The organism is Rossellomorea aquimaris (assembly GCF_020172085.1).
Lineage (GTDB): Bacteria > Bacillota > Bacilli > Bacillales > Bacillaceae_B > Rossellomorea > Rossellomorea aquimaris_E.
Map to the genome: position 1 here is coordinate 687,804 of NZ_JAIVAT010000007.1, position 114,752 is coordinate 802,555.

The 114,752-nt window shown below is 43.7% G+C and carries 124 protein-coding genes, 3 pseudogenes and 2 riboswitches (1 of these 129 only partly in view); of the genes and pseudogenes, 100 read left to right on the forward strand and 27 right to left on the reverse strand.

Features of this window, described 5'->3' with window-relative positions:
- The first annotated feature begins 90 nt into the window (after positions 1-90).
- From LCL96_RS16170 to LCL96_RS16185, 4 genes are all read left to right on the forward strand, one after another.
- On the forward strand, positions 91-1,350 hold the full coding sequence (locus LCL96_RS16170; RefSeq protein ID WP_224942692.1) for a neutral/alkaline non-lysosomal ceramidase N-terminal domain-containing protein: 1,260 nt from the start codon (positions 91-93) through the stop codon (positions 1,348-1,350).
- A gap of 103 nt (positions 1,351-1,453) precedes the next feature.
- Entirely contained in the window at positions 1,454-1,993 is a 540-nt protein-coding gene (locus tag LCL96_RS16175) for a GNAT family N-acetyltransferase (protein ID WP_224942694.1), read from the forward strand.
- A gap of 16 nt (positions 1,994-2,009) precedes the next feature.
- Entirely contained in the window at positions 2,010-2,381 is a 372-nt protein-coding gene (locus LCL96_RS16180; RefSeq protein ID WP_224942696.1) for an iron chaperone, read from the forward strand.
- A 24-nt stretch (positions 2,382-2,405) separates the two neighbouring features.
- Positions 2,406-3,002: a YdeI/OmpD-associated family protein gene (locus LCL96_RS16185; RefSeq protein ID WP_224942698.1), complete on the forward strand. Its 597-nt coding sequence runs from the start codon at positions 2,406-2,408 to the stop codon at positions 3,000-3,002.
- 21 nt (positions 3,003-3,023) lie between these two features.
- Here LCL96_RS16185 and LCL96_RS16190 read toward each other — a convergent pair whose 3' ends face one another.
- On the reverse strand, positions 3,024-4,376 hold the full coding sequence (locus tag LCL96_RS16190) for a polysaccharide deacetylase family protein (RefSeq protein WP_224942700.1): 1,353 nt from the start codon (positions 4,374-4,376) through the stop codon (positions 3,024-3,026).
- 196 nt (positions 4,377-4,572) lie between these two features.
- Between LCL96_RS16190 and LCL96_RS16195 the strand changes: the two genes are divergently transcribed.
- From LCL96_RS16195 to LCL96_RS16250, 12 genes are all read left to right on the forward strand, one after another.
- Entirely contained in the window at positions 4,573-4,854 is a 282-nt protein-coding gene (locus tag LCL96_RS16195; RefSeq protein ID WP_224942702.1) for a hypothetical protein, read from the forward strand.
- Positions 4,855-4,873: 19 nt separating this feature from the next.
- Entirely contained in the window at positions 4,874-5,596 is a 723-nt protein-coding gene (locus tag LCL96_RS16200) for a zinc dependent phospholipase C family protein (RefSeq protein ID WP_224942707.1), read from the forward strand.
- 147 nt (positions 5,597-5,743) lie between these two features.
- Entirely contained in the window at positions 5,744-6,007 is a 264-nt protein-coding gene (locus LCL96_RS16205; protein ID WP_224942708.1) for a hypothetical protein, read from the forward strand.
- 233 nt (positions 6,008-6,240) lie between these two features.
- Positions 6,241-6,612, forward strand: a complete 372-nt coding sequence (locus LCL96_RS16210) for a DUF4181 domain-containing protein (protein ID WP_224942711.1) — start codon at positions 6,241-6,243, stop codon at positions 6,610-6,612.
- A 38-nt stretch (positions 6,613-6,650) separates the two neighbouring features.
- Positions 6,651-6,830, forward strand: coding sequence for an SE1832 family protein (locus LCL96_RS16215; protein ID WP_224942713.1), 180 nt, complete (start codon positions 6,651-6,653; stop codon positions 6,828-6,830).
- Positions 6,831-6,941: 111 nt separating this feature from the next.
- Entirely contained in the window at positions 6,942-7,127 is a 186-nt protein-coding gene (locus LCL96_RS16220; RefSeq protein WP_224942715.1) for a hypothetical protein, read from the forward strand.
- 114 nt (positions 7,128-7,241) lie between these two features.
- Complete coding sequence (locus tag LCL96_RS16225; RefSeq protein WP_224942717.1) at positions 7,242-7,439, forward strand: hypothetical protein; 198 nt, start codon at positions 7,242-7,244, stop codon at positions 7,437-7,439.
- Between the two features lies 1 nt (position 7,440).
- Complete coding sequence (locus tag LCL96_RS16230; protein ID WP_224942718.1) at positions 7,441-7,632, forward strand: hypothetical protein; 192 nt, start codon at positions 7,441-7,443, stop codon at positions 7,630-7,632.
- Between the two features lie 2 nt (positions 7,633-7,634).
- Complete coding sequence (locus LCL96_RS16235; RefSeq protein WP_224942719.1) at positions 7,635-8,255, forward strand: YdcF family protein; 621 nt, start codon at positions 7,635-7,637, stop codon at positions 8,253-8,255.
- Between the two features lie 10 nt (positions 8,256-8,265).
- Positions 8,266-8,487, forward strand: coding sequence for a hypothetical protein (locus LCL96_RS16240; RefSeq protein WP_224942720.1), 222 nt, complete (start codon positions 8,266-8,268; stop codon positions 8,485-8,487).
- Between the two features lie 23 nt (positions 8,488-8,510).
- A complete protein-coding gene (locus LCL96_RS16245; RefSeq protein ID WP_224942721.1) occupies positions 8,511-8,840 on the forward strand; it encodes a hypothetical protein in 330 nt (109 codons plus the stop codon).
- Between the two features lie 7 nt (positions 8,841-8,847).
- On the forward strand, positions 8,848-9,081 hold the full coding sequence (locus tag LCL96_RS16250) for a DUF3953 domain-containing protein (RefSeq protein WP_224942722.1): 234 nt from the start codon (positions 8,848-8,850) through the stop codon (positions 9,079-9,081).
- A 10-nt stretch (positions 9,082-9,091) separates the two neighbouring features.
- Here LCL96_RS16250 and LCL96_RS16255 read toward each other — a convergent pair whose 3' ends face one another.
- On the reverse strand, positions 9,092-9,343 hold the full coding sequence (locus LCL96_RS16255; RefSeq protein ID WP_224942723.1) for a hypothetical protein: 252 nt from the start codon (positions 9,341-9,343) through the stop codon (positions 9,092-9,094).
- Positions 9,344-9,469: 126 nt separating this feature from the next.
- Here LCL96_RS16255 and LCL96_RS16260 point away from each other — a divergent pair, with 126 nt between their 5' ends.
- Entirely contained in the window at positions 9,470-10,162 is a 693-nt protein-coding gene (locus LCL96_RS16260; protein ID WP_224942724.1) for a hypothetical protein, read from the forward strand.
- A 33-nt stretch (positions 10,163-10,195) separates the two neighbouring features.
- Here the strand turns inward: LCL96_RS16260 and LCL96_RS16265 are convergent, their stop codons facing one another.
- Positions 10,196-10,615 carry a VOC family protein gene (locus LCL96_RS16265; RefSeq protein ID WP_224942725.1) on the reverse strand — a complete coding sequence of 140 codons (420 nt, stop codon included), beginning with the start codon at positions 10,613-10,615 and terminating at the stop codon, positions 10,196-10,198.
- 73 nt (positions 10,616-10,688) lie between these two features.
- Here LCL96_RS16265 and LCL96_RS16270 point away from each other — a divergent pair, with 73 nt between their 5' ends.
- The 3 genes from LCL96_RS16270 to LCL96_RS16280 all read left to right on the forward strand — a co-directional run bounded on the left by LCL96_RS16270 (position 10,689) and on the right by LCL96_RS16280 (position 14,315).
- Positions 10,689-11,372, forward strand: coding sequence for an RNA polymerase sigma factor (locus tag LCL96_RS16270; protein ID WP_224942729.1), 684 nt, complete (start codon positions 10,689-10,691; stop codon positions 11,370-11,372).
- Positions 11,373-11,476: 104 nt separating this feature from the next.
- A complete protein-coding gene (locus LCL96_RS16275; protein WP_224942730.1) occupies positions 11,477-13,426 on the forward strand; it encodes a PhoX family protein in 1,950 nt (649 codons plus the stop codon).
- Between the two features lie 268 nt (positions 13,427-13,694).
- Positions 13,695-14,315, forward strand: a complete 621-nt coding sequence (locus LCL96_RS16280; protein WP_224942731.1) for a kinase — start codon at positions 13,695-13,697, stop codon at positions 14,313-14,315.
- A 151-nt stretch (positions 14,316-14,466) separates the two neighbouring features.
- Here LCL96_RS16280 and LCL96_RS16285 read toward each other — a convergent pair whose 3' ends face one another.
- On the reverse strand, positions 14,467-14,946 hold the full coding sequence (locus LCL96_RS16285) for a DUF2975 domain-containing protein (RefSeq protein WP_224942733.1): 480 nt from the start codon (positions 14,944-14,946) through the stop codon (positions 14,467-14,469).
- Between the two features lie 183 nt (positions 14,947-15,129).
- On the opposite strand from LCL96_RS16285, the gene LCL96_RS16290 reads away from it, so the two are divergent.
- The 25 genes from LCL96_RS16290 to LCL96_RS16405 all read left to right on the forward strand — a co-directional run bounded on the left by LCL96_RS16290 (position 15,130) and on the right by LCL96_RS16405 (position 32,327).
- Positions 15,130-15,552: a DUF4181 domain-containing protein gene (locus LCL96_RS16290; RefSeq protein ID WP_224942735.1), complete on the forward strand. Its 423-nt coding sequence runs from the start codon at positions 15,130-15,132 to the stop codon at positions 15,550-15,552.
- 12 nt (positions 15,553-15,564) lie between these two features.
- Entirely contained in the window at positions 15,565-16,632 is a 1,068-nt protein-coding gene (locus tag LCL96_RS16295) for a P1 family peptidase (RefSeq protein WP_224942737.1), read from the forward strand.
- 15 nt (positions 16,633-16,647) lie between these two features.
- Positions 16,648-17,139 (forward strand): kinase, encoded by a 492-nt coding sequence (locus LCL96_RS16300; RefSeq protein WP_224942739.1) that lies wholly within the window; start codon positions 16,648-16,650, stop codon positions 17,137-17,139.
- A 16-nt stretch (positions 17,140-17,155) separates the two neighbouring features.
- Positions 17,156-17,587: a cytidine deaminase gene (locus LCL96_RS16305; RefSeq protein ID WP_224942741.1), complete on the forward strand. Its 432-nt coding sequence runs from the start codon at positions 17,156-17,158 to the stop codon at positions 17,585-17,587.
- Between the two features lie 23 nt (positions 17,588-17,610).
- Positions 17,611-18,420, forward strand: coding sequence for an MBL fold metallo-hydrolase (locus tag LCL96_RS16310; protein WP_224942743.1), 810 nt, complete (start codon positions 17,611-17,613; stop codon positions 18,418-18,420).
- A gap of 222 nt (positions 18,421-18,642) precedes the next feature.
- Positions 18,643-19,233, forward strand: a complete 591-nt coding sequence (locus LCL96_RS16315; protein ID WP_224942745.1) for an AAA family ATPase — start codon at positions 18,643-18,645, stop codon at positions 19,231-19,233.
- 20 nt (positions 19,234-19,253) lie between these two features.
- Complete coding sequence (locus LCL96_RS16320; protein ID WP_224942749.1) at positions 19,254-20,156, forward strand: PhzF family phenazine biosynthesis protein; 903 nt, start codon at positions 19,254-19,256, stop codon at positions 20,154-20,156.
- Positions 20,157-20,172: 16 nt separating this feature from the next.
- Positions 20,173-20,769 (forward strand): GNAT family N-acetyltransferase, encoded by a 597-nt coding sequence (locus LCL96_RS16325; RefSeq protein WP_224942752.1) that lies wholly within the window; start codon positions 20,173-20,175, stop codon positions 20,767-20,769.
- Positions 20,721-21,344 carry a GNAT family N-acetyltransferase gene (locus LCL96_RS16330; RefSeq protein WP_224942756.1) on the forward strand — a complete coding sequence of 208 codons (624 nt, stop codon included), beginning with the start codon at positions 20,721-20,723 and terminating at the stop codon, positions 21,342-21,344. The genes LCL96_RS16325 and LCL96_RS16330 overlap by 49 nt, the downstream gene beginning before the upstream one ends.
- A gap of 26 nt (positions 21,345-21,370) precedes the next feature.
- Positions 21,371-21,784, forward strand: coding sequence for a DUF4181 domain-containing protein (locus LCL96_RS16335; protein WP_224942757.1), 414 nt, complete (start codon positions 21,371-21,373; stop codon positions 21,782-21,784).
- Positions 21,785-21,821: 37 nt separating this feature from the next.
- Complete coding sequence (locus LCL96_RS16340) at positions 21,822-22,295, forward strand: DinB family protein (protein ID WP_224942758.1); 474 nt, start codon at positions 21,822-21,824, stop codon at positions 22,293-22,295.
- A gap of 22 nt (positions 22,296-22,317) precedes the next feature.
- Positions 22,318-22,881 carry a class I SAM-dependent methyltransferase gene (locus LCL96_RS16345; protein ID WP_224942760.1) on the forward strand — a complete coding sequence of 188 codons (564 nt, stop codon included), beginning with the start codon at positions 22,318-22,320 and terminating at the stop codon, positions 22,879-22,881.
- Between the two features lie 258 nt (positions 22,882-23,139).
- Complete coding sequence (locus LCL96_RS16350) at positions 23,140-24,414, forward strand: histidine--tRNA ligase (RefSeq protein WP_224943508.1); 1,275 nt, start codon at positions 23,140-23,142, stop codon at positions 24,412-24,414.
- Between the two features lie 80 nt (positions 24,415-24,494).
- Positions 24,495-25,409: a Nif3-like dinuclear metal center hexameric protein gene (locus LCL96_RS16355; protein WP_412103600.1), complete on the forward strand. Its 915-nt coding sequence runs from the start codon at positions 24,495-24,497 to the stop codon at positions 25,407-25,409.
- Positions 25,410-25,431: 22 nt separating this feature from the next.
- On the forward strand, positions 25,432-26,322 hold the full coding sequence (locus LCL96_RS16360) for an NAD-dependent epimerase/dehydratase family protein (RefSeq protein ID WP_224942764.1): 891 nt from the start codon (positions 25,432-25,434) through the stop codon (positions 26,320-26,322).
- A 27-nt stretch (positions 26,323-26,349) separates the two neighbouring features.
- Entirely contained in the window at positions 26,350-26,985 is a 636-nt protein-coding gene (locus tag LCL96_RS16365; protein WP_224942765.1) for a hypothetical protein, read from the forward strand.
- Positions 26,986-27,016: 31 nt separating this feature from the next.
- Positions 27,017-27,592 carry a histidine phosphatase family protein gene (locus tag LCL96_RS16370; RefSeq protein ID WP_224942766.1) on the forward strand — a complete coding sequence of 192 codons (576 nt, stop codon included), beginning with the start codon at positions 27,017-27,019 and terminating at the stop codon, positions 27,590-27,592.
- Between the two features lie 404 nt (positions 27,593-27,996).
- The gene (locus LCL96_RS16375; protein ID WP_224942767.1) at positions 27,997-28,470 is read left to right on the forward strand and encodes a DUF2975 domain-containing protein; all 474 of its coding nucleotides are present in this window, start codon (positions 27,997-27,999) and stop codon (positions 28,468-28,470) included.
- Between the two features lie 9 nt (positions 28,471-28,479).
- Positions 28,480-28,704 carry a helix-turn-helix domain-containing protein gene (locus LCL96_RS16380; RefSeq protein ID WP_224942769.1) on the forward strand — a complete coding sequence of 75 codons (225 nt, stop codon included), beginning with the start codon at positions 28,480-28,482 and terminating at the stop codon, positions 28,702-28,704.
- Complete coding sequence (locus LCL96_RS16385) at positions 28,701-29,501, forward strand: DUF817 domain-containing protein (protein WP_224942771.1); 801 nt, start codon at positions 28,701-28,703, stop codon at positions 29,499-29,501. The genes LCL96_RS16380 and LCL96_RS16385 overlap by 4 nt, the downstream gene beginning before the upstream one ends.
- A gap of 161 nt (positions 29,502-29,662) precedes the next feature.
- Positions 29,663-29,785 carry a hypothetical protein gene (locus LCL96_RS23485; RefSeq protein WP_263628205.1) on the forward strand — a complete coding sequence of 41 codons (123 nt, stop codon included), beginning with the start codon at positions 29,663-29,665 and terminating at the stop codon, positions 29,783-29,785.
- Positions 29,786-30,035: 250 nt separating this feature from the next.
- Positions 30,036-30,890 carry an alpha/beta fold hydrolase gene (locus LCL96_RS16390; protein WP_224942773.1) on the forward strand — a complete coding sequence of 285 codons (855 nt, stop codon included), beginning with the start codon at positions 30,036-30,038 and terminating at the stop codon, positions 30,888-30,890.
- Between the two features lie 159 nt (positions 30,891-31,049).
- Positions 31,050-31,445: a transcriptional regulator SpxA gene (gene spxA / locus LCL96_RS16395; protein WP_224942776.1), complete on the forward strand. Its 396-nt coding sequence runs from the start codon at positions 31,050-31,052 to the stop codon at positions 31,443-31,445.
- Between the two features lie 73 nt (positions 31,446-31,518).
- Positions 31,519-31,935 carry an RrF2 family transcriptional regulator gene (locus LCL96_RS16400; protein WP_224942778.1) on the forward strand — a complete coding sequence of 139 codons (417 nt, stop codon included), beginning with the start codon at positions 31,519-31,521 and terminating at the stop codon, positions 31,933-31,935.
- A 59-nt stretch (positions 31,936-31,994) separates the two neighbouring features.
- Positions 31,995-32,327 (forward strand): IDEAL domain-containing protein, encoded by a 333-nt coding sequence (locus LCL96_RS16405; RefSeq protein WP_224942779.1) that lies wholly within the window; start codon positions 31,995-31,997, stop codon positions 32,325-32,327.
- 108 nt (positions 32,328-32,435) lie between these two features.
- Here LCL96_RS16405 and LCL96_RS16410 read toward each other — a convergent pair whose 3' ends face one another.
- A complete protein-coding gene (locus LCL96_RS16410) occupies positions 32,436-33,479 on the reverse strand; it encodes a 2,3-butanediol dehydrogenase (RefSeq protein ID WP_224942780.1) in 1,044 nt (347 codons plus the stop codon).
- 294 nt (positions 33,480-33,773) lie between these two features.
- Here LCL96_RS16410 and LCL96_RS16415 point away from each other — a divergent pair, with 294 nt between their 5' ends.
- The 4 genes from LCL96_RS16415 (at position 33,774) to LCL96_RS16430 (ending at position 39,206) form a co-directional block, all read left to right on the forward strand.
- Positions 33,774-34,340: a TetR/AcrR family transcriptional regulator gene (locus tag LCL96_RS16415; protein ID WP_224942786.1), complete on the forward strand. Its 567-nt coding sequence runs from the start codon at positions 33,774-33,776 to the stop codon at positions 34,338-34,340.
- A gap of 147 nt (positions 34,341-34,487) precedes the next feature.
- Complete coding sequence (locus LCL96_RS16420; RefSeq protein ID WP_224942789.1) at positions 34,488-35,516, forward strand: C45 family autoproteolytic acyltransferase/hydolase; 1,029 nt, start codon at positions 34,488-34,490, stop codon at positions 35,514-35,516.
- A 175-nt stretch (positions 35,517-35,691) separates the two neighbouring features.
- The gene (locus LCL96_RS16425; RefSeq protein ID WP_224942792.1) at positions 35,692-37,431 is read left to right on the forward strand and encodes an ABC transporter ATP-binding protein; all 1,740 of its coding nucleotides are present in this window, start codon (positions 35,692-35,694) and stop codon (positions 37,429-37,431) included.
- Positions 37,428-39,206: an ABC transporter ATP-binding protein gene (locus LCL96_RS16430; protein ID WP_224942795.1), complete on the forward strand. Its 1,779-nt coding sequence runs from the start codon at positions 37,428-37,430 to the stop codon at positions 39,204-39,206. The genes LCL96_RS16425 and LCL96_RS16430 overlap by 4 nt, the downstream gene beginning before the upstream one ends.
- Before the next feature lie 83 nt (positions 39,207-39,289).
- Here the strand turns inward: LCL96_RS16430 and LCL96_RS16435 are convergent, their stop codons facing one another.
- Positions 39,290-39,493, reverse strand: a complete 204-nt coding sequence (locus LCL96_RS16435; RefSeq protein ID WP_224942799.1) for an IDEAL domain-containing protein — start codon at positions 39,491-39,493, stop codon at positions 39,290-39,292.
- Positions 39,494-39,644: 151 nt separating this feature from the next.
- On the opposite strand from LCL96_RS16435, the gene LCL96_RS16440 reads away from it, so the two are divergent.
- Together LCL96_RS16440 and LCL96_RS16445 are read left to right on the forward strand one after the other, a co-directional pair.
- Positions 39,645-40,355, forward strand: a complete 711-nt coding sequence (locus LCL96_RS16440; protein ID WP_224942801.1) for an SDR family NAD(P)-dependent oxidoreductase — start codon at positions 39,645-39,647, stop codon at positions 40,353-40,355.
- Positions 40,356-40,369: 14 nt separating this feature from the next.
- Entirely contained in the window at positions 40,370-40,729 is a 360-nt protein-coding gene (locus LCL96_RS16445) for a MerR family transcriptional regulator (RefSeq protein ID WP_224942803.1), read from the forward strand.
- A gap of 74 nt (positions 40,730-40,803) precedes the next feature.
- On the opposite strand, the gene LCL96_RS16450 is transcribed toward LCL96_RS16445, so the two are convergent.
- From LCL96_RS16450 to asnB, 5 genes and pseudogenes are all read right to left on the reverse strand, one after another.
- Positions 40,804-41,598: a YibE/F family protein gene (locus LCL96_RS16450; RefSeq protein ID WP_224942805.1), complete on the reverse strand. Its 795-nt coding sequence runs from the start codon at positions 41,596-41,598 to the stop codon at positions 40,804-40,806.
- Positions 41,595-42,713, reverse strand: coding sequence for a YibE/F family protein (locus LCL96_RS16455; RefSeq protein ID WP_224942806.1), 1,119 nt, complete (start codon positions 42,711-42,713; stop codon positions 41,595-41,597). Before LCL96_RS16455 ends, LCL96_RS16450 begins: the two co-directional genes overlap by 4 nt.
- 618 nt (positions 42,714-43,331) lie before the next feature.
- Positions 43,332-43,664: an SdpI family protein gene (locus LCL96_RS16465; protein ID WP_224942811.1), complete on the reverse strand. Its 333-nt coding sequence runs from the start codon at positions 43,662-43,664 to the stop codon at positions 43,332-43,334.
- Positions 43,665-43,696: 32 nt separating this feature from the next.
- Positions 43,697-45,600: pseudogene (locus tag LCL96_RS23630) on the reverse strand (S9 family peptidase).
- A gap of 122 nt (positions 45,601-45,722) precedes the next feature.
- A complete protein-coding gene (asnB, locus tag LCL96_RS16475; protein ID WP_224942813.1) occupies positions 45,723-47,546 on the reverse strand; it encodes an asparagine synthase (glutamine-hydrolyzing) in 1,824 nt (607 codons plus the stop codon).
- A 363-nt stretch (positions 47,547-47,909) separates the two neighbouring features.
- On the opposite strand from asnB, the gene LCL96_RS16480 reads away from it, so the two are divergent.
- From LCL96_RS16480 to LCL96_RS16490, 3 genes are all read left to right on the forward strand, one after another.
- Positions 47,910-48,743, forward strand: coding sequence for an STAS domain-containing protein (locus LCL96_RS16480; protein ID WP_224942815.1), 834 nt, complete (start codon positions 47,910-47,912; stop codon positions 48,741-48,743).
- 156 nt (positions 48,744-48,899) lie between these two features.
- On the forward strand, positions 48,900-49,457 hold the full coding sequence (locus LCL96_RS16485; protein ID WP_224942817.1) for a hypothetical protein: 558 nt from the start codon (positions 48,900-48,902) through the stop codon (positions 49,455-49,457).
- 119 nt (positions 49,458-49,576) lie between these two features.
- The gene (locus LCL96_RS16490) at positions 49,577-49,909 is read left to right on the forward strand and encodes a hypothetical protein (protein ID WP_224942819.1); all 333 of its coding nucleotides are present in this window, start codon (positions 49,577-49,579) and stop codon (positions 49,907-49,909) included.
- Positions 49,910-49,961: 52 nt separating this feature from the next.
- On the opposite strand, the gene LCL96_RS16495 is transcribed toward LCL96_RS16490, so the two are convergent.
- Positions 49,962-50,813: an STAS domain-containing protein gene (locus LCL96_RS16495; protein ID WP_224942821.1), complete on the reverse strand. Its 852-nt coding sequence runs from the start codon at positions 50,811-50,813 to the stop codon at positions 49,962-49,964.
- Positions 50,814-50,991: 178 nt separating this feature from the next.
- Between LCL96_RS16495 and LCL96_RS23495 the strand changes: the two genes are divergently transcribed.
- The 5 genes from LCL96_RS23495 (at position 50,992) to LCL96_RS16525 (ending at position 59,600) form a co-directional block, all read left to right on the forward strand.
- The gene (locus tag LCL96_RS23495) at positions 50,992-53,034 is read left to right on the forward strand and encodes a DUF4179 domain-containing protein (RefSeq protein ID WP_263628206.1); all 2,043 of its coding nucleotides are present in this window, start codon (positions 50,992-50,994) and stop codon (positions 53,032-53,034) included.
- Positions 53,035-53,290: 256 nt separating this feature from the next.
- The gene (locus tag LCL96_RS16510; RefSeq protein ID WP_318246438.1) at positions 53,291-55,198 is read left to right on the forward strand and encodes a PTS mannitol transporter subunit IICBA; all 1,908 of its coding nucleotides are present in this window, start codon (positions 53,291-53,293) and stop codon (positions 55,196-55,198) included.
- A gap of 84 nt (positions 55,199-55,282) precedes the next feature.
- Positions 55,283-57,352 carry a BglG family transcription antiterminator gene (locus tag LCL96_RS16515; RefSeq protein ID WP_224942823.1) on the forward strand — a complete coding sequence of 690 codons (2,070 nt, stop codon included), beginning with the start codon at positions 55,283-55,285 and terminating at the stop codon, positions 57,350-57,352.
- 5 nt (positions 57,353-57,357) lie between these two features.
- Positions 57,358-58,497 (forward strand): mannitol-1-phosphate 5-dehydrogenase, encoded by a 1,140-nt coding sequence (locus LCL96_RS16520; protein ID WP_224942825.1) that lies wholly within the window; start codon positions 57,358-57,360, stop codon positions 58,495-58,497.
- Between the two features lie 455 nt (positions 58,498-58,952).
- The gene (locus tag LCL96_RS16525) at positions 58,953-59,600 is read left to right on the forward strand and encodes a 2OG-Fe(II) oxygenase (protein ID WP_224943525.1); all 648 of its coding nucleotides are present in this window, start codon (positions 58,953-58,955) and stop codon (positions 59,598-59,600) included.
- 41 nt (positions 59,601-59,641) lie between these two features.
- Here the strand turns inward: LCL96_RS16525 and LCL96_RS16530 are convergent, their stop codons facing one another.
- Positions 59,642-60,601, reverse strand: coding sequence for a multidrug resistance efflux transporter family protein (locus LCL96_RS16530; RefSeq protein ID WP_224943528.1), 960 nt, complete (start codon positions 60,599-60,601; stop codon positions 59,642-59,644).
- A 92-nt stretch (positions 60,602-60,693) separates the two neighbouring features.
- Between LCL96_RS16530 and LCL96_RS16535 the strand changes: the two genes are divergently transcribed.
- From LCL96_RS16535 to LCL96_RS16560, 6 genes and pseudogenes are all read left to right on the forward strand, one after another.
- On the forward strand, positions 60,694-61,284 hold the full coding sequence (locus tag LCL96_RS16535) for a helix-turn-helix domain-containing protein (protein WP_224942827.1): 591 nt from the start codon (positions 60,694-60,696) through the stop codon (positions 61,282-61,284).
- A 345-nt stretch (positions 61,285-61,629) separates the two neighbouring features.
- Positions 61,630-62,136, forward strand: a pseudogene (locus tag LCL96_RS16540) (sigma-70 family RNA polymerase sigma factor); the annotation flags it as partial.
- 10 nt (positions 62,137-62,146) lie between these two features.
- Positions 62,147-63,547 carry a DUF4179 domain-containing protein gene (locus LCL96_RS16545; RefSeq protein WP_224942831.1) on the forward strand — a complete coding sequence of 467 codons (1,401 nt, stop codon included), beginning with the start codon at positions 62,147-62,149 and terminating at the stop codon, positions 63,545-63,547.
- 407 nt (positions 63,548-63,954) lie between these two features.
- Positions 63,955-64,131, forward strand: a riboswitch (Lysine riboswitch).
- 113 nt (positions 64,132-64,244) lie between these two features.
- A complete protein-coding gene (gene lysA, locus LCL96_RS16550) occupies positions 64,245-65,531 on the forward strand; it encodes a diaminopimelate decarboxylase (RefSeq protein WP_224942833.1) in 1,287 nt (428 codons plus the stop codon).
- Positions 65,532-65,639: 108 nt separating this feature from the next.
- Entirely contained in the window at positions 65,640-66,509 is an 870-nt protein-coding gene (locus LCL96_RS16555) for a peptide transporter (RefSeq protein ID WP_224942835.1), read from the forward strand.
- Entirely contained in the window at positions 66,506-67,522 is a 1,017-nt protein-coding gene (locus tag LCL96_RS16560; RefSeq protein WP_224942836.1) for an ABC transporter permease subunit, read from the forward strand. The genes LCL96_RS16555 and LCL96_RS16560 overlap by 4 nt, the downstream gene beginning before the upstream one ends.
- A 120-nt stretch (positions 67,523-67,642) precedes the next feature.
- Here the strand turns inward: LCL96_RS16560 and LCL96_RS16565 are convergent, their stop codons facing one another.
- Positions 67,643-68,479: a LysR family transcriptional regulator gene (locus LCL96_RS16565; protein WP_224942837.1), complete on the reverse strand. Its 837-nt coding sequence runs from the start codon at positions 68,477-68,479 to the stop codon at positions 67,643-67,645.
- Positions 68,480-68,511: 32 nt separating this feature from the next.
- On the opposite strand from LCL96_RS16565, the gene LCL96_RS16570 reads away from it, so the two are divergent.
- From LCL96_RS16570 to LCL96_RS16585, 4 genes are all read left to right on the forward strand, one after another.
- Entirely contained in the window at positions 68,512-68,850 is a 339-nt protein-coding gene (locus LCL96_RS16570) for a DMT family transporter (protein ID WP_224942838.1), read from the forward strand.
- Positions 68,851-69,159, forward strand: a complete 309-nt coding sequence (locus LCL96_RS16575) for a DMT family transporter (protein WP_224942840.1) — start codon at positions 68,851-68,853, stop codon at positions 69,157-69,159.
- A gap of 164 nt (positions 69,160-69,323) precedes the next feature.
- The gene (locus LCL96_RS16580) at positions 69,324-69,584 is read left to right on the forward strand and encodes a hypothetical protein (protein WP_224942843.1); all 261 of its coding nucleotides are present in this window, start codon (positions 69,324-69,326) and stop codon (positions 69,582-69,584) included.
- Positions 69,585-69,650: 66 nt separating this feature from the next.
- Positions 69,651-70,142, forward strand: a complete 492-nt coding sequence (locus LCL96_RS16585) for a GyrI-like domain-containing protein (RefSeq protein ID WP_224942851.1) — start codon at positions 69,651-69,653, stop codon at positions 70,140-70,142.
- Positions 70,143-70,201: 59 nt separating this feature from the next.
- Here the strand turns inward: LCL96_RS16585 and LCL96_RS16590 are convergent, their stop codons facing one another.
- Entirely contained in the window at positions 70,202-71,104 is a 903-nt protein-coding gene (locus tag LCL96_RS16590) for a LysR family transcriptional regulator (RefSeq protein ID WP_224942853.1), read from the reverse strand.
- A gap of 117 nt (positions 71,105-71,221) precedes the next feature.
- On the opposite strand from LCL96_RS16590, the gene LCL96_RS16595 reads away from it, so the two are divergent.
- A complete protein-coding gene (locus tag LCL96_RS16595; RefSeq protein ID WP_224942856.1) occupies positions 71,222-73,219 on the forward strand; it encodes a YhgE/Pip domain-containing protein in 1,998 nt (665 codons plus the stop codon).
- 48 nt (positions 73,220-73,267) lie between these two features.
- On the opposite strand, the gene LCL96_RS16600 is transcribed toward LCL96_RS16595, so the two are convergent.
- Positions 73,268-73,975: a DUF1836 domain-containing protein gene (locus LCL96_RS16600; RefSeq protein WP_224942864.1), complete on the reverse strand. Its 708-nt coding sequence runs from the start codon at positions 73,973-73,975 to the stop codon at positions 73,268-73,270.
- A gap of 158 nt (positions 73,976-74,133) precedes the next feature.
- Here LCL96_RS16600 and htpX point away from each other — a divergent pair, with 158 nt between their 5' ends.
- Complete coding sequence (gene htpX / locus LCL96_RS16605; RefSeq protein WP_224942867.1) at positions 74,134-75,015, forward strand: protease HtpX; 882 nt, start codon at positions 74,134-74,136, stop codon at positions 75,013-75,015.
- A 108-nt stretch (positions 75,016-75,123) separates the two neighbouring features.
- On the opposite strand, the gene LCL96_RS23725 is transcribed toward htpX, so the two are convergent.
- Complete coding sequence (locus LCL96_RS23725) at positions 75,124-76,047, reverse strand: lamin tail domain-containing protein (protein ID WP_412103601.1); 924 nt, start codon at positions 76,045-76,047, stop codon at positions 75,124-75,126.
- Positions 76,033-77,235 (reverse strand): annotated as a pseudogene (locus LCL96_RS23505) (Ig domain protein group 2 domain protein); the annotation flags it as partial. The gene LCL96_RS23725 and the pseudogene LCL96_RS23505, both read right to left, overlap by 15 nt.
- Before the next feature lie 489 nt (positions 77,236-77,724).
- On the opposite strand from LCL96_RS23505, the gene LCL96_RS16615 reads away from it, so the two are divergent.
- The 8 genes from LCL96_RS16615 to LCL96_RS16650 all read left to right on the forward strand — a co-directional run bounded on the left by LCL96_RS16615 (position 77,725) and on the right by LCL96_RS16650 (position 85,489).
- Positions 77,725-78,810, forward strand: a complete 1,086-nt coding sequence (locus LCL96_RS16615; protein ID WP_224942873.1) for an ABC transporter substrate-binding protein — start codon at positions 77,725-77,727, stop codon at positions 78,808-78,810.
- Complete coding sequence (locus LCL96_RS16620) at positions 78,800-79,624, forward strand: alkaline phosphatase family protein (RefSeq protein ID WP_224942876.1); 825 nt, start codon at positions 78,800-78,802, stop codon at positions 79,622-79,624. The genes LCL96_RS16615 and LCL96_RS16620 overlap by 11 nt, the downstream gene beginning before the upstream one ends.
- An 82-nt stretch (positions 79,625-79,706) precedes the next feature.
- On the forward strand, positions 79,707-80,552 hold the full coding sequence (locus LCL96_RS16625; protein WP_224942878.1) for an ABC transporter permease: 846 nt from the start codon (positions 79,707-79,709) through the stop codon (positions 80,550-80,552).
- Positions 80,549-81,328 carry an ABC transporter permease gene (locus LCL96_RS16630; RefSeq protein WP_224942880.1) on the forward strand — a complete coding sequence of 260 codons (780 nt, stop codon included), beginning with the start codon at positions 80,549-80,551 and terminating at the stop codon, positions 81,326-81,328. Before LCL96_RS16625 ends, LCL96_RS16630 begins: the two co-directional genes overlap by 4 nt.
- Before the next feature lies 1 nt (position 81,329).
- Entirely contained in the window at positions 81,330-82,334 is a 1,005-nt protein-coding gene (locus LCL96_RS16635; protein WP_224942883.1) for an ABC transporter ATP-binding protein, read from the forward strand.
- Complete coding sequence (locus LCL96_RS16640) at positions 82,331-83,110, forward strand: DeoR/GlpR family DNA-binding transcription regulator (RefSeq protein ID WP_224942884.1); 780 nt, start codon at positions 82,331-82,333, stop codon at positions 83,108-83,110. The genes LCL96_RS16635 and LCL96_RS16640 overlap by 4 nt, the downstream gene beginning before the upstream one ends.
- 13 nt (positions 83,111-83,123) lie before the next feature.
- Positions 83,124-84,089: a histidinol phosphate phosphatase domain-containing protein gene (locus tag LCL96_RS16645; RefSeq protein WP_224942886.1), complete on the forward strand. Its 966-nt coding sequence runs from the start codon at positions 83,124-83,126 to the stop codon at positions 84,087-84,089.
- A 233-nt stretch (positions 84,090-84,322) separates the two neighbouring features.
- On the forward strand, positions 84,323-85,489 hold the full coding sequence (locus LCL96_RS16650; protein ID WP_224942888.1) for an N-acetylmuramoyl-L-alanine amidase family protein: 1,167 nt from the start codon (positions 84,323-84,325) through the stop codon (positions 85,487-85,489).
- Positions 85,490-85,597: 108 nt separating this feature from the next.
- Here LCL96_RS16650 and LCL96_RS16655 read toward each other — a convergent pair whose 3' ends face one another.
- Positions 85,598-86,212, reverse strand: coding sequence for a LysE family translocator (locus LCL96_RS16655; RefSeq protein WP_224942890.1), 615 nt, complete (start codon positions 86,210-86,212; stop codon positions 85,598-85,600).
- A 201-nt stretch (positions 86,213-86,413) separates the two neighbouring features.
- Here LCL96_RS16655 and rlmD point away from each other — a divergent pair, with 201 nt between their 5' ends.
- The gene (rlmD, locus tag LCL96_RS16660) at positions 86,414-87,778 is read left to right on the forward strand and encodes a 23S rRNA (uracil(1939)-C(5))-methyltransferase RlmD (protein ID WP_412103602.1); all 1,365 of its coding nucleotides are present in this window, start codon (positions 86,414-86,416) and stop codon (positions 87,776-87,778) included.
- Between the two features lie 140 nt (positions 87,779-87,918).
- Here rlmD and LCL96_RS16665 read toward each other — a convergent pair whose 3' ends face one another.
- Genes LCL96_RS16665 through LCL96_RS16675 form a run of 3 tightly spaced genes read right to left on the reverse strand, consistent with a single transcriptional unit; the run spans position 87,919 to position 90,436 of the window.
- Positions 87,919-88,512 carry a hypothetical protein gene (locus tag LCL96_RS16665; RefSeq protein ID WP_224942895.1) on the reverse strand — a complete coding sequence of 198 codons (594 nt, stop codon included), beginning with the start codon at positions 88,510-88,512 and terminating at the stop codon, positions 87,919-87,921.
- The gene (locus LCL96_RS16670) at positions 88,509-89,534 is read right to left on the reverse strand and encodes an ABC transporter permease subunit (protein ID WP_224942898.1); all 1,026 of its coding nucleotides are present in this window, start codon (positions 89,532-89,534) and stop codon (positions 88,509-88,511) included. The genes LCL96_RS16665 and LCL96_RS16670 overlap by 4 nt, the downstream gene beginning before the upstream one ends.
- Positions 89,531-90,436, reverse strand: coding sequence for an ABC transporter permease subunit (locus tag LCL96_RS16675; protein WP_224942906.1), 906 nt, complete (start codon positions 90,434-90,436; stop codon positions 89,531-89,533). The genes LCL96_RS16670 and LCL96_RS16675 overlap by 4 nt, the downstream gene beginning before the upstream one ends.
- Positions 90,437-90,597: 161 nt before the next feature.
- On the opposite strand from LCL96_RS16675, the gene LCL96_RS16680 reads away from it, so the two are divergent.
- The 7 genes from LCL96_RS16680 to LCL96_RS16710 all read left to right on the forward strand — a co-directional run bounded on the left by LCL96_RS16680 (position 90,598) and on the right by LCL96_RS16710 (position 99,335).
- Positions 90,598-91,992 carry an amino acid permease gene (locus LCL96_RS16680; protein WP_224942907.1) on the forward strand — a complete coding sequence of 465 codons (1,395 nt, stop codon included), beginning with the start codon at positions 90,598-90,600 and terminating at the stop codon, positions 91,990-91,992.
- A 103-nt stretch (positions 91,993-92,095) separates the two neighbouring features.
- Positions 92,096-93,541, forward strand: coding sequence for a protein adenylyltransferase SelO (locus tag LCL96_RS16685; protein ID WP_224942910.1), 1,446 nt, complete (start codon positions 92,096-92,098; stop codon positions 93,539-93,541).
- 29 nt (positions 93,542-93,570) lie between these two features.
- Positions 93,571-94,605, forward strand: a complete 1,035-nt coding sequence (locus LCL96_RS16690) for a zinc-binding dehydrogenase (protein ID WP_224942914.1) — start codon at positions 93,571-93,573, stop codon at positions 94,603-94,605.
- 188 nt (positions 94,606-94,793) lie between these two features.
- Entirely contained in the window at positions 94,794-95,366 is a 573-nt protein-coding gene (locus tag LCL96_RS16695) for a cysteine hydrolase family protein (protein WP_224942917.1), read from the forward strand.
- Between the two features lie 407 nt (positions 95,367-95,773).
- A complete protein-coding gene (locus tag LCL96_RS16700; RefSeq protein WP_224942920.1) occupies positions 95,774-96,403 on the forward strand; it encodes a TetR/AcrR family transcriptional regulator in 630 nt (209 codons plus the stop codon).
- A gap of 2 nt (positions 96,404-96,405) precedes the next feature.
- A complete protein-coding gene (locus LCL96_RS16705) occupies positions 96,406-97,107 on the forward strand; it encodes an ABC transporter ATP-binding protein (RefSeq protein ID WP_224942923.1) in 702 nt (233 codons plus the stop codon).
- Positions 97,107-99,335, forward strand: coding sequence for an ABC transporter permease (locus tag LCL96_RS16710; protein ID WP_224942926.1), 2,229 nt, complete (start codon positions 97,107-97,109; stop codon positions 99,333-99,335). The genes LCL96_RS16705 and LCL96_RS16710 overlap by 1 nt, the downstream gene beginning before the upstream one ends.
- 27 nt (positions 99,336-99,362) lie before the next feature.
- Here the strand turns inward: LCL96_RS16710 and nei are convergent, their stop codons facing one another.
- The 3 genes from nei to LCL96_RS16725 all read right to left on the reverse strand — a co-directional run bounded on the left by nei (position 99,363) and on the right by LCL96_RS16725 (position 102,803).
- Positions 99,363-100,202 (reverse strand): endonuclease VIII, encoded by an 840-nt coding sequence (nei, locus tag LCL96_RS16715; RefSeq protein ID WP_224942929.1) that lies wholly within the window; start codon positions 100,200-100,202, stop codon positions 99,363-99,365.
- Between the two features lie 133 nt (positions 100,203-100,335).
- Entirely contained in the window at positions 100,336-101,688 is a 1,353-nt protein-coding gene (locus LCL96_RS16720; protein ID WP_224942932.1) for a glucoamylase family protein, read from the reverse strand.
- A gap of 215 nt (positions 101,689-101,903) precedes the next feature.
- A complete protein-coding gene (locus tag LCL96_RS16725; protein WP_224942935.1) occupies positions 101,904-102,803 on the reverse strand; it encodes a Gfo/Idh/MocA family protein in 900 nt (299 codons plus the stop codon).
- Positions 102,804-102,980: 177 nt separating this feature from the next.
- A riboswitch (purine riboswitch) is annotated at positions 102,981-103,084 on the forward strand.
- A 133-nt stretch (positions 103,085-103,217) separates the two neighbouring features.
- Between LCL96_RS16725 and LCL96_RS16730 the strand changes: the two genes are divergently transcribed.
- The 8 genes from LCL96_RS16730 (at position 103,218) to LCL96_RS16765 (ending at position 110,477) form a co-directional block, all read left to right on the forward strand.
- Positions 103,218-104,081: a 5'-methylthioadenosine/S-adenosylhomocysteine nucleosidase gene (locus LCL96_RS16730; protein WP_224942937.1), complete on the forward strand. Its 864-nt coding sequence runs from the start codon at positions 103,218-103,220 to the stop codon at positions 104,079-104,081.
- Between the two features lie 66 nt (positions 104,082-104,147).
- Complete coding sequence (locus tag LCL96_RS16735) at positions 104,148-105,110, forward strand: TRM11 family SAM-dependent methyltransferase (protein WP_224942939.1); 963 nt, start codon at positions 104,148-104,150, stop codon at positions 105,108-105,110.
- Positions 105,111-105,318: 208 nt separating this feature from the next.
- The gene (locus LCL96_RS16740) at positions 105,319-105,723 is read left to right on the forward strand and encodes an S-Ena type endospore appendage (RefSeq protein ID WP_224942941.1); all 405 of its coding nucleotides are present in this window, start codon (positions 105,319-105,321) and stop codon (positions 105,721-105,723) included.
- A gap of 74 nt (positions 105,724-105,797) precedes the next feature.
- Positions 105,798-106,247, forward strand: coding sequence for an S-Ena type endospore appendage (locus LCL96_RS16745; RefSeq protein WP_224942944.1), 450 nt, complete (start codon positions 105,798-105,800; stop codon positions 106,245-106,247).
- A gap of 34 nt (positions 106,248-106,281) precedes the next feature.
- Positions 106,282-107,736, forward strand: a complete 1,455-nt coding sequence (locus LCL96_RS16750) for a DUF11 domain-containing protein (protein WP_224942947.1) — start codon at positions 106,282-106,284, stop codon at positions 107,734-107,736.
- A 665-nt stretch (positions 107,737-108,401) separates the two neighbouring features.
- Positions 108,402-109,433 carry a fatty acid desaturase gene (locus LCL96_RS16755; protein ID WP_224942949.1) on the forward strand — a complete coding sequence of 344 codons (1,032 nt, stop codon included), beginning with the start codon at positions 108,402-108,404 and terminating at the stop codon, positions 109,431-109,433.
- 65 nt (positions 109,434-109,498) lie between these two features.
- Positions 109,499-109,972 (forward strand): response regulator, encoded by a 474-nt coding sequence (locus LCL96_RS16760; RefSeq protein WP_224942952.1) that lies wholly within the window; start codon positions 109,499-109,501, stop codon positions 109,970-109,972.
- Positions 109,973-110,105: 133 nt separating this feature from the next.
- The gene (locus tag LCL96_RS16765; protein ID WP_224942954.1) at positions 110,106-110,477 is read left to right on the forward strand and encodes a DUF2500 domain-containing protein; all 372 of its coding nucleotides are present in this window, start codon (positions 110,106-110,108) and stop codon (positions 110,475-110,477) included.
- A gap of 45 nt (positions 110,478-110,522) precedes the next feature.
- Here the strand turns inward: LCL96_RS16765 and rluF are convergent, their stop codons facing one another.
- On the reverse strand, positions 110,523-111,230 hold the full coding sequence (gene rluF, locus LCL96_RS16770) for a 23S rRNA pseudouridine(2604) synthase RluF (protein ID WP_224942967.1): 708 nt from the start codon (positions 111,228-111,230) through the stop codon (positions 110,523-110,525).
- Positions 111,231-111,404: 174 nt separating this feature from the next.
- Here rluF and LCL96_RS16775 point away from each other — a divergent pair, with 174 nt between their 5' ends.
- The 3 genes from LCL96_RS16775 to LCL96_RS16785 all read left to right on the forward strand — a co-directional run bounded on the left by LCL96_RS16775 (position 111,405) and on the right by LCL96_RS16785 (position 112,838).
- A complete protein-coding gene (locus LCL96_RS16775) occupies positions 111,405-112,169 on the forward strand; it encodes a MerR family transcriptional regulator (RefSeq protein ID WP_224942969.1) in 765 nt (254 codons plus the stop codon).
- 95 nt (positions 112,170-112,264) lie between these two features.
- A complete protein-coding gene (locus LCL96_RS16780) occupies positions 112,265-112,414 on the forward strand; it encodes a DUF3934 family protein (protein WP_224942971.1) in 150 nt (49 codons plus the stop codon).
- Positions 112,415-112,637: 223 nt separating this feature from the next.
- Positions 112,638-112,838, forward strand: a complete 201-nt coding sequence (locus tag LCL96_RS16785) for a cold-shock protein (protein ID WP_224942973.1) — start codon at positions 112,638-112,640, stop codon at positions 112,836-112,838.
- A 73-nt stretch (positions 112,839-112,911) separates the two neighbouring features.
- Here the strand turns inward: LCL96_RS16785 and LCL96_RS16790 are convergent, their stop codons facing one another.
- A complete protein-coding gene (locus LCL96_RS16790; RefSeq protein WP_224942975.1) occupies positions 112,912-113,124 on the reverse strand; it encodes a hypothetical protein in 213 nt (70 codons plus the stop codon).
- A 242-nt stretch (positions 113,125-113,366) separates the two neighbouring features.
- On the opposite strand from LCL96_RS16790, the gene LCL96_RS16795 reads away from it, so the two are divergent.
- On the forward strand, positions 113,367-113,567 hold the full coding sequence (locus LCL96_RS16795; RefSeq protein ID WP_060671790.1) for a cold-shock protein: 201 nt from the start codon (positions 113,367-113,369) through the stop codon (positions 113,565-113,567).
- Positions 113,568-113,978: 411 nt separating this feature from the next.
- On the forward strand, positions 113,979-114,752 hold the 5' portion of the coding sequence (locus LCL96_RS16800; RefSeq protein WP_224942977.1) for a DEAD/DEAH box helicase. 672 nt of this gene lie beyond the right edge of the window; 774 of the gene's 1,446 nt are visible here — the first part of the coding sequence; it begins with the start codon at positions 113,979-113,981; its stop codon lies beyond the right edge, outside the window.

A 114,752-nucleotide genomic window follows, 5' to 3' on the forward strand; every position in this document is an offset into this window, starting at 1 on the left:
AAATGTTTGAGGAAGATAAAATATTTTGAAATAATTGATAGTAATTTAGGATGTTATTATTAGAATACTTGTTTACAGGAGATGGACCATTTGAGCAAAGCAGGAGTTTACAAGACAGACATAACGCCCCCTTTAGGAATCGACTTTATCGGATATCACAGACCAGGTGGCATAAAGTCGATCGAAGAACGCATCTATTCCACCGCCTTTGTGTTTGAAACCGATACGGACAAAACGGTCTTTATCAGTATCGATAACATCGGTATGCTGATAGAAGATACTACAAAGATTCGCGAGCGGATTGCCGCTGAACTGGATATCCCCTTTGAAAACATAACCGTCGTCTTTACTCATACCCATTCGGGTCCAGCCACTGCGAGCTCAGATGAAATCGTACAGTCATATAAACGGCTTCTCATGGAAAATACCGTGATGTCTGCCGTCAAGGCTCATGAAAATAGACGCCTGGCAGAAGTCGGATGGAACGTCACGCTCGGAGAAATCGGAGTGAACCGAAGAGAAGAAACATCCGAAGGAAAAGTGATGATGGGGACGAATGAACAGGGGCCAGTGGACAAGCGAATCGGGATTCTGGCCATCCGGCATCAGAATGACCATACGCTATTAGGGGCCATCGTTTTCTGTACAGCACACCCCAATGTTCTAAAATCGGATAGTGATTGTCTATCAGGGGATTACCCGGGAGTGACAAGGGGGATTCTTGAAGGAATCCTTGCTTGCCCCGTCATCATCGTCCAGGGAGCGGCAGGGAATATCAATGCAACATACCGGGGATCACAAGCAGCATTAAAGCAAATGGCATATGCATTAAGCGGAAGTGTATTAACCATGATCCCATCCCTCACATATAAGGGAATTTCCAGGTTGAAAACGACTTCAACCTTGCTGCCGATGCGTTTAATCGAGATACCAAAACCAGACGGAATTTATAAAATGGCTTCCAACGCTCAGGAGCAATGGGGTGTTAACACAAGCAGATGGCTTGAACGGGTGTTGGAAAAATATGAACAGCACGACAGACAAATCACGATCGAGTTAGAAATTCAATCATTCCAGATAAACGAAGGATCCTTTTCCGGTATCCCTATGGAGCCCTTTTCAGAATCAGCCCTGATCATCCAGGAGAAACTGGATAACCCTATAGCCTTCTTTGGAGGCTATACCAATGGCTATCTGGGATATTTACCTACAAAGGAGGCCTATCCATTTGGGGGATACGAAGTCGAACTAAATCCCGTGGTCTACGGACCGATCACTCAACTTTGGATGCCGCCGGCAGAGGAAACGAATCAAAGAGTGATTGATACGGTAGTGGAACGGTTAAAATGATGATAGTCCTATTGAAATCGTCCATCGAATAAAGGAATTCCATTGCTTACAAAGAATTCTTATATAGTGAGATAATAGAGTCGTGAAAAGGAGCGATTAAACAGTGGAATTACAATACGAAGTGATCCCGGAAGCCCAGGCAGAACTTTGCCGGGATCTTTGCAATGAGCTGATGGCTTTTCAGAAATCGAAGGCATCCATTGCACCTGAACGATTTGATAGCATGAACTTCGATACGAGGATGCTGCCGTCGATTAAAAGTGCCATACATAATTATCTTGTGGTCGTGAAAGATCCGGAAAGAAATAACGAAATTATTGCCTATGTGTATACCAATATCTCACCGAAGGAAGCCTATTCGAATGATTTTGCCACGTTCTTCGACCTGTCATCTGTCCAGAAAGAGAACGTAGGTTGTCTTTCGCAATTTTACATAAAAGAAGGCTATCGGCAATTCGGCATCGGATCGAAATTATACACTATGTCTATGGAGTGGTTGAACACGTTTGAGGATGTCGAGGATTATTTTGTCTTCACCTCGAATGGGAATGAGGAGGCATTGGCTTTTTACCAGCGAAAAGGATTTACCATTTCCCATGACATATTGGACGGTTTTATAACCGTATTACGAAGAAAAGCATAATGAAGGAGGAAACAACATGGACGTCTTCTCAAGTTATTTAAACGGAATCGATCACCCAGATCACCGCAACAGAATGGAGGAAATCCTGACATGGGTGGCATCGACTTTCCCACAATTGGAACCCGCGACCAAGTGGAATACGCCGATGTTTACAGATCACGGCACCTTTATCATTGGGATCTCGACTGCGAAGCAACATGTGAGTGTCGCGCCTGAAGAAGTCACGATGGTGCATTTTGCCGATCGCATTAAAGAAGCCGGGTACAGTGCCACGAAAGGATTGTTCCGCATGCCGTGGAAAGATCCGGTGAACTACGCATTGCTAGAAGATATCATTACATATAACATTCAGGAAAAAGCAGAACTCACGAGCTTTTGGCGAAAATAGATCGCTCGTTGATAGGAGGTGTACATGATGATAAAACCGAATCGTAAAGTAGATGGTTTTATTAAGAAAGCCAAGAAGTGGAACGAAGAATATGAGAGACTGAGGAGTATCCTGCTTTCCTTTGAAGAACTGGAGGAAGAAATCAAGTGGATGCATCCCTGTTACACACTAGAAGGGAAAAACATCGTGCTGATGCATGGATTTAAAGAATACTGTGCGCTGCTGTTTCACAAAGGGGCACTGATGAAAGATCCGCAAGGGATTCTCATTCAACAAACCGAGAATGTGCAGTCTGCCCGTCAAATCCGATTCACCAGTGCGAAAGAAATCATCGAAATGAAATCGGTCCTGACATCGTATATCCAGGAAGCCATCGAAATCGAAAAAGCCGGTCTCCAAGTGGAATTGAAAAAGACAGAAGAGTACTCTGTTCCAGATGAACTTCAACAGAAATTTGATGATATGCCGGAGTTAAAAACGGCTTTTGAAAACCTGACGCCGGGACGTCAGAGGGCATATATCCTTTTTATATCCAAGGCGAAACAATCGAAGACTAGGGAGTCGAGGGTTGAGAAATATGTGCAGCACATCTTGGACGGTAAGGGCATGAATGATGAATGAAGGAGGGGGGATGAGCTAGCTTCATCCCTTTTTCATATTCCCATAGAAAGGGCTGGCGGTTTCCACTGTAAGTTTCGACTGTAGCTGTGAGACAGTGATGAATTGATACCCTTCCTTTTCAAGCATGGCCAATAATCCAGGCAACGCATCAGCTGTCGTGGAATGAACATCATGAAGGAGAATGATGGCTCCCGGAGCTATTTCCTTCTGCACCGTGGAATGGATAGCATTCACATTCTTGTTTTTCCAATCAAGCGAATCGACGGACCATAGGACGAGGGTCGAATGGCTATCTTGGGCAAACCTTTCCACTTCCGCATTGATTGCCCCATAAGGCGGACGCAGGACGGAGGGAAGTTGACCGGTCGCGCTCATGATTTTCTTACTGGAGGCGAGGACCTCTTGAACCATTTGCTCCTTTCCAATCTTCGTCAAATCCTTGTGATGGTCGGAGTGATTGCCGATTTCATGCCCGGCTTCTGCGACATCCTTCGCGACATCCGGGTATTTCTCCGCCTGACTACCAAGCATGAAAAACGTGGCATGGACGTCATGGTCTTTCAATATCTTAAGAATCCGTGGTGTCACATCTGGATCCGGTCCGTCATCAAAGGTGAGGGCGACGTATTTTTCTCCATATTCAACCGATGCTTTTGCTACTTTCAACGAACCTTCTATCCTTTCATCCAAATAGGGGAGGATGGCATGAATCGGAATGTTCACCTGTGTGGGACCGTATTCATCGAGATCATTAAAGTATAGAGTGAGTGCTTTTTCGTTGAGAGACCAGTTCCAAGAGGCTGGATCCTGTAATACCTTCTGCACTTTAGATTCAGGATGTCCCATGAGACGGTTCCCTATCATATTGATCGACTCTTCATTCGTTTTCATGATGTCAGGTAGTTTGACGATCTTTTTTTCAGCAGCATTGATCGTAAACGTCTTTACGTGCTCTTTCCCCTTGACGTCACCCACCAGCATATAGGAGTGAAAGAGGATGTGAAAAGTGTCATCTGTAGATTTCTTGCTGTCTGCCTGAATGACAAGGTGGGCGCGGGTGCCATTACCCAGCTGATTCTTGTTTTCCTTCACTTTTTCTAAAAAGGCTTCCTTCTCATGCTCAATCCACCTTTGGATGGGTTTCTTTATGCTTTCATCTTCCATCATCGGGATGTTGATGGACATCGTGTACGTATCCGTATTCTTAGTTTCCGTTTTATAGTCATTGGTCAGAGGGGAAACACTGTCTGACACAGGCTCGAATCGAATGGCCTCGATGAGCTGTGTCATGCCATAAACGAATGAAAGACCAATCACAGCCAACACTACCCAACCTGGCCAGCGTATCCTTCTGAAGGGAATCTTCTTCAACATCACGCATCCTCTTTTCTGGTAAAAAAGTCATCCTTGAAAAACGAAACAATTCCAATTATTTCAAATTATTTGTGAGAATTCAATGATTCTTTCACGACTTTCTAATAAATTGGGAAAGAGTGGATGAACATGAAACTTCTCGACCCTTACAATCGTCTATTTAAGAAGAGAGTGGTTTAGAAAGGCGGTCATCACTGTGAAAAAATACTCATGGCTCAGTTATGTGTCAGCAGGAATCCCGCTCGTATTATTTGTTCTATTGTTTAACGTTTCAAACATAAACGATCAATCAATCATTTATACGATTTTTTATACACTTTTCATTGGGGCTCCCTTTTCCCTTATCCTGAGCATCATCGCTCTGAAGAAACGAAATGAAAAAAACGGGTTTGCTCTTGTGGGGTTAACGTTTGCCGTATTATTAACTGTTTCCATTTTGTATGTATTGGTTCTAGGGTTCGGAATGGGAGAGGCGTAATCAAGTAAAGGCAGATTAGATGGATTATGAAAAGGAGCTGATGGCATTGGCCACGTGGATGGTACATTTCAGAATCGCAGAGAAACTTTTGAATAAAGGTTTGCAGGTTGCTGAAGAAGAGTTTGTCGTAGGGAATATCGGTCCGGATTGTGGATTGCCTGACCCAGAGACAGGTATCTTTCATCCTGATAAAATCATCACTCATTTTAGAGAAAATGGGAAAATAAATCCAGACCTGTTTCTGAAACAATACATAGAAGGTCGACAGGGTTTCACCGATCCCCGCTCATCCTTTTATTTAGGGTACTACCTTCATCTGGTGACGGATGTGGAATGGAGCAAGATGCATCACGAAAAGAAGAAAGAACCCATTTATCAAACGATTCTCGGAACACCTGAATACACGAGAAAAATAAAAGGGGACTGGTATGGAACGGATTTCGTCTATTTACAAGGAAACACGGATACAGTATTTCATCGTGTTTTTCAACATATTAAGAGTTTTCCAGATTACCTGGACATCTTTCCAGAGAACCAGATTACCAAACAAATTAAACGGATTACGGCCTTTTATTTAGGTGATTCTTATGCCTTCGCTCTGGAACCGGATTATATGTTTACCTATTTAACCCCTGATGAAGTTACGCAGTTTGTCGAGGAGACGACGGAGAAGTTGGTGGATATCTTGCAAACAATCTTTCAAGAGGAGGATCTTTGGGAATCTTACTCTTTGAAAAAATGATAGGAGGGGAACTTATGAATCTACTTACACCGATCATTCTAACAGGTGTGGTTTTAGCAATGGCTTGGATAGCAGGGGAAAATGAAAAGGCAAACGAACAGAGGAAATGAGGAAAGACCCGATAGAATTTGAAAAGGGGGCTGATGCATGAAGGAGGAACAAGCCAGAAAGCATATTTATCTCATACTGGGATATTCAGGACTCCTTCTTATAGGGCTGGCGATGTTAAGGAATTTATCCATTGTGAACGATCATGTGGGATACGGCCTGACGATGTTCGGATATTTTTTACTTGTTTCGTATTTTAAATTTGAAGATGATAAGATTGGTGCCACAAGAAAAGAAAAGGCGTTTTATCGTATAGGATTTTTAGTGGTGTTAGTGATTGTGGCGTGGAATTCTTATTTGTAGATTCATATAAAAGAGGTGAAATATGGAGCTCATAATAAAAGTCATACTATATATCGTCTTCTTGATAGGAGCACTCTATTTCTATTTCGGAGGTACCAAAAGGATTAAAAATGGTCATTTCACTCTCATTATGGTAATTAGTGTTTTGTTATTAAGTTATTATTATTGGTTTGAAATATAGCTTTAGCGATTAAATGCGAAAGACCTTCCAAGAAAGAGAGTGGCGATGTGCTGTGAACATTCTTCAAAATGATATTATTCAGTTTATCTTGTATCTTGCAGCATTTATACTGATCTTTTATGTGATCGAAAAAATAGTCAGGAAAAAGTGGCAGATTGTAAAAAGATCCGAAGCACATGAAGTCAATGCTTTCCATAAGTGGGGGAAACGGATTCTTGGGGGCATATTCTTTGCCACCATCGTATTCTTTCCTTCAGGTTCAGGGGTGATAGGTGCTCTAATTATCATGATGACCTTAGCATTTGATTCCTATATGCAGTGGAAACACGAGAACGCAAAAAGAGAATACATCATTACATTTCTGGGGCTCATTGTCTTTATCGTTTTCATCTCAATTGGATATTCATTTGACTTATTGCTGTAATCCAAAATAAAAACATCTTATGAAAGGAAGGAAGCACCATGACTAAATCAGAATTAGAATATCAAATCAACGAAGTGAAATTAGAGTATATTCGTATCCAAGGAGATCTTGAGAAGCTGGAAACCTTCGGCAGAAACACGGATATTCAACAAAGAAAGTTGGACGAACTTGAGCAGGAGCTATCTCAGCTACATAGGAAACTGGATGCCATCGACTAAGCATCATCATATGTTTCATGAATATTGAAGCTGCATGGAAAATAGGTATATAGAAAGACGAACGGTACAAGTTCCAACTTGTATCTGGCTCTCTGATAGGGGCTGATTTCAATGTATCGCAATCGTGACAGACAGGTGAACATCGTCATTCTGGTGCTTTTGTGCATCCTGATCTTTCATATCATCCGCATCATCCTTCATGTGAGGGTGTACTTCGTCTACAGCATGGGAATGGGGTATCTTTTGTTCTTGGGAATGATTATTTTTCTTATTTTATTCCTTTTATTCAAAAGGTGATTGAACGGGTACTTTTCTTAAATGGGAAGAGTGCCTCTTTTTTTGAGAACTTATGTAGGAAAATTATGTTAATATGGAAATGGAATACCAAGTATACCTGAACGGAGGTTCTATATGAAAAACAATAATCAATTGGCTTTACTTGTGTCGTGGGTCGTATTAGTCGGATTTCCACTCTTTTTTCTCTTTGTCTCTCTGTATACGGGTCAATGGAGATATTTGATGTGGAGTCTACCACCTTCTTTTTTGGCAGGATTTACGGGCCTTATGTTGACCCTTAATCAAATGAAAAAAGAGAAAGAAGGGGCTTAACATGATGCTTTTATTCTTTAATGTGTTCAGGAATATCATTTCGACGTTCTTTTTAGACGGGATTTGGGTAGTCGGCTTTTTTTACTTGCTCAATAAGACATTTGAAAGCGATCGCCTTAAGAAGCTGTCCCTTTATGCGGTTGGAATGATTTCGGTACTGTTGTTCTTTTATTCTGTCATGGTGAGTATTTGAGTATGTACATATCGACTTTGGAGATTGAAAGGCTTACACATGATCAGATGGGGAATCTATTATTCTCGGATATTGAAGACGATCAACAGCATGGAGATTGTATCTTCGTGGCGGGAAGCAGTAAGGCCATGACATACCGTTTACCTAAAGCCGTGGAGCTGTATAAACAGGGAAGAGCCGGTAAAATCCTGTTTTCCGGTGGCGTGAAATGGTGGGGGAGTGAGTATACCGAAGCCGAAAAATTGAAAAGGGAAGCAATCTCATTAGGAGTTCCGGAAAAAGATATCTTAACAGAAACGCTTTCCCTACACACCCTTAAAAATGTTCTGGCATCCCTCCTTGTTCTTGATCGGGAATTTCATTTACACAACATTAGGAGGCTGCTCGTCGTAACATCTTCCTACCATATGAGAAGACTTCATCTGACGCTGAAAACCTATATGCCGGAATGGATATCATTCACCTTATGCCCGGCAGAAGATGACAATACTAGAGAAGATAACTGGTTCCTAAGTGAAACGGGGATCAAACGGGTCAAAAAGGAATCGGGAAGTTTGATCCGGTATGTGAAGCAGGGTGCTTTGAAAGATGAGGATGTTCTTATTCATAAAATAGAATGCTAGGAGGCGGAAAATGACAAAAGAAAAAGCGTATCCGAGATTCTGGCGTTTTCTCACCTACTTTACAGGATTTTGGATTTTGTATGGCTGCTATGTTCTGATCAAGGATGTATTCATTGAGGATCATTTCGATCGTCAGCCCCTGTATTTGATCGTTATGATGACCCTAATGTTGCTTCGGTCAATGCAGGAATATAATAAGGCAAAGAAGCTTTCTTCTACAAATGGGTCCTAACACTTACAATATGGAGGGATTCAATGTACGTCAAAATCTATCATTATCATATTCCGAAAGAGAAGGTAGAACAGTTTCTGGACATCCAAGAACGAGCAGGGGAATTGTATGGTCAGTATATTGACTACCAAACTATTTACATAAACAGTAAGAATGATGAAACAAAATGGATGGAAATATCTCGTTATCAGGATGAAAATGAGTACCGAAGGAGTATGGAGCGATTAAACGAAGAGTCGGAGGTACATTTGTTATTCGATGAATTCAAATCTCTATTAATCGGAGATATCAAGGAAGACGACTTTTTCGAAAAGAAACAAATGACCTTTCAAAACGGCAAGAAAGCGGAGTGATGGAATCATGAAATTTTTTGGGAGTATATTCTCCTTAACAAGCTTCATTCTGGCCATCTATGTACTGGTGATGAAAGAATATAGATGGATTGAACTTGTGATGTTGATGTTTAGTCTATCAATTGGAATCATGGGGATAGAAGAAATTAAAAAGGACCATAAGGGGAGGGGAGTGTTATTAATATCAGTGGGCTTACTTTGCCTCTACTCTTCAATTCAAGGATTCTTGTTCTTACATTAAATAGAAGGTCTCACTTATGATTCACCATCAACTTCTGCAAAATAACCGATAAATAGCGGTCCGAAGATCGTGAAATGACCGAGGGTTGCTCCCATATATTCCTCATGATCATCAAAATCAACTGTTCCGTCGCGGTACTGCATCCCGTCACCCTATAGCCTGTAAGGAACATAAATGTTTCATAATCCTGATAAAACTTCTTGAATGAATGCTGATCCCTTGATAATAAACAGGTCATCAGATCTAGCTTTGTCATCTTCATGAAAACAACTCCCCTTTATACTCATGTATCCATACCCTTCTTCGCCCAAGTAGTAACTCTTTTTCCATCATTTATTGAATATATTCATCTTAACGTGGTATATATACGATAAAAGGTGGTGCAGAAATGACTTTCAAAACAACTTCGGCAGCTCTCCTTCTTGGCAGTGCTTTACTCCTAACGGCCTGCAGCGGGGACGGGACTGCATCAGATCAAGATGAAAACACTCAGTCCATGGACGAAAACCAAAAGGATACCTCCGTGGATATGAATGCTGAAAACAGTGCAGAGGAAAATGCCGGTGAAGATATGAACGCCGATGAGAATGAAAACAATGAAGAAGCTGGAGACAGCAATGGTGAAACAGAAAGTGATGCCAGCAGTGAAAACGAGGATATTCAGAAAAAGGAGTATCCTTCACCTGAAGAAGCGGCGGCTCAAATCGAAGGATATGAGAAGGTCGATCAAACGAACATCGATCTTGGTCACGGTATCAAAGGCCTTCAGGAAGGGGCGGCCGGTCATGAGTATCTTTATTGGAATGAAGGTCGCTGGCTGATCAAAGTCAACTTTCCGCTAGATCCACAGTATGGTATTGATGGATATGATGGAGCCGAAGAAATGGCTAAGAACGTCGTAGAATATCTGGAGACGAACTACTTGCCCGCTCCGGAAGACAGGGGAGTGATTACAATCAACGGATTTAAGGACCACCCCGCAACCGTGGTGATGTGGCAAAAAGGAAAGACTGTTTATACAATCACTTCACAAGAAAAAGAACCATTCGACGCACTCAAAAAAGCGGTTGAATCAGAATAAAAAGGTGGCCGGGATCCCGGCCACCTTTTTTCTTCAGCGATTCATTTCCTGGAGCTTTTTAATATTATCCGAATGAAACGGTGATCCTTCCACTTCGCTCACCACGCTGAAGGGATTTCCGTCCGGATCAAAGAAATCGAAAAAGCGCATCCCGCCGAAGTCGTCGATATCGGACGTGACGACACCTTTGCCGTTCAATTCCTCATGAATTGAATCAACATCCTGTACAACAAAATTGAAATAGCTATTTTTTTGCTTCCCCTTAATGATAAACTCCGTCGGTTGAGGGGTTTCCACTTCAATCAACCCAAACTGTGTCGAACCGTTTGGTAAGTAAAAGCCGGCACCCCCGTCCCACGAATCGATTTTCTTCAACCCTAAATGCTCCTCATACCAGGCGGTTGATTTCTCAAGATTCGTCACAGGGACAAATACACTTCCAATCTTAAACATCGTATCCTCTCCTTATAAATGAAATTCCTATGTATAACGAATATAATGAAGAAAAAGTTACAAAAAATGTGAGGTGGTTGAACTGATTTTTGATGAGTTGGAACATACGGTCACCAAACTGTATCGGTATTGCCTGAAATTAACGGGTTCCACATGGGAAGCAGAAGACCTCGTACAGGAGACGCTCCTGAAAATCTACTCATTGAAAAAGCAGGATCCTGATCGGGCGTTCACTTTTTCATTTCTCTACACGGTCGCCAAAAACCTTTTTATCGATGGAAAAAGAAAGAAAAGGGAATCCTTTACTCTACATGAAGAAATCTATGGAGTATATGACCCATCTGAATTCGAGGGATTGATCGAAATCCTGCTTTCGGCTTTGCCTTTGCAGCAGGGGATGCTCATCACCTTAAAAGATGTCTTCAACTATACAACAAAGGAAATCGCCGCCATGTTGAGAGTCAGCGATGAGTCCATCAAAACCGCCCTTCATCGTTCCAGAAAAAAGCTGACAGATGTTAATGAAGACACACCGGTTCCTGCATTCGCCAATCCCGAAATGATTCAGAATCTCTCAACCGCAATTAAACAGAGTGACCCATCGCGTATCTTTCGCTATTATCGGATGCTTGAAACACGACACTTTAAAGTGAGGAGAGACATAAACAGGTCGGTATTTCATGTGATTGATCTGGACGGGAATGTATTAGAGATTGCGTCCTTAACATATCCTCATAGAATTGATATCGTAACGTAAATGAATATTTACATAGATTTAAACTTATCCCACTTGTATTCATACTGGCTTAAACTTTCGATGTTTTACTAGAGTCGTAGTAAATACAGTAGGAGGTTTTAAAGATGAAAAAAAGACTATCAATCGGATTATCGATGGCGTTACTAGCATCTTCATCCTTAACAGCCATGGCTCAAGAGAACGGAGGCCACGGTGAAAAGAAAGATTCACACAAGAAAATCGAGAGTGTTGAATTCTCTTCCATGAAAGCTCCTGATAATATCAAAAATATGGTGAAAACCTATACAACAGCAACAGTCAAAGTGACTTATAAAGACGGGACAGTGAAAGAACTGCCTCTTAACTATGATCAACTCTACCTATCAAAAGATAAAATCGTAGACAATAAGGGAGAAATGATTCCGGCCGGTACACCGATCGACGTGAACGGTGATCCGATCATGGACAAAAGCGTTCCATCCAGTCCATCTTATTTCATTTCGGACGCGCCGGATTCCAACAGCTTTCTGAAGAAAGGGAACAAGTCATTTATGGTTTCCCACTTTGAATATGATTCACAAAATAACGCAGGTGAGAAGATCTCTGGTCTTCCTGCATCGATGACATTGTCAGAGCTTGACCATAATAAAAAAACGGGCAAGCTTTCTGTGAAAGAAGCTCATAAGATTGATTTCTCGAGCGTAGACGGACTATGGAACCCATGTAACGGATCCACAACGGATTGGGGCACGCACCTCGGTTCAGAGGAATATGAGCCGGACGCAAGAGATTTTGAAAACAAAGATTCTGATGCCTATAAAGAAGTCAGCAACTTTGCGAACTATTACTTCCATGATGAATCAAAAGCAAATCCTTACAATTACGGCTGGATCCCAGAAATCTCCGTATCACATGACGGAAAACCATCCGTCGTCAAGCATTACAGCACTGGCCGTTTCTCTCATGAAATGATGCAAGTCCTTCCGGATAATAAGACGGCCATTTTCGGTGACGACGGCGGCAATACGATGATGTTCATGTATGTAGCCGATAAAGAAGAAGATTTCTCAGCAGGAACTTTATATGCTGCTAATTTCAATCAAACCGGTACAGAAAAAGGCGGATCTGGTGACTTAAACTGGATCAAACTTGGACACGGTACCGACAAAGAAATCAAAGACATGATCGACGGTGGAGTGACATTCAGCGATATTTTCGAAACAACGGAAGAACCAACAGAAGGGTTTACGGCTGTTAAGACGAACTCCCATGATTCTGTCGAATATCTAAAAGTGAAGCCAGGCATGGAAAAAGCGGCAGCATTCTTAGAACCACGCCGTTACGGAGCCATCCTTGGTGCGACTTCTGAATTCAACAAAATGGAGGGACTTGCCGTCAACGCCGAAGATCATAAAGCGTATATGGCCATCTCTTATCAAGAAGAAAGCATGGAAAAACAAGAAGGAGCCGTTCAGGACGACATTCAACTTCCGAAGATTGAGTCAGGTGTCACATATGAATTAAATCTTCAAGAAGGTCAAACAGATCGTGACGATGAGAAGATTGACAGCGGCTATGTTCCTGCCAGCATGAACGGATTTGTATTGGGAGAGGACCTTGCTTCTCCGGATGCACTAGGAAACACGGCCAACCCTGATTTAGTAGCAAACCCTGACAACCTGAGCTTCTCAGAAGATCTGAATACCCTCTTCATCGGAGAAGACAGCGATATGCATACGAACAACTTCGTGTGGGCGTATGATGTACAAACGAAAAAGCTTTCCAGAATCCTTTCCGTTCCCGTTGGAGCAGAAGCAACAGGATTAAGAGCGGTGGATTCAATGAAGGACTCGAATTATGTCCTAAGTAACTATCAACATCCTGGAGCGGATCTTGATGAGAAAGAAATCACAGCCGTTGATAAAACAGAATTAGAGAAAGCGATGAAAGATACGCTTGGCATCATGGAAACAGGCGGAGTCGGTTATATCTCCGGCATTCCTGGTGTGGACATGAAAGATGACCACCAAAAGGACCATGATGAAAACAAAGCTGAAGATGATTCAGAAGAATAAGCTTCGATAAAAAGGTCTGTCCCCGACACATTAGAGTTTAATGTGGAGAGGGCAGGCCTCTTTTTTTATGAAAGAATCATAACCTTTGAGTTTAGGATTGAGTTTTTTATCTTGATTTGAAATAATTGGTAAAAAGAGGATTCGTAAGGAGGAAAAAGATGAACAAAGATCGATTCTTTCTGGAGATGCCCCTTCTAGGTAAAAAAGTGCAATGCCAGAATGCGAGTTTAGAGAAGCATGACACGTATAGCGGACAAGTGTTGAAATCATGATTGATGCGATGGATCTAGTGACCGAAACATTGCTCCCGCGTTATCAGAAGAGATCTACGCATCACCGCCCTTTCATTGTAGGAATTGACGGACTGGGAGGGGCAGGTAAGACCACGTTTGCAAAAGCGTTGAAAAATAAACTCAAGCAGAAAACCACCATCCTTCATTTGGACGATTACATAGTGGAAAAGAGGAGGCGTTACGGGACTGGAGAAGAAGAATGGTATGAATACTATGCTCTTCAATGGGACATTGGAACACTCCAATCCTCTCTGTTTCAGAAGCTGCATCATACCCTTGATGTCACGTTACCCTTCTACGATTCATTCAGCGACATGATTATAAAGAAAGATTTCATCTACGATCAAAACACCATCGTCCTGATAGAAGGCGTCTTCCTTCAACGGAAAGAATGGCGTGATTTCTTTGACTATGTCATCTTTCTGGACTGTACCCATGAGCAAAGAACGGAAAGAGTCATCGGACGCGACCTCTATTTAGGAGATGAAAAGGAAAGAGTAGCCAAGTATGAACGGCGATATTGGAAGGCTGAAGACCATTACCTCCTCCATGACGACCCAATCGGAAGAGCGGATCATATTGTTAAAGTTCCATAAGGGTGATCTGTTTCTGATGTGGCCCTTTATTTTCTTTCCGCTAAGTTTTCGATTCACTGACTAAATTTCTGTTTTTTACGCAAAAAGGGATAGCTTACTAACTATCCCTCCCCCCACTTTAATATCTTCGTTAATGGCCATACTCTCTACCTCAAACCGTCAAATCATTTTCTGATTTTATGTGAATTGCGTCTTGTAGAAGCCTTTGTAGAATAGCCGCAAAAACTGCGATAACCAACGAACCGAAAATGATGATGATTCCCACAAATCCAATGGGAGGGTCAATGTTCCTGGCTATTAAATGAAGGAATGGCATACCTACTACATACAAACCGCTGATTGTAATCGCACAACCCTTAATGTTCTTTAACGCCTTCACAGATAATTCCGAGAACGCAGTGTTCTCATCAATGTATCGTAATAGATTGAATGCCTGATATAGAGCAAAGAAAAAAGGCAAAGCTGCTCCATACATCACAATAAAAATGAGATATTTCATTAGACCAATACCTGTATTCAAGTTTGCTGCGAAATTCGCGAATGGGGGCACTAAAAATAGACAAAAAGCAAGAACGGGGATACCGATAACAAAAACAGCTATTTTTAATAAGAGCGTCGTAGCTTGTTTCATAAAAGCACCTCACTTATTCATTTATTTTATATCAGTTTTTATTGTTTTACAATAAATTTATATTGTTTTTTGTAATGTTATATTGAATGAAACGTACATACCGAATCAAAGAAAAGATTGAGTTTGATTGAATATTTTGGAATAATTGGTAGTGTATCATCTGAGAAAAGGAGATGTGATGTAATGGATTCGATTTGGTTGAATTTTTTTTTATTCCTATCCATCTATGCTCTCATCATCTTCCTGTTCAACGCAGGAATGAGAAGGCTTTTGAACGTCAAAAGGAAGCAGATCTTCTCTTATCATCATTTGAATGAAACACATAAAAAGGTGGACTGGACGATTCGAATGGCATTTGTGGTCCTGATCATCGCAGGTGTTTTCTTTCATATTTCTAACCCCGATTCCATCGGGAAAGTGTGGTACTTAGAAACGCATATATTGGTATTCGGATTTATCCTCCTGTCGGAATCAGTCAGGGCTGTTTTTGAAAAAAAGCATTCAGACAATCCCAATGATTATAAATTCACCCTAGCACAGTTAACGTTCCTGACAGCCACATTGCTGTTATTTTTTACAACTGGATTTTTCGGAATATTCACCTAAAGGGGGAGCGTCATGGATACTCAGCGACAAAAGAGGATACGAGACTACGGAGTCCAAATCGGCAAGCTGGAAACGGGCACGCAAAACTCGATCACGGATGTGGCAGGGGTCACGGTCGGTCATGTCACACTCAGCCAGGGAGACATGCAGACCGGGGTCACGGCGATCCTGCCTCATCAGGGGAGTCTGTTCAAAGAGAAGCTCATCGCTTCCACACATGTCATCAACGGATTCGGTAAAACGATGGGAACGATCCAGATCAACGAACTCGGAACATTGGAAACTCCGATTCTATTAACGAACACATTGAGCATTGGAACAGCTGCCGATGCCTTGATTGATTACATGCTCGAACGGAATCCCGAGATCGGCAGAACGACGGGGACCGTCAATCCCGTTGTATGTGAATGCAATGACATGTTTCTAAATGATATCAGAGCACGGTTCATCACGAGGGATCACTTCCATAGGGCACTTGAAAACACCTCTTCAAAAGTAGAGGAAGGGACAGTCGGCGCCGGTACCGGCATGCTCTGTTATTCCTTGAAAGGCGGCATCGGGACAGCATCAAGGATCATGAAGTTGGACCATGGGACCTACACAATGGGGATCCTTGTCCTAACAAACTTCGGAATACTAAGCGATCTGACCGTTAACGGGAACCCGGTGGGAGAAGAACTGAAAAAAGCTATCCTCAAGACCCGTGAAGAAAAGGACAAAGGTTCCGTCATCATCATTGCAGGGACGGACCTCCCTTTATCCGAAAGGCAGCTCAACCGGATCATCAAGCGGACGGTCACGGGACTCTCCCGCACTGGTTCCGTCATCACAACCGGGAGCGGTGAGGTGGTCATCGGCTTCTCGACGGCAACAAAGATCCCACATGACCAAACGTCCCAATGCATGACTGTCGCCATGATCCATGAAGAAGAGATGGACGTTGCCTTCCGGGCAATCGGGGAAGCGACGGAAGAAGCGGTATTGAACTCATTGATCACCGCAACTCCCGTGGTGGGCAGGGATGGAAATGAAAGGCCGGCATTAAAGGATGTATTGGAGAAATACAATATAAAGCTTTAACACCAGGGAGGAAGTATGGAATCTACATTGATCATCATACGAGGCAACTCGGGAAGCGGAAAAACCACGACAGCCAAACGCCTTCAACACCATTTTGGCCGGGGGACACTCCTGGTCTCTCAGGATGTCGTCCGGAGAGACATGTTGAAGGTTCAGGATCGGGACGGCAACCTGTCCATAGATTTGATCCGACAGATCACAGAGTACGGTAAAGGCAAGAGTGAAGTGGTCATATTGGAAGGAATCTTTTCCGAACAGCGCTATGGGGACATGATTAGGGAGTTAATCCGCTTCTATAACGGAAAAGCCCATACATATTATTATGATTTATCGTTTCAAGAAACCGTTCGTCGTCATGATTCCCGTTCCAAACGGAGCGAGTTCGGGGAGGATTCTTTGCGTGACTGGTGGACTCCGGGGGATCATCTGTGTGTGGATGGGGAAGTATTCTTAACGGATGAGATGACGCAGGATGAAATAGTGGAATTAATTACAAAGCAAATATGAAAAAAGGAAGTGCAACATGTTACACGTAAAACCATTAGAAGAAAGAGATTATGAACTGATTAAAGAAGCAGAAAGAGTCATAGAAAAGAATTATCGATACGGTCGTCACCATATTGGTTCAGCCGTCAGAGCCACAACCGGGGTGGTTTATGCAGCCGTTCATGTAGAAGCGAATGTTGGCAGGATCACCGTCTGCGGGGAAGCGATGGCTATCGGAAAGTCTATTTCCGAAGGAGACCATGAATTCGAAACCATTGTAGCCGTCGCTCACCCTCATCCACACGAAGATATCGAGAAATGCTGGGTCGTCGCACCCTGCGGCATGTGTCGAGAGTTAATCAGTGATTACGGGACACAGACCGATGTCATCCTATCGTATCGGGGTGAATTAGTGAAATGTAATGTGATGGAACTTCTGCCGGAGAAGTATGGGAGTGAAATAGAATAGTAAAGTAGTATAAGGAGGAAATCATGATTCACTACAAAAACGAATTTCTAACTGTTTTCCAAAGCGCACTATATCAAACCACATCAGCCATCATCCAAACCGACGATGTTATGATCATGACCGATCCCAATTGGCTGCCACATGAAATACAAGCCATCCGGGAATATGTGAATCAAGAGTTAGGCGACAAACAGCTGTACATCATCTACACGCATAGTGATTTCGACCACATCATCGGTTCAGGTGCCATTCCAGAGGCAAAGGTGATCGCTACAGAAGAACTTGAAAATCATGAACAAAAAAACGAAATCGTTCAGAAAATCCAACAGTTTGATCAACGATATTATATAAAACGGGACTACGATCCCCACTATCCGTCCGTCGATCACGCCATAACCAGTGATGGGGAGAAGCTCAATCTCGGACAGCTTACCTTAACGTTTTACAAAGCACCGGGGCATACACATGATGGCCTTTTCACTGTCATAGAACCCTTGGGCATTCTTTTAACAGGGGATTATCTGTCTGATGTTGAGTTCCCATTCATTTGCAACAGCTACATAGATTATAAGAAAACGATGAAAAAGGCTGAATCGATCTTGGAACATCACTCAATCGGGATTCATGTCCCAGGTCATGGAACCGTGACGGATGACAGGGCTGAAATGACGCGAAGACTGGAGGAGTCCTCGTATTATATTAATCATCTTTTACAGGATGAAGAAGAGGTCGAAGCCTTTTGTCGCGAGAGGTATTCTTTTTTTGAAGGAATGAAGAGTATCCATTTTGAGAATTTAGAGATCGCGAAGAGAGAGGCTGAAAGAGACGAGTAGATTTCTGTATCCTTTCGACAAACAGCTTATAAAATGAATATTCAGCTCATAAATTGATATTCCGGATCATAAGTACCTAATTCCGGCTCATATATTTCTGAAGTGGATCATAAAGAGTTCAAACCGGCTCAAATAGGGGTTTAAACCAGGATGGATGATCCAGCCATCTGGGTTCATTTCACTTCAACTAAACGGGAAAACGACAAAAAAAGGGGCCATTCTATGAAACTCATCTTACTATTCGGACCACAGGCCGTCGGAAAAATGACGGTGGGGCAAGAATTAGAAAAAAGAACAGAACTGAAACTATTTCATAATCATATGACCATCGAATTGCTGCAGCCTTTCTTCGGATTTACAGAGGAAATGTGGAGAATATGCGGCATGATGCGAGAAGAAATCTTCAAATCCTTCTCACAAACAGAACAATACGGAATGATTTTCACGTTCATGTGGGCATTTAACGAGGAAAATGACTGGAAATGGGTCGAGAAGGTCACGAACATTTTCGAATCCAACGGTGCAGAAGTATATTTCGTTGAGCTTGAATCCGACCTGGAAGTGAGATTGCAAAGAAACACTACTCCAAACCGTCTGCAGCATAAACCTTCCAAGCGTAATATCGAAGACTCCGAGAAACGATTGCTCGCCTCATTGGAGAAACTTCGTCTGAACTCAAAGGAAGGGGAAATAGAAAGAGAGAATTATATAAAGATCAATAATACGGACATGAGTCCGGAAGAGGTTGCGGAGAAGATCATTGATAAATTTCAGCTCAAAAACTGCACGTGCACTTCACCTGAGAACGATTGACATCCATTGGAGGAACAACAATGAAATCCATAAACATCCTACACTACGACGCGTTTACAACCATCCCTGAAAAGGGGAATCCGGCTGGAATCGTCTTACATGGAGACAACCTTACAGATGAAGAAAAACAGGAGATTGCTTATAAAGTCGGATTTAATGAGACGTCTTTTCCAGTAACATCCGATGTTGCTGACCTTGGTATCCGATTTTTTACACCAGGGAATGAAATGAGCCTATGTGGGCATGGGACCATCGCCACGATGCACGCATTAAAAACAAGAGGGTTATTGGAGGATAAATCATATTTTACGATTGAAACAAAAGCAGGTATCCTCCCGATCAAGATTGAAAGTAATGGTACTATCTCAATGAAACAGGGCAAACCTCAGTTTCGTGAGTTTGATGGATCAAAGGACAAATTAGCTCATTCCATAGGACTTGAGCGGGATGATATAAATGAAGATTTGCCTATTGTATATGGTAGCACCGGTAATTGGACGTTGTTGGTACCAATTAACTCACTGGACTCTTTCCAGAAGATGAAACCTGAAAATCAGCTATTTCCATCTATTTTACAGGAGTTTCCCCATGCCTCGGTTCATCCATTTTGCTTGGAAACACATGATTACAAGGCAGACATGCATGGTCGTCATTTTTCTTCTGCCTATTCAGGTACAGCAGAGGACCCGGTCACTGACACGGCTTCCGCGGTGATGGGAGCCTATTATGCGCAATTCCTGTCAAACCAGGAAACTCTAACTCTCCTCATAGAGCAAGGTCATGAAATGAACAAAGACGGCAGAGTAAGGGTGCAAGTTACAAGAATTAATGAGGCTTATGAAATAGAAATTAGTGGTCAAGCCGTATATGTTAATGAATTTGATATTCATTACGGTGAGGGACGGACCTCAAATGAAGAATGAAAAATAGGAGGACCAAATGAACAAAAATCTTTTTCACTCCCCACCAACATTAGAATCCGAGAAAATAAAACTCATCCCATTAGAGGTTAAGCATTCAAAAGAACTTTTGGAAGCGAATGACCCTGATATATGGCGCTTTATGCTTACCGAAATCACCACCCATGAACAAATGGAACAATGGGTATCAGCTGCTGTCCGCTTAAGGGAGCAAGAGACCGCCATACCTTTTGCAGTAGTGTTAAAAGAACAGAACAAAATCATCGGATCGACCAGATTATTCGAAATCAATCTTACTCAAAAATCTTGTGAACTCGGTTCTACTTGGTACAGCAAAGATCATCAAAGGTCCTTCGTGAATTCCCATTGTAAGTATTTGATCCTGCGCTATTGCTTTGAAGAACTGGGGATGATGCGGGTTCAGATTAAAACCGATGAACGAAATCTACGTTCTCAGAGAGCGATTGAACGGCTAGGTGCCGTAAAAGAGGGAGTCCTTAGGAAAGAAAGGATTTTGTCGGGAGGCTATGTCAGAAATGCCGTTGTTTACTCGATCATTGATGAGGAGTGGCCATCTATAAAGGACGGGTTTGTTTTGAGAAATTCGAAATATTGAACGGCGGTGAAGCAATGAATCAATCTCCTCTTATTAAAGGGAAAAAGGTTCTCCTCCGGCAGCCAAAAGAAAACGACATTATGGATCGCTTAAAATGTGGCAGAAATCAAGAAATCGTCCGGATGTACGGTGGCGATACGAGAAACTTGAAACCATTCACGATGGAAGAGGCCAAAACGTTTGTTGAAAAGATTTCAGCCAACCAATACAACTGGTGTATAGAATACAACGGTCATTGTGTTGGACAGGCGCGACTGACCGTCAATGAAGAAGATCAACGAGCGCGTTTCTCCATAGGAATATTCAACCCTTCCATGTTAGGGAAAGGTCTGGGAACGGAAGTCACTAAACTGATAGTGGTATTCGCCTTTGAAGAACTCCAATTACATCGGGTGGATTTAAGGGTGTTGGAATATAATCACAGAGCTATTTCCTGTTATGAAAAGTGTGGGTTTGTGAAAGAAGGGGTTGAACGGGAAGGAGCGTTGATTGAGGGGAAGTTTGAGACGGATGTTTTTATGAGCATGTTGGATAGGGAGTATGAGGCCATGAAAGGCAAGTTCTATCTTTCATAAAATAGAAATAATAGGAGGTGAGATGGTTGTTGATTTTCCTCCTGAAACTGCTGGCTATAACTGCACTATATGTCATTTTGATAGCGATCTTTCACAGAGTAGTCAGCAAGTGGTTGAAGATGAAGAGAAGAAAGGCCTTTTCTCATGAGGTCATAAATGAACGGCATAAAAAAGGAAATAAGCTTATCGGGAATCTGACCGTGTTGGCAATGGTAGCCGGCTTTATCATGGATGTAAGTACGGATGTTGATCCAGATAACCGGTTTTTGCAACCGTATCTTATCATCGCGTTCTTTGTGGTAGGAAGGCTATTGTATAAATTTTATATGGAGAAGAAATGGCTGAGAGATAAAAGGGAATCTGTTTATACGTTAATGGAAGCGGGATTTTACACGTTGCTATTTGCTGTTGCGTATTCGACGAATTTTTGGATGATTTAAAGAGCAAGCATCCTAAGTTAGGGAGAATCACCTAATTATGAATGAAGACTTCAATAAAATTTGGCTAATCAACAAATTCGAAGAACTTAAAAAAAGGATTCTAAAAGCAATCGCTCAAATGTCAGATGAACAATTAAATTGGAGACCTGGAAACGCAGGTCATTGTGTTTCTACACTTATTCGTCACATCGATGGAAATATCAAAGAGAGAATTTACAAAGGAATATGTAACGGAACATATATTAGAGATCGTGAAGATGAATTTAAGCATGTGTATATTACTAAGGTAGAATTAGAGAAGCTTGTGCTTAATCAATTTCAATTTGTAATTGATACAATTAGTCAACTGTCGGAGGAGTCTCTTCTCAAAACTCAATTCGTCAGAGGTAGAGAACGTACAAATCTAGAAGTTCTGTATCAATGTGCTGCACACTTTTCCGAACATATGGGACAGATTTTGTATATAGCTAAGCTATGTTTAAAGGAAGAATATACATCGACGTCGATTTGATAAACTGGTGAGGAGAAACTTAATGATAAATAGTCAAACAGACCTCAAAGTCGTCATTGGAGCAGGAGAATACAATAATAACCCCGGTTGGCTACATACCCAGGAAGAAAATCTTAACTTGCTGGATGAAACGACGTGGAAAAGCATGTTCAAAGAAAGCTCTATTTCCGCTATTTTAGCAGAGCATGTATGGGAACACCTTACATACGAAGAAGGGCTACAGGCGGCAAAAATATGTAGGAAGTACATTAAACCATCTGGATACATTCGTTGTGCTGTACCTGATGGGTATTTTCCTGATGAGACGTATCAAAGAACTGTACAGATTGGAGGACCTGGGCCGGAAGATCATCCTGCCGCGAGTCATAAGATCGTTTACAACTATCAATTGTTAACAGAGATATTTGAAGCGGCAGGGTTTGAAGTGAATTTACTTGAGTATTTTGACGAGAAAGGGAAATTTCATCACAATGCATGGGATGGAGTTGACGGAGTGATCTTCCGTTCTAAGAAGTACGATCCTCGAAATCAGGGGGAGAGTATAGCTTTTCCTTCTCTCATCATTGATGCCTTTAAAAGGGGATAACCCAATCAGCTAATTTTATTGAAAACAATCTTCCATCGTGATAACATAATTGAAAATAAGAGGTGGATAAAAATGACACTCATTAACAAGCAACGCTCATTCACACAATTCCATCATCATATCAAGTAACCTTGCTATTCGATTTTAAACAATCGCACATAGGAAGGTTATTTCCCATAGAACCGCATTTGATTAAGTTTTTCGCTTATATCAAGTGCGGTTCTTTTTTATTTAAAAAGGAGGAGTAGGAAGATGAAAATGAAGAAAATGGATTATCAAAATGTCAAAGGGACACAGGATTATTTACCGGAGGCGGAAGTGATCAGAAGGAAAGTCAGAAGGACATTGGAGGATGTGTTCATTCAATACGGATGCAAGCCTCTCGAAACGCCTATCTTGAACTACACAGAATTACTCGCGTCAAAATATGCGGGAGGGGCAGAAATCCTGGAAGAGATGTACACTTTAACGGACAGGGGAGAAAGAGACCTTGCCCTTCGATATGACCTGACCATCCCGTTCGCCAAAGTGGCGGCCATGAACCCCACCATCACATTGCCATTCAAACGCTATGAAATTGGAAAAGTGTTCAGGGACGGACCTATCAAGGCAGGAAGGTACCGAGAGTTTACTCAATGTGATGTGGATATTGTAGGTGTAGATTCACAGGTTGCCGAAGCGGAGTTGATGGTGATGGCGTTAGATGCGTTCGGGAAGCTCGACATGAATGTAACGATTCAGTACAATAACCGGAAACTTCTGATGGGGATGCTTGAAGTGCTTGGTGTGGAACCAGATAAACTCAATCAAACGGTTCTCATCTTGGATAAACTTGAGAAAATCGGTGTCAAAGCGGTCTTGGCAGAACTTGACGATCTGCAGATATCAGATTCAACCATTAGCGCTATAGAACAATTTTTAATAGAGAAAAACTATGGCAGCTTTGATTATTTCGAATCGTATTCCAATAAAAATTCAAATGTAAAAGAAGGGTTAGCGGAAGTAAGGGAACTCGCATCTTACCTTGACTTCCTTGACGTTAGAGAGCAGTGCATATTCAATCCCTTTTTAGCCAGAGGGCTTGAGATCTACACAGGGACTATCTATGAAATATTCTTAACGGACCAATCAATCACTTCAAGTATCGGAAGCGGAGGACGTTATGATAACGCCATTGGGGGACTGCTTGGAACAGATGAATCCATTTCGACAGTCGGCATATCCTTTGGATTGGACGTCATTTATGCGGCTATGATGGTTTCCGGGCAAAACGTGAATCAGACCTCCAACATTGATTATTACATCATCCCCCTTGGTACCGAGAAGGAGGCTTTACGGGTCGCGGCTGGCTTGCGACAAAAGGGCTATACTGTGGAGCTTGAGATGAGCAGGAGGAAACTGGGCAAGCTGTTGGAAAAAGCGAATAAAGAAGGGGTTCGGAATGTGATTGTGATTGGGGAGGAGGAAATCAGGAAGAGACAGTATAAGGTGAGGAATATGATAACAGGAGAAGAAGAGTTGTGGGAGATGTAGGCAAGGTTTCCACTATACTATTTACCTAATATAGGTAAATCTGTATAGTTAATGAAAAACACAGTCGTAGGGGTGGTATGGTGGAAAGGTTAATAGATATTGTTCAGCGGCTGAATCAAACTTTCGAAATAAAAAGCTATGGGAAAGATCCTGCATTCAGCCGGTTCATTCCACAGGTGTACGATGGGAAGATGGACTGGAAGGCGAAATTCGAGCCTGCTTTCAGCGAATTATTCAATGGATTGATGATTAAAGGAAAGAGTGAAGTTAAGAGTGTGTTCCTCGCTGTTTTTCCGACAGAGGATGTATTAGAGACATTTATTCAAGAAGGCGAGCCTGGCGATTTGTTATTCATGCATCACCCACTTTTGATGGAATGCGGTGACCCAAAAGGAAACTGGGGAAGAGGGTTCGTCCCGATCAAGGAATCTCTGATAGACCGAATAAGGGAAAAAGGGCTTTCCATCTATACGTGTCATGTGCCTCTTGATTACCACAGAACATTAGGAACGAGTCAGGCCATCGCAGAGGCTATGAATGTAAACATAACAGACCGGTTTATTCATGATGAGAAACATGGAGACATCGGGATCATAGGGGAAGTCACCGAGACGAATACAGACGAGTTGATACATCGGATGGAAGAAATATTCGATCTCCCCTACGTCGATTTCGAGGGAAGGAAGAGGAAGATAAGAAAAGTGGCCGTCGTAGCGGGCTGTGGCGATAAAACTGCTTGGATGAAAGAGGCTGAAGGCAAAGGGGTCGATGCCTATATTTCCGGTGAAATCCATTGTCATATCGACAACGAGTACGGAAGAAAAAGATACGAAGAAGTGATTAGGTATGCTGGGGATACGAAGATGTCACTGATCGGTGTGTCCCATTCTGCGTCGGAATATTTGGTACATAAGACATTAATGAAGAGTTGGTTTGAGAGGGAGTTTGAGTTTAGTAGGATCCGTTTGATTCCACAGGAAAAATGGTGGTTGTAACTGGGTTAAGGGGGTGTCGAGCATGAACATAGAAGGTAAGAAAATCTTAGTTACTGGAGTCACGGGAACGTTGGGAGAAAAAGTAGCGGCAAGCTTTGTGGAAAGTGCTGAAGAAGTAAGGGGACTTGTTAGGGATGAAAGTCAATTCAATAGACTAAGAGGAATTGGGATTATCCCTGTGCGGGGAGAATTAATCGATCGATCGTCTTTAAGGAGAAGTGTAGAGAATATCGACCTCATCATTCACTGTGCGGCTTACCTGGGTGACGAAATGGAAGAAGCCGAGAAATCGAATGTAACGGGAGTAGAAAACCTGGCAAGTGTAGCATGGCAGGAAGGTGTGAAACGATTCATTCATATTTCCACGATTTCTGTTTACGGTGAGCCGACTGAAGGGGATTTTGATGAACAAACCACTTTGAATCCCTATCATGACGAGGCGTATATACAAACCAAAGTAAAATCCGAATTAATTCTTAAAAGCTATTCTGATAAAGGACTGGATGTAGTCATTTTAAGGCCGGGTGCTATCTGTTCAGAAGAGAATTCATACTGGGGAGATAGACAAATTCACAGAATGGCTCATGCAGATGTGGTGGATTGGGTTCACCCTGATGATCTTATTCCTTGGATCCATAAGGATAACCTGGTGGAGATGATTCATTTGGTCACGGAGAAGGGAAGTAGTGGGGATGTTTTTAATGCAATCGATGGAAACATTCCAGATCAAGATTTTCGTAAAAGATTAATCGATATATTAGGGAAAGAACTAAAACTGCCCAATCGGATCGTCGAACGTCCTATGTACTCCAATCAAAAAATAAGAGAGTTAGGTTATGTCCCGGGTAAATCATTCGAAGACACGATGCGAAATTTGGGAGAGATGGCAATCAAGATGAAAGATTCCCTGTAATAAATTTTCAAAAAGGATGTGTACAGAGTGGCAGTAGTAGGTATTTTAGGAATGACACATGATGAAGAAATGCAGAAAACATATAACTATCCACTTTCATTGGTGGAAGAGTTAATTGGGGAATTTAATCCCGATATCATTTGTGGAGAAGTTCATCCATTGAGCTGGGAACTCTATCAAAGAGAGGGAGAACCTTTTGGCATATTAGGAGAAACTCAGCCGGAATATCCAAAACTTATATTCCCATTATGTAAGAAAGAAGGTATTGAATTTTTTCCAGTAAATTGGTTCGAAGAGGATGTATTCGAAGAAGGGCCATTTGACCGTTTTGATGCAGATAGGAAGAAGCAGTTAGAAAGAGAACTGGAGGAATGGAATAAAAAGAAATTATCCACATGGGATACAGGACAGATCCCATTCAACTCTTTGGAATATGATGCGGTAACGAAAGCAATGTATGACTGGTTACACACCATAAATCCAGAAGTCCAACAAATTGTCTGGAGTGCAAGACATTATATTATGGCAGCCAGGGTGAAAAATGCAGCTAAGAAATTCCCAGATAAACGGATACTGTGCATCCATGGAGCTGACCATAATTATTGGTATGATCAATCGCTGAGGAATGAAAAAGGTATTGAGGTAATATATCCAATAAGATAGGGGAAATCAATTAAGAAAGAGTGACCTGCACATGACAACATTCGGTTTAATCAGACATGGGATCACAGATTGGAATGATCTCGGTAAAGCACAAGGAATATCTGATATTCCTTTGAATGAAAACGGAAGAGAGCAAGCTTTTCTTATAGGAGGAAGGCTCATGAACGAAGGAAAATGGGATTTGATTGCCACAAGTGATTTATCTAGGGCGGGGGAAACAGCTCAAATCATCGGGAGCGCATTAAACATACCTATCAATCAAGATGCTAGACTCAGAGAAATAAACTGTGGGGAAATTGAAGGGACGACTGAAGAATACCGATTGCAAACATGGGGGAAGAACTGGAGAGATATAGTGAAGGGAATGGAAAAGTATGAGGAAGTAGGGAGGAGAGGGAAGGAAGCTTTGCGAGAATTGGTCAATACATATCCTGGCCAACGAATATTAATTGTGAGTCACGGCGCATTGATTGGCTTAACCCTTCAGCACTTACTTCCTATGCAATTCCCTGAAACATATATCGATAATACTTCCCTTACGATTCTCAAGTACATGAGCCGGGAATGGAATTGCCCACTTTATAACTGCACTGCCCATTTAACATGATCCTCTATAAAGAAAATTCGACATGAAGGATCAATTAATGAAAATACGGATTAATTATCATCCATACAGGGTTAATAAATCGAAATCAGGATTAATAAATTTTATAACGGTTAAATAATTGCTCAAGATGGATTAAATAATGAAGAAAGTCTTTCCGTTGATATGGCATAAGGAGTTATCATGCCATAATGCAGCTATCTCTTAAAAAAGTCCGGCCACATAGCCGGACTTTTTTTGAGGGACGGACCTCCAAAAGGTATAGTAACTTCATTGGTTGCACACGTCAAAAAGGTTCGTCCCTCATATTAAATCAATAAAAACATTATAAAAAATAACAAAAATTTATTGAAAAACAATAAATCCTATGGTAAATTCATACTATATTATCTAGCGAGGTGCTATGTATGAAACGGGAAACGAATCTTTTGAAGATTGCTCTTTTTCTTATCGGGGCTCCCATTGCAGCTTTATGCTTCATTGGGTTACCTATAGTCGCTATAGATGCAGCAGGTTCAAGTCTGGCCTATGTAGTCTATGGGTTATTGGCCGTGATGTATTCGTCGGCGATTCCTTTCTTCACCGCATTGTTTCAGGCTTACAAACTGTTAAAGTATATTGATCTAAACAATGCGTTCTCGGAATCATCCATTAAAGCGTTGAAGACGATCAAAACATGTGCCATTGTGATCAGTTTCTTCTATGTGTTGGGAATGCCGCTCTTTTATGCGGTGGCACAAGTGGAAGACGCGCCAGGTGTCATCTTAATCGGTTTGATCATTGTCTTCGGTTCAGCCGTGATTGCCGTCTTTGCCGCCGTCCTGCAGAAGCTTCTGAAAAATGCCATTGAAATCAAATCTGAAAATGATTTAACGGTCTGAGGTGAGAATATGGCGATTATTATTAATATTGATGTAATGCTTGCAAAACGGAAAATGAGTGTGACGGAGCTTTCGGAAAAGGTGGGGATCACCATGGCGAACCTGTCGATTTTGAAAAATGGAAAGGCAAAGGCGGTTCGATTATCCACCCTTGAGGCGATCTGCAAGGCCCTCGACTGTCAGCCGGGGGATCTGCTGGAGTATCAACGGGATGATGATGCAGGAGAATCATGATGACTAGAGCAGTCAAACAACTTCTTCGCTTCGGCTGGGAGCAGGCACTTTCCTGTTTGTTTCCGGTTGTCATCTTTGCCTCTCTGGCCCTAACCCAGATAATTCCGCTTCCATTTCTGCCGCGGTATGACTGGTTGCTTCTTATCTGCCTTCTGATGCAATGGGGGATGGTGAAGTCGGGTCTTGAAACCCGTGATGAACTGAAGGTGATCACATTGTTTCACATCATTGGACTTTGCCTTGAACTTTTTAAGGTACATATGGGCTCGTGGTCTTATCCTGGGGAAGGCTATTCGAAACTGTTCGGTGTCCCTTTGTACAGCGGATTCATGTACGCCAGTGTCGCAAGTTACCTGTGCCAGGCGTGGAGGAGATTGAAGGTCGAGTTGATCCAGTGGCCGCCGTTTTGGCTCGTCGTTCTTCTTGCCGCTGCGATTTATTTGAACTTTTTTACCCATCATTACTGGATCGATATCCGCTGGTGGCTGTCTGGAATGGTCATCGTCGTCTTTTGGAGAACGTGGGTCGCTTATGAGGTGGGGCGGACACGTTACCACATGCCCCTTGCACTTTCTTTTGTCCTTATCGGCTTTTTTATCTGGATTGCTGAGAACATCGCCACATTCTTCGGCGCATGGGAATATCCGAATCAAACGGACGCCTGGAGCCTCGTGCATCTTGGGAAGGTTAGCTCATGGCTCCTGCTTGTCATCGTCAGCTTTTTGATTGTGGCAACGTTGAAGCGAGTGAAGGGGAAAAGTTCTGTGGCCCATATAAGTACGAGTCAATCTTTATAATATTCAACAAGCATAGACGACCAGTGGTTCAAGAGCCACAGGTCGTTTTTACTCTTAAAAAGTTTTGAATATCCTAAAAGAAAGAAAGCAAAATAAAATAGTGAGTCTGCTTGATTCCAGGTATACCGTGTGAAAAACATATGACAAAGGAGGGTGAAAGGATGTCTAAGAAAAAGAACAAAGAACTTCAGCATAACAAGGCTATGCCTAAGTCCGATGTTGAATTTGCTCAGAACGGTCTTGAGAAAGTAGCGATGAAAGCACAGGAGCGTAAGAATAAGTAAGGTATAAAGTTTTAACAGGGATAGATCCCTTGGTGCGCCATTTCAAAGCCCCAAGGGATCTGTCTTTTTTGAATAACTTGGAACCTTCAGCGAACTGATACGTACATGTATTAACATGAAAATGAGTGGAACCCAAAGGGACTGCGTATCGCGGCAGTGGTGATTGCACTTGAGAGGACCATATTCATGGCGCTATGCTAGTTCTATTAACGTCCGTGTATCTATTCAAGAACAGGAGGCTCTTGGAATAATGGAAGAGAAGTATATCTTGATCAATGGAAGGAATGTTTTCGTCAAACAAAAAGGAGAAGGAGAGCCAATACTATTCCTCCATGGTGGACCAGGGGGGAGTCTTGAATATTTTCTCCCACATATGGAACCCCTTGCGGAAGATTTTCAGATCATTTTATATGACCAAACGGGGTGTGGAAATTCTGCAGTAGAGGAAGGTCATACATATTCAATTGCTGATGAAGTCAACAATCTTGAAGAAATCAGAAAAGTCCTCAACCTGGAGAAGATGACCCTTTTCGGCGAGTCGTGGGGCAGCATCCTCGCCCTTTCGTATGCGGCAAAGTATCCGGAACACATTAATCAGTTGATACTGACCGCCGCCGTCGGCCTAAGCTCAAATGATTATCGGGCTTTCAAACAAAACCTCCTCCAAAAACTCGGTGTTTATAAGAAAATGCTTCTCGGATGGTATTCTTTTTCCTCTCTTTTCAGTATTAATGCCTCAAGTAAGCTAGAGGAACTACTGGATCCCTATTATGTGTATTCTAGCGATTCATTAAAAAAGAAAAAAGAGATTTCATACAACAAGAATGCTCTTAAAAACATAGGGAAGGAACTGGAACAACATTATAACCTGATCCCATCCTTGCCTGAGCTACGTTCCCTTCCCATCTTAATCGCACAAGGATCACATGACATTATAACGCCTGCATATTTGGAAGGAAATGTGCTGACCCATTTGCCGAATGCCACCCTCACTGAAATTGAAGAAAGTGGTCATTGGACCATCCTTGAACAGCCCGAGAAGATGGAGAAGTTGATTCGGTCCACCATGCTTACTAAAGGGGCAGATGCTCAGATTCACGTGTGAAAAAGGAATCCTTCTCTCAACAGAAAGGATTCTTTTTCATAAAAACGGTTGACATCTCTAACTGTAAATATTATTATTACAGTGTACCCGCAACAAGGGTTATATTTTAAAACATAACTGTTACTTTTTTTATTACATTTAGAAGGAGTGTGTAAACACATGGTCAATTTATTTCTGACACCAAGCTGTACGTCCTGCCGGAAAGCAAGAGCGTGGCTTGACGAACATTCAATACCTTATGTGGAACGTAACATGCTGACAGAACCGTTGACACCTGATGAGATCAAGTCGATTCTTCGCCTGACGGAAAATGGAACAGAGGACATCATTTCCAAACAATCAAAGGCGTATCAGGAGTTGAAGGTAGACATTGATTCGTTGCCACTCCAGGACTTATATACATTAATCAGAGAAAACCCGCTTATGCTGAAAAGACCGATCATGCTGGATGAAAAAAGACTACAGATCGGCTATAACGATGAAGAAATCCGCAGCTTTCTTCCAAGGAAAGTACGTAACTTCGAATATCATGAGCTGCAAAAGCTGGCCAACTGACGATAAACGGGATTCTTGACAGTCTAAACTGTAAAAGATACCATTACAGTAACATCCGTGAAGGAGGCAGGCTATGAATAGCAACTTTACCTTAGCCATCCACAGTTTAACGTATCTGGCCCTGCAAACGGATCGCATGTCGACAAGCGATGCGATTTCAGAAAGTGCCGGCGTGCATCCGGTCCGGATCCGCAAAGTCCTTAGCCTTTTGAAAAAGCAGGGATTTATCGCATCCAAAGAAGGAACAGGCGGCGGATTCATCTTTGCACGGGAGTTGAGCGACATCAATCTGTGGGACATATACAAAATCACCTCAGAAGGGGCCTTGCAGCCGAAATGCACAGCCGCAAACGAACGGTGTCTCATCGGTGCGAATATGAAACATGTCCTTTTCCAGATTTTCCTTGGAGCAGAAGAGAAACTGGGCGATTATTTAAAGGACTACACCATTAAAGACATCGTCGATATGATCAATCAGGAGAAAGCGTAAAAGGCTTTCTTGCTCTATAAATGTAACAAATATTATTACAGTTGAGAAGGTGAAAGAATATGTCAAACCAACCATCTATCTTAAAAACCGGCGATTGGATCAAGGGTACCTTACTTACAGGTGAACTGGTCATCGGCTATATAGAGAACCTGGACGCCAAAGGCAATGCCGTAAAAGCGAAAATCGTGACCAGCGACAATAAGACCATCGAAGGGAAGACCATCCCTCTATTGAACAGACAGATCAAAAAAATCCCGGATACCCATATCAAGAATAAGGAGCAGATCCAGTTCCTCATTGACCTTGCCTTGGAAACGGGAGATGAAGAGTGGTTTATTGAATTGACAACGAAGCTGAATTCCATGAGGGAGCTTGCACAGGGAGTGTCTTGATTGTCATAAAAGTATCAAAGCTGAAGAGAAGGACTCTTCAGCTTTTTCTTGTTCAGTTGGCAAATAAAAAAGAACCCGTCCCAAATTCAGGAACAGGTTCATTGATGATTAAAGATTTGACCGTTTAGGCGTTACAAGGATCTTACACTGTGACCGGTCGTTGATCACCGTTTCAAATCCTTCTTCCACAATGTCATCTAAATGGATTTTCTTTGTGATGACGAATTCTTCATTAATCATGCCTTGAGAAAGTAATTCAATGACTTTAGGGTAAACGTTCATATATGTCATGGACGTTGAGATCTTAACGTTTTTACGAACCGCAATGTTCGGGTTGAACGTGACAGGCTTTTCCCATAGGCTGATGACTTTTAATTCACCATTAAATTTTGTACTAAGGTATGCTGCTTCAAATGTCGGTTGAACACCTGCCACTTCATACACAACATCTGCACCTTTCCCATTTGTTAAAGCGTAAATCGTTTCAACAGGGTTGTTCTCTATCGGATTAATCGCATGAGTAGCTCCGACTTTTAGTGCTGTTTCAAGACGTTTTTCTGCAATTTCAACCACGATGATTTTCGAAGCACCCGCAGCTTTTAGTGCTTGAATCAATAGTAATCCAATAGGACCTGCCCCGAAAACGGCGACTTCATCACCAAATGAAAATTGGCTTGAACGAATCGCTTGTGTGACAACGGATACTGGCTCAACAAGTGAGGCAAGTTCTAAACTCATCGCATCAGGAATTTTGTGTATACGTTCCATTGGAGCGACTACATATTCTGCAAAGCCGCCATCCTCATTGATCAGTCCGATGAACCCTCCGTTTTCACATACATTGTAATGTCCTGTTAGACAAGATTCACACGTCCCGCATGGAAGAACGGGTTCAATCACTACTCGCTCTCCAACTGCAACGGTTGTGACATCTCCTCCAATCTCTACAACTTTTCCTGAAAATTCATGCCCCATGATAACTTCAGAATTGTCTGCTGGAATCATTAAAGGACCCGCAACATATTCATGCATATCACTTCCGCAAATCCCGCACCATTCAACTTCTACTCTTACCTCATTTGCCTTTGGTGTTGGAATTGGTGTTTCAACCACTCGAATATCTTTTGGTCCAAAAAATTTAGCTGCTTTCATATATCCTACTCCATTCTGATGATTTATTTTGTGTATCGCTAATATAAGGCTTTACTATTCAATAACGCTCCTCTAATGAAAGCGCTCACTCATAGGGTATAGCCTAATGGACCATGACACAACCAATGATCTGAATGGATTTGTTTAATATTAAACACTTTCTTGGATTTTGTTTAAAAAAAGTGGGACGATTCTCTCTGTCAGCCACTACCTCCTTTAAACTTCTGGGCTAAGCGTGATGACAAGAGGTATAATAAAGATAATTAGATACAGAAAACAAGAGGCTGATTTCATATGGACCGACGAATCATCAAAACAAAAAAATCAATTAAGGATGCCCTGCTTACAGTTTCGGCCGTAAAAGGAGTGGGGGCTGTAACGGTTCAGGATATTATTAATGAAGCGAACATCAATCGAGCCACCTTTTATTATCATTACAAGGATAAGGTGGATTTACTTCAGGTCATAATCGAGGAAACATTGGAGGGGTTGGCGCAAGAACTGGTCGTTCCCGTTCATGTTGATTCCTTTGCAGATGTTGTCTATCCCCCCATTCGTTCAACATTTGAACATGTTAAAAAGTATATTGAAGTGTATCAAATCACTTTAAGTAAAAAGGGGATACCTGAATTCCGCTGGGAAATGTTAAGTATCATTAAAGAATCCGTTCGTGATAATATCGATCAATTTAAGAAAAATAAACACGACATTACCGTTGATTCGGAATTTCTGGTGAGCTATATTTCGGGTGCACTGGTCACATTAATTATCGATTGGGTCGAGCGTGATTTACCTGAATCAGCTGAATTGATGGCAGGGCAAATGGCTCGCGTCTTGACGGACGGGGTATATAAGAAATAGTGAAGGGACCGACTCCGTGCAATAAAAGCTTTATTGTGCGGGAGCAGGTCCTTTTTCAATGCAATATTCTATCAGTCTCAATCAAGCACAAAATGACAGGTGTGATACAAGCGGGGAGCGATATGATGGAATCAAGGAGGGATTGATATGTCTGGTTTCATCGTACGTATCGTTCAAACGCGAGGAGATTCATTTCAAATCGGATTAGAAACAGGTGAAGTATTGAGGAATTCACCCAATTTACATGTGCTCTCATCGATTACCAAACAAGAGATAGATATCTCTGAGATGCAGTCGATTTTTTCGACATTTGCTCCCCACTTGCTGGATGAGTTGGAGGGACTTGCGGAGGGATTCGGTATTTCATCCAAAAGGGCGGCCACCTTATTTAGTGGCTATGATATGCCGAAGACGGAAGCGATGGGTTGTTCAAGTCTATTGACTAAGGAGTATTATGTACGGAATTATGACTTTTCCCCAGACTTATATGACGGTGTTTTTAGTTTGATTCAGCCGAATCAGGCGTTTGCATCCGCAGGCTATAATCTTCAAGTCCTGGGAAGGCATGATGGGGTGAATGAGAAAGGTCTGGTTGCAGGATTACACTTCGTCAGTAACGATCGTTATCAAAAGGGAGTCTCACCATGGACAACGATACGGATGGTGCTGGATACATGCTCTTCTCTTGAAGAAGCGGTGGCCATGCTGAAAGAGATTCCTCACTCTGCTTGTTATAATTTTTCTCTTGGAGACCGACTTGGACACATGGCGGAGGTGGAAGCGAGTCCAGATGAAGTGATGGTCAGGTATGGGGAATCTTTTCTTTCATGTGTCAATCATTTTCAGGATGAACAAATGAAAAGTAAAAATCGTCCTTCCATTGTTGGATCCCAGGAGCGGAATAAGCATTTACTGAGTCTAAAAGATAAGAAATGGTCCCATCAACATATGTTTGAACACTTCAAACGAAAGGATTCTCCTATGTTCTTTACAGATTATGAGGATTTATTCGGCACTCTTCACACGTTTTCGTACTCGTACCAGGAGTCGAGAATCCTTACGACCATTGCAGGATGCAGGGATGTAATCGACTTGAACTTACAGGATTGGGTGAACGGGGAGGACATTCCCAAGGAAGAACTTATTGGTTATATCAAACGAACAGAGAAAAGCTGATTCCGTACTAAAACGGGATCAGCTTTTTCTTCATTCAAAAGTCGTAGAACCCATCCACCCCAACGGCCGAAGATGCAGACAGTAAGGTTGAATATACTTAATTTATATTCAATTCGAATTATAGTGAATATTTCCTACTGTTGGTATAAAATAGAATTTTGTGAGGGGGTCAATCATGAACTTATTAAAAACTACTTTAAATCATTTTAAGCCATATTGGAAAACGTTATTGGTAGCACTTCTGTTTTCTATCATCGGCGGTCTCTTTACTATCGTTCCATCGATTCTCGTGAAGCGATTGGTGGACGACGTCATCGTTGGAGGGGATCTGAACTTCCTGGTCTGGGTTGTCGCAGGGATTCTAGGTGCGTATCTTGGGAAGTCCCTGTTTGAAACGATGCAGGAATATGTGCAGGTGAAGATCGGTCTCGATGTGATCACGGATATGCAGATCCGGGCATTCAGGAAGCTGCACCGGACACCGATGTCGTTCTTCTCGAAGACACCGAGGGGAGATATGCTTTTCCGCCTGACTCATGATGTGGAATCGATCCAGAATCTGAATAATACCGTTGTTCCCCGAATCCTGCAGCAGGTGGTGGGGGCGGTAGCGGCCTTTTCCACTGTGTTTGTTTTATTCTGGCCGGCAGCCATCGTGATGTTCGCGGTCTTTGCGATCTATATCGTACCTTCCTTTACACTGGGGAAGAAGATGCGGAAGATGAGCGCCGTGCAGCGGGAAATGAGTGCGGATATGTATCAGCATCTGCAGGAAAGCATTGAAAGTGTCCGGTTGGTCAGAACCTATCAGACGCAGGATATGGAAGTCGGAACACAGGAAAAGAAGCTGAGTGATTGGAAGCAGTTCTCGATTCGTGCGGCCCTGATCGGGAAGGTGAACTGGCGTCTAGGGAATCTGTTTAACATCGCGGCACCCGGCGTGGTGATGTTGGTCGGTGGCTGGGCGATTTGGGACGGGACGATCACGATCGGGACTCTCGTTGCCTGCCTGAGCTTTATCCCCATCATGTTCTTGCCTGTGAGGTCGATGGCAGAACATGCTTTGACAATTCAACAGGCCATTCCAGCACTGCAGCGAATCTATGAATATTTCGATCTGCCGGAAGAACATGAAGAGAAGCTTCCTGCTTTTGGTCCGGTAAAAGGGAAAATAGACTTACAGAATCTATGGTTTTCATATCCAGGTACGGATAAACAGGTGTTAAAGGGCGTTTCTTTGTCACTCGATCAGGGGAATCATATCGGGATCGTCGGAACGAGTGGTGGAGGAAAGAGTACGCTGGTTCAGCTGTTACTGGGCCTTTATGAACCGCAGCAGGGATCGGTGATGATTGATGACAAGAATTTATTTGACTATAACCGAAACAGTTTCCGTCAGCAGGTAGGGGTGGTATCCCAGGAGACGTTTCTATTGAATAGTACCTTAAGGCAGAATCTGTTATACGGAAAACCCGATGCGACGACCGAAGAACTCGATCAGGCTGTGGAAGCGGCAGGCTTGAAGGAATTGGTTCTTTCACTGGATGATGGGTATGAAACCATCGTCGGGGAAAGAGGATTGAAACTTTCCGGAGGACAGAGGCAGCGTGTCGCCCTCGCCCGTGCGATCCTGAGACAGCCACCTGTCCTGATCTTCGATGAAGCGACTTCTTCCCTGGATGGGGAAACGGAAGAGCGGGTTCAGGCATCCTTGGAAAAACTGATTCCGGGCCGGACCACGATCACCATCGCTCACCGCCTTGTCACGGTGAGGAATGCCGATGTCATCATTCTCCTCGATGGAGGAGTCGTGGCGGAAAAAGGCACTCATGAAGAATTGCTTCAGAAACAAGGAAAGTATTATGAATTATACAGGGCTCAATATAGCGAGCTTGAAAGGGAGATGATCGGATGACGGCCGTTCAAGGAAAGAATCGTGACGGAAGAAGGGTGCTGAGCTTTCTTCGTCCCTATAAAAAATGGGTCATAGCAGATTCCGTCGTCATTGCCATCAGCCAGGTATTCTCGGCACTGATCCCGACACTCGCCCTCAGCTGGCTCGTGGACACGATCATCCCGAAAGAACACTATAACTGGCTATGGGGGCTCATGTGGCTCTTGATTTTATCTGCCGTACTGGATCTGGTCATGATGGTCATCGACGAATATTTCTGTCATCAGACGGCGAAGACCGTGACGAACTGGCAGAAGCTGAGACTGTTTCGCCATCTGCAGATCGTCCCGTACTCGTTTTATCATCATAATTCCACAGGGGAGATGCTGGCGAGAGTGTCGGATGATCCGGATACGCTCCATAATTTTCTCGCATGGGAAGGCTCGACCTTCATGGCAAGCGTACAGGGGGTATTCATCTACAGCCTGGTGCTTCTCTGGATTCATCCCTATTTGATGATCACTAGTGTGGTCCTGGGTGTGATTTTCTATTGGACTTCGAATATGGTAGGGGCAAGGACCCGATTGGCGTCTGCAGATGCAAGGAAAGAAGCATCGAGATATCTTGAGAGACTGAGAGAATCAGTGACGGGAATTCATTTGTCACGGGTAATGGGTGTGTCGGATAGTGAAGTGGATAGCGTCATCTCCATTCGTGACAGCTTTGTGCAGCACTCAGTGAAAGAACTGAAAGCGAGGATGCAATCGGTTGTGGTCATCGCAAGTTATAATGGATTTGCTCTCGGGCTGGTCTATTTGATCAGTACACTCTTAATCTGGAATCAAGGGCTGACGAGTGGTCAGATGCTGACAGCCGGTGGACTCGTGACGATTGCAGCCAATGAGATGCAAAGGCTGCTCCGGAACTGGCTATCGGTGAGAAGAACGGGTCCGGCATTGGATCGTTCCGAGATTTTACTTGCTGAAGATGTTTCTGAAGCCGAGGTGTCAGAAGGCATACAAGGGGAGCGAGCTCTTGGCAGCATCCGCCTTCAAGATGTAGCGTTTTCTTATCCTGGTAAAGATGAAAATGTATTAAAAGGCGTATCCTTTTCCATCGGAGCAGGGGAAAAATGGGCACTGGTAGGGCCAAGTGGTTCTGGAAAATCCACCATTGTCGATCTGATGTTCAAACTTTATGATACGGCAGTAGGCCGGATAGAGGTTGATGGTCGTGATATCAGGGAGTGGGACACAGCGTGGCTCCGGTCACAGATGTCGATCGTGACTCAGGATGTTCTGCTTCGAAGCGGAACCCTGGCCGATAATCTTCGGATTGGAAAGCGGGATGCGACGGAGGAAGAACTCTTGAAAGCACTTGAAGACAGCGGGCTCGGTGACCTGATCGAAACGTTGCCGGAAGGGCTAGATACGTCAGTCGGTGAAAGGGGAAGCTTGCTCTCAGGCGGACAGAAACAGCGTCTATCCCTGGCGAGGGCCCTTTTGAAGGACGCGCCGATTTTAATCCTGGACGAAGCAAGTTCTGCCCTCGATCCCATAACGGAAACGAAAATCAATGAAGCCGTCCTTCGGGCAGGAAAGAATCAAACGATTATCATTGTTTCCCACCGGTTATCAACGGTCCTGTCTGCTGATCAAATTGTCGTTCTTGAGGATGGAAAGATTGTAGAACAAGGGAAGCATGGAGACCTGTTACAGAATCAATCGGGAGTGTATTCACGGTTGTTTGGCAGGGAAGCAGAAATCGGCGGAGCAACGATCGATTATGTGTCGTGATGCCTTGACAAAATAAATGAAATACTAAAAGGACGATTCCTAAACAGGAGATCGTCCTTTTTTACTAATCATGAATGATTCCATTATCCAACATTCTGGATCTGTTTCAATTCCTCCGTCAAGCGCAGGAACTCTTCTTTATTCCGATTGCGTAATGCCTGGTCAATACCTTGTGCGATTTGCTCTTTCCGAAATGTAAGCAGTGCCTCGTCCAATATCATTTCTGCAAATAGTGATTCCATGTGATTTACATCAGACTGCGGTGAGTTCAGCAAATACTTCTTCATGACAATCAGCTCCTTGACCTTTTTTCTATTATACTAACCATTAATAGAATATTCAAACATTTTATTTTAAAAAATATTCTTGCCCTCAACCTTGGTTCAGGGTGTATTCTTCAAATAGAACATCAAATTAAGATAAATGGAGGAAAAATATATGACAAAATATGCTTTAGTAACAGGCGCAAATAAAGGGATTGGGTACGAGGTTGTTAAACAGCTGGCTGAAAGTGGATACGAGGTTTTCCTGGGTGCACGAAATGAAGAGTTGGGGAAGAAAGCGGTGGAATCCTTGGGTTTGTCGAAGGTAAAGTTCGTTCAATTGGACATCTCTGATTCGCGGTCCATTCAAGACTCTGTCCGAACGATAGAGGGGATGACGGATCACCTTGATCTATTGATCAATAACGCAGGGATTGCATTGGATTTTAACATTCAACCAAGTGAAGTGAAAGTCGAGATGCTGCGTGACATCTTTAACGTGAACTTCTTTGGGACATTCCAAATGATGCAAGCATATCTGCCTCTTTTGAAAAAGGAGAAGAACAGTAAGATTGTGAATGTGACGACCGATATGGCATCACAGACAATGTTCGATAATGGTGAGGTTCATCCTCTGAATATTCTGGGGTATAATTCTTCCAAGACAGCGGTGAACTCATTGACATTGTCATTAAGTAAAGAATTGGGCAGCGCGGGTCCAGAAGTCTTAGGTGTAACGCCTGGGTTCACTTCCACTGATTTAAACGGCAATGCCCCGGGTGGGAAAACGACGGCTGAAGGTGCTGAAGTCATTGTTCAATATGCGTTGAGTGAAACAAACTATCATGGTAAAATTCTTAATCATAATGGAGTCATTCCATGGTAAAAGGATGATAAACAATGGACTATTCGATCGGGCAAGTTGCAAAGATGAACGATATGACGATTTCACAACTGCATTACTACGATCGCCAGGGGTTGCTGCCCTTCATCAAAAGGACTGATAGCGGTGACCGTACCTTCGACGAAGGCTCACTTAAATTCCTGGAGATGATCCTCTGTCTGAAAAACACGGGGATGCCGATCAAAAAGATCAGGGAATTTGTTCAGTGGACGATGGACGGGGAGCAGACTCTTCCTGAACGTATGGAGATGATGCTCGAGCAGGAACAAAATGTCCGTCAGCAAATAAAGGACATGGAAGCCAATCTGGAGAAAATACAGATGAAAATAAAGAGATATGAAAATGAGATGAAGTAAATGGAAAAACCCGACTCTTTTTTTAGAATCGGGTTTTTTTATCATTATTTTTTCCCTTGTGAGGTACGGACCTTCTATTGATCGACCGGAGGTTCATCTGGGACAGGGGACCTGTCCCTTCGTCCCACGAGATAATAGGCCGTGATGGCCGAGGTGACGGGGATGGCAAGGGCGACTCCGAGTCCTGCTGCACCGATGAAGATCATTTCGGATGTGAACACTTTGGAGTTTACGATTTCCCCGATGGAATACGAAAGATCTTTGAACCAGATCAGGAGCCCCATATATCCACCAAAGAAGGCAAAGAACAGCGTATTGGCGCTTGTTCCGAGAATATCCCTTCCAATGCTGATCCCGGATCTGAATAAGTCCTTTCTGCTGATCGTTGGGTTGTGGTAAGCCATTTCCTGCATAGGGGATGAAATGGCGATAGTCACATCAATGATCGCTCCGATCGTACTCATGATGATCATGGAAGCCCCGATTTTCACAAAATCCACTCCGACATACAGGGAGAAAGCCCCGATTTCTTCGGTTTCTTCCTCGCTGAATCCCTGGATCATCGCCGCGTCGGTCAGCTCCAAAATGAAAAAGATCAGGGCACCTGTTGTGACAATCGTTGAGATGAAGGCCGTTACGGTCTTAATATTGATTTCACTGATGTAGAACAATGAAATACAGCTGATCAAAACGCATGCGAACAATGTCAGGACGATCGGATTCATATCAGGGTCATTCATCATGATGATGGCGAGGAGAAGTACACCTGTATTAAGGAATAAAGCTACAAAGGACCTCGCCCCTTTCTTGCCTCCGACTCCGACCATGAGGGCAAAAAGGATAATGGCAAGCCATACTTGAACCGTCATGATGTCACCCGCTTTCTGTTAACAAAGTAGATAGCCGTATAAATGCCGATGGGAATCGCAAGTACGATGCCGATGCCTCCAGTGAGGGCCCTTGTCATTTCCAGAGAAAGATTCATGGAAAGGGTGAATCCGAGCGGTGATGCATTTTTAAAATAAAGGATGAGCATGGGAATGCCTCCGCTGATATAGACGAAAAACAAAATGTTTGTCATCGTCCCCATGATATCTTTTCCAATATCAAATCCTGACTTTCGAAGAGCTTCCGTGGAAATGTCAGGGTTTTTCTCAAAAAGTCCAAAGATCGAGGAAGACAGGGTAATCGCCACATCCATCACGGCACCCAGGCACCCAACCAGGATCCCTGCCATAAACACCATTTGATACGGCCGGGTGAGGTACTGCATTTCCTCATATCGAAGTCCATTTCCTGCAGTGAAACGGATGACCACATAGCTGATGAGTAGCGTCATAAAAGTACAAATCAGGGTCGCCACCACTGCTGCGTAGGTCTTCTCATTAAAGCCATTTACCATTAACAAGGAAATGAGGGTGAAGAGAATCACTCCTACACTACAAGCTAGCAAGAGACTGATATTCTGCGAGTTCAGATAAGCATCCAACGCATAAGAAAGGATGAGGGCGTTCACTGCCAGTGTGATGAGGGAGAACAGCCCCTGCTTTTTCCCTACAATCAATAAGAAAAGGATAAAGGCCCAGGTGATGATCATAAGATATAGATCCCGTTTGACATCATCAATATTTCCAGTCAGCTTGCTGCCTTTTTGATGATCATCAATCGTAACAAATAATTCGTTCCCAGGTTTATATCGCTGATCGTTGGCACCCGACATGGAATATTTATTGGATAAGAGAATGGTCTCTCCTTTATGTTTTCCGTTTTTTAATACGGCTTTCAACTCCTGTATGTATACCTTGTCTTTATTTCCGGTTATATCCTCCATATCTGTCGTTTCTACAATCTTAGAGCTTGTCACTTCCGCAATCGGTCGGTCATAAAGCCCTTCATTGTGGGTGACGAAATATAAAGAAGCGAGAACACAGATAGCCAGGAAGGTTAAGAATAGTATTGTCTTATATTTTTCAAGTGCTTTCATGTTTCATCCTCCAACTCCTGGATGAATCATTCATCCAAATCGTAATCATTATTCCATAACAGCAGGGATTACGCAAAGACGAACATGAAAAAAGAGGCTGGGACAAAACTAGATAAATTTAATCTAAAGACAAACATTCTGTATTCATGATTTTATGAGGATTACGTGTTACACCGCTGTTGATTTCCGTGCAAGACTTCGCTTTCCTCGGGCGGAAGGCGAGCCTCCTCGTCGCTATCGCTCCTGCGGGGTCTCACCTCTTCCGCTTTTCCCGCAGGAGTCTTCGTCATGCACTCCAATCAACAGCTAGAACCTGCAAAATACCCATTATATTCTTTAAGAACAATAAAAAAATCCGAACAAGTTCGATTTCCATTAAAGAATTTCGAATCATTGTTCGGATTTTTTTGCTACAGCCCTTTTGTCCTTGCCTCTTCATAACGAGATTGTCACGCCGCTTTAGAAGCGTTACGCCAATCTTTTGAATGTGATTTCTCACCTTCTCCTTTAATGTAATGTATGAAACGGGTTTCAGAGCAAGGGGGAACCAAAAATATATCGAAAAAATAAGAAGATCTGGCACTGATGTGGACAGATCTTCTTTGGTGGATGAAATGTTTACAGTCTGTTGGCATAAAAGAAAATCCCTACAATAGGTGGAATGATCCATATGCACGGTAAAAATACCAGTATCACCTCAGCTGTCCCCGTAAAAGGAGGCAAGAACAGAATGACGATTCCGGCCAGGCATAAAGGGAAAGACCAAAGGATCATCTGCATGGCGCCATACCGGTTAATCTTATACCAGGCTTCATCGGACTCAAATGATTTTGATATACGGATACCGTAAATGGTATTCATGCTGGCTTTCCCTAGAAGTAACGGGATGCAGAGACCGATATAGATAAGTGCTGCAGCAATGTTCGTGAGGGAAACGCCGATATTTTCCAACCAGAAACCCCCTTTTGCAGAATGTAGTGGCACTAAATCCCTGCCTCTACCAATCCATCCAGAAATGTGCGAATCGCTTTATAAGCCTGCATTTCATTTTTCTTCTTCGTAAATCCGTGCCCTTCATCAGAGAACAGGAGATATTCAACAGGGATTCCTTTCTTTGTTAACTGATCTACAATGCGTTCCGACTCCTCGGTTTTCACCCTCGGATCATTCTCCCCATGAACAATGAACATTGGCGAGTTCATGTGATCGATATAGGTAATAGGAGAATCCCTGATAAGCTTGTCATAGTCTTTTTCGGATTTCCGACCATTTGATCCATCAGTGGCTTCCAGCTTGCCTGTGCTTTCTGAAGGAAGGTCAGGAGATTGGAAATGCCAAAGATGTCTATGATTCCACAGAAGTATTCGGGATGCCGCCCGGCAAGAAGCAGGCTCATATACCCTCCATAGCTTCCGCCCATCGCGATGATCTTTCCTTTTTCGGCAATCCCTTCCTTGATGAGCCAATCCAACCCTGCCACACAGTCATATCGAGGTCCGTCCCCCCAGTTCTGTTCCACCATTTTCTCGAAGGAAGCTCCGTAGCGTTTGCTGCCCCTGAAGTTGGGGGCTAAGAGGGTGTAGCCGCTTTGGACCAGGTATTGAAACAGGGGTCTGTATTTCATCCGCTCCGTCTGCTGCGGTCCACCATGGGGCCAAAGAATACTATATCCGTTTGGTTTTTCCGGTTTGAATAGCAGGGCTTCGATTTCAAGTCCGTCACTGCTTTCATAATGCACGATGTCCGGTTTAATCATGCTTTCCTCTGAAACGCCAAGTACTTTGGCATTTGTCATCTGGGTCCACTCGCCGCTCGTATCTCTTTTGTAAATCGCATCGGTTCTATCAGCTGAAAGACCGAGCAGAAACAGGTTCCCTTTCTTGGTGATCTTTATTTTTTTGATGACATCACATGGGATACTGATGCGCTCCACCTTCAATGTCGACAAATCATACTCATATAGATGGTCTTTGACGCCTTTTTCTGTAGTGACGAGGATTCTATTCGACTTCTCGCAGTATTGAATCGATGTGCATTCTTCTTTTTCTAACGTAAAGACAGGGTGAAATTCATAGGTTGAAAGGTTAAAAGAAGCCAGGTATGAAAATTCTTCTCCATAGTTAGTCGTGAAATAGACGAAATCCTTTGTCAGAAGAACATCATTGATCATATGAGGACTTGCAGGGTCCGGAACCATCGGGATTTTCTTATTGCCAGACTGATAGAAGGCAGTGGCATAGGTGTTGGAGTAGGTTTCTGTGAATACATAGCTTCCATCGGCAGATACGGCTGCCACCACGATGGGGGCTTCTTTTCCTTCCTGGATTAACATGGTTTGCCCTGTTTGTAAATCTGTTTTGTAGATGTTCATTAATGGATTTTCGTGATTGGTAGAGTAATACATTTCCTGATTATCTGTAAAATAGGCATGATAACAGGTGGAACCGGATTCCTCCTCATGAAAGGGAACCGGGGTTCCTCCTGATAGAGACATATAATGCAGATGGTAATTTTCATCTCCATCCACCTCAAATGTTGCGACGATCTGATCCTGACCGATGTGGATGAGGCTGCTGTTCTGGTTGATGGTCGTCAGGGGGTAGGGGAACAGGTGGGGAAGATCCATCGCCCAAAGGTTATAGTTTCCGTTTAGATTGGTACTAAACACAAGAGTGTCTTCGGATTCATTCACATGGAAAGTACTGATTTCAATGGTGTGGAAATAATGTTCGACTTCAGGTGATGTGCGGATAGGACATTCCTCCTTGGAAATAAAACAATTTATAGGTATATTATTCCATTTGAGCAAGGGAGAGGCAAGAAGAAATAAACTGTTCAGGAGTAGACAGGAGAATGATCGGGGGCAGCATCCGAAAAACAGGCACATTCATCTTACAAACTTCTACAACTATTTCCCCGGAAATTGATAAATAATTGTAGAATTCGACGTTTCCATAAGGTCTTCACAAAGAAAGGAGCCAGGGGAACTGTCCCTCTGGCTCCTTTACATTAGATGGCAATCTTAATATTGTACTCTTTCAGCCATCCATTCACTTGAATCAAATAATCCAATAAACCCTTCGCACTGGAATCAGGCAGGCTGCCTTTTCCTTCTGCAATCTTTCTGACAGTCTCCACCTCAATCAACTGGAGAATCGGTGAAGATGGGTCATCCAATATGGACATCATCCATTTCTTAACCCCGTCAAGATAAGCGTCATCCTTCGTACTTGGATATGCACTCTTCCGTCTATTCCGTACATCGTCAGGCAGATAGCCTTCAAATGCTCGGCGGAGGATCCCCTTCTCGATGTCATCGATATTCTTCATTTCGAATGGGATATTCCATAGATATTCTACAAGGCGGTAATCACAAAATGGTACCCGTACCTCGAATCCGGTCATCATACTCGCCCGGTCTTTCCGGTCGAGCATGAACGGCAGAAAGCGGGTGATGAACATATAGGACATCCTTCTTTGCTTCGCCTCGACATCACTCTCGCCCTCTAATAGAGGGAGCTCAGAAAGTGCTTCCTGATATCGTTTCTTCTGGTATTCCTGGATTCTCAGTTTGTCCTTCAGGTCTTCCTTCAGCACACCGGCGATCCCGCCGATGTTCAGAAGCCAGGGAAATACATCAGCCTCAAGGAATTCATCTTGATGGAACCATGGATAACCAGAGAACACTTCGTCTGCAGATTCTCCTGATAAAGCAACGGTTGCTTCTTTCTTCATTTCTTTGAACAACAGGTAAAGGGATGTCTCGATTTCCCCGACTCCCGGAAGGTCACGTGCTCTCATAGGGGTTAAGAGATTGTCCACAAGTTTCTCTGCATCAAAGACGATAGAGGTGTGATCGGTGCCGACGTGATCGGATACACGCTTCACCCACGGTTCATCTAGGTCCCGTCTAAGGAAGTCTTCCTTGAAGCTTTCCTCGTTGTTGACGAAGTCGATGGAATAGGTAGGGAGGACTTTATTTTCTTCCTTGAACTCCTTACCGGCTATCGCCGTAAGTCCACTGGAATCAAGTCCACCTGAAAGCATGGACACAAGTGGCTTGTCAGCGATCAGCTGTCGCTTGACTGTGTCCTCAAGCAGTCCGCGGATCGTTTCGACCGTAGTCTCCACATCATCAGTATGTTCCTTACTTTCCAGTTTCCAGTATTGCACGGTGTTACGATCTTTTTTCGTAACGGTCATATAGTGGCCTGCACGAACTTCATATATATCTTTGAAAATGGCCTTTCCAGGTGTCTTCATCGGACCGAGCCCAAATACTTCAGACAAGCCTTCCGTATCGATTTCCGCCTGAACGTCCGGGTGGGCAAGTAAAGCCTTGATTTCCGAACCGAACAGAATCGCATCATCTTTTATGGTATAAAATAACGGCTTCACTCCAAGGTGATCGCGTCCGAGCATGAGTCTTTCTTTTCCTTCATCCCAGATTCCGAAAGCGAAGATGCCGTTGAAATGATGCACACAATCCTCGCCCCATTCAAGATAGGCATGAAGAAGTACTTCTGTATCGGAGTTTGTCGTAAACCGGTGATGTTTCTCCTCCAGTTCAGCCCGCAACTCCAGATAGTTATAAAGCTCTCCATTATAGGTCAAAGCAATGGTGTTTTTTCCGTTCTGATAGAGCATGGGCTGCGTCCCGCCGTCCGGATCGATGACAATCAGTCGCCGGTGACCGAGTGCAGCATGACCCTGTATCCAGCTTCCTTCCGCATCGGGGCCACGATGTTCAATGGCATCGGTCATCTTCTTCAAGGTCCGTCCCTCATTTGTAAGTTCTCTTGACCAGTTAATCCAGCCTGCAATTCCACACATAATCCATACGCCTTCTTTCTTTTATTACATTCCTGGTGAGCGATCTCCAAGAAATGGGTTGATCGTGATGATCCCATTTACGGGTTCACGTTAAACTGTAAATCTCTTACTCTGAAATCGTCAAAGGATTACGGTTCGGATTTGAGAAAAAATGTAAAAGGTCTATCTTTCTTTCCAGTGAATTCCTAAAAAATCATGCCCTTTGTCTCAATAAATGTGAGACATGGATACTAGGGGCTTTTGGCTGAACTTTTTGCTTTCTTTTATGTGTGAGACATAGTACATTACACTTAGTGGAATAAATAATATTAAAGAACGGACCATCAAATCTATTGAGCTCTTCTTAAGGAAAGTAGGTCGAATATGCAGGTATCGGAAAAGTTTTATGAGTTTATGAGCGAACGCACGTGGCAACTGACGGAAATGTGGTACGACTCCTTGGACAAAAGTGATTCGTCTGGCGTATACGCCTCCAAGGATTCGAATGTTATCCAAACATTGAAGGAACAAAACCACGCGTTCCACGAACGCTTTTGTGATCTTTTTAAAGATGTGGGTCAGGATACATTATGCAATTTCGAGCAATGGATCGAGGAAATTGCCAAGGATGAAGAACATTTGCAAACCCCGACCCATTATATCCTGAGGGAATTTTTCAGGACTCAGGAGCAATACTTAGAAATCTTAAAGGAATTCATCCGTTTGCATGGCAGTGAATATTCCCTCGAGGAAATTGAGTCATTAAGAAACTTGATCATCCAGACCTTCAGTCTCGTTATCTCAAAGTTTGCAGAAGAGAATTATGAGTACTCACAAAGACGTCTGAATGCTCAGCAGGAGATGATCAAGGAATTAAGTTCACCAGTCATCTTGTTGAATAGAAAAACCGGTGTTCTTCCGTTGATCGGAGACATCGATACGGGCAGGGCCAGATACATCCTGGAGAATACTCTGGCTGAGTGTGTCGAAAAGGATGTAGAGCATCTATTCATTGATTTATCCGGGGTCATCATGGTAGATACAATGGTTGCCCACCAGTTATTCCAAATTATTGAAAGCTTGAATTTAATCGGGGTAAAGAGCACGATTTCCGGGATCCGTCCTGAAATTGCCCAAACGGCGATTCAACTTGGAATTTCATTTAAAAATATTTCAGTTACCTCTACTCTTGAACGGGCATTAAACGAACAGGGGTAAGGTGAAGAAAAGAGCGGTGGAATCATCGCTCTTTTTTTTATCAATGATGAAATTTTTTGTTTGAAACTAATTTATATAGGGAAATACCCCCATTATAGAGTGAATTTGGTGAAATAATCCTTTAGTGAAATTCACCCTAGAAGAAGGGGGGGCACCATGAAATTCGTTAAAATGATCCGGTATCATAACTGTGGATTCAGATGTGGATTACCTAATACTGACTGCATGGATGGTGAGAGAAATCCGGTTTTTATCAACCGGGAGGTGCAGAATCTCTTTAATACTGGGCAACCGGTTTATACAACCGAAATCACCTTGCCAAAAGAAGCTGATCAGGAGTGGTCCGGCTGCTTTTGTTATTTGGAGGAATATACTCACCCTGCAACAGAGAACCGGAATATCGGTTTTTTACCTAAGGAAAGTATCATATGGGTGAGGAACATGAGTCACCTGGATAACGGCACCCCTTTCTACAACCGATCGGTCCACCCATTGGCGGCGGAAGAAGCAAGGGATAAAGGGAACATGGTGGCCGATACATGGGTGAAAATGCGTGTTGAGGATGCATTGGAGCGAACCCGACTATGGAAGGAAAAATGTACAGTTCTTCCTGATTGGGTGACTGAATGTTATTTGATGGAGCATCAAGTGAATAATTTAATCTATCCTTCCTCAACTGAGAAAGTCATGGAATTTTGGTTAAGTAAACATTAGCATACAGAAGTGTCTCTCTGTGATCATTTTTTGATATACTACATAGTAGGAAATCTTATACTCAAGTAAGATTGAAGTGTTACACATATGCACACTCTCTATGTAAAAGGAGAATTCACTTGAAATTTGAAGATTTGAATCCAGAACTCGTGGCACTATGCCGGACAGCCGACCATTTTCATATGGCTGAAACCGTAATTGGCAGTCCCCTAAGAGGCTTGGACATCCTCTCCCTAAAAGGGATTGAGCGGAAGCGGTCTCTTCCAACCGATGTGACCAACCTTTTGATCATCTACTTCTTCACAGAGGTGAAAGGAACGGTATACCATCGGAACGCACTGTCTAAATTATATAATCACTGGGTATCGAATGAGGCGTTTTCATTTTCTAAAGCACAGGAGATGGTGAATCTTGACATGCATTCAGTGCTGGGTGAAATGGATCGTTTATAAATAAAAATAAAAGAGGTCTGGGCCGAACGGGGTCCAGACCTCTTTTATTTGGTCAGTGACTTTCTTTAATAATGTATCCTAGGTTCTTTAATGCATGAATCAGGGTGGAGTGGATGTTCAAATCGCCAAGAGGAATCCCGAGCTGAACGGCAGTCTGGGCGATGGCAGGCCGAATTCCCGTAATCAATGGATGGACTCCTACTAATGTGAGGGTGTTCATCAATTCAAAGATTTTCTGAGCCACCATGGTGTCGATGATTGGGACGGCTGAAAGGTCCACTACCAAATGCTGGATCTCTTTATTTACACATTCCTCCAGAGTATGCTCTATAATAAATTTGGCCCGCATTGTATCAATGTCTCCGACGATGGGAAGGATCGCAATCGTTTCAGACAATGGGATGATGGGGGAACTCAATTCATTGATCAGTCCCATCTGATCTTTTAATCTATTTTCATAATGGGTTTTATATGAGATGACAAAGGTCTTAATCACATCATCGAATATAGAATGATAGGTTTCGATCATATCAAAACGGTCTTCCTGGTTCATATCTTCGTTTTCCATCAGCCAGGTTTTTAAATAGTGAAAATAAAGGGATCTGAACCGGTGAAATTGATCCAATACTTTATCAATGCTTGTTCCATCATTCACACGTTCTTTGGCTATGGTGTTTGACCAGTCGAGGAGCTCCAATGGAAGCTCCTCGTTCTTATCTGCAATGGTACCCGTCATAAAACGGATAAAACTTCCCGATTCCTGCTTCAGTTTTTCTTCAACCTCTGTAGAAGCATTCGCATCAAAAATTGAAAATTGATCAACCTCACGCATCCCTAACCATTTATCAATGATTTCCTCCGACTGCGAGTGAAAATAGTCCAGTAACTTATCCTTTGTTTTCATTCTCACGCCTCTTTCATATCCTAATAAATATCACTTTGGTAAAAAAATTATAGATGAGATCTTGGAGATTCGTCAATTAGATTTCAGAGTTTCGAAGATGATTTTCAAGAAAAGGATTGTGAAGTATTGGGAATTTTGAAATAATTAAATGTAGGTATTTGGAAGGGGGGAGACAGCTATGGTAAAAGTGGAAACCAGTACCGTAACGGCTAAATGGATCAATAAAAGGGAGATGGAAACGATTCTTAACCGTTTTGAAGGGGAAAAGGATTCGTTCTACGCCATGGGTAGGGTTTTCATAGAGTGTCAACAAGATATAGAGGATGCATTTTACCGTACGATCATCCATTTTGAGAAAGAAGCGCATAAACGCAGTAAGGGGTTTTCTGCCATATCCTTTTTCCTAAAGGAATGTTTGGAGATGTCACGCCGTCCATCGAGTACAGATGGAGAAGATTCCTTTGACGTTTTTCAACACCTTGATGCAGGGGACAAAGAGGCTGTGGCATTGGTGTATGTGAAAGGGTGTTCCAATGAAGAAGCTGCCAGTATCCTAGACATCACCGTTGATGAGGTGAAATCCCATCTATTCTCAGGAATTCGAAAGCTGCGGGAAGTGATGGGGTCTGATACCGGGGTCGCTGGCTGTCACAACTATCAAGAGCATTATCTGGATTACCTAGGAAGAAATATGGATCGCCCAGAAAAAGTGGATTTCGAAATACATATTTATCATTGCCCGAATTGTCAGGAGGACCTTGCCTCGTTCCAGGAAGTAACCCTCGCACTTACCCAATTGGGGGAAGATACACATGTTCCTGCAGGTTTCATGGACAGAATCAAATCAAGGCTACTCGAAAGGGAAGAACGCAGGCAAAGACATAAGAAGAAAAGAAAGTCGATTCTGCTTTCTGTTGCTGGTGTTTTCGCCATCCTCTTCATAACGGGATTGGTGACCGGAGGATTTGCGAAGCTCTATTATTCCTATACAGAAGAGAATGAACAGCTGCGGTCCTTTCTACAGGAAGGTCTCGCTGAACGTTTGGATCTCGAGGCGGAAAGTAATGGCGTCAAGATCACAATCAAAAGCGTTGTGGCTGACGACGTGCAGACGCTTGTTTTCTATGAAGTGGAGAATGAGAAGAAAGATGAACGGTATATGATGAGTAATTATGAAGGCATTTTTATCGAGAATGAACAGGACGTTCTGAATATGGATTTGAATAACCAATATTACTCGCCTCCAATCGATCAGGATGACATACATAATGACGAAAAAAATGTATACAGAGGAACAATGAGTCTTTTGCCGGTTTCCGTTGATAAGGGCACCATTAAACTGAACGTGGCAAGACTTATGAAAGTGCCAGCCGATCCGAAAGAGGGAATGGCTGGAGGTATGGAGATGAGATTTGCTGAAGGAGATTGGAGCTTCGAAATCCCATTTGAAAAGCAATCTTCCCGGGTACATATGCTGAATCAGGTGGTGGAAGTAGGCGGGATCCCTGTACGATTGGATCAACTGACCATAGCTCCCACTACTACACTTCTACAATATGGTTTTCAAAATGATCGGGAGAAAGAACGAATTGATAGAATCAACTTTGATTCGATCACTGTCGATGGAGAAAAGAAAAAAGCAAATATTTACGGAGGGAATATGTATGTTGAATCATATGATCAACAGGGCTGGGACTCCTTTACGTCAAGCTTTGATACACTCTATTTTGACGATCCAGATGAGGTGACGGTCAAGTTCGACTCCATCCATCTAACGGTAGATGATCGCAAAACGGTTGAGTTGGGTTCCGCAAACGATCTCCCACAAACATTCCAGTATCAAGGGAACACCGTCACGATTAATAAAATAGAAGTTGGAAATCCCGCACATGTGAAATTGACCCATGATGTGAACAAGGAACGAAAGTACGAAAATATTCATTTCGGTTTCTTTGATTATAATGAAAGAGCGGATGATAATATCTCCATTGGGATAAATGGGGGTGACGGAGTGCTGATGGACAGAGACGGGAATATTCACAAACCTGAGGAGTATGTCTTTGATCTAGAGGAACAACCCCGCTATTTTGATACAGAGCAATCAATTGAATACTATAATCAGTCTTCCGATGAAGACATTGTGCCGAAACAGCTTGTCATTGAAGGATACAGCATGACCAAATACATTGATAATAAAACGAAATTGAAGTTGGATGAGTAAAGGGACCCAAGGGGAGACCCAAGGGGACAGGTACCTTGGCTCCTGCAGCCTCGTTTCACAAAGAGAACAGTACGATGCTGTTCTCTTTTTTTTATGACCTAATTCACTACAGAATAACTTCCCCCGACCGAGAAACAATAGGTTTGTCGTCACCAGGGTGACAAAGTTAGTTTTCATCATCCTTGAATGCTCTATGCGGTAAGGCCTATCATAAAAAATAAGAAATTATTATTTATTCATGAAAGGGATGAGAGAAGTGGCGCAATCGAATATGAAAGTTGCGGTACAAAAGTTTGGTAACTTCCTCAGTTCTATGGTTCTGCCGAATATCGGTGCATTTATCGCTTGGGGTTTAATTACAGCGTTGTTCATACCAACTGGGTTCTTTCCAAATGAAAGCCTTGCCAAACTAGTAGGGCCGATGGTTACGTATCTGTTACCGCTATTGATCGGGTATACAGGAGGTAAGCTCGTACACGACCAGCGCGGTGGGGTCGTGGGTGCAATCGCGACAATGGGTGTCATTGTCGGTGCACCTGATACACCGATGTTCTTAGGTGCCATGGTTATGGGTCCTTTAGGAGCATATGTCATCAAGAAATTCGACGGAATGATTGAAGGGAAGATCAGAGCAGGTTTTGAAATGCTCGTGAATAACTTCTCGGCGGGTATCCTTGGGGGGATCCTTGCTATCTTAGCATTCCTGGGAGTCGGACCTGCAGTACACTCTTTCACAAATGTACTCGTTGCCGGAGTTGACTGGCTTGTTGCGGCAGGATTACTTCCTTTAACAAGTATCCTGATCGAACCTGCGAAGATTCTATTTTTAAATAATGCCATTAACCATGGTGTTTTATCACCAATCGGGCTTGAGCAGGTACAACAGGGTGGAAAATCGATTCTATTCTTATTAGAGGCTAACCCGGGACCAGGTCTTGGTGTACTACTAGCCTTCATGTTGTTCGGAAGAGGAACAGCAAAACAATCGGCACCAGGGGCAGCCATCATTCATTTCCTTGGCGGGATTCATGAAATCTACTTCCCGTACGTATTAATGAAGCCGATGCTATTCATCTCCGTCATCCTAGGTGGAATGAGTGGAGTCTTCACCCTTGTATTATTGGGCGGTGGACTGGTATCACCGGCATCACCTGGGAGTATCATTGCGATTACGGCCGTTACACCTCCTGAGGGAATGGCGTATCTGGCTAACTTTGCAGCGGTACTTGTTGCAACAGTCGTGTCCTTCATCGTGTCTGCCATCGTCTTGAAATCAAGCAAAGCGACAGACGAAGATATTGAAGGTGCAACAAAGAAAATGCAGGAAATGAAAGGCAAGAAGAGTTCCGTTGCCGGTCATGTGAGCAAGGGAACACTGCCTGAAGAAGTAAACAAAATCGTCTTTGCTTGTGATGCAGGTATGGGCTCAAGTGCCATGGGTGCTTCCCTTCTACGTAAAAAAGTGAAGGCAGCAAATCTGGATGTCAGTGTAACAAATACATCCATCAGCAATCTTCCATCTGATGCGCAAGTCGTCATCACACAGGAAGAACTGACGCCACGTGCGAAAAGTAAACTTCCTAATGTGTATCATATTTCCGTAGATAACTTCTTATCCAGCCCTGAGTATGACAAGCTGATTGCAAGTCTTCAGGACGGAATCACGGATGAACAGGCAGAGGTTGTAGAAGAAGCAGAGGAAGAAGCAGTGAATGCTGAACCGAATGCAGATCACGATGATGATCTTCTACTTGAAGAGAACATCTTCATGAATCAATCATTTGCCACAAAAGAAGAGGCAATCCGATTCGCTGGAGAAGCTCTTGTTAAAGCAGGATATGTGGAAGAAAGCTATGTAGATGCTATGATTGATAGAGAAGGAATCACATCTACTTATATGGGTAATAATGTAGCCATTCCACACGGGACGGAAGACGCGAAGAAAGCCGTCATCAAATCCGGTTTCACGGTCATTCAAGTTCCGAACGGCGTGGACTTCAACGGTGAAAAAGCGAAGATGATCTTCGGTATCGCCGGTAAAGACGGTACGCATCTGGAAATCCTTTCAGGCATCGCCGTTGTCTGCTCCGAGCAGGAAAACGTCGATAAGATGGTTGAAGCGAAGTCAGCCAAAGAGCTGAAAGACATCATCAACAGCAACTAGAACAATCATTCAGAAAGGCGGGATTCCTGCCTTTCTGTTCTACTTTGTATCAAGAAAAGCTATTTGAGGGAAAGAGGGGAAAGTATGTTTATTACGTCAAGAGAAAAAGCCATTATCGAATTGATTGTAAAAACATCGGGAAAGCATACCGTATACTCTCTTTCTGCGTTTTTGAATGTGAGCGGGAGGACCGTTCAGCGAAATCTCAAATCAATCGAAAGCATTTTAAAGGAATATCACTTAGAACTGAAGCGGACAGCTAATGAAGGCCTGTTCATCGATGGGAAGAATGAACATATTTATAAGTTGATCCAGAGTCTGGCGGATGTGAGTCCAACAGACGAAACACCTGAGGAGCGAAAGCTGAATCTATTGATCATCCTTCTTCATGAAGGCCCTTCTTTTAAAAAACAGGTGTTGGCAAATCAGCTGGGGATCAGTGTTACGACCTTGACCTCGTATCTTGATGAGCTGGCAGATTGGCTGCATAAATTCGGCATCACCCTGACGCGTAAGAGAGGGGTCGGGGTAGAGCTTACAGCAGATGAAGCCGAAAAACGACATGCACTGGCAAGCTTCTTTCTTGTCTATTTTTATGAAGAGATCATTGAGACCCTGTATGGAATGCAGAAGGGGAATCACCTGGATGAGCCGGTGCTCGGATATTTCGATCCAGCCTATTTAACCGCAGTCGACCAGGTGGTGAATCATTACTTGGGAGAAAAGCAGATCACCTTAACGGACAGTGATTATATCGGTCTGGTCGTTCATATTTGCTTGACGATCCAGCGTACGGAAAACGGCTTCGGATTGCAGCATGATGAACCGGTTGATGGTCATGGTTCCACTGAATTTGAATTGATGAATACGATTGTCGAAGAACTGAAGCAACGACTTTCGGTGAGGATGACGATTCGAGATATTCAGTTTCTTACCGTCATATTAAAAGGATCCAAGGTACAGGATCCCGACGTAGTCTATTATGACAGCATTCTGCTTGGGCATCTCATCAAGAATGTCATTAGAGATGTATCAGAGAATCTCCATGTGGATCTGTCTGATGACTTTTCCTTGTTCCAGGGACTGCTTGCCCATATGGGGCCGTCCATCTTCAGACTTCAGCAAGAAATGGATTTATTCAACCCATTGACGGATGAAATCAAAAAGAAATACCCTGTGCTATTTTTAGCTGTGAAAAAGAGTCTTGAGATGGAATTTAAGGATATTTCATTCCCAGACGATGAAGTGGCCTTCATTGTCCTCCATTTCGGTTCGGCGATGCTGATGAACGAAGAAAAGGTCAGTATTCAAGCCGTGGTCGTCTGTCCGACGGGGATCGGCACATCCAAGATGCTCGCAAGCCGCATCCAGCGTGAACTGACGATGATTAACAAGGTTGAAATCCTGTCCATTAAGGATTTCCAAACGGCGAACTTGGATGACTATGATATCGTCATTTCCACGGTCAGACTCCCATTTACGGAAGTGGACTATATTCTGGTGAGCCCGTTATTGAGCGAGAAGGATATCGGGTTCATTCAAAGTTATCTTCAGAATAATGTAGAAAAGCTGACCAGGAAAAAATATTTGAAGTCCTCCGCACGATCAGGGGAGAAGACCGAAGTCCGGACGCTTCTCCAGGAAATCAAGGAGGTTCATTCCAGCATGGAAGCCATCCTCACCAATTTCCGGGTATACCGGAAGCACTCTGGTGGGAATCATCTTCAAATTCTGAACGAAATGCTGGAAGAGGGTGAACAGAATGACCTTCTTCAAGAGCCTCTAGTCGTCATGCAACAGCTGATGGAAAGGGAGAAGAAGGGTGGCCTTGGGATCCCGAATACGAATATGGGACTCTTTCACTGCCGGGATGACAACGTGAAGAAGCTTATCTTCCAGGTAGCCCATCTGGATGTACCGTGCAAGATCAAAGGGATGGACGGGCAGGAAATGGAGATGAAGAGCCTTCTTCTTATGCTTGCACCTGAAGAATTGAGCAGGCGGGAACAGGAGATCCTCAGCCTGATCAGTACAAGTTTAATCGAAGATCATATCAGCATGATGATTTATTCGTCCACGAACGAAGCCATCATACGAAAGAAATTAGAAGATCTCTTTCTGGATTACTTACAAACTAATTTGATAAAGGAATGATGACGTTGAAACAAACCGTACATTTTGGAGCAGGAAACATAGGCAGAGGGTTTATCGGAGCATTGTTTTCCCAATCAGGTTATCACGTGACCTTTGTGGATATCGCTGAGCAAGTGATCAACAAACTGAATGAAGAAGGGCACTACCAAGTGAAGCTTGCGACGGAATCAATGGAAACAGAGACGATCGAGAATGTGTCAGGTCTGAACAACCTTCATCAGGAAGGGGAAGTCATTGACACGATCGTACAATCTACATTTTTGACAACGGCGATCGGACCGAACATCCTTCCACGAATCGCTCCCCTGATTGCCAAAGGGATTGCTAAACGTGTGGATGCTTCTGAAGATCCCCTATATGTGATCGCATGTGAGAACCAAATTGGTGCCACTGATATTTTGAAAAAACACATTTTAGAGAATCTTGATGAAGAAACTATCACGAAGCTTGAAGGAAAGGTATACTTCTTTAATTCAGCCGTCGACCGCATTGTGCCGATGCAGGATCAGGGTTCATTGGATGTCCTTGTTGAGCCTTATTATGAGTGGGTGGTAGAGACGAAGGAAGACATCCCAAATGTTGAAGGGATGACCATCGTCGAAGACCTTGCTCCGTTCATCGAGCGTAAGCTATTCACGGTGAACACAGGGCATGCGGTCATTGCATACCTTGGTTATTTAGAAGGGAAGTCAACCATCGATCAGACCTTGGCGGATGACAGCATCGCCGAACAGGTCAAGGAGACATTGAAAGAGACTGGAGCTTATCTTGTTAAACAATACGGGCTGGATGAAAAAGAGCATCTTGCCTATATTGGGAAAAACATCGAACGCTTCAAAAATGCGTACCTGAACGACGATGTTACCCGTGTCGGCCGAGCACCGATTAGGAAACTAGGCCCCGACGACCGTCTGATTCGCCCGACGACAGAAGCTCAGAAAGCGGGACTTTCTTATTCCTATCTCGCCAAAGCGATTGCCGCAGCATTATTGTTTGACAATCCGGAAGATGAGCAGGCAATGGAAATCCAGGGCATGATCAAGGAACACGGACCTGCATACGTGTTGAAAGAAGTGAGCGGACTGGATGTGGATAGTGCAATCGTGAAAGAAGTATTGGTTCAGTATGAAGGATTGAAGAAATAAAGTTGAAGGGCTGCCGAATGGGATTCGGCGGTCTTTTTTTATGGAGTGGGGTGTGTTGCATAAATGGGGTGAATCGACGCATAAAGTTAAAAAGTGACGCATATAACCGAAAACTGACGCATATACGCTGAAACCGACGCATAAAACTCATACGTGTCCTTTCTGTGACGCCCCTGAACCCACGCCAATCCTACAATTCTATTAGGGCTCGTCATTTCCCTTATTTTTCATCAGTAAAAAGAAAAAAATAAAGATAGAATTCCCCTCAATCCGGGTGTAAAATATATAAAAATACACTCTCATATTTTGACATGCAGGAGGAAACAGCCAAATCAAATATACAGTTATGCTATTGTTGCTATCGTTTTTCTAGATTGGAAGAAACAAAGGAAGCTTCCACTAATATAAAAATTCTGAATGTTAAAAATTCGATAAGAGGTTGATGAAAGTTGGCAATGGATACTACTGATGTAGCTGTAAAAGAACAAACGATTTTTCACCATACGGGGAATAAGATCAAGACGGAAGACAGGGATATTCAGATCATCGCGAAGATGGATGAACCGCTGATTATCGTACTTGGAAACGTGCTTAGCCATGAAGAATGTGATGAACTCATTCAATTGTCAAAGGATCGGGTCGAGCGCTCGAAAATTGGGAATACGCGTACTGTCGATGGACTGAGAACGAGCAGTTCTGTCTTTCTGGAAGAGAGTCATGATGTCGTGACACGAATTGAAAAGCGTGTTTCTCAAATCATGAATATCCCCGTTGAACACGGGGAAGGTTTGCAAATCCTGAACTATAAGCCGGGGCAGGAATACAAGGCTCATTTCGATTTCTTTTCTGTATCAGCTAGACCGGTTAAAAACCCGAGAATTAGTACTCTCGTCATGTACCTGAACGACGTCGAGGAAGGCGGCGAAACGTACTTCCCGAAGCTGGGTCTTTCCGTCTCACCTCAAAAAGGGATGGCCGTTTACTTTGAATACTTCTATGATAATCAGGAGTTGAACGACTTGACGCTTCATGGTGGTGCACCGGTTGTCATCGGGGATAAATGGGCTGCGACTCAGTGGATGAGAAGGCAGGTATTTAAATAAATGGAAAGGAGGAGTATCCCGGGGTGGGATGCTCCTCCTTTTTAACTTGCCGACTTTATCGGCTTCATACTTCCGGCATTCATTCGTTTCACATTAATCGTATGAAAGATCATACCGGTGATAATCAAGAGGATGCCGATCAGAGCAGATCCTGCTGGAAATGGAACAGAGAGGATCGAAGCTTCTCCCATGATGACGAAAAGAATTTGGGTCGATTGGGTTGCTTCTACTGCCGCAAGCTTGCCGGGATGGTTTCTCGCCATATTCGTTGCGAGGAAAAAGAGGGAGGTTGCAATCACGCCGGAACAGATGGCGACGATAAACGTTTGTGCCACTTGAGACGAACTGGGTGTCCCCGTTTTGAAAAGGGCAAAGCATCCGAGAATCAACCAAAATGGGGTCGTGGCGATCGTCATTCCCAATATCCGTTGAAACGTATCCAGCCTGCCTCCGCAAACCTCCATCATTTTACGGTTCCCAAGCGGGTATGCGAAGGCTGCGACAATCACAGGTACAACCCCCATAAGAACTTCTGAAAAGGACGAGTCCCCTGCATTCTGCACTTGGATGAACAACACACCGACTAAAATGATGGAAGAGATGGCGAGAGCTTTTTTTTGAATGGTATGCCTGCGTCTGGCTGGCTCCGCTGTGTAAAATAAGGGAGCAAGCAAAATCCCCGCCACGATGGTAAATTGCCACGTACCCGCAACAAGCCATCCTGGTCCGTAAGCAGCCGCATAGGTAAGGGGACCATAAAAGAGAACAAATCCAACAAAACTCCAGGTCAGCCATTCGAATGGCTTTTTCTTCATTTCAATCCATACTTGATTTATATTCTTCCTAAAACCTACAATAAGGAAAAGGAAGGGGAGCATGAACAGGAATCTCAGTGATGAACTCCACATCCAGCTTCCTCCGGTTAGTTCCATGGAATGGTTCAGGATAAAGGTGACAGCAAAAAACATCGATGAGATGATACCGAGGGTCAGTTCCTTGATGATGAACACTCCTTTTTGGTACATATACTATAGTTAACTTGTTATATATTATAATATACTTTAATTCGTTTCTAATAGAAAGAGGTAGAAATATGAACAATGACGGTTTAACGTGGCAGGACCCTGAAAAATTAGCACAGCATGTAGGGGCGACACTAAGGAATATACGCAAAGATCGCGGTCTTCATTTACAGGATCTGGCTGAGATCACTGGTGTCAGCACCTTGACGCTGGGGAAAATCGAAAGGGGAGAGGCAAATCCCTCATTGACGATCATCTGGAAAATCGCAAACGGACTTTCCATCCCCATCTCTGCCCTTCTTGTGGAAAAACAAGAAATTCAAATCTCAAGGAAAAATGAAGGAAGTAAAGTAATCAGTGCCAATGACTCTTTGACCCTTGAACCCATGTTCACTTCATCGGGATACGGTTCATTGGAAACGCATCGAGCATTCCTGAAACCGGAAAGCGAATACTGTGCCGATGCACACCAGCCAGGCGTGATTGAATTTGTCACTGTCATGGAAGGAAGTGTATGTGTGAAGGTGGAGGATGAAGTATTCGAGCTTGGTCAGTATGATTCGATCAAGTTTCATGGTGATAAAGAACACAGATATATCAATAATGATGCAACAGAAGCGGTGCTCCATTTCGTGATGATTTATACAGGACGGACCGATTGAAGCTTATCGATGGGGATAAGCTTCTTTTTTTAAGGAGAATGGTCTTTGCTGAAGAGGATTTATGATTCGTCGTTGGGTTATGAGCTCTTTTGTAGACTGTGGTGACTGAACTTCATCCCCATTTCTTGTTTCATTGCGTCATTTTTGGTGATGATTGCGTCATTTTCGGAATAATTGCGTCGTTTCCATCGGTGATTGCGTCATTTTCACGATAATTGCGTCACTTTCCCCCCTAATTGCGTCATTTTGAAATTTATGTAAATTCAAAACGATCTCATCCCCATAAAAATCCCTTGAAACTTTTCCCAGCCCACCCGACTCTAATGATTGACAGGAGGTTAACCAATGGATGTAAAACTCGTAAAAAAAGCCATCAAAGGGAATGAGCAAGCATTCGAAAAGCTGATCCAATCAGAGAGCGAGAAGCTTTACCGGACGGCATTCCTGTATGTAAGAAATAAAGAAGATGCACTCGACGTGGTGCAGGAGACGGTGTGTAAAGCATTCACTTCCATATTCCGATTGAAAAATCCGGAGTACTTCAGCACCTGGCTCGTCAAGATACTGATTCATACGGCGTATGGATTCCTGAAGAAACAAAATCGGATCGTCCTCACAGGTGATGAATTTTTCGATAACGCAATCGTTTCAGAAGAGCCGGACATAGAAAGCAGGATGGATCTAATCACGGCACTGGCATCCTTGAACAAACATTACCAAACAGTCATTATCTTATTCTATTTTCAGGGACAGTCCATCAAGGCTATTTCCGAAACGATGGATACACCTGAGGGAACGGTGAAAACGTACCTCCACAGGGGGAAGTTGGAGTTAAGAAAGCTGCTGGAAGGAGTGAATCGGTATGGACAGAAAATGGTTTGAAGAAGAAATGGAAAAGATCGAGGTACCAAAAGAAGAGGTTTTTCAATCGATTTCAGCAGGAATGCACAAAGGTAGGAAGCAAAAGGCCAAAAGAAAAACAATTAAGGTAAGTGCTGCCTTCACCGCCGCTGTTGCCTCCATGGTTCTCGCCTCAGGGTTTCTCTTTGCCCCTGTGAATAATGCGTTGGCCAAGCTTCCGGTACTTGGAGTAATATATGAAAAAGTCGGTTCATCTGTGGGTAAAGAACTCTATACGAGTGATAAAGTCACCGAGGTCAACCAGGCCGCCACGTCCAATGGTGTAGATATCACGATCACAAGCACGTATTACGATGGTAATGTTATCGGGGTCACGTTCAAGGCGAAAGGTGATGATTTATCTATCGAACATATGGACGAAGGAAACCGTCCGGTGAGCGGTTACCGCTATCACCTCTTCGATGGAACGGAAGAGAATCAATGGGGAACAGGTGGATCTGGTCTAGAAAAAGACGGAGATGAATTCATAGGTTCCATCGAATTTTATCAGGATGGCAAAGACCTTCCGGAAGACTTCACACTTCCCTTAACGTTCACCCATATGGCGGATGTAAACGGCACATGGTCCTTTGATTTACCCGTGAAAAGGATTCCTTCTGAAACGATCCTAACAAGTGCAAGGACACAATCACCTGATGGAGAATATGAATTACAAATGACCTCCATCACGAAAGGAAAAGCGACGACGACACTAGAGTATACGTATACGGTCGACTCCTGGAAGGATACGGTGGAACTGGATGTGACTGATAACTTGGGGAACGCTCTGCCAAAGTTCCATGCAGAGGTGCTGGAAACGAAAGAGATCGATGGAAAAATACAAAAGACGGTTCGGGAGCTATTCCCTGGTAAACTCAGCGATAAGGCACGTTCGCTGAAAATTGAGGCAGACATGCAGCAGGTGGACGAAGATGCCATTACTTCATTGAACACCAAGCTACCATTCGAAATGAAAAGTTCTCGTTTCGGATATGGGATCACAGTACAAAATATCCAAAGCGAAAAAGGAAAAATGACAGTGGATTTTATCATTGATGACCTCCAAAAAGGTCAATTCCGAGATGACATTTTAGAGAATTTCGCTGAATTCGTTCAGCTGATTCCATCAAAGGAAATAAAACGGGATGATAAAAATGATCTGGATTATAATAACATGCTGGAGTACATGATCCGAAGTGCTGAAACGAAATCTGTGAATCAAGATACCTTCCATTTTCAGTCCACTTTCGAATTACCCCGGGGTGCAAGACTTAAAGACTACTCTCTCATCGCCCCATTCGAGAATTTAAGTCGAAATGATAAACCGATTGAAATGAAGCCCTTAAAAATTGAATTGAAGTAAACAGAGAGGCTGGGACAAAAAGGTTTCAGCTATAGAAAAATCAGAACGAGTGATTTGATGAAAATATAAATCGTTCGAATTATTAATTTTTAGCGCTAAAGCTTAACCCATGTATATTGTAGGTTCTAGCTGTTGATTGGAGTGCAAGACGAAGACTCCTGCGGGAAAAGCGGAATAGGTGAGACCCCGCAGGAGCGGCAGCGACGAGGAGGCTGGCCTTCCGCCCGAGGAAAGCGAAGTCTTGCACGGAAATCAACAGCGGTGTAACAGGTGTTCTGAAAATATATAAGCATTGTTGGAATTTAGAGTGTATGGATTTAGTTATGTCCCAGCTTCTTCTGCTAAAACCAATTGACAACCATTTCAAGAGAATGGTATAGTTATGCCAATCAAATAAACAGTCACTCTCTGATAATAGAGGCGCGAGTATGAAGAGTACCTTCTTTGAGAATAATGGATTCTGGGATAAGTAGGGAAAGGCAGATCGCCGAAGCAGAAAATAGCCAATTCTATTTTTTGTTGGGCCAGCATTGAAGAAATGTTGGACTGTCACAATGCAAAGGTTGTGGAGCACTATTGAAGAGATGTTAATACAGAGTCTTCATCATGTTTCCGTTAACTTTGATGAATAACCGTATGAGCATCTGCTTCATACGGTTTTTTTGTGTTTTTTAGAGAGTCAAAAGGAGTTAGGGATATGAGTACAGTTGATGTAAATGTTCAAGGTGATTTAACCATTGGTGGAATGGGTACAGGTGAGTTGGTCGAAACATACGGCACGCCGTTGATGGTATATGATGAAGGCATGATCCGTGGGAATGCAAAATTGTTTCGGGATGCATTCACTGAAAGTGGTCTTAAATTTCAGGTGGCGTATGCGAGTAAAGCGTTTCTTTGCAAAGAGATGGTACGACTTGCAGCCCAGGAAAATCTCTCCCTTGACGTCGTGTCCGGGGGAGAATTATATACGGCCCTAGAGGCGGGGTTCCCGGCGGAGCGTATCCATTTTCATGGGAACAACAAATCCGAAGAAGAACTGCTTATGGCTCTTGAAGCTGAAATCGGCTGCTTTGTTGTCGACAGTTTCCTTGAGCTTGAATTGCTTCACGACCTGGCCAGGGAGCGTGAGCAGCCGGTTCAGATCCTGATCAGAGTCACACCGGGAGTGGAAGCCCATACTCATGAATACATCACGACAGGACAGGAAGATTCGAAATTCGGATTCAGCATTTCGAACGGACAGGCAAGTACGGCGATTCAACTCGCGATCCGGAAGCCTTACTTCAACTTGCTTGGCCTTCACTCTCATATCGGTTCCCAGATATTCGAGCAGGAAGGGTTCGATCAGGCGATTATGGTGCTCGCAGATTTCATGCAGCGGATACGGATCGAGTTCGATGTGAAGATGTCTGTGTTAAATATTGGAGGAGGCTTTGGGGTCCGTTATACAGAAGGAGACCGTCCACTGCCGATTCCGACGTATGTAAAGGGCATTACAGATAGTGTCAAAACCTATTTTTCCAAAAATGAATATCCACTCCCGGAAGTATGGGTGGAGCCGGGCCGAAGCATGGTGGCGGAAGCAGGTACGACGTTGTACAAAGTGGGTTCCAAGAAAATCATTCCGGACGTGCGCACATATGTGGCAATCGATGGAGGGATGACGGACAATATTCGTCCGGCTCTGTATCAGGCTAAGTATCATGCGGTGCTTGCCAACCGCCCTAATGAGGAATGTACGGAGCTTGTGAGCATAGCTGGGAAATGCTGCGAGTCCGGGGACATGCTGATCTGGGACCTGATGCTGCCTCCGACGAATTACGGTGATATCCTGGCTGTTTTCAGTACGGGTGCTTATGGGTATTCGATGGCGAGTAATTACAACCGAATCCCACGTCCGGCTGTCGTGTTTGTGAAGGATGGGGAATCCCGGGTTGTGATTGAGCGGGAAACATATGCGAATCTTGTACGAAATGATCGATAGGATAGGAAAGGTGGAACCCGAGAGGTTCCACCTTTTTTATATGGGATTTTTTGGTTTATTATGGTAATCTATAGAAAACATGTCTCTATCTTTTCGGAGGATCTATCAATGTATCTCAAATCGATTGGTTCCATGGTTTTAAAGTTTGTCTTCGTTCTGTTTGGCATCATTCTCTTAACAGGCCTCATCGGTTTGTTCAATGAAGGAGTGAATCTCAGCTTAAAACAATATCTAACCAACCTTAAAGATATTTCAAGCTCGCTTCTTCATTCAAATGCGATGACCATCACGAATGAAGCAAATAACTCATACCCAATGTTCCCTTCCTTCTGGGAGCCTTATTTTTATTCTGTTTCCATTTTTATCTCTGCCTTTCTCTTATCTGTTTTCGTGGGCATTCTCCTTGCGTACCTCACACATTTACTGCCCACCGGTTGGTCGAAGTTTATCATCAGGGCCACTAACCTCTTGGAGTCCACACCCGATATCTTCATTTTGATCGTCATTCAATACAACGTCATTTTTTTCCTGAAAGAAACGGGGGTTTTATTGTTTCCCATCGTCGGATCACAGGAGAAGGTGTATCTGATACCGATTCTGACACTGTCCATCTTACCGACGATTATGTTGTTCAGAATTACCTATCTACTCGTGAACGATGAATATGGAAAACCCTATGTCGATCTGATCAAAAGTAGGGGAATGTCCAAGCACTTTATTTTCTTTATCCATATCCTGAGGAATATCACGTTCAGCTTATTGAATCACTCCAAATCGATCATTCTGTTTCTCTTATCATCATTAATTGTGTTTGAGAGATTGTTTAATATTTATGGCATCACTCATTTTATCCTGTCTTTCTCGCAAATGGATGTGATTTGTTTCAGTTTGATCATGTTTTATCTGCCTGTATTCGTGTTGCTCATCCTGATCCGGGTCATCATTGATAAAAAAACGGGACAGAGGGTGGTGATATGATGCTGAAGCAATTGATGAAAAACCCGGCATTTTTAACAGGCTTTCTTTTTCTGTTTGGGATGTTTGCTGCAAGTCTTGTTTATTACGCAGGATGGGGGAATGAGGTACCGAAGCTGGACCTTTTGAAAAATGAAGAGGGGGATTTCATGAGCCCTCCATACTCCCCGTCAGAGTATCCACCACTTGGGACGGATAATTTCAATCGGAATGTCCTTCTTCTTATCATCGTCGGTGCGAAATATACCATTGGGGCAGCTCTTGTCATCATGTTATTCAGGGTACTGCCTTCGGTTATTCTTGGACTGGTGGTTCATTTCTATTTCAAACCGTTTAGGAGAATCATCGACCATATCGTGTATGCAGCCAATTATTTTCCTCCTACTTTACTATCGTTCTTGCTATTGAACTGGATGATGTTGGAGGGAGAGTTGTTGAATCCTGTAGATTTTCCCTATGATTTTTCGGACAAGTTGTTGTTTTACCTGGCCATTCTCATTATCATCTCGATTCCGAGCCTGACCCTTTTATTTTCGAATGAATATGACAAGATCATGAAAGAGGAATTCATCGACAGCTCCAAAGTGTTGGGGGCTACGAAGCGCCATTACATCATGAACCATATCCGGCCATTTATCCTGCCACAGATCCTTCTTGTGTCGATCCGTGAATTTATGATTATCATGCTGTTGATTGCGCATCTTGGGGTATTGAAGATTTTTATTGGTGGTGCTGTACTTGATGAGGATATTTTTCAAAACTCGGTGCTAGTGTCACTTTCTTACGAATGGTCAGGTCTTCTTGGAGGGTGGTGGCAATATCTATGGACCACCTATCCGTGGATTTCGTTCATCCCTGTTGTGTTCTTTACACTGACGATCCTGTCGGCGAAGCTGATGCTGATCGGGGCGACAAGTGTGATGGAAAGGTTGGTACGGGAAAATAAGGAAGTTCATGAAGGAAAGGTCAATTCCTTTGAAGGAAAGGAACCATTTGAATTCGTTCATAAAGCTTGATGGTAGTATAAAAGCTGCTCCGGAGTTAGTTCCGGGGCAGCTTTTTGGTCATGGTATAACTTTTGGTTATATATTCATTCCTTTTATGTCATAGGCAGGAGAAGAATTGACCTTTACACTTTACATATGAAAGCCCTGCTTTAAGACCTCAAGCGTGCGTTGATCCAGGGTGAATAAATACATTTCCCTTTTCAAGGGGGTGCCTTGTAGTGGGATGAACACGACTCCTTTGTAATCCATCTTCTTGACCATGATGGATGGGAGATAGGATACTCCTTGGTTCTGTGCTACGAAACCGATGAGAGCATGATAAGGTAGTTCTTTAATATCAGAAGAAATGATACCATGTTGGGTCATTAATGCCTTAATTTTATTACTGAGCGGTGTCGAGGCAGCCGGCAGTAATTGTGTGTACGGGAAACAGTCCTGAATCTCAAGTGTTTCACATGCTGCAAGCGGGTGGGTGACAGGGACCGCAGCATAGAATTCATCACTGAATAAGTGGGAGCTGCAACATCCCTTTTGATGAGGATGGTCCTGAATGATGGCCGCATCAATGTCTCCACTCTCTAATAATGGAAGAAGGTCGATCGTGTCATCCCGGATCATCGTCAAGTGTATTTCAAAGGTATCAATTCTTTCTATGTAGTCCGGAAAAAAATAAGAAGCAAGCATGGGGTCACTTCCCATGCGGATTACGTTGTCCATGGTGTATTTCTCTATAAGTCGGCTCAGCTGACCGAGGATTGGATCCAGATCTCGATAGAGTTCCTTGCCTTTTTGGGTTAATGTCATTCCGCTTGACGAACGGATGAAGAGGGAAAAGCCGAGCGTATCTTCGAGCTTCTTAATTTGTTTGCTTAAGGCAGGTTGGGACACGAATAGGGAGTGAGCGGCCTTTGAAAGGCTCTTCTCCCTGGCAACCGTCATAAAATATTCGAATCGTTGCAGGTTCATGGTGATCACGTCCATTTCAAGGAGGTTTATGTATGCTGAAATATTATACATTCCTAAGTTTATCAATCATTCTCGAGGTAGTCGGAGCCTCATTCATGAAACTCTCCGACGGATTCACTGAGGCTTTCCCTACGATAATTGTTATATTTTCCTATAGTGTAGCATTGGGCAGCTATATTTTGCTAACGAAGGAGAATGAAATTGGAATTGTCAATGCTTTATGGGCAGGAGGAGGGACCGTGCTAGTATCGGCCTTGGGGATGATCCTCTTTCAAGAATCCCTTTCTGCCCTTAAACTATTCGGACTTGTATGTATCGTTTCAGGCGTCATTGGGTTGAACCTGCCTAATAAAAAGAAGGAGGTGTTGTAATTGGGTACCGCATTCCTTTTGATTAGTCTTGTGTTTGCTGTGGCAGGTAATACTTCCGTTAAATTTTCGAAAGGATTTCAGAAAAGGCTACCAAGTATAGGCTCATTCCTCCTTTATGGCATTTGTTTGTATTTCTTGACCTTGAGTGTTCAATATATGGATGTCAGCATTGCCTATGCGATTTGGTCCGGCGTGACCATTGCTTCAACCACGTTGATTGGTATCCTTTTCTTTCGCGAATCGTTCAGTAAAGGAAAAGTACTATCTGTTGGTTTGATTATCGTTGGGGTAATCGTTTTAAAGCTTTAGTAAAATCCTTGGACGAGAGGAGTACTGAAATGGAACAGCATAGTTGTACTTGAAACTTTTTAGGGGATTGGTCCGTATAGTTTAAGGGTAGTTCAAAATGATAAGTATTTCGGTTATCATGGTGAACTAAGGAGATTGCAGGCTATTCAATAAAGGAGTATGAAATGAGAAATGAACTAGAAAGTGTTTTCTCCCTGCCCGTTTGGATTGCAAAATGGATTGAGAATAAGATAGGCAGAGGAGTAAAAGGAGTAATCAGTTATGTGGTTTTCTACCTATTAGTGACAGGATTCCTTTCAATCATGACGGATGGGATAGGAAGCTCTTTCATCAATCAAATGTTTTACATTCTTAATACATATCTCTTGTTGGGTATGTGTTACGTGTTTTTATATTACTGGAAGAAACCAAAGAAGCAATCCTAAGAGAAGAGTATGAGCATTCGAGAAAAACGATCATAACTTACTTTGTTAAAGAGGAGGAACAGCCCCATGATACCTGAAATTGTAACACTGAAACCTAAGAAACTAATCGGAAAATCCAAAGTCATGTCCCTGTCAGAGGATTTCACGAAAGAACTCTGGCAAAGCTTCATGCCCCACCGGAAATCGATTCCTCATCGAGTTGATGAAAAACTATATAATATGAAGATATTTGAACCAGGTTTCGATCTGAAGAACCTGATTCCATCCACCCCTTTTCAGAAATGGGCAGCCGTCGAAGTGCAGTTGTTTGACAGTGTGAGGGAAGGGATGGAAACCTACACCCTACACGGTGGACTGTACGCCAAATTCCTTCACCAAGGCCCAGCGAGCCGTTTCCACGAAACCATTCAATACATCCACACAAAATGGATGCCATCTTCAGGATATGAACTCGACGACCGCGAACACTTCGAACGCTTTGACGAACATTACAACCCAGCCGACCCCAACGCCGTAGAAGAGGTATGGATCCCCATCAAGAGAGGGACGGACCTATAATTTTGATAAGAAAACCAATAGGGACGGGCCTTCATTTGCCAAAATGAAGGTCCGTCCCTCTATAATTGGTTCAGTTTCATGCCAATCGTCTTGAAGTAGTTGGTCATGAAGGGGCGGAAGTCCATGGCGGTTTTGGTGAAGTGTCTGCGTTTGGACCAGCCGAGGCCGATGGTGCGCTGGCAGGTTGGATTTTTGATCCGGATTTTGTGGGGGAAGGGGGTTCGGCGATTCATCCATGAGATGGCGGGGATGAAGGCGATGCCGAGGCCCTGCCTCACGAGATCCCCGATGACGCCGGGCTCGTCTCCTTCGAAGGAGATCACGGGTGAAAATCCTGCACGTAAACAAATCTCATCTGTTAGATTCCGTAGTCCGTATCCCGTATTCATGCTAATGAACGGTTCATCTTTCACCTCGATCAGGTCAATTTCATCTTTGTCTTCCAACCGATGACCGGGAGGGACGATGAGGAAGATCTCTTCTGTCATCAACGGCTCCCATGCAATATCTTCATCATTATCCAATGGGATGGAGGAGATACAGTAATCCACTTTCCCATTCTTTAACTCCTCTTTCATTTCAGACATGGAATGCACAAATTGCTGAAAACGGACGTGAGGGTTTTCCTTCAAAAAAGACCCAACGAGATCAGGCAGCACCCTTGGAATCGTGACGGCCATCCGAATGGTATGTTCCTCCAGGTGCATTGCCTCCAGAATCTCTCTTTTCCCTTCGTTGATTTCCATGAATACGCGTTCCACCCGATTAAGAAACAGTTCTCCAAATCGGTTCAGTTTGATCTGGCGGTGTTGCCGTTCGAATAAGGGCACACCAAGGTCCTCTTCCAACCGGGCAATCGTCTTGCTGAGCGAAGGCTGAGCAATCCTCAGTTCCTCTGCAGCCTTGGTCATATGCTCTAAACGGGCAACGGTTTGAAAGTAGTGCAGCTGTTGAAGCTCCACACCATCACTTCCTTTCATAGACTGAAAGCTATATATGTATAACCTATTATGTATTATACATTATCATTTAATACCCGTATGATAAATGGATGTAAATGAGTATAAAAGGAGTATGTTATGAAAGGATTTACATTACTATTTCAAGATTTAAAAGCCATGGTCAGCCATAAGCACAGAAGAATCGCCTTGGGCTTCCTTCTTTTAGTTCCATTAATCTATGCAGGGTTATTCCTGTCAGGCTATTGGAACCCATATGGCAAGCTTGATCAATTACCCGTTGCCGTCGTCAATGAGGATGAGGGAGCCGTGATGGGGGATGAACCGATTCAGGCGGGGAAGGACTTTGTCCAGGAATTGAAAAACTCAGGAGATCTGAATTTTCAATTCGTTTCCTCACCTAAAGCAGAAGAGGGCCTTAAAGAAGGTACGTACTATATGGTCGTAACCATTCCGAAAGACTTCTCGGAAAAGGTCAGCACGTTAATGGATGAACATCCTCAGCCTGCCGAGCTTCTCTATAAAGACAACCCTGGTAAAAACTTCGTTGCCTCTCAAATCAGTTCAAGCGCTACCGAGAAAATGAAGACTAAGCTGTCTAACGCGATTTCAACATCGTATGCGGATGGCGTGTTCTCCAAGTTTGAGGAATTAGGTAAGGGATTAACGAAAGCCAGTGATGGGGCGGGCCGGTTGCATGAAGGAATTGCTGATGAAATGTCAGGAATGACGAAGTTTGCAACGGGAATCGACGAACTCGTGGCAGGTTCTCGTAACCTTCAAGCTGGAGGGGCAAAACTGTCAGATGGTGCCGACTCTCTTGAAAGTGGTCTCCACCGAATCGATTCAAGTTCAGCTCAATTAGCCCAAGGCTTGAAGGGTCTTACACTAGCCGGAGAGAAAATGAATAAGGGCGCAGAACAACTGGCGAGTTCAACCAAACAGCTTGCCGTATCAGAAAGTCAGTTACACCAACAACAAAAGGAAGCAAATACATCGGCAGAGAAGCTGGAGAGTCAGCTTCAAGCCTATCAGGCATCACATCCAGAGGCAAAAGCGGACCCTGAATTCGCACGTCTTCAACAACTTTCTGAAAAGCTATCAGCTTCCACATCGGAGCTTGAGGGCGAGCAATCAAAACTCTATCAGCAAACAGAACAACTCGCCGGTGGACAGAGCCAGCTACATGCAGGGATCGTACAGTTTACTGACAAACTGAACCAGGCATCCAATGGAGCTTCTGAATTAGCGTCTGGTTCGTCAACACTCTCTTCAGGCTTTGCCGATTGGAGAAAAGGTTTCTCAACTCTGACCGACGGAATCGGTCGTTTAAACAATGGAAGTGATAAGCTTTCTCCAGGAGTGACCGCTTTAAACGACGGACTCACAGAACTTGAAAAAGGCTCAGGAGAATTATCGACAAAACTCTCAGAAGCAGCAGACAAAACCTCAGCAGTACACTCAACGGATGAGGTATCGTCCATGTTCTCGAATCCCGTCCACCTTGTGAAGTCCAATGTTTCCAAGGTTCCGAACTACGGAACCGGGATTGCCCCATATTTCTTGTCACTGGCGTTATATGTCGGGGGAATCATGGCAGCGAATATTCTTCCCCTTGGCAGGCGCGAAAATCTTCTGGTGAGCGGGACGACCCATTTCATCAATAAATTGGGATTAGTGTTTTCCATCGGATTCATCCAGGCGCTGATCGTCGACGGTGTCCTTCTGTTTGGATTCCATCTAGAAGTCGTGGATATACCATTGTTCATTCTATCAAGTGTCATCGTTTCCTTTACGTTTATGACCTTTATCTTTATGCTGATCACCGTATTCGGATTCGTAGGGAAATTCATGGCAGTGACCTTCCTCGTCTTGCAGCTGGCGACTTGCGGAGGGACATTCCCTAGGGACTTGAATACACCGATATTGCGTGTCATCGGGGAGAACTTACCGATGGCTCACTCGTTAAGCAGCTTTCAGGAGGTCATTTCATTAGGTGACTTCACTCAGCTGACGCACCAGTTATGGATTCTGTTTGCCTACTTGGCCGTTGCAGGTGGGATTGCGTGGTTCACTACTCATATGCAGCATACGAAAACAGTTGAAGCTGCGAAATAAACATAGAAAAGCCTGTCCCTTTATTGATGGAGAACAGGCTTTTTTTTGTTATGATAGGGCATCCTTCACATACTTCTTCGTCACAGCCTGATAAAATCCGGCCTGGACCGTCAATACGGATACGATCATCACATTCAGGACTTTGGTGAGATTCTCCTCCATGATTCCGTCAATGGTCGAAAGCATCGCATGGCACTCTTCCTTGATGAATCCATCAATATGTTCGTTGACGGAACCATCCGCCGTTTTGATGGAGGGCAGGGATTGATGATGAATCTGGTCAAAGACTGATGCATAGGCAAGATAAAGATCTGTTGGATTGACGATGTCATCCGTACGGTCTTCAATATTATTGAACACAAGCGTCAGGATTTTACGGATCGATTCAAAATCAAGAGTCGCTTTAAGGTCTTCGACGATGAAGAGCATGGCAGCCTGTTCAATGGTGTATTTTTTGCCGAGCTGTGGGGATCCGATTAATCCTCTGACATCCCGCTTCACCCAGTTCTGGACGGTGCTTTGTGGAAAGTTGGTGAATTCGATCAGGTTTCCCAAGGAGACGATTTCATTGAGGGAAAATCCAATTTCGCCTTTGGAAGGTTTGAGTAATTTTTGAATGATTGGTGGCAGCTCATCCTCTTTATGTAAATCCGTCCATGCAACCTGAAGCACCTTGAGTGGGGTACTGCTGTTTGTGCCGTTCAGTGAGCGCAGGAGGTGGGCCATATGTTTGCGTGTCAATTTAATCGTTTCCATCGTGATTACCCCGTCTCTTTTCCAAATATCTTCTTCTATACTACTGGTTCGTCAGGGACTCGTCAATTTCACCTTTTGCTTGTATTTCGCGGAGAAAGGAATTATAATATATTCAGATACAGGTTCATATGAACTTGAAATAGGAGTGAGGAAACAAGATGGGGAAACGTATATTTTACTTCCTGTTAACGAACGTTTTAGTATTACTGACGATTAGTATCATTTTTTCCGTCACAGGAGCGGGAAATTACATCACTGTTTCAGGCGGGCTGGATTTAGGTGCACTACTCGTATTCAGTGCCATTATCGGTTTTTCCGGGTCATTCATCTCTCTGGCGATGTCACGCTGGATGGCGAAGCGGATGATGGGGGTCCAGGTGTTGAATCCGGATGGAGCCCTCTCTTCTGAGGAACGTGCGGTTGTGGAGAAAGTTCATCGTCTTTCAAGAGCGGCTGGACTTACACATATGCCGGAAGTGGGAATCTATCATTCTCCTGAAGTCAATGCATTCGCAACAGGTCCTTCGAAGAAGCGCTCACTGGTTGCGGTTTCGACTGGATTGCTTCGTGAAATGGATGACGATGCAGTGGAAGGCGTCATCGCCCATGAAGTGGCCCACGTAGCGAACGGGGATATGGTGACGATGACCTTACTTCAAGGTGTGGTCAACACATTCGTTGTCTTCCTGGCACGTATCGCCGCATGGATTGCGTCGCGTTTTGCAAGGGAAGAAATGGCACCAATCGTGCATTTCATTGCCGTGATTGTTTTCCAGATCGTCTTCTCGATCTTGGGAAGTTTGGTCGTCTTCGCTTATTCTCGTCATCGTGAATACCACGCGGACAGAGGTGGAGCGGACCTTGCAGGTAAAGACAAAATGGTGCATGCCCTTCAAATGCTGAAAGCCTACTCGAGCCGCATGAAGGGTGAAGATGACACCGCCATTTCCACATTGAAAATCAATGGAAGACGTAAATCGGCGATGTTTTCGACTCACCCGGATTTGGATGAGCGGATCAGCCGTTTGCAAGCAAAATAATTGTAAAAGTGCCTGACCCTATTAAGAGGGTACAGGCACTTTTTTGTATAAAAAAACTCAACTCCCGAAGAGATCCAGTTGTTCGGAAGTTGAGTTGATCAAAACGGTTTACTGATTAATCTTAAAGTCATCAATGTTCAATCTTGCTCCGCTCGTTCCTGTTACGTTTATGCGGAAACGGACAGGTGAGCTTGAATTTACCGTGATCGTTGCTTCAGTAAGAGTACTGCCACTTGTGGCAGACACTGTTACATCCGACCATGAGGCACCTTGATTCGTGGATTTCTGCAACTTCCACTGAGCACCGGTGTCATTTCCGAAATCGGCGTGAGAAAAGGTGACCGACTTGGCAGAAGAAGCATCAAAGTTCATGGTGATGGATCCGGTTGCTTTGATTCTTGCCGATTGAGTCCCCACTTTTTTATCATTCGATAAGTTCCCTAAAAGGGCATTTGTGAACGTCCAAGTACCATTTGTTGTCGTAACATCTCCGGTCGTATAGCTTCCTTTGGATCCTGATTCGAAATCTTCACTTACCAGGGGTGCAGCGGATACGGATCCAGCATGGCTTCCTAAGTTTGTAAAGGTGTCAGTCGGATACGAACTCCATTGACTTGATGAATAGGTAGCTGAACCTTTTGTTACCGATGAGTCCCGAACGAGGGTGATATCCTTTCCGTAATTCACACCGGCAGTACCGATTTGATCGATGGAAGCAGTGTTATGTTTTAACGTGACAGCGTCATCTCCGTTGAACGAGATTGAAGAATTCTGCATATCCGCAACAGCCAGGATCGATGCGTCTGCACTTGGATTTGCAATGACAAATACATCTCCGCTAGCAAGAGTGCCCGACAAAGGAATGGAGCCTGAGAGATTCGACAGTTCCAGAGAATACTCAGATAAGTCAATGGCAGATGTGGAGCCGTTGAAAATTTCCAGAGCCTTGTTGTAACCGGATCCTTCAACATATTCACTTAGGAAAACATTTTCTTCAGATGTTGTACCACCTCCACCTGTTGAGCCGCCGATATAGCCGTAAGATCCAGCTTTGAATGTAGAAGGATCATACCATTTGTACCCGGGGTCCGGTGAAGCCCAAGGTTCTGCTTGGGGTTCTGTAGAAGACGCAGGATCTTCCATGGATAATAGGGATGTTGGTTGATCCAATTGAAGTCCACTCACTTGGGTCAGGTCTGTATAGTTTTCCTGATTTGAAAGCCAGTTGATCAAATTCACAAGTAGTGTGGAATCGTTTTGTTCCGTAAAACCATCATACGTCGTCTTCGCCTGTCCCGTTTCTTCCCTTACGTATTTGGGAGTGGAATCTTCAACTGGAGAAGAGTCTCCGATAAAGGCCGCTTTCCCAAGCCCCACTTTTGATACGGCTACAAACGGGCCTTCTGCACGTCCACCGCCATTGTAAATTCCCTGATCGACTGCATATGACCATTTGGCTGATGTTTGAGGCAGGTAAACGATTCCTTTTGCCTTAGACGGATCCGTGACGGCAAGCGTGGACCCTGCATGCATGGCAACGGTTGAGACGCCGTTTGTAATCCCAAATGCTTGTGAAGGTGAGACAATATCATTGGCGGTTACGTTTCCGATTGCATTGTAGCGAAAGCGCACACCAAAATTGGAGGACAACCAATCAGAGCTATTCACATTTTGCATGGCATCAGAAGAAGCCTCTTCAGTAGTCATCCCCTTAGCCGGATCAGCCCACGCTCCTCTTCTATAACCATTGAAGATTTCGGAAGCATCAAAGCGATTCTTGTTCCGGTCTGCGTTGTAATGATCCGCAATGAAGAAGATACTTCCACCGTTTTGAACATATTGGAGCATGGCCGCCTGTTCAGAAGCTTTGTATGGGATATTGGCTTCACCGATGACGAATGCATCATATGTACTTAAATCTTCTAACGTGATGGGAGTATTTTTGCGTAATTCTTTCACATAATGGCCTTCGCCGGCAATAGCGTTCGCGAAATCAGAGAATCCGCCATCAATGACCCAATCAGCCGCTCCAGACGTCTGGCCGTGCGTATTATCAAATAGGATCTTCTTTCCCGTTTCGGCCCCGATCGGCATGATGACGGGAGCAGGATCGGACGGACCTTCTGCTTCTGCAGAAATGAATGGTGATGCGAGTACTGAGGACGCTCCAAGGATTAATACACTTGCCACAGAGAAAAGCTTTGTTTTTCTTTGGTTCATTTTTACAACATCTCCTAATCTTTTAGATTCTTCTAAACTTTACCAACATTTCATTAATAGAGTGTGAAAAAAAGTTGTAATGTTTCGCTTTCTATTGAAATATTTCATACATTTACTAGAAATAGATAGTTCTCAGGTAGTGGAAATCTTCCTCCGATGCTCCTGTTATGTGAAGGTATCTCTAAACCTGTGAACAGATTTTATAGAGTAAACATAGTAAGGATAAGGACTTTTCCTTATCAATCCTTCGCATTTACATATCCTTTACAATACGTAAAATTGGTTCTAAATAACTAAAATCCTTTCATTCTTCACTGAAGATTCCCATATAATCCCTTTTCGGCGGCTTCAATCATCCTCTTAACACTTTCTTAACATTATTTCAGAATAGTTTAACGTTTGGTTAATCTTATATTTACTTTGGTTTCCTAAGATGAGTGTGTGAAACAAAAGAAAACAAAAATGATTCAAAACTAGGAGGAGACATCCATGAAGAAGAACTCATTGTTGAAGGTAGTAACGGTAGGAGTGACTTCCGCTTTCCTTATGGCGGGCTGTTCTGGGAACGATAACGCAGAAGGAAGCAAGATCGATACTAGTAACTTATCATTGAATCAAATAGAGAAGAAAGCAAAAGAAGAAGGGGAAGTGAACTCTGTCGGAATGCCTGATTCATGGGCAAACTGGGGACAGACTTGGAAGGATATCACAGAGAAATATGACATCAAGCATACAGATACAGACATGTCGAGTGCCGAGGAACTTGCGAAGTTTGAAAACGGAGATGCCGATGTTGGGGATGTCGGTGTGGCATTCGGACCTCTTGCAGAAGAGAAGGAACTGACGCTTCCATATAAACCATCGCACTGGGATGAAATCCCTGATTGGGCGAAGGATGACAACGGAGACTGGGTGGTTGGTTATACGGGGACACTTGCTTTCATTACTGACAAAAATAATGTGAAAAATCCACCTACTTCATGGAGCGACCTGCTGAATGGTGATTATAAAGTAGATGTAGGTGACGTAATGAAGGCCAATCAGGCACAATTTGCAGTGCTCGCAGCAGCCTTTGCCAACGGAGGGGACGAGAAGAACATTGAACCGGGAATCGAGTTCTTCCAGAATCTCGCCAAACAGGATCGCCTGCAGACGACGGACCCTTCCCTGACAGCTCTTGAAAAAGGGGAGACAGATGTCGCGATCGTATGGGATTTCAATGCACTGAACTACCGTGATCAAATTGATAAAGATCGCTTTGAAGTGATCATTCCATCGGATTCATCGGTTGTGTCAGGGTATGCGAATGTCATCAATAAAAATGCCAAGGATCCACACGCAGCGATGCTGACACGTGAATACATCTTATCGGATGAGGGACAGGCAAATCTTGCCCGTGGATATGCAAGACCGATCCGTGAAGATGTGAAACTTCCGGAAGATGCGAAAGCAAAGCTTCTGCCAGATAGCATGTATAAGAACGCAAGACCGGTCGAGGATGCAAAAGCATGGGAAGAGGCAACAAAATCCCTTCCACAAAAATGGCAAGAGGAAGTGTTAGTCCATGTCAACTAACGACAAGCTGATTTTCATCATGATCGATGGACTACGCTTTGATACAGCCGTGGATAACATGGGGTATTTGCATCACTTGGTGGAAAAGGGACAGGCTTCACGATTCAAGGTGATTTCAGAGGTGCCGAGCATGTCCCGGCCCCTGTACGAAGTCTTGTTGACGGGAACTCCTCCCTACCAAAACGGAATCACGTCCAATCAGATTGTACGAGGCTCAAAGGAAGAGAGCATCTTTCACTTGACGAGTAAAAATGGATTGAAGAATGCAACGGCAAGCTATCATTGGGTGAGTGAACTCTATCATTCTGCACCTTTCAATCCGATGACGGACCGCATCAAGCTTGACGGGAATGGCCCGATTCAGAACGGGATGTTCTACTGGGAGGATCACTATCCCGACACGCATCTTTTTGCCGATGCCAACTATATGAAAACGACGAAAGATCCTGATTTCCTCTATATTCACAGCATGAATGTAGATGATGATGGACACAAATATACGGCAGACTCTGCCGGTTACAGAAATCGTGTGATCGCTGTGGACGTTATGCTTGCTTCAATTCTACCGGACTGGATAGAAGAAGGTTATCAGATCATCATTTCTGCCGATCATGGAATGAACAAGGATGGTCAGCATGGAGGGACGACGAAGGAAGACCGGGAAGTCCCTTTATTCGTCATCAGTTCGAAACTAGAAGCGGGAATCTATGAACAGGAAATCCCGCAGCTTCAAATCGCACCATTCGTTTGTAAACTATTAAACATTCAACCGTCACCAGCCATGCAGGAGTTAACGATTCCAGACCTAAAATAGGTTATGCAGTCCTAATCAGGGTGGATGGGATATGCCCTCCACCTTGATCTCAAGGTCAATGGTGTAAAAGGAGTGAATACTCATGAAAAAGAGGACATCCGGTATTATTCTTACGATGGTTCCTTTAATGGTCTTTATTCTATTATTCTTACTTGTTCCGTTATTTTCAATGATTCATGCAAGCTTCACAAAAGGTGGGGAAGCATCGTTGTCCCTGGGGAACTATTTGGAGATTTTTACAAATCCCTATTATTATAAATCATTCGAGAATAGTATCATCATTTCGATTTCGTCTACTGTCGTGGCGATTATCCTGGCGCTTTTTGCCGCATATGCCATTACGTTCTTTCACAAAAAGACACGGGACCGGATTCTGGTGCTGGCGAATTTGACATCTAATTTCGCAGGGATCCCGTTGTCCTTCGCTTTTATCGTCTTATTGGGAAATAGTGGCGTGTTCACGATTTTAGCAGAAAAACTGGATGTCGCTTTGCTGAATCATTTTAATCTGTATTCCTGGACTGGCCTTATTCTGATTTATATTTATTTTCAACTGCCTCTGGCTGTCATGCTCATGTTTCCGGCATTTCATGGCATCAAGGAGCAGTGGAGGGAATCTGCCTACCTTCTCGGAGCATCACCGCTTACGTTCTGGAAGCGGATCGGGATTCCGATCCTTCTGCCGAGTGTGGCAGGTACGGCGAGTATACTGTTTGCGAATTCAATGGGGGCCTATGCCTCTGCCTATGCCCTGACAGGAAGTACGTATAATCTGGCTACCATCAGGATTGGAGCCTTGATATCAGGTGATATCTTTGCCCAGCCGGAGCTTGGAAGTGCACTTGCCGTGTTATTGGGCGTTACGCTGATTGTCGCGATGCTGATCAATGAATGGCTCACAAGAAAGGTAAGGAGGGATGTCGGATGAAGAAAAGTCGGTTATCGTTCGTTCCCTTGGTCATTGTGTTTGCTTATCTCATCATTCCACTTTTAGCGACGTTTTTATATTCGGTTTCGACTAAATGGAATCAAACGGTTCTGCCTGAAGGAATCACGTTCAAGTGGTATACGGAGTTATTCAGTGATGGTGCGTTTACTTCAGCCGTCCTGCGTTCCCTTGTGCTTTCAGGAGGGGCCACGGTTCTTTCAGCCCTCTTCATGGTTCCTGCGATATTTGCCATTGTGGTCTATGCACCTCGTTTGGAAAAAGGACTGCAGGCGATTGTGCTCCTTACCTATGCCATGCCGGGAGTCATTATGGCAGTCGGGTTGTTAAGAGCGTATTCGAAAGCGGGAGTCCCGATGGTACTGGTGACAATTGGTGCGTATTTCATCGGGATCATGCCCTATATGTATCAGGGAACCCGTAATAGTCTCAGAAACATTCATGCCGTATCCCTGATGGAATCGGCAGAACTACTGGGGGCTTCCAAGATATCGGCCTTCAGGAAAATCATCGTACCCAATATCATGACGGGCATACTGGTGTCAGCCCTCCTTTCATTCTCGATTCTGTTCGGGGAATTCGTCCTGGCGAATTTATTGATCGGTGGAAGCTATGAAACAGTACAAATTTACTTGTATCAACAACTAAAAAAGAGTGGTCACTTCTCCAGTGCCATCGTCGTGTGTTATTTCGTATTCATCAGCATCCTATCAAGCTTGGTTGTGAAATTTGCCCAGCGTAAAAAGGAGTCGTTCTAACATGAGCTTTATCAAATTGAATCAAATCCAAAAATCCTTCGAAGGCCAGACGGTCATTCAACATATGAATTTGGAAATCGAGAAAGGAGAACTTGTGACGTTTCTAGGTCCTAGCGGCTGCGGGAAAAGCACGCTCCTCAGGATGATTGCAGGTCTTGTCTCTCCGGAAGAGGGCTCCATTCTCATCGATGGTAGAGATGTGACCAATGTTCCCCCAAAGGATAGAGGAGTGGGGATGGTGTTTCAATCGTATGCCTTGTTTCCCAATATGAATGTGTATGACAATGTCGCTTTCGGATTGAAAATGAAAAAAATGGAGAAGGACGAAATACATGAGAAGGTTATGAGTATCATTGAACTGGTAGGACTGACTGGAAAGGAAAAGGCCTTTCCACATGAATTATCCGGTGGTCAGCAACAAAGGGTGGCTCTGGCAAGAAGTGTCGTGGTGGAGCCGAAAGTCCTTCTGTTGGATGAACCGCTTAGTGCCCTTGATGCACAAATCCGAAAGAATCTTCAAAAGCTGTTACGATCCATTCAGCAAAGGCTCGGGATCACGATGATCCTTGTGACACATGACCAGGAAGAAGCCATGGTGGTAAGTGATCGAATCGTGCTACTCAACAAAGGTGAAATGGTTCAAAGTGGACATCCTTATGATATTTATATGAATCCGACGACCGAATTTGCCGCACGGTTCATCGGTCATTACAATGTCCTAGAGGCAAGTGAACTCGATGCCTTGCTGGGGCCGGTGGAACTTCTTGGCAGCAAGCTGTATGCTATCCGGCCTGAAGCGTTTCAGAGAATGGATTCAGGACAATCCTTTGCCGTAAAAGCCGTGGTGAAAGACGTAGCTGTATTAGGGAGCATCGTTCGCTATACACTGGAGTCGAACTCTGTGACCTTTTCTGCCGATTTACTTCAACAGAGGGCAGCCGAATTACACCGTGATAGTGAAGTCAACTTATATATTTCAAAAGAGGATGTGATACCACTAACATGAGTGCATTTGCATCCGATCGTCACAAATTAATTGAAGAAATCCTCCATGAGGATGAAAAAATATACGTCACACAATTAGCAGAAAAAATGAATGTGACACCTGAAACCATTCGGAAGGATCTGGCGTTTCTTGAAAAAGAAAATCGTCTTACCCGCATCCATGGTGGTGCGGTGAAATACGAGCCAATCGTACAAGAACCGTTATTCCGACAAAAGATGAATGTTCAGCTTGAAGAAAAACGGACAATCGGAAAACTCGCCTCCCGCTATATTCAGGACGGCGACACGATCATGCTTGATGTCGGGACTACCACCTATCAACTCGCTTATGCCTTGGCAGGTCTTCAGCGTCTGACGATTGTCACCAATTCCCTGGCTGCAGCTGAAATCATCAATAAGAGCCTTGAAGCAAAGATCTTTGATGGGAAGCTTGTGATGCTTGGAGGAATGAGTAATCCTGAGCAAAAATCGGTTTCGGGTGCAATGACCCTCCAAATGCTGCGTCATTTTCAGTTTGACAAAGTGTTTCTGTCTTGTGGAGGCGTCACCATAACCGATATTTTTGATTATGATCTCGAGGAATCACTGATTTCTGAAACCGTCATGAAACAGGGAAGGGAGATCTATCTACTTGTCGACTCCTCTAAATTGAATCAGACCTCCTTTTGCCGGATAGGTTCAATGAACGAACTTGACTATGTGGTATGCGATACCCCGATGCCAAGAGAGTGGCAAAAGAATAATAAACATACATTTAAAAAATGGATTTCGCCATAAGGAGGAAACCTGAATGCCTGTCGATTATCACGTACATCTAGAAGAAGGTCCATACTCATTCCGATGGCTTGAACGAACAAGCCGCGCCTTACAGCATTTCCATCCTGTAAACGAAGGGGTCCACCATCGCAATTGGATACTTGAGAGTTATCATCTTCTGAGTGAAAGATTGGAAGCAGGGCCCTATTCATCCAAATGGCTGGACCTGTACTTGCAGAAAGCGAAAGAAAGGAACCTAAAAGAGGTCGGTATTGTCGATCATTTATATCGATTCACTGAAACGAGGGCCTACTTCGAAAACTATATGGATATCAGCGAAAGTGACTTGGGAAGAAAACAGTATCGGTGGTTGGAGCAGGTGATGACAGAAAGAATGGACGACTTTGTCGATTTCATCGAAAGACAGAAGTCCAAATGGTCAGATCATGGCATTCAGCTCAAGCTTGGGGTAGAGGCCGACTATTTTCCGGGTTCACGTGACCGGCTGAAAGAGCTATTATCCAACCATAACTGGGATTATGTGATTGGTTCGGTTCACTTTGTGGATGGATGGGGATTTGATAACCCTGAAGCAATGGAGCGATTTCATGAATATGATCTACAGGAACTGTACGGGCGTTTCTTTCACATCGTCGAAGAGGCCATCCGCAGTGAATTATTCGACTTTGTTGCCCACCTCGATAATCTAAAAGTCTTCAACTTCAGACCTGATGAAGAAAACCTTTTGCCCCATTACCAGAAGATCGCACGTGCATTAGTGGAAACGAATACAGCGACGGAAGTGAACGCTGGTTTATTTTATCGCTATCCGATCAAGGAAATGTGCCCGAGCCCACGTTTCTTGAAGGTGCTGGCCGACGCTGGAGTGCGGTTCACTACTTCATCGGATTCTCACTATCCGGATGATATTGGATTATATGTGGAGGAAAATACGGAGCGATTAAGGAGCCATGGGATTTCTGAAGTGGCGACTTTTTAACGTGATAAACCTCTGGAGCATCTAGTGAAAAGAACGGGCGACTGTCTGTTATCTGAATGCATTCTACTCATACTCTTAAATCTATTTGTAAGAAAATCTTTCTAAGTGCCTGCCTTCCGTTTTCAATAACGGTGTGGCAGGCTTTTTCTTTTAATATATAGCTCTATTAATTCTCAGCCGTGACCAATTATCTACTCTATGAATATTTTACTAGTAAAAGGAGGATGCAAAATATGGTAAAAGCAAGTGGTTTTTTAATCGCATTGGATGATGGTCACGGTCTTGGGACAGCCGGAAAACGGACGCCTTATATCCCATCGATTGGGAGGCAGATCCAGGAGAATGAGTTTAATGAGAGAGTGACCTACTTTTTGAAGCTTGAATTGGAGAGGTGTGGATTCCGGACGCTGTTGACGGCTCCGACGGATGCAGATACTCCGCTGAAGTCACGGACGGATGCAGCGAATTCCATGGGGGCAGATGCATTGATATCCAATCATTATAACGCCTTCGATGGAAAGTTTGATGGTCCAGGAAAGGATGCTGAAGGGCATTCTCTTCATATATATTTCAATGATGCAGAGGACAGGAGACTCGCGGAACATATTGCGACGTACTTGAAACAGGGAACAAAGCAAGTATACCGTGGAATCATTGAGCAGAACCTTCATATGACAAGAGAGTTCAATGGACCGGCCGTGCTTGTGGAGAATGGCTTTATGGATAATGAGAGGGAAGCACTTCTCACGTTCAATGAGGATTTTCAACGTGAGACAGCAAGGGAGCAGGCACTGGGGATTTGTGATTTCTTCGGAGTTCCGTATGCGGCTGCAGGAAACGGAGGACCAGTGGGAACACCGCCTGATACAGGTGGGACAAGCAATGATCCTGTTGCCGGCAAGCGGGTCGAGAGCATCTACAAAGGTGCAGAGGGGCTTGATTTTTATAGTTGTCCGACATTCGATGATAGGTATCGTGCAGGGACATTGAAGTTCGGATATGGGTTTCCGACGATCGTGAGGAATTTGAAAGTCGAGGGAGCCGACATGTATGAGGTCAAGAACTCCAGGGGATATGTGTATTACGTAACGGCCTCTCCTCTATTTGTGAAAGTGGAAGGGAGTAGTCAATCATCTGGAGGAACAGCATCGCCGCCTGCAACGGGTGGACCGATTGCCATCGGGGAACTCACCATCATAGGAGTAGCAAATGCCGCCATCATTCAGGATCGCCCTGATCGATTGACATCCAAAAACCTCGGCACCATCAGAAAAGGAAGGAACATCCCAGTCACGGGGTCCGTGAAAGGGAAAAACAGCAGCTCAGGCTACTGGGAAGTCATCTACAACGGAAAAAGAGCCTATGTCACAGGTGAATTTGGCCGTTACAAAGCTTATTAATGTGGGACGGAGGGACAGGTTCATTGTCCTGATTTCATTAAATGCAAAAAAGCCTTGATCCATATTCTTGAATGGATCAAGGCTTTTTTTGGTGGCAGCGGTCTTTCCCTATGCTACACGTGTTTGGAAGGCAAGTCTCAGTCCAAGACTGATATACACGATACCGATCCCTTTCCCCAGCCAATTCGTTTTGGGTTTGCTCTTAAGGAAGAAAGCCCCCCCTAACGCCGTGGACAGGAATACAAGGGTAGAGGTATACAAGATGCTCATCAGGACAAAGGTTAGCCCCAACATGAGAAGCTGTACGTTGACTGGAAGGCCATCATTTTGTACGAACTGCGGTAAAAAGGCTAGGAAAAATAAGGCTGTCTTGGGATTGAGCAGTTCGATGACCAATGCCTGGCGAAAGGAGAGGTCCTTCCCTTGTTGTACTACAGGCTTATCTTCTTTTTCTGTTTTTTGAATGAACGCCTTCACACCAAGAAAAATCAAATACGCGGCCCCAACATATTTCACTATTTCAAAGGCAAGTGCTGAGGTCATTAGAATGGCAGAAAGTCCTACTACCGCTGCGATTGTATGAATGAAATCGCCAACCGCAATCCCGAGGGCCGTAAGCAGTCCGCTTTTCTTTCCGCCTTTCATTGTTTGTGAGACAGTAATGAAAACGGCCGGTCCAGGGATCAGGAACATCATGAGTACGATGAGGATAAAGGTTAGCATTGCATTCACGCTCCTTCTGTTATTTTCTATCATAATCTATTTTCCGATCAAATGTTGTCATTTAATGAAATTTTATAAGATTCGAATTCACTACCGCTTCCCATGTCCTTGTTGCATTCCCTATTCATTTTTAATAAAGTATAGAGTTAGAGAGCATTTTGAAGGAGGACGCAGAAATTGTCGAATATCAAACCAGAAACGATGGTTGCTACTATAGAAGAACTAGATTCAAAAGGGTCTGGACAGGCTGTGATTTGGCGTGAGAATGAACTTGGAAATCCAAAGAAGTTGAGACTCACGATCCCTCAGACCCTTCTGGGTGAAAAGGTGAAAGTGACCGTCGACCAGCCTGACCGCAGAAGACGGAAGGCTATGGCAGATGAAATCCTGGAAACGAATCCCGAACGTATCGCCCCGCCTTGTCCGCATTTTGAACGCTGCGGAGGATGTGTTTGGCAGCATTGGGATTACGAAGGTCAGCTGAAGCATAAAACCGATCATGTGAAAAAAGCGCTAAAAGAACAGGGCTATGATCCCGCTCTTGTACGAGACACGATGGGAATGGACAACCCGTGGCGTTACCGCAATAAAATGGAGTTTACCTTCTCACCAGAGGGCGCCCTTGGTTTGCATGAACAGGGGAATTTCCGTAAAATCATTTCTCTTGAAACGTGTCTGATCGCGAGTGAAGAAATGGTCGAAGCGACCATGGAAGTTGCCGACTGGGCGAAGGATCATGCTTTGCAGGGGTATGATAAGGATAAGCATGAAGGGTTGTTGCGCCATTTGATGGTACGCCAATCATTTGCGACAGGTGAATTGATGCTTGCCGTTTTCGCTACGGAGGCACCTGATGCCCACTCAGAAGCCGTTGACGATTTAATGAGACGTGTCAATGAGAAATTTCCGCATGTGAAGAGTTTATTATGGCTTGAAAATACGGCGTGGGCAGACCGTACCCAGGCAGAGGAAATCCATCTGTTGGCCGGTCGTGATTTCATTTATGATGAAATGGACGGTTATCGTTTCCGCCTTTGGTTCGATACGTTCTTCCAGACGAATCCGACTCAGGCACAGAAGCTTGTGGACCTGGCGATTGAAATGGGACAGCCGAAGGAAACGGAAAAGATGATCGATCTCTTCTGCGGAGTGGGGACGTTCTCCCTTCCATTTGCAAGCAGAGTAGGGACATTAGCAGGTATCGAAATTGTCGAAAGCTCCATTGAATCGGCGAAGAGGAACGCCAGTGATAATGGAATTTCCAACACGACGTTCCTGGCGAAGGATGCACGTAAAGGAATCGATCAGATGCTCGAGAGCTTCGGTCATCCGCAGCTGTTGATGCTGGATCCGCCGCGTTCTGGTGCCGGTGGTAAAGTGATGAGACGGATCGGACGTGCAAAACCAGAGCGCATCGTGTATGTTTCTTGTAATCCTGATACGTTCGCAACGGACATCAAGGAACTAGAGCCATTCGGCTACACACTCGATGCCGTTCAACCAGTTGATTTATTCCCGCATACCGTGCACGTAGAATGTGTCGCAACACTGACATTGAATTCATAAAAGGGCTGAAAACGTGCCCAAATGTAAACCCCTGACCCGATTAATCGGGTCAGGGGTTTTTTTGGAGGGACGGACCTCTAAAACATGCTTCAAGTGAGAATTTCAGTGAAGTTTAGAGGTCCGTCCCTCATATAAGAGCTTCACTTTAACGGCCTTGATTTGTTTGGGGTGTTGGTGAGATTCCATTTGGCGCCGTCTCCGTTTGGATCGGTGATGCTTACAATTGGTGCGATTTTGATCATCCCTGAGAGGGTGTTTTCGTTGTATTCGAAATCGAAATAGCCGATGTTGAGGGCGATGTCTTCACCCCAGAATCCGTAGATTTCCTGAATCTTGGATTTTTGGATAGCGGGGTTAAAGATGACCTCCAACTTGTAGCGGGAATCCGGATTGACTCGGTCTACCTTGATCTTGAAATTTCCCTTCTCGTCCACTACTCCGGTACTTTCCGTGACGTATTCTTCACTTTCTTCCCCCTGCCAGTTGATGACCCTGGCATAAGGTTCGAATTGAGTGTAATCTTTCAGACCGGCAAACATGATACTATCCTCGGGTAAGTTGGATTTCCCTTCAACGATGAGTTCGTCTCCTTGCAGAAGGACGGTACCGGATAAGTCAATCCTGACCCCTGATGGAGTTGCCGGTTTTTCAGGCAGTTCCGTTGCCATTTCAACACGGCAACCGGTTAGTAACATGAGACATACAGACAAAATGAACATCAGTCGATTTCTCAATGGAACCCCTCCTTTGAACCGTCCGTGAACGAAAAAGGGTCTTCAAGCCTTGAACGAGATGCCGGCTTATTAGAAGAGGTCCGTCCCTCCCTGGCAGGAATCGTCTCTTCCAAAAGGACCTCTTTAAGAAATCTGGTGATTTCATTGATGCAAAAGATTGAAATGGCAAAAAAGGCGAGGGGTGTCAGCACTAGCCATGTATGAAGAAAGACCATTTGGATATTGATGCTCATCGTCGCCGCCCATTCATTTGTATAAGAGAAGTATTCCGGAATATGCTCCATGATCCCGAATTCCTCTGTTTTCAATCCGCCTAGGCAGATGTGAAGCACCCCAAGTTGAATAAGTAAGTAAAGGGTCTGGGATACCTGTTCAGAAAACATGACCAGGGCATGGCGGCTGAATTGAGGGCGTAAATGCTGTTTAATGATATGAAACCTGGTTGCGCCGATTTGTCTAGAGACAGAAATAAAATCATTCTTCAAATATTCCTTCATTTCTTCTCCCAAGTACATTCCCAATGATGGGATGACAATGAGGGCTATGACCACGACTTCAATAATCAGAAATTGAAACGAATACATCGCTCCCGCTTCAAAGGCGAGCTGAAGAGGAGTGAGGAGTACGAAGGCAATGATGGCAAGGGGAATGAAATTGAATGTATCCCCGACACCCTTGATCATCTGTCTCACCCAATTTGGAAGAAACGCGTACAGTATCCCGAACAGAAAGCCGCCTACCATGCGAAGAAGCGCAATGACAATCGCTGACAGCAGCGTATATTTTGCACCCGCAAGAAGTATATAAAATAAATTCCTTCCAAGTTTATCACTTCCGAGAGGCATCATTTCCTCCAAGGAATAAGGAGGATCCGCTATTACTCTTCCAGAACCATCCTTTAAATAAGGAGGCCCGGGCTCAAGAAGATTCGGAAAAAGGTAAGGAACGATAAAGCTCGATGAGAGCAACATCAGCAGAAAACCGAGTGGCAGCCAAAATCTCATTGATTTCAAGATTTTCATGAGCCGACCTCCTCTCCGGACAGCCATTTCTTAAGGATGACAGCCCCTAATGTAAATACGACGAAAAACGGTATGTAAATCATCATCATCCCGATGAAGAACGCGATGGGAGTATTGATTGACATATCGAGAAGTACATTCATAAACCCATTGATATTAAAAAGGATTTCGATGATCAACAGGTTTGAGAGCATCAGCAGGAATATCGGCTTGATATGATAATAGAAATGGACCCATACATTACGGAACAGATGAACCCATATCGTATAAGCCTTTGAAAATCCTTTAGAATAGGAATACTCTACATATGGTTTCTCTTGTTCTTCACGAAGCTGAAACAAGAAATGTTTTGTTAAAAAGGCAATTGGCATGATGGCAAGACAAACGATGGGAAGCATATAGATTTTTTCATCGCCAAGTGTATAAATATCAAACAACAGAATATCGGTCTTCTTGAAAAACCAGATAATGAACAGCTGAATGAATACGATGATCATGACATCCGGCAGTGAGTCCAGGGAATCCAGGATTCGAAAGCAAATGCGATATACTTTCTTTGGCAGAAACATAAACAAGTAGCTTAACAGAGAAGAAGTAATGGCAGCCAGAAAGAAGGAGAGTAACAAGAGTAAAAACGAATAACCGAATAGTTGAAAGAATATCGGATAAATCGGATAGCTTTTGAAGTCCATCGGATCGCCTATCCTGATGATGATGGAGCCAGGATCCAGAAGTTCACGCCCCATTTCCTGCAGGGTTTGAAGGTACCTACCCAACATGATCACTAATTCATCATCGTAGTCGAGCAGTGAACCTGCTCCGCTGAAAAGGAATAGCCCGATACAGGTGAGCACAAATTGCATGGGAAGACCTATGAAATGAATTTTTTTCAGTAGAGACACCCCCAACCTCTTTTAGGTTTAGTATAACTTTGTATTACAAAAAATTCAAAATAATTTTAATTTTTACAATAATGTTAATTAACTGGGATGCTGCGTTTTGCATAGTAATCCAAGCTGAGGAAAACCTTACTAGTATGTGAACCATACGAAAGGGTGATGGAATGAAAGACGAGCATTTATTGACCCAGACGGTTGCTCATCATCAACACAAGAAACGTAAGAAACGGGAGGGGACAAAGCTAAGCTGGTGGCAGCTTTCCCTGATCGGAATCGGGTCCGTCATTGGTGCAGGGTTCTTCCTCGGGACGGGGTTATCGATTAAGACAGCCGGACCTTCCATCCTGATTGATTATGTCATCGCTGGTGTGACTGCCTATTTTGTGTTCAGTGCCCTGGCGGAAATGATCACAAATGATCCCCAAAAAGGGACATTCCGCATATACGCCCAGAAAGCGTTTGGGCACTCTTTCGGGTTTATCTCCGGATGGATGTACTGGTTGTCCGGAATTTTAATCATGTCCAGTGAAATCGTGGCGTTGTCGACGTTCACTCAATTTTGGTTTGCGCATGTTCCGTTATGGATTTTTTCTGTCATCTATGCTGCCCTTGGGTTTGCTATCAACCTCTTGGGTGCAAGCAACTTTGGGAGGATCGAATCGGTCTTTGCTGTGATTAAATTATCTACTTTGCTGATTTTTATTGTGTTTGGAGCCCTTTTATTCTTTCATATCATCACTCCATCTGAACTTGCTTCAGCCAAGAGTGCAGGCATCTTGCCTTTTATGCCCGAGGGGATCAAGGGGACGTGGGCTGCGTTGATATTTGTGTTTTTCTCGTTTGGGGGGATTGCGGTTCTCGGAATTGCGTCCAATGAATTGAGGGAGAAAAAAGACGTTCCGAAGGCAGGGAAGGGGACATTGATCTCACTCGTGACGGTGTATGTATTTTCCTTGTTTTTCATCCTGAGCATGGTATCCTGGACTGAGATCAATGAAACGGAAAGTCCGTTTGTCACGGCGCTATCGGCTTATCACATCCCGTTCCTTGATTCAATCTTTAACATCATCATTATTAGTGCTGCCTTCTCGACGATGGTGGGAGCTCTCTTCTCCATCACGAATGTCATGATTTCTCTTGCTGTGGATGGGGATGCACCGAAGGGATTCGCGGAAAAAAATGACCGGGGTGTGGCGGTGAAGTCCCTGATGATCACTGCGGTGGGACTCGGGATATCGATCCTGTTTTCATTTCTTCTGCCCAATGAAGTGTATGAATATATTACGACGGCAGCTGGTGTGATGTTGATCCTGAACTGGGTGATCATCCTTGTGTCCCATATCAAGCTTCATCCTTCCTATGATGCTTCGAATGGGAAGTTTAAGATGTATGGCTACCCATTCACTTCTTATATCGGAATAGGACTGATTGTTCTCGCGATTTCAGGGGCAATGGTACATCCAAATCAGCGGATTGGATTGTTCATTTCAATGGGATTGATCCTTGTGATCTACTTGTCTTATTGGGGTGTCTTCCGCAGGGGCCAAAAAGGACATTAAGGGACTGGAGCGTTATAATGAAAGGGAGATAAAAGAATTTCACAAAAAATCAAAGGTTATCTATGATTTTTTGTTTTATTTTTGAAAAGGAGGAGATGACACGATGGGAAATGAAACAGGTTGGAACCTAGAAAATAGCTATAGCAGACTTCCAGGGGCATTTTTCACCAGGCAGGATCCGATTCCTGTGCGTTCTCCAAAGCTGCTTGTCTTGAACGGGGAGGTTGCGGAGTCCCTAGGGCTAAACGTGGCGGAAATGGGGGCCGGGGTCTTATCGGGCAATGACCTCCCAGCAGGTTCAGCCCCCATTGCCCAAGCCTATGCAGGGCACCAATTTGGTCATTTTAACATGCTGGGGGACGGGCGCGCTGTCCTCATTGGAGAACAGATGACCCCAAGTGGTGAACGGTTCGATATCCAGTTAAAAGGCGGGGGGCCAACCCCTTATTCCCGGGGAGGGGACGGACGTGCAGGACTTGGTCCAATGCTCCGGGAGTACATGATCAGTGAAGCGATGCATCGACTCGAAATCCCTACGACCAGGAGTCTGGCAGTGGTCACAACGGGAGAACCCATTTATAGGGAAACGGAACAGGAAGGGGCGATTCTGACAAGGGTCGCAGCCAGTCACCTCCGTGTGGGAACGTTCCAGTTTGCTTCGAGATTCGGTGAAGTGGACGATCTGCGCGCCCTTGCGGATTATGCGCTGAAGCGTCATTATCCTGAGGGTCTGGATGCAGAGAACCCATATCTGTACTTCCTGCAGGAAGTCATCCAACGCCAGGCTTCCCTCATGGCCAAATGGCAGTTGGTCGGCTTCATCCACGGCGTCATGAACACGGACAATATGACGATAAGCGGAGAAACGATCGATTACGGACCGTGTGCGTTCATGGATACATATGATCCGAAAACGGTCTTTAGCTCCATTGATTCACAAGGTCGTTATGCTTACGGAAATCAGCCGCCGATCGCTGGCTGGGACCTTGCACGCTTCGCCGAAAGCCTGCTGCCGATCCTTCATGATGAACAGGAAGAATCATTGAAGCTTGCACAGGATGCAGTCCTTGAATTCCCGAAATTGTATGAGGCGCACTGGCTCGACGGTATGAGAGGAAAGCTCGGATTATTGAACCGTGAAGAAGGGGACCTGGACCTTGCAGAAGAACTACTTCGCCTGATGAAAGAGAATAGAGCAGACTTTACGAATACCTTCCGCAGTCTGACTTTGGATAAAGGAGATTCCACCCTTTTCAATACCAGTGAATTTGCCCAATGGAAAGAGCGTTGGAATGAAAGAAGGGCCAGACAGAAAGAGTCGGATGATGCCTCACAGAAACGGATGCAGAGCAGCAATCCGTCGGTTATCCCCCGTAACCACAGGGTGGAAGAAGCAATACAGGCTGCGGTTGAAGAGGACGATCTCAGCGTGATGGACCGGTTAGTTGCCGTGTTGAAAAATCCGTACGCCTATTCACCGGAGCAGGAAGAGTATTGTGCCCTGCCGGCTCCATCCGATCGTCCCTATCGAACGTTTTGTGGAACTTGAAGCAATATGATGAAAGAAGGTGAGCAACTTTGAAGGCAGTTCAAGTGACGGGATATGGAGATGTCGACAAGCTCCAAGTAGTGGATATTCACATCCCAAGCCCTAATAAGGGTGAAGTCCTAGTCAAAGTAAAGGCATGTGCCATCAACAACACGGAAATCTGGATGAGAGAAGGTGCCTATGGGACAGAAGAGAAATCCGGTTGGCGTCCCGAAGGAGTCCAGTTTCCCAGAATACCGGGATCGGATATTACAGGAGAAATCGTAAAAGTGGGTACAGATGTTTCTGAAAATATGGTTGGGAAGAAGGTTGTCCTTTTTCCGTTTACTTCAAGCGGTGAAGAGGGAAGTGAACATATTTCAGACGATATGTCTTTCATTGGTTCAGAATATGACGGTGGTTATGCAGAGTACGTCGTGTGGCCATCTGAACTCTGTTATGACATGCCTTTACCCACATATGAAGAAAGTGCCGTGTTTTCGGTCAGCGGATTGACGGCATGGCATATGGTGGAGCAGATACAGGCAAAGCCTTCTGAAACCATTGTTGTTACCGGTGCAAACGGCGGTGTCGGATCATTGAATGTCCAAATTGCCTCAAAGGTATTCGGTTCAAAAGTCATTGCGATTGTTGGGGATCTTGGTTTAGAAGATAAAATGAAAGAATTGGGTGCCACTCATGTGTTGTCCTATAGGTCACCAAACCTTGCCGAAGAGATCATTGAATTGAATGGCGGTCCGGTTGATTCCGTATTGGATGTCGTAGGAGATGCACTGTTTTCAATCTCCCTGCACGTCTTGAAAAAAGGCGGTAAGTTCTGCATATCAGGATCCGCCGGAGGTCAGAAAACAGAACTCGATTTCAGAACGCTCTATTTAAAACATATCACGTTTTATGGCTCGGTCCTGGGCACAAGAGAAGAGTTCAAACGTATGCTTGATGCGATCGCTGAAGACAAAATCAAACCGGTCATCGATCGAACGTTTCCTCTAGAGCAAGCGGGAGAGGCACAAACGTATTTTAAGCATTCAGGAAAATTGGGGAAGATCGTATTACTTCCATAACGGACAGGGTAGAAAAGCTCAGAGTCATATGACTCTGAGCTTTTTTTCATATTTCATGCTTTGATAAAGGATTGTACGATGGATAACCCGAATTATACACATAGCGAACTTAAAGTGGCGGTTCAACATGAATCATACATGGGAGTGGCGACCAGATAGCGGACTAAAATGGTAAAGGGGTTTTGGATGTGAAACAGGCATTACTCGTCATTGATGTTCAGCAGGAATTAGTGGAAGGCAATGAAAAGGAACAAGCAGTTTTCCAAAAAGAAAAACTAGTCGGCACCATTAACGGTGTGATCAATCAGGCAAAGGAAGCGGATGCCCATATCATCTTCATCCGGGATAAGGATGTGGCAGGTGGTACCGGTGACGGTTTCCAGGTGCACAGTGACCTGCAGATTCCAGAGGAGGCGGCAATCTTTGATAAGCTTGCGACCAATTCGTTTTACGGTACACCGCTACTCGAATTTTTAAAAGAAAAAGAGGTTGAGCATGTCGTGATTGCGGGATGTCAAACCGAGTACTGCATCGATACGGCTGTACGGTATGCGACTGTCAGCGGCTTCGACGTTACCTTAGTGGCGGACGGTCACTCTACGAAAGACTCACCGGTGTTGAAAGCGGAACAAATCATCGCCCATCATAATGCCGCCCTTAGAGGTCATTATAATGTGGATCACTTCTCAGATGTGAGGCCATCTGAAGAAAATCTATTCCAGCCGAAACATGATGAATATCGTAAGGAATATGGTATGTAATTCGGGTAAGAGGCTAGGACAAAGGGGTTTCAGTTAAATAAAAATCCGAACGATTAATTCAAAAAATTAATTCGTTCGGGTTTTTTTATGGCTAAAGCATTTATTTATATAGCAGGTTCTAGCTGTTGATTGGAGTGCAAGACGAAGACTCCTACGGGAAAAGCGGAGGAGGATTGCCCTCCGCCCGAGGAAAGCGAAATCTTGCACGAAAGTCACCAGCGCTGTAACAAGTAGTTCCAAGAAGGCAATATGTGCAGAGAGTTCTTCTATAGATGGGGGTTATATAGTTATGTCCCAGCCGATTTTGTGGACAGACCACATTTGACAATCAATAATTTTCCAGTTAAAATGTGAATATATTCATAAATGAACGCATTCACATTTTTAAAAGCAGAGGAGTAATATATATGGCAGGACTACGTGAAGATAAGAAACGGCAAACGCAGCTGAACATTATGGAATCAGCAAAGAACATTTTCTCTGAGAAGGGATTCGAAGCGGCTTCCATGGCTGAAATCGCGAAGGATGCAGGGGTGGGGACGGGTACCATTTATAATTATTTCCCCTCTAAGGGAGCCTTGCTGCTGCGGATCTTTACGGAAGAAGCGGAGGAGATGAAAGGCGCGCTCGAAGACCCGTTTTCCACAGAAGAGAGTGGAGATCTTGTAGGTAGTATCATCGGGGCTATGCATGGGTTTGCGGAATTTTTCCAGCATTACCCGAAACCATTTTGGCGGGAATTGTTTCACGTCATGACAGCGGAAGTGGAGGAGAGCATTCGCCTGAGGAAGGGATTATTCGGAATTGATGAAGAAATGATGAAATGGATCATGTATATGATTGAAAGTCATTCTGATTGTTTTCTCATCAGGGTTGATCCACAGGAAGCGGCCTATGCCATCTATAGCGCAGCCATGTCCGATACGATGTTTTATATGTACAACGAAGAGATGGGGCACGAAGCTTACAAGGAACAGCTTTCCAAGCACATACGATTTTTGTTCGAAGGAAAAATGAAACCGGGAAAGAAGGAATGAGCATGAGCATCTTGCGAATAGAAGGAGTTCAGAAAACCTATGAGAGTGGGCAAACGACATTTCAAGCACTGACGGATATTGGTGTGCGAGTGGAGAAGGGGGAAATTGTCGTCATCCTCGGACCATCGGGCTCCGGGAAATCCACACTGTTGAATGCAATCGGCGGGATTGATGTCGTGGATTCGGGAGGTATCATTGTCAATGGCAATGATATCACTCAGTTGAATGACCGGAAGCTGGTGGATTATCGCCGGGAAGAGATTGGATTTGTTTTTCAAATGTATAATCTGATTCCCAATCTCACAGTCTATGAAAACATTGAATTGACGGCGAATATCAGCCCAAATGCATTATCCATTTCAGAGGTGATCGAGGCGGTGGGATTATCCGGGATGGAGGATCGCTTTCCACGAGAATTAAGCGGTGGACAGCAACAGCGCGTCTCGATTGCCCGTGCTGTCGTGAAAGCCCCGAAGCTGTTGCTATGTGATGAGCCGACTGGAGCACTGGACTCCGCCACATCAAAAGAAATTCTACAATTGATTGAAAAAGTGAACAAAGAATTTGATACGACTGTCCTCATCATTACCCATAATCAGGCGATTAGAAGCATGGCGAACCGTGTGATCACACTGAAGGATGGAAAGATTGAATCTGACGAGGTCAATGAACATCAAACCTCCGCTGAAGGGGTTGAATGGTGATGCCCCTACGAAAAAAACTCTTTCGGACCATGTTGGAAAAGAAGGCTCAGTTTTTTTCTGCCTGGTTACTCATCGTGATCAGCTCCGTCGTGTTTTACTCGTTTACGGCAGCCGGAGCGAATCTCATCGACAACCTGCACCTCTTTTATCAAGAGAATAAGGTGGAGGATGCCCAGTTTATTACACAGGAGCCATTGAGTGATATAGACAAGATGGAAGAGAAAACCGGAACAGAAATCGAGGAACGGTATGTATCGGATGTTCCTTATGAGAGCGATGTGACACTACGGGTATTGGATGCCGCCCAGGATGTAAATCTCTATTCCATCGTAGAAGGTGATAGGCTGAGTTCCGATCAAGATATTTTGGTGGATAAAGGGTTTGCCGGTGCTCATGAACTTTCCATTGGAGAGAATGTTCAGCTGAATGGCAAGACGTTTCATGTATCTGGATTCATGGCCATACCGGATTATATTTATCCATTAAAAGAAGAATCGGGCTTCCTTAAGAATCCTGATGCATTTGGGGTTGCCGTTGTAAACCAGGATGTATTAGAAAACTGGGAAGGGCATCAGGTATACTTTAGCGTCAGATTTTCAGGGGAATCACGGGATGAACTGAAGAGTCTGTTGAATCAAACCAATCAGATCATCAAATGGACGGATAAAAAGGATAACAATCGGATATCGTTCATCAAAGGAGATATTGCCGGCGTCAAAAAGATGGGTGAATTCCTCCCCATCGGCATATTGCTGATCAGTATGGTCATCATCCTGATTTTGCTATGGCGGTTAATGAAAAAGGAATATGTACAGATTGGTACCTTGTACGCACTTGGGTATAGAAAAGGCGAAATCATCCGTCACTACCTTTCATATGCGGGACTGTTGGTCGTTTCGGGAAGCTTAATCGGCACCCTTCTCGGATGGGCATTGCTGCATCCTTTATTATCAACATTTGCAACTTACTATAATTTACCGGTTTTAGAAGTGAACCCGCATTGGTCTTACTTACTCATAAGCCTGTTGCTGCCACTCGTTCTCTTTATCCCATTAACCTATTATTTGGTGCAGCGTATATTGAAAATTCCTCCTGTCAGTTTAATAAAAGGAGGGGAGCTTAAGGTGAGGGTAGGCAGGCTGGAACGACTGTTCAAACTTAAGAAGCTGCCGTTCAAGCGCAAATTCGTGATCAGGGAAATGGTCAGGAACCTTCCGAGGCTCCTATTTTTACTCACCGGTGTGGTGTTTGCCACGGTTCTATTATTGTTTGGCTTTGTCACGAAAAACTCCATGGAGTACTTGGTGACGGATAACTTTCAACAAGTGTACAACTATGAATATAGCTATCTATTCAACGCGCCACAAACGAGTCCACCTGAATCGGGTCAGATTGGGTCGACGGCTCCTTTTACCATCAATGTGGATAAGGATGAGGAGATTGCCACGATTACAGGATTGAAACCGAAAAATTCGGCGATTCAATTAAAGGACTCAAAGGGGAATCAGCTTGATTTCACTTCAGTGATCATGAACAAATCCTTATCCGATAAGATGGGAATTGAAGAAGGGGACAGCATTGAAGTGACCAATGAATTGTCGGGACGCTCATTTGACATCACCGTCGATCATATCGCAGAATCGTATCTGGGGAACATGATTTATATGCCCCTTAAGGAATTTAACCACTTAAATGGCTATCCTGATGGAAGCTATACAGAGGTGTATTCGAATAAGGAATTAACATTGCCGAAAGAAAATGTCGTGGCCACCACCAAATCATCGGATACCATATCAGGGTTCAAGGAAATGATCAAGCCATTGAACTATGGTGTAGCGGCGATTGCCTTTATAGCAGCCGTCATTGCCGTGATCATCATTTATATCTTAGTTTCATTATTGATCGAAGAAAACTCATTTAAAATCTCCCTAATGAAAGTGATCGGTTATCGGGAGAAGTCGATTATGAAGATGATGATCGGATATAATAGATGGTTCATCATTCTTGGTTTTCTCATCGGCATTCCTGTCACCCTTCTTTCGATTTCATCCTTTATGAATTCGATTACGGCTGAAATGAATGTGACGATCCCGGTACAGTTGGACTGGATGAGTGTCCTGATTTGTTTCGTCATCATGATGGCCTCCTATTATGTATCCCTTTGGCTCAATCATCGGAAATTAAAAGAGATTTCCATGACGGAAGCGATTAACCGCAGTACGGAATAATGGAAAGGTGTCTGATCCTTCAAGCGGTCAGACACCTTTTTTGTCAGGAAGTGCCTGACAAACCGGACAAAAATACAGCCTCCTTGAAGCCGCCACGGTCTTCTCTATTTCATTACCGCAAATGAAGCATGACGCCCCTTCCCGGTTAAACACCCAGTGCCGGTAACGGGAACGCTTCACCCCTTCAGATTTTAGCTTTTTTGCAAGTTCAAGATCATTCGTGATTCCACCCGTCTCGTATGATTGACTGACTAAATCGATGATGCTTTGAGCTGCTTTCTCAAGCTGGTCCTCTGTACAATCGGTCGGCCGAAGGGAAGGGTGGATACCTGCTTTGAACATGATCTCGGATCTCAAATAATTCCCGATTCCGGCTACAAAGCCTTGGTCCAATAATAAAATCGGCCATTTTCGATTTCGAAATCGCTTGTCCTTCATCCGCTCGATCAATTCATCCATCGTCACCTTCTCGCTTAAAAGATCAAGACCTACCTTTGAAATAAAAGGATGCCCGGACACTTCTTCATCACGGAGGACTTCAATATCCGATGCACTATAGAGAAGGGCTGATTTCTTCTCGTTATGCAAAGCGAGGCGGAGCTGTCGATTGGTGTTTGGGTAGTTGTACAGATTCCGGATATACCATTTTCCGTAGAGTTGATTGTGGGAGTAAATCGTGTAGCCATTATCAAAGCGGATGAGCATCGCTTTTCCCTTCGTATCGACACGGGTCACGATGGAGCCCCTTAAGAGATCTTCGTACCCTTCCAAATGAGGGAAGGCAAAATAGATCTCCTGTACGGTTTTATTTAGTAAGGCGCGCTCAAGTTGATCAGCGGCTCTTCTGATTTCGGGACCTTCTGGCATGTTCCATACTCCTTTTTAGTTTAGATGTTCCCCGTTTGACCGCGAAGTAATCTTTCAAACTGTTTCTGATTTGATAAACGAAAAAGCCCAAGCGGTTTCGCTTGGACTCTCTAGAGTGAGTTTATCTCATTACTCATTTAATCGAAAAGGTTTCTTTTATCAACAGGTCCTCTGGTGATTTTCCGATAGAATCCTGATGGAAGTAATCTCTGATGACGCCATCCTTTAAGTAGTTGACGATTGAGACCATTGTCATCCCTTGATCTAACGCAAGGTAAGCATTGGTCACTTCTCCCGTTTCCACGTTAACGGAATCAAGGAATCCGTATTTACCGTACATATCGAAACGTTTCAACGCTTGGATGTTTTTAAAGGCCTCCATCGGAGCGTATTCCAGTGACAGGAATGTAGCATGTGGAGTGACCGTGCCATCGGACTTATAACCGTCCATCCCAAGTGGAGTAGCCGCGAATTCAGAGTAATTATCCGGTGTCGCAGCCGGCGACATGCCCCATGCTGCATATCCTTGATCTTTGGCATATTGAATCTGGATGTCGACATGACGCTTGTTATTCAACCCGAGTGCATTTTTTCCAAGTTCCTTTTCCTTCAGAACAAGCTGTGGCATCAAAGCTTCGAACATGCTTCCTCCCCAGCTTGGTACATATTTCGTACCCTTGTAGCTGTAATGTCCTTCGAAGACATCTACACCATCATAGGTTTCTGTATGACCTTCAGGAATTTGTGCCTGCCAATCCCAGCTTTCAGGCATGGTGCGGAACATTCTCCACCAGTGCTCCCTCGGTACATCCTCTTTCCCGATGGCGATATAGCTTGCAACCCTTGGTTCTGTATAAAAGGCACCATAGTGATGAGCGGTATAACTACCTGCCGCAACATCATAGCCGCCCCTCATTTGTCCTACTTCAGGAGTGTACAGGGTGGAATAATCCATGTCTTCAACCAGCGCATGAGTCCGATCATACAGTTCAGGGTAAGCCTGTCCGACTACGATCAATCCTGCGGATAGCCATCCATTGTCAACGGTGGAAATGAATTGTCCCCAATCCGTCATGAGGGACGCATCCTTCGTATAGTACCAGTTGTAAAACAGGCCATTCCATTTCTCCATGCCTTCTAAGGATATCAACGTTTTATTAATATTCTTGACAGCTGTTTCTCTTGAAATGAGGCCCACTTCCTCTGCTGAAATGGTACTCATCATATACATTGAAATGTTGGTTGGTGAAGTGAATTGCTGGGAAGTGATGTCCCCATTCTCCATTCGTACTGCATCGTAGGTGAGACCGGTTTGTTTATCAGTGAAATCTTCGAAGTATCGGTAGGTATTCTTTGAAATCGCTTTCAATTGTTTGGATAAAGCGATCTCTTTTCCTTTGTTTTGATGCTCAGCTGAAGCGGCCCCAGGAAGGGCGGAACTGACAACCAGAGCGATGAGGAGAAGCAGTGACATTATTTTTTTCAATATTCTTCACGTCCTTTCAATTTAGTGAAACGTTTCGATTAAAGTATACAAAAGGAAAAGGTAAACGTATATCACTCAATAGTAACAATTATCTGAAAAATATATCGTCATACTCATTCTTAGGAACTAGTACTTCAGTTGGGTTGAAATGGAAGTTGGGGGATCATCGGGAGGGTTGAATCGGCAGGGGCAGTGAACCTGTCCCTGCGTCCCAACTACTTGATCATGCTTACGATCCGTTCACAAATCGCATGGGTCTTCAATGAGTCCTCTATGGAAGGGGCGGGCTCTTGTTCTGTTTCTACACAGTCAATGAAATGGTCGACAAGATCATAGAATCCGCGTTTCATCAGAGTAGGCTCCCAGTCTCCAAAGGAGGAGATGCTCTTTTCTTTGTTATGGTAATGGGTCGTTTCCACAAGGCTGTTGACGACGAACTTATGATGATCTGCGGAGTATTCAATGATTTCTTCCGTCACACCGCCGTCCCGGTTCATGATGCCGACAGCCGTACAGTCGTCACCGATGAGCTGGATGATGAGGTGGTGGAGGAGGTCTCCTTTTTTAAGATGCTGGACTTTGACATCCTTCACCTCTGAATTCATCAGGAAACGAAGGGTGTCGACGACATGGATGAAATCCTCGATGACGAATCTTCTCGGTTCGTCTGGTTGCGCAAACCGATTTTTTTGCATCAAAAGGAAACTCGGTTTCCCATGATTTTTCAGTTCCTTCACCTTAGGTATGAAGCGTCGATTGAACCCGACCATGGCGATCTTCCCAGTGTCCTTCGCTAGCTGGGCGATTCGCTCGCTTTCCCCGAAGTTTAAAGAAATAGGCTTGTCTATGTACACATGAATACCATTTTCAAGGAGTTTTTCCGCTATTTCAAAATGGGCCTCAGTAGCCGTACTTATGAAGGCTGCGTCAATATTCGCGGCAATCAGTTCCTCCACATTCTGCACCCGTTCTTGGATCCGATATTGGTCGGCAAGTGTGTGCAGTGTTTCTTCATTTCTAGTGCAGAGTACCAGCTCGATCCCTTCTTTTTTAGAAAGAACAGGGAGATAGGCTTTCTTTGCGATATCACCTAATCCGATTAGTCCGATTCTCACGTTTCTTCACCTCTTGTTTTTTCTTTTATTATAGTATTCTACAGATAGATATCAAATGAAAGTGGGCAAATCAAGTAAGGGGGATTTCTTTAAACACGAACATTAAAATATAAATTCAAAAATAAAATTCGTGTTTTTGTTGAATATCCATTCCTGCTTTGGTATAGTTACACCGTAGCACAAGTACATAGCGTTACTCGTATATCCTCGGTAATATGGTCTGAGCGTTTCTACCTGGTTCCCATTATAAGAACTAGACTACGAGTTGAAGTATTCGGTTTTTCGGCCTATTTGCCGTTCACCCATTCTTTGACTTTGAAGATCTGGAACGTAGAATTCACTCTACCATTACAGGTCTTTTTCTTTTGACCACATACGCAGGGATCCATTCACCAAGAAAAGGGAGAGATTACTATGAGAAAGAAAATCGCATCATTGGCAGCATTATCAGTATTGGCTTTATCCGTCTTCACTGGATGCAGCTCAACGACCCAAACAGAAGCAAAGGAAAAGAAAGAAGAGCATCCAATCATCATACAGGGGCCAATGCCAATTGAGGCTGAGAAGTTTGCAGGCAAGCTTGAGAATGTGAAGGAAGAGAAATCCGGATCATTTGTTTTTTATAAAGGAACGTTGAATGACTATCCTGTCATTGTTACGAAGACGGGTAAAGGAATGGAAAATACGGCAGCGGCGACGGCTGTTGCCATTGAAAAATATGATCCGGTTGCCATCATCAATCAAGGGACGTCCGGCGGTCACGACCCAGAGCTGAATGTATTTGATATCGTCATCGGGGAAAGAACCGTGAATCTCGGCTCGTTAAAAACAGGGAACATGGCCGATGAGGAAGGAATCGAACCGACTGCCTGGAAGCCGATGGACCTGATGGCTTCTGAAGGAAGCGCAGGGGAAGACCCGAATGCCGAGAAAATCAGATACTATGATGGTGATGAGACACTGCTTGCTGCCGCAAAAGCAGTAAAAGATACGTATAAAAAAGGGAAAGTCGTCGAAGGGACAATCGGTTCTGCAGACGTCTGGAATAACGAAGTGGACCGTATCCAATGGTTTCATGAGAAGTACGGCTCGTCTGTAGAGGAAATGGAAGGGGCAGCGGCAGCGCAAATTGCCGGAGCATACGATGTACCATTCCTTGGAATCCGCGTTTTATCGAATAATAAAACGAACGGTGGAGCATACAATCCAGACACAGCTGCAGCCAATCAGGAATATGTGTTTGAAGTCGTGAAAGAATATATCTCAGAGATGAAGTAATTCAATCGAGAGGGACGGACCTCCAATTCGGAGGTCCGTCCCTCTTTTGTGTGATACAATAATGAGGTGCAATTTGAACATCACACGGAGTTGATCATAATAGAAACGAAAAATTATTTATATACGTATTCTTGGGAACCGAATGAAGAGTCCCTTTGTGCACTGGAAAAGCGCATGTTATTCGGAAAGGATTCTGAATCTGGCATTCTAGTAAGTTCGTTGAAAGTAGACCCGAGCAGGAGTCCTTTCATTCGTGAAAGAATGGAAATCATCTGCGAGGGTGCTGAGTTCGAGGAATTATTAAATAAGATTCATCAATTAGATGCGGTGGACGGATTCAAGGTCGTGTTTGTACAGAATCCCGATGCCGATCGAGTCGGCTTCAAGAAGCTGAGAAGGATTGAAAAAGAAGTCGGCCTTCACCTGAAAGGCGAAGCAGAGCTTGTGGATCCCTCCATCTGGTACGGGGTCATCAAGACCGATGACAAGTGGGTGTTTGGAACATATGCGAAAAATGAAGCGGTGTGGCTGCATCACGTGAAAAAGCCCCACAGCTACTCCACAGCACTCGGCACCCGTGTGGCAAGAGCCGTCGTGAACATCGCGGCACCGAAAACGGAAGGAATCAAAATGATTGACCCTTGCTGCGGAATCGGGACCGTTCTTGTAGAGGCTTTGTCCATGGGAATCGATATTGTTGGAAGTGACCGGAATCCATTGATCCTTGATGGAGTCAGGGAGAATATCGCACACTTTGGATTCAAAGGGGATGTGTCATTAAGGGACATAAATGATGTGACGGGCAGTTACGATGTCGCTGTCATTGATTTGCCCTATAATCTTTGCTCCGTCATCACGGATGAGGAACAATTGGACATGCTCCGAAGTGCTAGGCGATTCGCTGAAAGGGTCGTGATTGTGACGCTTGAGGATGTGGATTCAAACGTGGAAAAAGCAGGCTTCAATATCGTCGATCGGTGTGAAGTGAGTAAAGGAAGATTTGTCAGACAGATATTGGTCTGTGCGTGAAGAGTGTGGAAGATTGATTCCACACTCTTTTTTTGATTTGAAATTCATAAATAGTTCGAGACTTCTTGGGCACATATGAGCTGAGGTCACGTCTGAATGAGTATGCCAGATGAATAGGAGTAATAGTTGTGAGTATTATGGACAAGCGCATATACATGAAGTCATCACTTGAATATACTATTAGGAACAAAATACTAGGAGGAATTCTATGTGTAACTCAAATGCTTTTTGTTGTCCCGTTACCTGTTCGAATGATTTTATTCCCAAGAAACAGTTGGTGGGTATTAAGAGATGTACCCCTATTAGCTCCCCTTGTGATGGTACCACGATCACAACCATTTTCGCCATTACTTCTACGCCTGAACAAGAGTTAGCGAGCGGAATGATTTCGATTGTCAACACCTCTGTAGACTGCACGATGATTGTATCCATAAGTGAAAATGGAACGGCGTTAGTCCCAAGTTATACCATAATACCTCAGTCTTCATTAGTGTTGCAGGTTTCCAATCTTACAAGAGTCACTGTTGTGTGTACGAGTACGAGCTCTGTTGCAGGTGCTTTCTGTAGCGGTACTTTTGAAGGTGACCTTCAATACACGGCCTTTCAATCTTAATCCTGATTGAGGAAGCTGTCCTGTATGAAGATATCCGTTTGGTGTCTTTTTAGACAGAAAGGAGGAACAAAGAAATGGACATAAAAGAGTACTATGCATTTTGTGAACCAGTACTAGCCCCGCCAGGATGCAGCAATATTTATCCGCCGCCCACACCCACACCTACCCCTACACCCACACGTTCGTGTCAGTTGGTCAAAAATGAAATTTGTGGAAACATAGAGCAATTTTGCAATGGTGAGTGGGAAGAGTATTGGAGGAACTTTGGTGTGGATGCCACATTCACAGGATCTTTGGTCGTATACAATGGCAGTGGATGCCCCATGAGTGTAAGGGGAGTGATTAACGGAGCGTATGTTTTCTTATTCTCCGTCATGAATCAGGGGCAGTCGAAATCGATTACAGTAAGTGGAATTGAAAACTTAGAAATACAGTGCCTCGGATCGGATCCTGCTTCACGGTGTTCAGGGAGGTATTGCTTAACCGTCCATTATCCGTTGGCTTGCGAAATCCCAGGCGAATAATGAATTGACCTTCACTATAGAAAGGAGTGAGAAAATGCCATTTGTTAATCGTTTTTCGGAAAGGACATGTGGAGAGATGACGTTCACAGGAAATACATTGGGTTTAAGCCAGTTGCTGAATCAGAATAGAGCAGGCATTCAAGGGAGCATAGGGGCGTTCACGACAGTAGATGTTAATATGCAGGTTCCCACCTTTCCACAAGGGACAACATTAAATTACCAGGAAAATAGTTCCAGTGCTATTCTTCAGATACCAAGTGGAAGTACAATCCTTTATGCGGAACTTATTTGGGGAGGGAACTATCTGTCAAGAAATGAAAATATTTTAGGGCAGTTAAATGTCCCCGTTACGTTGACGGATCCAACCTCAAATAATACATTCATAAATCCCGATCCTGTTACGAGTAATCAAGACATATACCTAATTGGAGGTTCCGCAAAAGGTTTCTATATGCGTTCCAATAATGTCACTTCCATTGTTCAGTCCGCTGGTGCAGGAACCTACACGGTATCCGGAGTGCCGGGCTTACTTGATCCACTTCTTGCCTCTACGAATGACACCAACCATGCCGGATGGACTCTTGCGGTAATCTATGAAAATAGTATCTTCCCAAATCGTTCGATGAATTTATTTGTAGGGGCACAGGGGATTGTCAACAGCCAAATGAATCCCATTATTAATATCCCTGTTACAGGATTCATGACACCTCCTAGTGGGGATGTAAACGCAAGGCTTTTAATTTCCGCCCAAGAGGGAGACGCTATTCTTGATGGAGACCAAGCCTCATTTGGCCCTGACCTATTATCCCTCTCTTTACTATCGGGACCGAATAACCCAGTAACGAACTTCTTTGGCTCCCAAATCAATGATAACTCAGGGAATTTAGATACTTCAGGAACCTTTGGGGACCGAAACCAGGATCCATTTACTTTAACTAACATTGTAGCTGGGCGACAGGGATGGGATATTACCAATGTAAGCGGTATGAACACTCTTCCAAACAATCAAAACTCGGCTGTCTTCCAGTTTACTTCATCGGAAGATGCCTATTTGCCGAATGCATTGGGTGTGCAAATCGATGAAGGAGATGCCGTTCTGGACATTGTTAAAACCGTTGATAAACCATTTGCTGTTAACGGAGATGTATTGTCTTACAACATCACAATCACCAATAATGGAGTGGTTGCGGCGGACAATGTTGTATTTGTCGATGCCATTCCAAGTGGGAGCATCTATGTTGAAGACAGTTTATATATCGATGGAGTTAACTATCCGGGAGTAAATCCACAATACGGCGTTTCACTTGACGATATTGATGTGGGGGATACTGTGATAGTCACATTTAAGGTTATAGTAAAACGTAGTGACTGTTTTATCAGTAATATTGCTGAAGTTGAATTCAGTTGTGGAAAAAAAGCAAGAAGTAATAGAGCAACCTCAACTGTATGTAGTCTATGCCATTCAACGCAGTTTTATTGTGATTGTTGAATGGTTTTTTGAATGATTTTGGTTGTTTGTTATTCCAAAATAATGGTTTTCAATTAAGTCCTACATCAGAGCCAGGGTAAACCAAGAAGTGTAAGAAAGAAATTGGCATGAGCGTGAAAGAATCTATTGTTGATTGAAAGATTCCAACCACTATATCACACAATAATCAAGGGTGAATGATTGAACAATCAAGGAAATTGGTGATGCACACAATAAATCAGCTGCTCAAGTTATACTCCGTCGGGATTTGCATCACTTTGTTATGACGCATTCTAAGTCCATGACTGAGTACGAAAATGAACGAATTGAATGAGAATCTCGGCAGTGGTTCTCATTTAATTGTCATTATTCATTAAATACGAGAATGTCCTTAAACTTCTTGAGGGAGAAAAACTAGGGAGCTTCAGATCATTCTGGCGCTCTTTTTTATGATGACTTTTCCACAAATCAAGAATATTTTTTTCTTTACCAACAATAAGAAAATAAATTGAAAATGTACCGAATGTGTATGAAGTGAGTCGTATCAAGGGTTTTCCCCTGTGAAAGCGCTTGTAAATTTCTCCCTTATGACATTTGTCATGCCCAGCATATGACACCTACTACTAACATGTAAATTCCCCTTCCCCTATAATGATTTCAAAGCCTTAAATGAAGGGAATTATGACATGACAAATATAAAAACATTGAAAAAAGAAGTGGCTCCTTATGAAAAGTCGACAACGAAGGAAAGTGTATGGCAGATGATCAACACGCTTGGACCGTTCTTTCTATTATGGTTCCTTACGTATCAAAGTCTGTCAATATCGTACTGGCTGGCACTCGTTCCAATTGTGATCGCTGCAGGATTCTTAACGAGGATCTTCATCATCTTTCATGATTGCACCCATTTTTCTTTCTTTAAGAGCCGTCGTGCCAACCGGGCAGTCGGAACGGCTATGGGTGTCCTGACGCTATTTCCGTTCGATCAATGGGGACATGATCATGCTGTGCATCATGCGACAAGCGGAAACCTTGATAAGCGTGGGACAGGTGATATCTGGACCCTTACCATCGATGAATATGTAGCAGCCCCAATGAAGACACGTTTAGCTTATCGTCTTTACCGCAATCCGCTTGTGATGTTTGTACTTGGACCTATTTATGTGTTCTTATTGAAAAATCGATTCAATCGCAAAAACGCACGTAAGAAAGAGCGTAATAACACCTATTTAGTCAATGTGATCATCACGGCTCTCATTGCCCTTGTATGTATCACACTTGGATGGCAGGAGTTCTTACTTGTTCAAGGTTCGATCTTCATGGTGTCAGGATCGATCGGAATCTGGTTGTTCTATGTTCAGCATACATTTGAAGATTCCTATTTCGAAGAGGACAAAGAGTGGCAGTATGTGCTGGCGGCGGTTGAAGGAAGCTCCTATTATAAGCTTCCGAAAATCATGCAGTTCCTGACAGGAAACATCGGGTATCACCATGTGCACCATTTAAGTCCAAGGGTACCGAACTACAGGCTGGAGGATGCTCATAACAATACTGAGCCATTACAAAATGTACCGACGATCTCACTGTTAACAAGCTTAAAATCCCTACGATTCAAATTATGGGACGAAGAAAATAAAACGTTTGTAGGCTTTAAAGCCATCAAATCTTCAGCAAAATCTAAAGCACGCATTCCTGCAGAAGCTAAACCTGAATTATAGAAACAGTTGACTCTCCTAATTAGGGGAGTCTTTACTTGATACGTGTAAAAAAGGAGAGAACCTGCATGATTCGCATAGTGATTGCAGAGGACCAAGATAGGGTATTGGGGACGATCGGTTCTCTGCTCAACCTTGAAGAAGACATGGAAGTAGTAAACAGGGCGAAAAACAGGGAACACGCAAAAGAACTCATCCATCAACACCGACCGGACATTCTCCTCCTTGATATTGAAACCCTTCTGAGGGACGGACCTCTTGAGGAAGCAGGATGCAAATTGCTGGTGTTCACAACATTCTCCAAGGAAGGATATCTCGAACGGGTGAAGCGGTCCGGTGCCCATGGATATTTGTTGAAGGACAGTACGAGTGAAGAGTTAACTTCCTCGATTCGCAGCATCATGGACGGAATGAGAATGTATTCCCCGAAACTTATGGAAAAATCTGAGCCTGCTTTATTCGAAACTCCCCAAGCACCTGGACCGATGAAGAAGAATTATTTTTCGTTGCTCTTAAATAAAATGAAACATCCGACAGGTTGAATGTAATTTAGCAGCCCGATTCTGGACAGTCTTCTGGTCAGGAGCGGGCTTTTTGGCGTCATCTTTAGATTCCATCACACATAAAAGTGTAGAGATGTTAAAATATAGAAAAAGATCTAAGGGGGATATCAACATGTCGCCAGGCGGAGATTTTATGTTTCAAGCGGCACCGATTTTCATTGGGCTCATCTTTATATTTGTCATATCCTTTATTTTGTTTTCTGCGGTAAAAGGGATTTCCCAGTGGAGCCAAAATAATCAATCGCCGACATTGAATGTGAGGGCAAAGGTTCTTGGAAAACGGACAGCAGTAAGGGGAGGCGGAGAGGCCAGGGCCTATAGCCATTATTTCATCACCTTCGAGGTGGAAAGCGGCGACAGGATAGAGTTGAAAGTAAAGGATACGGATTATGGAATGCTTGTGGAAGGGGATGAGGGGGAATTGACCTATCAGGGCACGCGATATCTGGGCTTTGATCGTCACCAAAACGAGGTTTCACTATAATTCATGAAAAAGGCCCGTTGCTCATGTGCAGCGGGCCTTATGACATTACCATTCTTTCGGTTCATAATTCAAATCTTGAAACAATCTGTTCTTCTCTTTTTTGGAAAGATCGCGCCATTGCCCCACTGGAAGATTTCCTAAATGGATATTCATGATGCGTGTCCGCTGCAGACGGTACACTTCGTATCCAAGGACCTCACACATACGGCGAATTTGACGATTCAACCCTTGAGTCAGAGTGATTTGGAATACATATTTCGAAATTTGCTCCACCTTACAGGGCAGCGTTTTCGTGCCGAGGATCTTGACGCCTTCTGACATTTGCTTTAAAAAGTCTTCTGAAATCGGGCGATCCACTGTAACGATATATTCCTTTTCATGCTGATTTTCGGCGCGAAGGATCTCATTGACGATATCCCCATCATTAGTCAAAAGAATCAATCCATCCGAATCTTTATCAAGACGTCCGATATTGAAGATTCGGAGTGGATGATTGACGAGGTCGACGATATTTCCTTTGACGCCTTTTTCTGTCGTACTTGTGATCCCGACAGGCTTGTTCAAAGCGATGTATACATTATTACGGGCGACGCGGACAGGAGCTCCACTCACTAGCACATCGTCTCCTGGGTTCACTTGGTCGCCGATCTTTGCGACACGTCCATTGATGGTGACCCTGCCTTCTGCGACCAATTTATCGGCACCTCGTCTGGATGCCTTCCCGGCTTCACTGATATATTTATTAATTCGCATATTCAACACAACCTTATACTCAAAATGACTATACTAAGAATATCGGACTGGCTCTTTATTTTCAAGGAAATCCCCATTTGTATCCTCTCACGTTTAAATTAAAAAATTTAAAAAATCCCCTTTACATTCACGCAGCGTCAAGCTGTAAAGTAAAACCTATCAGGAGGTGAAATCATGGAATATACCGTTAAAAAGCTTGGGGAAATTGCAGGTGTGAGTACTCGGACCCTCCGGTATTACGATGAAATCGGGATCCTTAAGCCGGCAAGGACAAACTCTTCAGGATACCGGATCTATGGTCAGAGTGAAGTCGACCGCCTGCAGCAGATTCTCTTTTACAAAGAATTAGGTGTAGGACTGATTGAGATTAAGGATATTTTGGATGATCCTGCCTTCGACGCAACAAGGGCTTTACAGAAGCACCGTGACACCTTACTGGAAAGGCGTGCACAGCTAGATCAGTTGATTGCGAATGTCGATAAAACGTTACGTGTAAAGGAAGGGGAGATTACGATGACGGATAAAGAAAAGTTTGAAGGGTTCAAAGAGAAAATGGTAGAAGACAATGAACAAAAGTATGGGAAAGAAGCGAGGGAGAAATATAGTGATAAAAAAGTGGATGAATCGAATGCCAGAGTCATGAATATGTCAAAGGAAGAACATGAACGGGTCACAGAGCTTCAGCAGGAAATCAAACGAACGTTAGGGGAAGCCTTCCAGAAGGGTGACCCTGCAAGTGGGGAAGCTCAAAAAGCGGCTGATCTGCACAGACAATGGATCACCTTCTATTGGGGGCACTATAGCAAGGAAGCACATGCCGGACTAGCTCAAATGTATGTCGATGATGAACGGTTCAAAGCATACTATGATGCAGAGCAAGAAGGGACGGCAGAATTCCTTCGGGACGCAATCCACATTTATACAGGGCAGAAAAACTAGGTGGAATAAACAAGAAGTATTTTGCTCAGTTGATTCGTGTTATGATAAGGAAATGAGTTTAGAAAGTACGAACCTTATCATAACGGAGTGAAAAAATGAGTAAACCAAAGAAAAAGAGCGGAACCGGACAAGGGACTGGAAAGAAAGGCTGGAATCGCTGGCAGGCAGGGGCAAATAAGAAGAAGAGCAATAAGCCTTATACGAGTAAAGGCGTAAAGCATGGCGGTAAACGGGAAGAAAAGTAGTGATGGGTCCATTTCCTTATGGAAATGGGCTTTTATTTTTTGACCTTATAGAAACAGAAAGAATGTATTTGCTATTTTTAAATTTCCCTGTTAGTCTTAAGAAGAATTATTTTTGTTCGGTCTGTAAGGAAAGAATAAGTTTTAAACTTTTCGCCTTTGATATCTAACTTGAGCAACGATAGTAATAAATCGTGGATTCAATTCCACACAGGAGGAAACACACATGCAAGAAGGTACAGTAAAATGGTTTAACGCAGAAAAAGGTTTCGGTTTCATCGAAATCGAAGGTGGAGAAGATGTATTCGTACATTTCTCAGCTATCCAAGGTGAAGGATTTAAATCTTTAGACGAAGGTCAAAAAGTTACATTTGACACTGAACAAGGTCAACGCGGACTTCAAGCGACTAACGTTAACAAATTCTAAATGCTTCAAGAAGGACTCTTTCTAAAGGGTCCTTTTTTTATGTAAAAAAAGATGCCAGGGAAAATGGCACCTATTAAGCTAACGCATATTTCATGATTCCTTGAATGTAGACAGAATTTCCTTTCTGTGCACACTCCCTGATCTTGATTCTTCCTTCTTTTTCTAATTCTGTAGCCGCTTTTTCAATGGTTTCAGCTTCTTCTATTGAATGTGCAGGTAGCTCAATTGAAAAAAAGTTTCCACGACTTGCTTTGTTTAATGTTTTGAGTAAACCGATTTTAGTCATTGGTCCATCTCCTTTATAACATACCATTCGACAACGTAGCTCTATATTCCTTTAATGGTGGGGATTTGAGCAGTATTTTGAATGCATTTGCTTTTTATCCGTTTATCTGTTAGTCTTAAGAAGAATTATTTTTGTTCGGTCTGTAAGGAAAGAATAAGTTTTAAACTTTTCGCCTTTGATATCTAACTTGAGCAACGATAGTAATAAATCGTGGATTCAATTCCACACAGGAGGAAACACACATGCAAGAAGGTACAGTAAAATGGTTTAACGCAGAAAAAGGTTTCGGTTTCATCGAAATCGAAGGTGGAGAAGATGTATTCGTACATTTCTCAGCTATCCAAGGCGAAGGATTTAAATCTTTAGACGAAGGTCAAAAAGTTACATTTGACACTGAGCAAGGTCAACGTGGACTTCAAGCGACTAACGTTAACAAAGCGTAATAGCTTTTGATGAAGGGGCTCTCTCAGGAGGGTCCTTTTTTTATTGGTTTATCTTATGGTTGTCGGGAGTTGACGAGCCAGCTGTGGTAGTGGTGTCTTCTAGCTCCGGCGGCTAGAGGCTCGAGGTCATAAGCTAAATAGGCCAGGAAGGCAAAGAGCGCCTTCCTAGCCTATTCATCTTATGCTTGTCGCCTCTAGGCAAGCCGCCTGCGCTTTAGAAAATAAAAAGGGACCGACAGCGTTCGTCGGTCCCGGAGGCAACATGTTACAAGTTAAAAATGGTTAGATAAAGCATAACACAGTATTGGTGGAATACCTAAATAAATTTAAAAAGAATTTTAAAAGGGTATTTTTTTTGAATAGAATCACCACATTTCTATGAAAATAAGAAAAATTAAATGAGGTTATGATATGGCAATCAAAAAATTTAAAGATTTTAAGTTAAGTGAAGAAATTGAAAGAGCATTGTCTGGGTTGGGGTATGAAACTCCTACGGAAGTCCAGTCCAATGTGCTTCCACTTGCTCTAGAGAAAAAAGATCTTGTTGTACGTTCCCAAACAGGAAGTGGAAAGACAGCTTCTTTCGGGATCCCCCTTTGTGAGATGGTGGAGTGGGAAGAAAATAAACCACAGGCACTGATTCTGACCCCGACACGGGAGCTTGCGGTGCAAGTGAAAGAAAATATCACGAACATCGGGAGATATAAGCGGATCAAAGCGGCCGCTGTGTACGGGAAGTCTCCTTTTCACCGCCAAAAACTAGAGCTGAAGCAGAAGAATCATATCGTCGTCGGTACACCCGGCCGTGTGCTCGACCATATTGAAAAAGGGACTCTTCCCTTGGATAAGCTATCCTATCTGGTCATTGACGAAGCGGATGAAATGCTCAACATGGGCTTTATCGATCAGGTGGAAGCGATTATTCAGGAACTGCCAACAGACCGTGTGACTCTGACATTCTCTGCCACTTTACCAGAGGACGTTGAGACACTGTGTCATAAATATATGAAGAAGCCGGTTCATATTGAGATCAAAGCAGCGGGCATTACGACGGATAAAATTGATCACTCGATAATTGGTGTGAAAGAAGAAGAAAAGCTTTCTCTATTAAAAAATGTGACAACCGTTGAAAATCCGGATAGCTGCATCATTTTTTGCCGGACAAAGGAAAATGTCGATACCTTA

Excerpts from the sequence above, each read along its gene's own strand:
- LCL96_RS16180 (WP_224942696.1), top strand. The coding sequence starts at position 2,010 with ATGGACGTCTTCTCAAGTTATTTAAACGGAATCGATCACCCAGATCAC.
- LCL96_RS16185 (WP_224942698.1), top strand. The coding sequence starts at position 2,406 with ATGATGATAAAACCGAATCGTAAAGTAGATGGTTTTATTAAGAAAGCC.
- LCL96_RS16190 (WP_224942700.1), bottom strand. The coding sequence starts at position 4,376 with ATGTTGAAGAAGATTCCCTTCAGAAGGATACGCTGGCCAGGTTGGGTA.
- LCL96_RS16200 (WP_224942707.1), top strand. The coding sequence starts at position 4,874 with ATGGATTATGAAAAGGAGCTGATGGCATTGGCCACGTGGATGGTACAT.
- LCL96_RS16205 (WP_224942708.1), top strand. The coding sequence starts at position 5,744 with ATGAAGGAGGAACAAGCCAGAAAGCATATTTATCTCATACTGGGATAT.
- LCL96_RS16215 (WP_224942713.1), top strand. The coding sequence starts at position 6,651 with ATGACTAAATCAGAATTAGAATATCAAATCAACGAAGTGAAATTAGAG.
- LCL96_RS16220 (WP_224942715.1), top strand. The coding sequence starts at position 6,942 with ATGTATCGCAATCGTGACAGACAGGTGAACATCGTCATTCTGGTGCTT.
- LCL96_RS16225 (WP_224942717.1), top strand. The coding sequence starts at position 7,242 with ATGAAAAACAATAATCAATTGGCTTTACTTGTGTCGTGGGTCGTATTA.
- LCL96_RS16230 (WP_224942718.1), top strand. The coding sequence starts at position 7,441 with ATGATGCTTTTATTCTTTAATGTGTTCAGGAATATCATTTCGACGTTC.
- LCL96_RS16235 (WP_224942719.1), top strand. The coding sequence starts at position 7,635 with ATGTACATATCGACTTTGGAGATTGAAAGGCTTACACATGATCAGATG.
- LCL96_RS16240 (WP_224942720.1), top strand. The coding sequence starts at position 8,266 with ATGACAAAAGAAAAAGCGTATCCGAGATTCTGGCGTTTTCTCACCTAC.
- LCL96_RS16245 (WP_224942721.1), top strand. The coding sequence starts at position 8,511 with ATGTACGTCAAAATCTATCATTATCATATTCCGAAAGAGAAGGTAGAA.
- LCL96_RS16250 (WP_224942722.1), top strand. The coding sequence starts at position 8,848 with ATGAAATTTTTTGGGAGTATATTCTCCTTAACAAGCTTCATTCTGGCC.
- LCL96_RS16255 (WP_224942723.1), bottom strand. The coding sequence starts at position 9,343 with ATGAAGATGACAAAGCTAGATCTGATGACCTGTTTATTATCAAGGGAT.
- LCL96_RS16260 (WP_224942724.1), top strand. The coding sequence starts at position 9,470 with ATGACTTTCAAAACAACTTCGGCAGCTCTCCTTCTTGGCAGTGCTTTA.
- LCL96_RS16265 (WP_224942725.1), bottom strand. The coding sequence starts at position 10,615 with ATGTTTAAGATTGGAAGTGTATTTGTCCCTGTGACGAATCTTGAGAAA.
- LCL96_RS16275 (WP_224942730.1), top strand. The coding sequence starts at position 11,477 with ATGAAAAAAAGACTATCAATCGGATTATCGATGGCGTTACTAGCATCT.
- LCL96_RS16280 (WP_224942731.1), top strand. The coding sequence starts at position 13,695 with ATGATTGATGCGATGGATCTAGTGACCGAAACATTGCTCCCGCGTTAT.
- LCL96_RS16285 (WP_224942733.1), bottom strand. The coding sequence starts at position 14,946 with ATGAAACAAGCTACGACGCTCTTATTAAAAATAGCTGTTTTTGTTATC.
- LCL96_RS16290 (WP_224942735.1), top strand. The coding sequence starts at position 15,130 with ATGGATTCGATTTGGTTGAATTTTTTTTTATTCCTATCCATCTATGCT.
- LCL96_RS16295 (WP_224942737.1), top strand. The coding sequence starts at position 15,565 with ATGGATACTCAGCGACAAAAGAGGATACGAGACTACGGAGTCCAAATC.
- LCL96_RS16300 (WP_224942739.1), top strand. The coding sequence starts at position 16,648 with ATGGAATCTACATTGATCATCATACGAGGCAACTCGGGAAGCGGAAAA.
- LCL96_RS16305 (WP_224942741.1), top strand. The coding sequence starts at position 17,156 with ATGTTACACGTAAAACCATTAGAAGAAAGAGATTATGAACTGATTAAA.
- LCL96_RS16310 (WP_224942743.1), top strand. The coding sequence starts at position 17,611 with ATGATTCACTACAAAAACGAATTTCTAACTGTTTTCCAAAGCGCACTA.
- LCL96_RS16315 (WP_224942745.1), top strand. The coding sequence starts at position 18,643 with ATGAAACTCATCTTACTATTCGGACCACAGGCCGTCGGAAAAATGACG.
- LCL96_RS16320 (WP_224942749.1), top strand. The coding sequence starts at position 19,254 with ATGAAATCCATAAACATCCTACACTACGACGCGTTTACAACCATCCCT.
- LCL96_RS16325 (WP_224942752.1), top strand. The coding sequence starts at position 20,173 with ATGAACAAAAATCTTTTTCACTCCCCACCAACATTAGAATCCGAGAAA.
- LCL96_RS16340 (WP_224942758.1), top strand. The coding sequence starts at position 21,822 with ATGAATGAAGACTTCAATAAAATTTGGCTAATCAACAAATTCGAAGAA.
- LCL96_RS16345 (WP_224942760.1), top strand. The coding sequence starts at position 22,318 with ATGATAAATAGTCAAACAGACCTCAAAGTCGTCATTGGAGCAGGAGAA.
- LCL96_RS16350 (WP_224943508.1), top strand. The coding sequence starts at position 23,140 with ATGAAGAAAATGGATTATCAAAATGTCAAAGGGACACAGGATTATTTA.
- LCL96_RS16360 (WP_224942764.1), top strand. The coding sequence starts at position 25,432 with ATGAACATAGAAGGTAAGAAAATCTTAGTTACTGGAGTCACGGGAACG.
- LCL96_RS16370 (WP_224942766.1), top strand. The coding sequence starts at position 27,017 with ATGACAACATTCGGTTTAATCAGACATGGGATCACAGATTGGAATGAT.
- LCL96_RS16375 (WP_224942767.1), top strand. The coding sequence starts at position 27,997 with ATGAAACGGGAAACGAATCTTTTGAAGATTGCTCTTTTTCTTATCGGG.
- LCL96_RS16380 (WP_224942769.1), top strand. The coding sequence starts at position 28,480 with ATGGCGATTATTATTAATATTGATGTAATGCTTGCAAAACGGAAAATG.
- LCL96_RS16385 (WP_224942771.1), top strand. The coding sequence starts at position 28,701 with ATGATGACTAGAGCAGTCAAACAACTTCTTCGCTTCGGCTGGGAGCAG.
- LCL96_RS23485 (WP_263628205.1), top strand. The coding sequence starts at position 29,663 with ATGTCTAAGAAAAAGAACAAAGAACTTCAGCATAACAAGGCTATGCCT.
- LCL96_RS16390 (WP_224942773.1), top strand. The coding sequence starts at position 30,036 with ATGGAAGAGAAGTATATCTTGATCAATGGAAGGAATGTTTTCGTCAAA.
- spxA (WP_224942776.1), top strand. The coding sequence starts at position 31,050 with ATGGTCAATTTATTTCTGACACCAAGCTGTACGTCCTGCCGGAAAGCA.
- LCL96_RS16400 (WP_224942778.1), top strand. The coding sequence starts at position 31,519 with ATGAATAGCAACTTTACCTTAGCCATCCACAGTTTAACGTATCTGGCC.
- LCL96_RS16405 (WP_224942779.1), top strand. The coding sequence starts at position 31,995 with ATGTCAAACCAACCATCTATCTTAAAAACCGGCGATTGGATCAAGGGT.
- LCL96_RS16410 (WP_224942780.1), bottom strand. The coding sequence starts at position 33,479 with ATGAAAGCAGCTAAATTTTTTGGACCAAAAGATATTCGAGTGGTTGAA.
- LCL96_RS16415 (WP_224942786.1), top strand. The coding sequence starts at position 33,774 with ATGGACCGACGAATCATCAAAACAAAAAAATCAATTAAGGATGCCCTG.
- LCL96_RS16420 (WP_224942789.1), top strand. The coding sequence starts at position 34,488 with ATGTCTGGTTTCATCGTACGTATCGTTCAAACGCGAGGAGATTCATTT.
- LCL96_RS16425 (WP_224942792.1), top strand. The coding sequence starts at position 35,692 with ATGAACTTATTAAAAACTACTTTAAATCATTTTAAGCCATATTGGAAA.
- LCL96_RS16430 (WP_224942795.1), top strand. The coding sequence starts at position 37,428 with ATGACGGCCGTTCAAGGAAAGAATCGTGACGGAAGAAGGGTGCTGAGC.
- LCL96_RS16435 (WP_224942799.1), bottom strand. The coding sequence starts at position 39,493 with ATGAAGAAGTATTTGCTGAACTCACCGCAGTCTGATGTAAATCACATG.
- LCL96_RS16440 (WP_224942801.1), top strand. The coding sequence starts at position 39,645 with ATGACAAAATATGCTTTAGTAACAGGCGCAAATAAAGGGATTGGGTAC.
- LCL96_RS16445 (WP_224942803.1), top strand. The coding sequence starts at position 40,370 with ATGGACTATTCGATCGGGCAAGTTGCAAAGATGAACGATATGACGATT.
- LCL96_RS16450 (WP_224942805.1), bottom strand. The coding sequence starts at position 41,598 with ATGACGGTTCAAGTATGGCTTGCCATTATCCTTTTTGCCCTCATGGTC.
- LCL96_RS16455 (WP_224942806.1), bottom strand. The coding sequence starts at position 42,713 with ATGAAAGCACTTGAAAAATATAAGACAATACTATTCTTAACCTTCCTG.
- asnB (WP_224942813.1), bottom strand. The coding sequence starts at position 47,546 with ATGTGTGGAATTGCAGGCTGGATTAACTGGTCAAGAGAACTTACAAAT.
- LCL96_RS16480 (WP_224942815.1), top strand. The coding sequence starts at position 47,910 with ATGCAGGTATCGGAAAAGTTTTATGAGTTTATGAGCGAACGCACGTGG.
- LCL96_RS16485 (WP_224942817.1), top strand. The coding sequence starts at position 48,900 with ATGAAATTCGTTAAAATGATCCGGTATCATAACTGTGGATTCAGATGT.
- LCL96_RS16495 (WP_224942821.1), bottom strand. The coding sequence starts at position 50,813 with ATGAAAACAAAGGATAAGTTACTGGACTATTTTCACTCGCAGTCGGAG.
- LCL96_RS23495 (WP_263628206.1), top strand. The coding sequence starts at position 50,992 with ATGGTAAAAGTGGAAACCAGTACCGTAACGGCTAAATGGATCAATAAA.
- LCL96_RS16515 (WP_224942823.1), top strand. The coding sequence starts at position 55,283 with ATGTTTATTACGTCAAGAGAAAAAGCCATTATCGAATTGATTGTAAAA.
- LCL96_RS16525 (WP_224943525.1), top strand. The coding sequence starts at position 58,953 with ATGGATACTACTGATGTAGCTGTAAAAGAACAAACGATTTTTCACCAT.
- LCL96_RS16535 (WP_224942827.1), top strand. The coding sequence starts at position 60,694 with ATGAACAATGACGGTTTAACGTGGCAGGACCCTGAAAAATTAGCACAG.
- LCL96_RS16545 (WP_224942831.1), top strand. The coding sequence starts at position 62,147 with ATGGACAGAAAATGGTTTGAAGAAGAAATGGAAAAGATCGAGGTACCA.
- lysA (WP_224942833.1), top strand. The coding sequence starts at position 64,245 with ATGAGTACAGTTGATGTAAATGTTCAAGGTGATTTAACCATTGGTGGA.
- LCL96_RS16555 (WP_224942835.1), top strand. The coding sequence starts at position 65,640 with ATGTATCTCAAATCGATTGGTTCCATGGTTTTAAAGTTTGTCTTCGTT.
- LCL96_RS16560 (WP_224942836.1), top strand. The coding sequence starts at position 66,506 with ATGATGCTGAAGCAATTGATGAAAAACCCGGCATTTTTAACAGGCTTT.
- LCL96_RS16565 (WP_224942837.1), bottom strand. The coding sequence starts at position 68,479 with ATGAACCTGCAACGATTCGAATATTTTATGACGGTTGCCAGGGAGAAG.
- LCL96_RS16570 (WP_224942838.1), top strand. The coding sequence starts at position 68,512 with ATGCTGAAATATTATACATTCCTAAGTTTATCAATCATTCTCGAGGTA.
- LCL96_RS16580 (WP_224942843.1), top strand. The coding sequence starts at position 69,324 with ATGAGAAATGAACTAGAAAGTGTTTTCTCCCTGCCCGTTTGGATTGCA.
- LCL96_RS16585 (WP_224942851.1), top strand. The coding sequence starts at position 69,651 with ATGATACCTGAAATTGTAACACTGAAACCTAAGAAACTAATCGGAAAA.
- LCL96_RS16595 (WP_224942856.1), top strand. The coding sequence starts at position 71,222 with ATGAAAGGATTTACATTACTATTTCAAGATTTAAAAGCCATGGTCAGC.
- LCL96_RS16600 (WP_224942864.1), bottom strand. The coding sequence starts at position 73,975 with ATGGAAACGATTAAATTGACACGCAAACATATGGCCCACCTCCTGCGC.
- htpX (WP_224942867.1), top strand. The coding sequence starts at position 74,134 with ATGGGGAAACGTATATTTTACTTCCTGTTAACGAACGTTTTAGTATTA.
- LCL96_RS16615 (WP_224942873.1), top strand. The coding sequence starts at position 77,725 with ATGAAGAAGAACTCATTGTTGAAGGTAGTAACGGTAGGAGTGACTTCC.
- LCL96_RS16620 (WP_224942876.1), top strand. The coding sequence starts at position 78,800 with ATGTCAACTAACGACAAGCTGATTTTCATCATGATCGATGGACTACGC.
- LCL96_RS16625 (WP_224942878.1), top strand. The coding sequence starts at position 79,707 with ATGAAAAAGAGGACATCCGGTATTATTCTTACGATGGTTCCTTTAATG.
- LCL96_RS16630 (WP_224942880.1), top strand. The coding sequence starts at position 80,549 with ATGAAGAAAAGTCGGTTATCGTTCGTTCCCTTGGTCATTGTGTTTGCT.
- LCL96_RS16635 (WP_224942883.1), top strand. The coding sequence starts at position 81,330 with ATGAGCTTTATCAAATTGAATCAAATCCAAAAATCCTTCGAAGGCCAG.
- LCL96_RS16640 (WP_224942884.1), top strand. The coding sequence starts at position 82,331 with ATGAGTGCATTTGCATCCGATCGTCACAAATTAATTGAAGAAATCCTC.
- LCL96_RS16645 (WP_224942886.1), top strand. The coding sequence starts at position 83,124 with ATGCCTGTCGATTATCACGTACATCTAGAAGAAGGTCCATACTCATTC.
- LCL96_RS16650 (WP_224942888.1), top strand. The coding sequence starts at position 84,323 with ATGGTAAAAGCAAGTGGTTTTTTAATCGCATTGGATGATGGTCACGGT.
- LCL96_RS16655 (WP_224942890.1), bottom strand. The coding sequence starts at position 86,212 with ATGCTAACCTTTATCCTCATCGTACTCATGATGTTCCTGATCCCTGGA.
- rlmD (WP_412103602.1), top strand. The coding sequence starts at position 86,414 with ATGGTTGCTACTATAGAAGAACTAGATTCAAAAGGGTCTGGACAGGCT.
- LCL96_RS16670 (WP_224942898.1), bottom strand. The coding sequence starts at position 89,534 with ATGAAAATCTTGAAATCAATGAGATTTTGGCTGCCACTCGGTTTTCTG.
- LCL96_RS16680 (WP_224942907.1), top strand. The coding sequence starts at position 90,598 with ATGAAAGACGAGCATTTATTGACCCAGACGGTTGCTCATCATCAACAC.
- LCL96_RS16685 (WP_224942910.1), top strand. The coding sequence starts at position 92,096 with ATGGGAAATGAAACAGGTTGGAACCTAGAAAATAGCTATAGCAGACTT.
- LCL96_RS16700 (WP_224942920.1), top strand. The coding sequence starts at position 95,774 with ATGGCAGGACTACGTGAAGATAAGAAACGGCAAACGCAGCTGAACATT.
- LCL96_RS16705 (WP_224942923.1), top strand. The coding sequence starts at position 96,406 with ATGAGCATCTTGCGAATAGAAGGAGTTCAGAAAACCTATGAGAGTGGG.
- LCL96_RS16710 (WP_224942926.1), top strand. The coding sequence starts at position 97,107 with ATGCCCCTACGAAAAAAACTCTTTCGGACCATGTTGGAAAAGAAGGCT.
- nei (WP_224942929.1), bottom strand. The coding sequence starts at position 100,202 with ATGCCAGAAGGTCCCGAAATCAGAAGAGCCGCTGATCAACTTGAGCGC.
- LCL96_RS16730 (WP_224942937.1), top strand. The coding sequence starts at position 103,218 with ATGAGAAAGAAAATCGCATCATTGGCAGCATTATCAGTATTGGCTTTA.
- LCL96_RS16740 (WP_224942941.1), top strand. The coding sequence starts at position 105,319 with ATGTGTAACTCAAATGCTTTTTGTTGTCCCGTTACCTGTTCGAATGAT.
- LCL96_RS16745 (WP_224942944.1), top strand. The coding sequence starts at position 105,798 with ATGGACATAAAAGAGTACTATGCATTTTGTGAACCAGTACTAGCCCCG.
- LCL96_RS16750 (WP_224942947.1), top strand. The coding sequence starts at position 106,282 with ATGCCATTTGTTAATCGTTTTTCGGAAAGGACATGTGGAGAGATGACG.
- LCL96_RS16755 (WP_224942949.1), top strand. The coding sequence starts at position 108,402 with ATGACAAATATAAAAACATTGAAAAAAGAAGTGGCTCCTTATGAAAAG.
- LCL96_RS16760 (WP_224942952.1), top strand. The coding sequence starts at position 109,499 with ATGATTCGCATAGTGATTGCAGAGGACCAAGATAGGGTATTGGGGACG.
- LCL96_RS16765 (WP_224942954.1), top strand. The coding sequence starts at position 110,106 with ATGTCGCCAGGCGGAGATTTTATGTTTCAAGCGGCACCGATTTTCATT.
- rluF (WP_224942967.1), bottom strand. The coding sequence starts at position 111,230 with ATGCGAATTAATAAATATATCAGTGAAGCCGGGAAGGCATCCAGACGA.
- LCL96_RS16775 (WP_224942969.1), top strand. The coding sequence starts at position 111,405 with ATGGAATATACCGTTAAAAAGCTTGGGGAAATTGCAGGTGTGAGTACT.
- LCL96_RS16780 (WP_224942971.1), top strand. The coding sequence starts at position 112,265 with ATGAGTAAACCAAAGAAAAAGAGCGGAACCGGACAAGGGACTGGAAAG.
- LCL96_RS16785 (WP_224942973.1), top strand. The coding sequence starts at position 112,638 with ATGCAAGAAGGTACAGTAAAATGGTTTAACGCAGAAAAAGGTTTCGGT.
- LCL96_RS16790 (WP_224942975.1), bottom strand. The coding sequence starts at position 113,124 with ATGACTAAAATCGGTTTACTCAAAACATTAAACAAAGCAAGTCGTGGA.
- LCL96_RS16795 (WP_060671790.1), top strand. The coding sequence starts at position 113,367 with ATGCAAGAAGGTACAGTAAAATGGTTTAACGCAGAAAAAGGTTTCGGT.